The organism is Terrisporobacter hibernicus (assembly GCF_020809405.1).
Taxonomy (GTDB): domain Bacteria; phylum Bacillota; class Clostridia; order Peptostreptococcales; family Peptostreptococcaceae; genus Terrisporobacter; species Terrisporobacter petrolearius.
The window spans coordinates 57672-173014 of the sequence record NZ_CP081135.1 but is presented as its reverse complement, the minus strand read 5'-3'; the positions used below and the strand labels follow the sequence as shown (position 1 = coordinate 173014).

The 115343-nt window shown below is 28.2% G+C and carries 112 protein-coding genes and 1 tRNA gene (2 of these 113 cut by a window edge); 87 read left to right on the top strand and 26 right to left on the bottom strand.

The window, feature by feature from the left end; genetic code table 11:
- Positions 1 to 591, top strand: partial view of a homoserine dehydrogenase gene (locus tag JW646_RS00835; protein ID WP_228416232.1) — the final stretch only. 615 nt of this gene lie to the left of the window's left edge; only the last 591 of its 1206 coding nucleotides appear in the window; the start codon falls outside the window, past its left edge; it ends in the stop codon at positions 589 to 591.
- A 231-nt stretch (positions 592 to 822) separates the two neighbouring features.
- Here the strand turns inward: JW646_RS00835 and JW646_RS00830 are convergent, their stop codons facing one another.
- Positions 823 to 1185: a hypothetical protein gene (locus JW646_RS00830; RefSeq protein ID WP_074917570.1), complete on the bottom strand. Its 363-nt coding sequence runs from the start codon at positions 1183 to 1185 to the stop codon at positions 823 to 825.
- Between the two features lie 244 nt (positions 1186 to 1429).
- Between JW646_RS00830 and JW646_RS20105 the strand changes: the two genes are divergently transcribed.
- From JW646_RS20105 to JW646_RS00815, 4 genes are all read left to right on the top strand, one after another.
- A complete protein-coding gene (locus tag JW646_RS20105; RefSeq protein WP_255701517.1) occupies positions 1430 to 1564 on the top strand; it encodes a hypothetical protein in 135 nt (44 codons plus the stop codon).
- Between the two features lie 127 nt (positions 1565 to 1691).
- Positions 1692 to 2111 (top strand): alpha-isopropylmalate synthase regulatory domain-containing protein, encoded by a 420-nt coding sequence (locus tag JW646_RS00825; RefSeq protein ID WP_228417359.1) that lies wholly within the window; start codon positions 1692 to 1694, stop codon positions 2109 to 2111.
- A gap of 325 nt (positions 2112 to 2436) precedes the next feature.
- Entirely contained in the window at positions 2437 to 3699 is a 1263-nt protein-coding gene (hisD, locus tag JW646_RS00820; RefSeq protein WP_074917564.1) for a histidinol dehydrogenase, read from the top strand.
- 21 nt (positions 3700 to 3720) lie between these two features.
- Positions 3721 to 4110: a formylmethanofuran dehydrogenase subunit E family protein gene (locus JW646_RS00815; RefSeq protein ID WP_228416231.1), complete on the top strand. Its 390-nt coding sequence runs from the start codon at positions 3721 to 3723 to the stop codon at positions 4108 to 4110.
- A gap of 81 nt (positions 4111 to 4191) precedes the next feature.
- Here the strand turns inward: JW646_RS00815 and JW646_RS00810 are convergent, their stop codons facing one another.
- Positions 4192 to 4800 (bottom strand): DUF6143 family protein, encoded by a 609-nt coding sequence (locus JW646_RS00810; protein WP_074917558.1) that lies wholly within the window; start codon positions 4798 to 4800, stop codon positions 4192 to 4194.
- Between the two features lie 335 nt (positions 4801 to 5135).
- Here JW646_RS00810 and gap point away from each other — a divergent pair, with 335 nt between their 5' ends.
- From gap to JW646_RS00795, 3 genes are all read left to right on the top strand, one after another.
- Positions 5136 to 6170 (top strand): type I glyceraldehyde-3-phosphate dehydrogenase, encoded by a 1035-nt coding sequence (gene gap / locus JW646_RS00805; RefSeq protein WP_228416230.1) that lies wholly within the window; start codon positions 5136 to 5138, stop codon positions 6168 to 6170.
- 404 nt (positions 6171 to 6574) lie between these two features.
- Positions 6575 to 6650: transfer RNA gene (locus tag JW646_RS00800), tRNA-Met, on the top strand.
- A gap of 58 nt (positions 6651 to 6708) precedes the next feature.
- A complete protein-coding gene (locus JW646_RS00795; protein ID WP_148557606.1) occupies positions 6709 to 7365 on the top strand; it encodes a pentapeptide repeat-containing protein in 657 nt (218 codons plus the stop codon).
- A 263-nt stretch (positions 7366 to 7628) separates the two neighbouring features.
- Here the strand turns inward: JW646_RS00795 and JW646_RS00790 are convergent, their stop codons facing one another.
- Positions 7629 to 8447 (bottom strand): MerR family transcriptional regulator, encoded by an 819-nt coding sequence (locus JW646_RS00790; protein WP_228416229.1) that lies wholly within the window; start codon positions 8445 to 8447, stop codon positions 7629 to 7631.
- 89 nt (positions 8448 to 8536) lie between these two features.
- Here JW646_RS00790 and JW646_RS00785 point away from each other — a divergent pair, with 89 nt between their 5' ends.
- The 7 genes from JW646_RS00785 (at position 8537) to JW646_RS00755 (ending at position 18488) form a co-directional block, all read left to right on the top strand.
- Positions 8537 to 9925, top strand: a complete 1389-nt coding sequence (locus JW646_RS00785; protein ID WP_074917549.1) for an MATE family efflux transporter — start codon at positions 8537 to 8539, stop codon at positions 9923 to 9925.
- Between the two features lie 402 nt (positions 9926 to 10327).
- A complete protein-coding gene (locus tag JW646_RS00780; RefSeq protein ID WP_074917546.1) occupies positions 10328 to 14662 on the top strand; it encodes a 2-hydroxyacyl-CoA dehydratase in 4335 nt (1444 codons plus the stop codon).
- Between the two features lie 123 nt (positions 14663 to 14785).
- Positions 14786 to 16105: a hypothetical protein gene (locus tag JW646_RS00775; protein ID WP_074917543.1), complete on the top strand. Its 1320-nt coding sequence runs from the start codon at positions 14786 to 14788 to the stop codon at positions 16103 to 16105.
- Positions 16089 to 16460: an arsenate reductase family protein gene (locus JW646_RS00770; RefSeq protein WP_228416228.1), complete on the top strand. Its 372-nt coding sequence runs from the start codon at positions 16089 to 16091 to the stop codon at positions 16458 to 16460. The genes JW646_RS00775 and JW646_RS00770 overlap by 17 nt, the downstream gene beginning before the upstream one ends.
- 152 nt (positions 16461 to 16612) lie before the next feature.
- Positions 16613 to 16987, top strand: a complete 375-nt coding sequence (locus JW646_RS00765; RefSeq protein WP_074917541.1) for a GntR family transcriptional regulator — start codon at positions 16613 to 16615, stop codon at positions 16985 to 16987.
- A gap of 2 nt (positions 16988 to 16989) precedes the next feature.
- On the top strand, positions 16990 to 17847 hold the full coding sequence (locus JW646_RS00760; protein ID WP_228416227.1) for an ABC transporter ATP-binding protein: 858 nt from the start codon (positions 16990 to 16992) through the stop codon (positions 17845 to 17847).
- A complete protein-coding gene (locus JW646_RS00755) occupies positions 17847 to 18488 on the top strand; it encodes an ABC-2 transporter permease (protein ID WP_074917535.1) in 642 nt (213 codons plus the stop codon). Before JW646_RS00760 ends, JW646_RS00755 begins: the two co-directional genes overlap by 1 nt.
- A gap of 52 nt (positions 18489 to 18540) precedes the next feature.
- Here JW646_RS00755 and JW646_RS00750 read toward each other — a convergent pair whose 3' ends face one another.
- Together JW646_RS00750 and JW646_RS00745 are read right to left on the bottom strand one after the other, a co-directional pair.
- The gene (locus JW646_RS00750) at positions 18541 to 19884 is read right to left on the bottom strand and encodes an APC family permease (protein ID WP_228416226.1); all 1344 of its coding nucleotides are present in this window, start codon (positions 19882 to 19884) and stop codon (positions 18541 to 18543) included.
- Positions 19885 to 20111: 227 nt separating this feature from the next.
- Entirely contained in the window at positions 20112 to 21473 is a 1362-nt protein-coding gene (locus tag JW646_RS00745; RefSeq protein ID WP_228416225.1) for an APC family permease, read from the bottom strand.
- A 362-nt stretch (positions 21474 to 21835) separates the two neighbouring features.
- On the opposite strand from JW646_RS00745, the gene alr reads away from it, so the two are divergent.
- The 15 genes from alr to JW646_RS00670 all read left to right on the top strand — a co-directional run bounded on the left by alr (position 21836) and on the right by JW646_RS00670 (position 36509).
- Complete coding sequence (alr, locus tag JW646_RS00740) at positions 21836 to 22987, top strand: alanine racemase (RefSeq protein WP_228416224.1); 1152 nt, start codon at positions 21836 to 21838, stop codon at positions 22985 to 22987.
- A 95-nt stretch (positions 22988 to 23082) separates the two neighbouring features.
- A complete protein-coding gene (larE, locus tag JW646_RS00735; RefSeq protein WP_228416223.1) occupies positions 23083 to 23883 on the top strand; it encodes an ATP-dependent sacrificial sulfur transferase LarE in 801 nt (266 codons plus the stop codon).
- Positions 23884 to 23898: 15 nt separating this feature from the next.
- The gene (locus JW646_RS00730) at positions 23899 to 25050 is read left to right on the top strand and encodes a THUMP domain-containing class I SAM-dependent RNA methyltransferase (protein WP_074917523.1); all 1152 of its coding nucleotides are present in this window, start codon (positions 23899 to 23901) and stop codon (positions 25048 to 25050) included.
- A gap of 72 nt (positions 25051 to 25122) precedes the next feature.
- A complete protein-coding gene (locus JW646_RS00725; RefSeq protein WP_228416222.1) occupies positions 25123 to 25875 on the top strand; it encodes a hypothetical protein in 753 nt (250 codons plus the stop codon).
- Positions 25876 to 26083: 208 nt separating this feature from the next.
- Entirely contained in the window at positions 26084 to 26737 is a 654-nt protein-coding gene (locus JW646_RS00720; protein ID WP_228416221.1) for an HD domain-containing protein, read from the top strand.
- A gap of 10 nt (positions 26738 to 26747) precedes the next feature.
- The gene (locus tag JW646_RS00715; RefSeq protein ID WP_148557617.1) at positions 26748 to 28100 is read left to right on the top strand and encodes a hypothetical protein; all 1353 of its coding nucleotides are present in this window, start codon (positions 26748 to 26750) and stop codon (positions 28098 to 28100) included.
- A gap of 31 nt (positions 28101 to 28131) precedes the next feature.
- Positions 28132 to 28830 (top strand): cell wall metabolism DNA-binding response regulator WalR, encoded by a 699-nt coding sequence (gene walR, locus JW646_RS00710; RefSeq protein ID WP_074917516.1) that lies wholly within the window; start codon positions 28132 to 28134, stop codon positions 28828 to 28830.
- Positions 28831 to 28833: 3 nt separating this feature from the next.
- Entirely contained in the window at positions 28834 to 30264 is a 1431-nt protein-coding gene (locus tag JW646_RS00705; RefSeq protein WP_083399310.1) for an ATP-binding protein, read from the top strand.
- 143 nt (positions 30265 to 30407) lie between these two features.
- The gene (locus JW646_RS00700; protein WP_228416220.1) at positions 30408 to 31265 is read left to right on the top strand and encodes a hypothetical protein; all 858 of its coding nucleotides are present in this window, start codon (positions 30408 to 30410) and stop codon (positions 31263 to 31265) included.
- A gap of 14 nt (positions 31266 to 31279) precedes the next feature.
- Positions 31280 to 32497: a glycosyltransferase family 4 protein gene (locus tag JW646_RS00695; protein WP_228416219.1), complete on the top strand. Its 1218-nt coding sequence runs from the start codon at positions 31280 to 31282 to the stop codon at positions 32495 to 32497.
- 165 nt (positions 32498 to 32662) lie between these two features.
- Complete coding sequence (locus tag JW646_RS00690; protein ID WP_228416218.1) at positions 32663 to 33085, top strand: cytidine deaminase; 423 nt, start codon at positions 32663 to 32665, stop codon at positions 33083 to 33085.
- A 245-nt stretch (positions 33086 to 33330) separates the two neighbouring features.
- Entirely contained in the window at positions 33331 to 34296 is a 966-nt protein-coding gene (locus JW646_RS00685) for a nucleoside hydrolase (protein WP_228416217.1), read from the top strand.
- 1 nt (position 34297) lies between these two features.
- On the top strand, positions 34298 to 34876 hold the full coding sequence (locus tag JW646_RS00680) for an ECF transporter S component (protein WP_228416216.1): 579 nt from the start codon (positions 34298 to 34300) through the stop codon (positions 34874 to 34876).
- Complete coding sequence (locus JW646_RS00675) at positions 34869 to 35558, top strand: radical SAM protein (protein ID WP_148557624.1); 690 nt, start codon at positions 34869 to 34871, stop codon at positions 35556 to 35558. Before JW646_RS00680 ends, JW646_RS00675 begins: the two co-directional genes overlap by 8 nt.
- Positions 35559 to 35660: 102 nt before the next feature.
- Positions 35661 to 36509, top strand: a complete 849-nt coding sequence (locus JW646_RS00670; protein ID WP_228416215.1) for a DegV family protein — start codon at positions 35661 to 35663, stop codon at positions 36507 to 36509.
- Positions 36510 to 36628: 119 nt separating this feature from the next.
- Here JW646_RS00670 and rd read toward each other — a convergent pair whose 3' ends face one another.
- A complete protein-coding gene (gene rd, locus JW646_RS00665) occupies positions 36629 to 36790 on the bottom strand; it encodes a rubredoxin (protein WP_074917389.1) in 162 nt (53 codons plus the stop codon).
- Positions 36791 to 37051: 261 nt separating this feature from the next.
- Between rd and JW646_RS00660 the strand changes: the two genes are divergently transcribed.
- The 7 genes from JW646_RS00660 to JW646_RS00630 all read left to right on the top strand — a co-directional run bounded on the left by JW646_RS00660 (position 37052) and on the right by JW646_RS00630 (position 46477).
- Complete coding sequence (locus JW646_RS00660) at positions 37052 to 37756, top strand: FadR/GntR family transcriptional regulator (protein WP_074917388.1); 705 nt, start codon at positions 37052 to 37054, stop codon at positions 37754 to 37756.
- 154 nt (positions 37757 to 37910) lie between these two features.
- A complete protein-coding gene (locus tag JW646_RS00655; protein ID WP_206923222.1) occupies positions 37911 to 39479 on the top strand; it encodes an L-lactate permease in 1569 nt (522 codons plus the stop codon).
- A 19-nt stretch (positions 39480 to 39498) separates the two neighbouring features.
- Entirely contained in the window at positions 39499 to 40773 is a 1275-nt protein-coding gene (gene larA, locus JW646_RS00650) for a nickel-dependent lactate racemase (protein WP_228416214.1), read from the top strand.
- 77 nt (positions 40774 to 40850) lie between these two features.
- The gene (locus JW646_RS00645) at positions 40851 to 41639 is read left to right on the top strand and encodes an electron transfer flavoprotein subunit beta/FixA family protein (RefSeq protein WP_228416213.1); all 789 of its coding nucleotides are present in this window, start codon (positions 40851 to 40853) and stop codon (positions 41637 to 41639) included.
- Positions 41640 to 41654: 15 nt separating this feature from the next.
- Entirely contained in the window at positions 41655 to 42875 is a 1221-nt protein-coding gene (locus JW646_RS00640; protein ID WP_228416212.1) for an electron transfer flavoprotein subunit alpha, read from the top strand.
- A gap of 20 nt (positions 42876 to 42895) precedes the next feature.
- Positions 42896 to 44284 (top strand): FAD-binding oxidoreductase, encoded by a 1389-nt coding sequence (locus JW646_RS00635; RefSeq protein WP_206923226.1) that lies wholly within the window; start codon positions 42896 to 42898, stop codon positions 44282 to 44284.
- Positions 44285 to 44497: 213 nt separating this feature from the next.
- Positions 44498 to 46477, top strand: coding sequence for a hypothetical protein (locus JW646_RS00630; protein ID WP_074917379.1), 1980 nt, complete (start codon positions 44498 to 44500; stop codon positions 46475 to 46477).
- A gap of 54 nt (positions 46478 to 46531) precedes the next feature.
- On the opposite strand, the gene JW646_RS00625 is transcribed toward JW646_RS00630, so the two are convergent.
- From JW646_RS00625 to JW646_RS00615, 3 genes are all read right to left on the bottom strand, one after another.
- Positions 46532 to 47701 carry a M20 family metallopeptidase gene (locus tag JW646_RS00625; RefSeq protein ID WP_228416211.1) on the bottom strand — a complete coding sequence of 390 codons (1170 nt, stop codon included), beginning with the start codon at positions 47699 to 47701 and terminating at the stop codon, positions 46532 to 46534.
- A 134-nt stretch (positions 47702 to 47835) separates the two neighbouring features.
- Positions 47836 to 49407 carry an AbgT family transporter gene (locus JW646_RS00620; protein ID WP_331478047.1) on the bottom strand — a complete coding sequence of 524 codons (1572 nt, stop codon included), beginning with the start codon at positions 49405 to 49407 and terminating at the stop codon, positions 47836 to 47838.
- A gap of 23 nt (positions 49408 to 49430) precedes the next feature.
- Entirely contained in the window at positions 49431 to 50615 is a 1185-nt protein-coding gene (locus tag JW646_RS00615; protein ID WP_228416210.1) for a M20 metallopeptidase family protein, read from the bottom strand.
- Between the two features lie 227 nt (positions 50616 to 50842).
- On the opposite strand from JW646_RS00615, the gene JW646_RS00610 reads away from it, so the two are divergent.
- Positions 50843 to 52516 carry a MutS-related protein gene (locus JW646_RS00610; protein WP_228416209.1) on the top strand — a complete coding sequence of 558 codons (1674 nt, stop codon included), beginning with the start codon at positions 50843 to 50845 and terminating at the stop codon, positions 52514 to 52516.
- A 44-nt stretch (positions 52517 to 52560) separates the two neighbouring features.
- Here the strand turns inward: JW646_RS00610 and JW646_RS00605 are convergent, their stop codons facing one another.
- On the bottom strand, positions 52561 to 53133 hold the full coding sequence (locus JW646_RS00605; protein ID WP_228416208.1) for a helix-turn-helix domain-containing protein: 573 nt from the start codon (positions 53131 to 53133) through the stop codon (positions 52561 to 52563).
- Positions 53134 to 53343: 210 nt separating this feature from the next.
- On the opposite strand from JW646_RS00605, the gene JW646_RS00600 reads away from it, so the two are divergent.
- From JW646_RS00600 to ppnP, 4 genes are all read left to right on the top strand, one after another.
- Complete coding sequence (locus JW646_RS00600) at positions 53344 to 54255, top strand: trans-4-hydroxy-L-proline dehydratase activase (protein ID WP_074917369.1); 912 nt, start codon at positions 53344 to 53346, stop codon at positions 54253 to 54255.
- Positions 54256 to 54258: 3 nt separating this feature from the next.
- Positions 54259 to 56628, top strand: a complete 2370-nt coding sequence (gene hypD / locus JW646_RS00595; RefSeq protein WP_228416207.1) for a trans-4-hydroxy-L-proline dehydratase — start codon at positions 54259 to 54261, stop codon at positions 56626 to 56628.
- 115 nt (positions 56629 to 56743) lie between these two features.
- Positions 56744 to 57544: a pyrroline-5-carboxylate reductase gene (gene proC, locus JW646_RS00590; protein WP_148557637.1), complete on the top strand. Its 801-nt coding sequence runs from the start codon at positions 56744 to 56746 to the stop codon at positions 57542 to 57544.
- A gap of 36 nt (positions 57545 to 57580) precedes the next feature.
- Positions 57581 to 57895, top strand: coding sequence for a pyrimidine/purine nucleoside phosphorylase (ppnP, locus tag JW646_RS00585; RefSeq protein ID WP_139216755.1), 315 nt, complete (start codon positions 57581 to 57583; stop codon positions 57893 to 57895).
- 139 nt (positions 57896 to 58034) lie between these two features.
- Here the strand turns inward: ppnP and JW646_RS00580 are convergent, their stop codons facing one another.
- Positions 58035 to 59159 carry a DUF2974 domain-containing protein gene (locus JW646_RS00580; protein WP_228416206.1) on the bottom strand — a complete coding sequence of 375 codons (1125 nt, stop codon included), beginning with the start codon at positions 59157 to 59159 and terminating at the stop codon, positions 58035 to 58037.
- Positions 59160 to 59498: 339 nt separating this feature from the next.
- Between JW646_RS00580 and JW646_RS00575 the strand changes: the two genes are divergently transcribed.
- From JW646_RS00575 to JW646_RS00555, 5 genes are all read left to right on the top strand, one after another.
- Complete coding sequence (locus JW646_RS00575; protein WP_228416205.1) at positions 59499 to 60350, top strand: AraC family transcriptional regulator; 852 nt, start codon at positions 59499 to 59501, stop codon at positions 60348 to 60350.
- Positions 60351 to 60435: 85 nt separating this feature from the next.
- Positions 60436 to 61236, top strand: a complete 801-nt coding sequence (locus tag JW646_RS00570) for a vanadium-dependent haloperoxidase (RefSeq protein WP_228416204.1) — start codon at positions 60436 to 60438, stop codon at positions 61234 to 61236.
- 106 nt (positions 61237 to 61342) lie between these two features.
- Positions 61343 to 61492: a hypothetical protein gene (locus JW646_RS00565; protein ID WP_228416203.1), complete on the top strand. Its 150-nt coding sequence runs from the start codon at positions 61343 to 61345 to the stop codon at positions 61490 to 61492.
- Positions 61493 to 61633: 141 nt separating this feature from the next.
- Complete coding sequence (locus JW646_RS00560) at positions 61634 to 61939, top strand: tetratricopeptide repeat protein (RefSeq protein ID WP_148557641.1); 306 nt, start codon at positions 61634 to 61636, stop codon at positions 61937 to 61939.
- A 150-nt stretch (positions 61940 to 62089) separates the two neighbouring features.
- On the top strand, positions 62090 to 62581 hold the full coding sequence (locus tag JW646_RS00555) for a flavin reductase (protein WP_148557642.1): 492 nt from the start codon (positions 62090 to 62092) through the stop codon (positions 62579 to 62581).
- A gap of 45 nt (positions 62582 to 62626) precedes the next feature.
- Here JW646_RS00555 and JW646_RS00550 read toward each other — a convergent pair whose 3' ends face one another.
- Positions 62627 to 63304: a hydrolase gene (locus tag JW646_RS00550; RefSeq protein ID WP_074917349.1), complete on the bottom strand. Its 678-nt coding sequence runs from the start codon at positions 63302 to 63304 to the stop codon at positions 62627 to 62629.
- Positions 63305 to 63819: 515 nt separating this feature from the next.
- Here JW646_RS00550 and JW646_RS00545 point away from each other — a divergent pair.
- Complete coding sequence (locus JW646_RS00545; protein ID WP_074917348.1) at positions 63820 to 64458, top strand: nitroreductase family protein; 639 nt, start codon at positions 63820 to 63822, stop codon at positions 64456 to 64458.
- Positions 64459 to 64509: 51 nt separating this feature from the next.
- Here JW646_RS00545 and JW646_RS00540 read toward each other — a convergent pair whose 3' ends face one another.
- Positions 64510 to 64956: a MarR family winged helix-turn-helix transcriptional regulator gene (locus tag JW646_RS00540; RefSeq protein WP_206923239.1), complete on the bottom strand. Its 447-nt coding sequence runs from the start codon at positions 64954 to 64956 to the stop codon at positions 64510 to 64512.
- 209 nt (positions 64957 to 65165) lie between these two features.
- Entirely contained in the window at positions 65166 to 65765 is a 600-nt protein-coding gene (locus JW646_RS00535; protein WP_148557644.1) for a helix-turn-helix domain-containing protein, read from the bottom strand.
- 218 nt (positions 65766 to 65983) lie between these two features.
- Here JW646_RS00535 and cysK point away from each other — a divergent pair, with 218 nt between their 5' ends.
- The 5 genes from cysK to JW646_RS00510 all read left to right on the top strand — a co-directional run bounded on the left by cysK (position 65984) and on the right by JW646_RS00510 (position 69192).
- Entirely contained in the window at positions 65984 to 66880 is an 897-nt protein-coding gene (gene cysK / locus JW646_RS00530; protein WP_148557645.1) for a cysteine synthase A, read from the top strand.
- 12 nt (positions 66881 to 66892) lie between these two features.
- Positions 66893 to 67459 (top strand): serine O-acetyltransferase EpsC, encoded by a 567-nt coding sequence (gene epsC, locus JW646_RS00525; RefSeq protein ID WP_228416202.1) that lies wholly within the window; start codon positions 66893 to 66895, stop codon positions 67457 to 67459.
- 157 nt (positions 67460 to 67616) lie between these two features.
- Positions 67617 to 68240 (top strand): TetR/AcrR family transcriptional regulator, encoded by a 624-nt coding sequence (locus tag JW646_RS00520; protein WP_228416201.1) that lies wholly within the window; start codon positions 67617 to 67619, stop codon positions 68238 to 68240.
- Positions 68241 to 68271: 31 nt separating this feature from the next.
- Positions 68272 to 68646 (top strand): FMN-binding protein, encoded by a 375-nt coding sequence (locus JW646_RS00515; RefSeq protein WP_228416200.1) that lies wholly within the window; start codon positions 68272 to 68274, stop codon positions 68644 to 68646.
- 12 nt (positions 68647 to 68658) lie between these two features.
- Positions 68659 to 69192: a flavodoxin domain-containing protein gene (locus JW646_RS00510; RefSeq protein WP_148557649.1), complete on the top strand. Its 534-nt coding sequence runs from the start codon at positions 68659 to 68661 to the stop codon at positions 69190 to 69192.
- A gap of 40 nt (positions 69193 to 69232) precedes the next feature.
- Here JW646_RS00510 and JW646_RS00505 read toward each other — a convergent pair whose 3' ends face one another.
- A complete protein-coding gene (locus tag JW646_RS00505; protein ID WP_148557650.1) occupies positions 69233 to 70132 on the bottom strand; it encodes a cation diffusion facilitator family transporter in 900 nt (299 codons plus the stop codon).
- A gap of 260 nt (positions 70133 to 70392) precedes the next feature.
- Here JW646_RS00505 and JW646_RS00500 point away from each other — a divergent pair, with 260 nt between their 5' ends.
- Together JW646_RS00500 and JW646_RS00495 are read left to right on the top strand one after the other, a co-directional pair.
- Entirely contained in the window at positions 70393 to 70803 is a 411-nt protein-coding gene (locus JW646_RS00500) for a hypothetical protein (RefSeq protein WP_228416199.1), read from the top strand.
- 127 nt (positions 70804 to 70930) lie between these two features.
- A complete protein-coding gene (locus JW646_RS00495) occupies positions 70931 to 72301 on the top strand; it encodes a cation:dicarboxylate symporter family transporter (RefSeq protein WP_074917333.1) in 1371 nt (456 codons plus the stop codon).
- Between the two features lie 56 nt (positions 72302 to 72357).
- On the opposite strand, the gene JW646_RS00490 is transcribed toward JW646_RS00495, so the two are convergent.
- Positions 72358 to 73176, bottom strand: a complete 819-nt coding sequence (locus JW646_RS00490; RefSeq protein ID WP_074917332.1) for a hypothetical protein — start codon at positions 73174 to 73176, stop codon at positions 72358 to 72360.
- A 242-nt stretch (positions 73177 to 73418) separates the two neighbouring features.
- On the opposite strand from JW646_RS00490, the gene JW646_RS00485 reads away from it, so the two are divergent.
- From JW646_RS00485 to JW646_RS00465, 5 genes are all read left to right on the top strand, one after another.
- The gene (locus tag JW646_RS00485; protein ID WP_074917331.1) at positions 73419 to 73631 is read left to right on the top strand and encodes a DUF3955 domain-containing protein; all 213 of its coding nucleotides are present in this window, start codon (positions 73419 to 73421) and stop codon (positions 73629 to 73631) included.
- Positions 73632 to 73647: 16 nt separating this feature from the next.
- Positions 73648 to 74133 (top strand): DUF2975 domain-containing protein, encoded by a 486-nt coding sequence (locus JW646_RS00480; RefSeq protein WP_228416198.1) that lies wholly within the window; start codon positions 73648 to 73650, stop codon positions 74131 to 74133.
- Between the two features lie 12 nt (positions 74134 to 74145).
- Complete coding sequence (locus JW646_RS00475; protein WP_074917329.1) at positions 74146 to 74370, top strand: helix-turn-helix domain-containing protein; 225 nt, start codon at positions 74146 to 74148, stop codon at positions 74368 to 74370.
- A gap of 398 nt (positions 74371 to 74768) precedes the next feature.
- Complete coding sequence (locus JW646_RS00470; protein WP_074917328.1) at positions 74769 to 75134, top strand: C-GCAxxG-C-C family (seleno)protein; 366 nt, start codon at positions 74769 to 74771, stop codon at positions 75132 to 75134.
- 20 nt (positions 75135 to 75154) lie between these two features.
- On the top strand, positions 75155 to 75487 hold the full coding sequence (locus JW646_RS00465; RefSeq protein WP_228416197.1) for a rhodanese-like domain-containing protein: 333 nt from the start codon (positions 75155 to 75157) through the stop codon (positions 75485 to 75487).
- A 46-nt stretch (positions 75488 to 75533) separates the two neighbouring features.
- Here the strand turns inward: JW646_RS00465 and JW646_RS00460 are convergent, their stop codons facing one another.
- Positions 75534 to 76130, bottom strand: a complete 597-nt coding sequence (locus tag JW646_RS00460) for a helix-turn-helix domain-containing protein (RefSeq protein WP_074917327.1) — start codon at positions 76128 to 76130, stop codon at positions 75534 to 75536.
- Positions 76131 to 76569: 439 nt separating this feature from the next.
- Between JW646_RS00460 and JW646_RS00455 the strand changes: the two genes are divergently transcribed.
- A complete protein-coding gene (locus tag JW646_RS00455; protein ID WP_207706354.1) occupies positions 76570 to 76710 on the top strand; it encodes a hypothetical protein in 141 nt (46 codons plus the stop codon).
- A 64-nt stretch (positions 76711 to 76774) separates the two neighbouring features.
- Complete coding sequence (locus tag JW646_RS00450) at positions 76775 to 77452, top strand: TIGR00266 family protein (RefSeq protein WP_228416196.1); 678 nt, start codon at positions 76775 to 76777, stop codon at positions 77450 to 77452.
- A gap of 79 nt (positions 77453 to 77531) precedes the next feature.
- Here JW646_RS00450 and JW646_RS00445 read toward each other — a convergent pair whose 3' ends face one another.
- Positions 77532 to 77690: a TetR-like C-terminal domain-containing protein gene (locus tag JW646_RS00445; RefSeq protein WP_228417357.1), complete on the bottom strand. Its 159-nt coding sequence runs from the start codon at positions 77688 to 77690 to the stop codon at positions 77532 to 77534.
- A gap of 20 nt (positions 77691 to 77710) precedes the next feature.
- Here JW646_RS00445 and JW646_RS00440 point away from each other — a divergent pair, with 20 nt between their 5' ends.
- Complete coding sequence (locus tag JW646_RS00440; protein WP_228416195.1) at positions 77711 to 77908, top strand: hypothetical protein; 198 nt, start codon at positions 77711 to 77713, stop codon at positions 77906 to 77908.
- A 67-nt stretch (positions 77909 to 77975) separates the two neighbouring features.
- A complete protein-coding gene (locus JW646_RS00435; protein WP_228416194.1) occupies positions 77976 to 78653 on the top strand; it encodes a TIGR00266 family protein in 678 nt (225 codons plus the stop codon).
- 79 nt (positions 78654 to 78732) lie between these two features.
- On the opposite strand, the gene JW646_RS00430 is transcribed toward JW646_RS00435, so the two are convergent.
- On the bottom strand, positions 78733 to 79284 hold the full coding sequence (locus JW646_RS00430; protein WP_074917326.1) for a TetR/AcrR family transcriptional regulator: 552 nt from the start codon (positions 79282 to 79284) through the stop codon (positions 78733 to 78735).
- A 273-nt stretch (positions 79285 to 79557) separates the two neighbouring features.
- On the opposite strand from JW646_RS00430, the gene JW646_RS00425 reads away from it, so the two are divergent.
- From JW646_RS00425 to rocF, 3 genes are all read left to right on the top strand, one after another.
- Positions 79558 to 80259, top strand: coding sequence for an ABC transporter ATP-binding protein (locus JW646_RS00425; protein WP_148557654.1), 702 nt, complete (start codon positions 79558 to 79560; stop codon positions 80257 to 80259).
- Positions 80260 to 80269: 10 nt separating this feature from the next.
- Positions 80270 to 83677, top strand: a complete 3408-nt coding sequence (locus JW646_RS00420; RefSeq protein WP_228416193.1) for an FtsX-like permease family protein — start codon at positions 80270 to 80272, stop codon at positions 83675 to 83677.
- 363 nt (positions 83678 to 84040) lie between these two features.
- Positions 84041 to 84964 carry an arginase gene (rocF, locus tag JW646_RS00415; RefSeq protein ID WP_228416192.1) on the top strand — a complete coding sequence of 308 codons (924 nt, stop codon included), beginning with the start codon at positions 84041 to 84043 and terminating at the stop codon, positions 84962 to 84964.
- Positions 84965 to 85039: 75 nt separating this feature from the next.
- Here rocF and JW646_RS00410 read toward each other — a convergent pair whose 3' ends face one another.
- Positions 85040 to 85741 carry a pentapeptide repeat-containing protein gene (locus JW646_RS00410; protein ID WP_148557657.1) on the bottom strand — a complete coding sequence of 234 codons (702 nt, stop codon included), beginning with the start codon at positions 85739 to 85741 and terminating at the stop codon, positions 85040 to 85042.
- Positions 85742 to 85879: 138 nt separating this feature from the next.
- On the opposite strand from JW646_RS00410, the gene JW646_RS00405 reads away from it, so the two are divergent.
- Positions 85880 to 86095 carry a PF20097 family protein gene (locus tag JW646_RS00405; protein ID WP_074917310.1) on the top strand — a complete coding sequence of 72 codons (216 nt, stop codon included), beginning with the start codon at positions 85880 to 85882 and terminating at the stop codon, positions 86093 to 86095.
- 73 nt (positions 86096 to 86168) lie between these two features.
- Here JW646_RS00405 and JW646_RS00400 read toward each other — a convergent pair whose 3' ends face one another.
- Positions 86169 to 87374: an SH3 domain-containing protein gene (locus JW646_RS00400; protein WP_228416191.1), complete on the bottom strand. Its 1206-nt coding sequence runs from the start codon at positions 87372 to 87374 to the stop codon at positions 86169 to 86171.
- 529 nt (positions 87375 to 87903) lie between these two features.
- Between JW646_RS00400 and hcp the strand changes: the two genes are divergently transcribed.
- Both hcp and JW646_RS00390 read left to right on the top strand, forming a co-directional pair.
- Complete coding sequence (gene hcp, locus JW646_RS00395; protein ID WP_074917308.1) at positions 87904 to 89577, top strand: hydroxylamine reductase; 1674 nt, start codon at positions 87904 to 87906, stop codon at positions 89575 to 89577.
- Positions 89578 to 89896: 319 nt separating this feature from the next.
- Positions 89897 to 92542 (top strand): cation-translocating P-type ATPase, encoded by a 2646-nt coding sequence (locus tag JW646_RS00390; RefSeq protein WP_148557659.1) that lies wholly within the window; start codon positions 89897 to 89899, stop codon positions 92540 to 92542.
- Positions 92543 to 92645: 103 nt separating this feature from the next.
- Here JW646_RS00390 and hydF read toward each other — a convergent pair whose 3' ends face one another.
- The 3 genes from hydF to JW646_RS00375 all read right to left on the bottom strand — a co-directional run bounded on the left by hydF (position 92646) and on the right by JW646_RS00375 (position 94928).
- Positions 92646 to 93872, bottom strand: a complete 1227-nt coding sequence (gene hydF / locus JW646_RS00385; protein WP_148557660.1) for a [FeFe] hydrogenase H-cluster maturation GTPase HydF — start codon at positions 93870 to 93872, stop codon at positions 92646 to 92648.
- Between the two features lie 139 nt (positions 93873 to 94011).
- Positions 94012 to 94443, bottom strand: a complete 432-nt coding sequence (locus JW646_RS00380) for a hypothetical protein (protein WP_148557661.1) — start codon at positions 94441 to 94443, stop codon at positions 94012 to 94014.
- Positions 94444 to 94493: 50 nt separating this feature from the next.
- Positions 94494 to 94928: a hypothetical protein gene (locus JW646_RS00375; protein WP_148557662.1), complete on the bottom strand. Its 435-nt coding sequence runs from the start codon at positions 94926 to 94928 to the stop codon at positions 94494 to 94496.
- Between the two features lie 238 nt (positions 94929 to 95166).
- Between JW646_RS00375 and JW646_RS00370 the strand changes: the two genes are divergently transcribed.
- From JW646_RS00370 to JW646_RS00360, 3 genes are read left to right on the top strand one after another with little or no spacing between them, the layout of a single operon-like run.
- Complete coding sequence (locus JW646_RS00370) at positions 95167 to 95502, top strand: PadR family transcriptional regulator (protein WP_074917301.1); 336 nt, start codon at positions 95167 to 95169, stop codon at positions 95500 to 95502.
- 3 nt (positions 95503 to 95505) lie between these two features.
- Complete coding sequence (locus JW646_RS00365) at positions 95506 to 96258, top strand: permease prefix domain 1-containing protein (RefSeq protein ID WP_148557663.1); 753 nt, start codon at positions 95506 to 95508, stop codon at positions 96256 to 96258.
- Between the two features lie 58 nt (positions 96259 to 96316).
- Positions 96317 to 96577, top strand: coding sequence for an SDR family NAD(P)-dependent oxidoreductase (locus tag JW646_RS00360; protein WP_148557664.1), 261 nt, complete (start codon positions 96317 to 96319; stop codon positions 96575 to 96577).
- A gap of 27 nt (positions 96578 to 96604) precedes the next feature.
- On the opposite strand, the gene JW646_RS00355 is transcribed toward JW646_RS00360, so the two are convergent.
- The gene (locus JW646_RS00355) at positions 96605 to 97462 is read right to left on the bottom strand and encodes a MerR family transcriptional regulator (protein WP_148557665.1); all 858 of its coding nucleotides are present in this window, start codon (positions 97460 to 97462) and stop codon (positions 96605 to 96607) included.
- 82 nt (positions 97463 to 97544) lie between these two features.
- On the opposite strand from JW646_RS00355, the gene JW646_RS00350 reads away from it, so the two are divergent.
- Positions 97545 to 98909 carry an MATE family efflux transporter gene (locus JW646_RS00350; protein ID WP_228416190.1) on the top strand — a complete coding sequence of 455 codons (1365 nt, stop codon included), beginning with the start codon at positions 97545 to 97547 and terminating at the stop codon, positions 98907 to 98909.
- A 65-nt stretch (positions 98910 to 98974) separates the two neighbouring features.
- Here the strand turns inward: JW646_RS00350 and JW646_RS00345 are convergent, their stop codons facing one another.
- Positions 98975 to 99403: a hypothetical protein gene (locus JW646_RS00345; RefSeq protein WP_148557667.1), complete on the bottom strand. Its 429-nt coding sequence runs from the start codon at positions 99401 to 99403 to the stop codon at positions 98975 to 98977.
- Between the two features lie 166 nt (positions 99404 to 99569).
- Between JW646_RS00345 and JW646_RS00340 the strand changes: the two genes are divergently transcribed.
- The 13 genes from JW646_RS00340 to JW646_RS00280 all read left to right on the top strand — a co-directional run.
- Entirely contained in the window at positions 99570 to 100649 is a 1080-nt protein-coding gene (locus JW646_RS00340) for a tetratricopeptide repeat protein (protein ID WP_074917292.1), read from the top strand.
- A 108-nt stretch (positions 100650 to 100757) separates the two neighbouring features.
- A complete protein-coding gene (locus JW646_RS00335) occupies positions 100758 to 101264 on the top strand; it encodes a nitroreductase family protein (protein ID WP_074917290.1) in 507 nt (168 codons plus the stop codon).
- A gap of 11 nt (positions 101265 to 101275) precedes the next feature.
- The gene (locus JW646_RS00330) at positions 101276 to 101941 is read left to right on the top strand and encodes a Crp/Fnr family transcriptional regulator (protein ID WP_074917288.1); all 666 of its coding nucleotides are present in this window, start codon (positions 101276 to 101278) and stop codon (positions 101939 to 101941) included.
- Positions 101942 to 102105: 164 nt separating this feature from the next.
- The gene (asrA, locus tag JW646_RS00325; RefSeq protein WP_228416189.1) at positions 102106 to 103110 is read left to right on the top strand and encodes an anaerobic sulfite reductase subunit AsrA; all 1005 of its coding nucleotides are present in this window, start codon (positions 102106 to 102108) and stop codon (positions 103108 to 103110) included.
- A complete protein-coding gene (gene asrB / locus JW646_RS00320; protein WP_148557669.1) occupies positions 103111 to 103902 on the top strand; it encodes an anaerobic sulfite reductase subunit AsrB in 792 nt (263 codons plus the stop codon). It begins immediately after the preceding gene.
- A gap of 11 nt (positions 103903 to 103913) precedes the next feature.
- A complete protein-coding gene (asrC, locus tag JW646_RS00315) occupies positions 103914 to 104882 on the top strand; it encodes a sulfite reductase subunit C (protein ID WP_148557670.1) in 969 nt (322 codons plus the stop codon).
- Positions 104883 to 104901: 19 nt separating this feature from the next.
- Positions 104902 to 105687 (top strand): formate/nitrite transporter family protein, encoded by a 786-nt coding sequence (locus JW646_RS00310; protein ID WP_228416188.1) that lies wholly within the window; start codon positions 104902 to 104904, stop codon positions 105685 to 105687.
- A gap of 197 nt (positions 105688 to 105884) precedes the next feature.
- Positions 105885 to 107096 (top strand): EAL and HDOD domain-containing protein, encoded by a 1212-nt coding sequence (locus JW646_RS00305; protein ID WP_228416187.1) that lies wholly within the window; start codon positions 105885 to 105887, stop codon positions 107094 to 107096.
- 261 nt (positions 107097 to 107357) lie between these two features.
- A complete protein-coding gene (locus JW646_RS00300; RefSeq protein ID WP_228416186.1) occupies positions 107358 to 108977 on the top strand; it encodes a PAS domain-containing sensor histidine kinase in 1620 nt (539 codons plus the stop codon).
- Between the two features lie 77 nt (positions 108978 to 109054).
- Positions 109055 to 111451 (top strand): DUF2207 family protein, encoded by a 2397-nt coding sequence (locus JW646_RS00295; protein ID WP_228416185.1) that lies wholly within the window; start codon positions 109055 to 109057, stop codon positions 111449 to 111451.
- Positions 111452 to 111492: 41 nt separating this feature from the next.
- Complete coding sequence (locus JW646_RS00290) at positions 111493 to 112041, top strand: LemA family protein (protein WP_074917280.1); 549 nt, start codon at positions 111493 to 111495, stop codon at positions 112039 to 112041.
- A gap of 264 nt (positions 112042 to 112305) precedes the next feature.
- Positions 112306 to 112857 (top strand): NADH peroxidase, encoded by a 552-nt coding sequence (locus JW646_RS00285; RefSeq protein ID WP_074917271.1) that lies wholly within the window; start codon positions 112306 to 112308, stop codon positions 112855 to 112857.
- 255 nt (positions 112858 to 113112) lie between these two features.
- A protein-coding gene (locus JW646_RS00280) for an ATP-binding protein (protein WP_148557675.1) crosses the window boundary here: on the top strand, positions 113113 to 115343 show its 5' portion. Its footprint extends 166 nt past the window's final position; only the first 2231 of its 2397 coding nucleotides appear in the window; it begins with the start codon at positions 113113 to 113115; its stop codon lies beyond the right edge, outside the window.

Sequence of the window (115343 nt, the reverse complement as noted above, 5' to 3'; positions counted from 1 at the left end):
AGAGTATATTGGAAAGATTTCTACTTAGAAGGTATATCAAAAATTGATATGAAGGATATTGATTATGCAAAAAAAATGGGATGTAAAATTAAGTTAGTTGGCCAAAGTAAGAAGAAAAATGAAAAGGTTAGTGGTTTTGTAAGACCTGTCCTTGTTGACAATAATAACTTATTATCTCAAATAGATAATGAATATAATATCGTTGTATTTAATGGGGATTCTGTGGGAGAATTGTCTTTTGTAGGCAAAGGAGCAGGAAAAGAACCTACAGGGAGCGCTGTTTATGCAGATGTTATAGATATTTTTGACAATAGAATTGCTAACATAGATCAATTCACAAAAGACAAAATTGAAGTAGAAAAAACAATTAATAATAAGTGTCAAGTTTTATTAAGATTTAAATCTCCTAGAAAAGAAGAAATAATATCTTTAATAAATGCTTGTATAGATGAATATGACATAATTGACGATAATGATGAATTGGCAGTTATGGTTTACGCAGAATCTGAATATGAAATTAATAATATATTATGTTTAATTAAGGATAAAGGGTATTGTAAAGAAAGTAGAAAGATATTAAAAATTAGTTAAAAAATATATGCACTCTTTGGAGCTTACAAACTCTAGAGAGTGTTTTTAGCTAGTACCTAATTTAGAATGGTTTTTAATTTTGATATAATTGATAAAGAAGGAGTTATTGCTAAGTATGTGCCAGGTGCCATGGATAAAGAAACTATGAAAAATCTTATTGAAGGGGGAATAATAAAATATAAAGGAGCTGTTACACAGATATTTGAGGTTAAGTGTAACAGCTCTTTTTTACTAAAATTTCTTTATCTCATTTTTATCAAATAATTTGTTGCTTATTAAGTCTATATAGGGTTTATTAGTGATATAGGATGCAGATAAATAGACTCTTCTTTTATCTTGTCTTTGCCAAAGTCTAAACTTAAGATTTTCTTCGCTTTTGAAAAAGTTTTTATAATAAAACTCAACTTTTTCTAATATTCTTGCTTCTTTTTCATTTACTTTTACTTCAGCTAAAATTTCTTGGATTCTCTCATTAATTTTTTTATCAGAAAGGTAAGACAAACATAATTGAAACTGTAATTTATAGTTTACGTCTTTGTACTCCTCATAAATAGATTTTGCCATTATATGAGCTTCTTTGTATATGTCATCCATTTTTTATCTCCTTCCATGATAATTTAGTGTTCTACTACTCTTTATATATATTATTAAATAGAAATAATATTAATTCCCTTAAATATAAATAAATGCAATAATTAAAAAAGTTTTTTACTTATAACTTGAGTCATCTGTAAAAAATTTAGAAAATTGTAAAAAATATTTGCGATGGTTAGACTTTAGTATATTATTACTAATAAGTTAAATAATTAGAAAGCTAAGAATAGGAGTAGTAAGAATTATGAAGTATACAGAGAGCCAAAGTTTTACAGAAACAGAAATGGATTATGCACTAGAAATATGCCAAGTTGTCATGGATGTATGGCAACCAACACCTGAGAATAAAATGATTATAAATTTACTCTCAGTCAGGTAAATGTGGAGTAAACTAGATTATGGAAAATGAATATGGATTTAATATTCCTAAGAATATGCACAAGTATTTTGGTAGAGTTGTTAAGCAAGACTCAGATGAAAGAGCTAAGTAATTATTACCTAAGGAAATCTATGAATTATTCAATGAATGGTATATAGATATTGACACACCATACAAGCTTAAAAAATACAAAATTATTTCAGCAAACTCAGATATACACCACATTAAAAACTGTGCTGAAAACAATATGTTGGAGTTGGAAGCTGTAATTAATTTTGAAGGTGAAGATTATGTGATTAAAGGTAAAGTAAATGGTCAAATAGATGCATTTAACAATGCATTAAAACAAAATGAACTTAAAAATTATAAATTTAAAAATTATCATGAACATGGCTTAAGCAATGGTTCTCATGTAAAAGGTGTGGCTTATGTGGAAATAGAAGATAATGTTGAAGTAGCTTATTATGTGGAAAAATACGATGAAAATGAAATAAGACGAATAGGAAAAAAGCTTTTGAAACTGCTAGAGCTAGAAATAAAAAATTAACTTGTGTAGATAAAGCAAATGTTCTTGATAATGGTTATACAACGACAGATATATATGTTGGAAAAGGAAGGGTTGTAGGGACTAATGAAAAGGGAGATTTAATAGCTAAACGAATATAATGAATTTAAAATAAAGCATCTTTAAACTTACTAATATTAATAAGTATAATAGGTGTTTTATTTATATTTAGTACTTTACAAAATAAAAAATTATATTAACTACATTATTGTTGACATCTAGTTTGTAAATAGATAGGATTATTTTTATATAGGATAAAATAAGGGGATATTTGATCTATTGCATAGTTATCATAGGAGGAGTAAAAATGGAAGTATTAAAAAAATCTCAGTTTAAAAATATAGAAACTGAGAAAGCAGTAAAAATGCAAGTAAGAGAAATATTGAATGATATAAAACTTAACAGGGATATTGGAGTAAGAAAATATAATTTTCAGTTTGATAAAAATCCAAGATTAAGATACAGAGTAACTAGAGATGAAATAGTAAAGGCATATAAACAAGTAGATATTAAATTTATTGAAGATATTAAAATTGCAGTAAAAAATATTGAAGAGTTCGCTAAAGCTCAAAAAGAAAGCTTTGAAAATAACTTTGAAAGAGAAATTTATCCTGGGGTAATACTTGGTCAAAAACATATACCTATAGAATCAGCATTAGCATATGTGCCAGGTGGAGGATATCCACTTTTTTCTACAGCACTAATGTTAATTATTCCAGCTAAAATTGCAGGTGTTAAAAGAGTGTGTGCATGTTCACCCACTATGAGAAATAGTAAAGATATAAATCCGAAAACTTTAATTGCAATGGATATAGCTGGAGCAGATGAAATATATGCTGTAGGCGGAGTTCAAGCAATAGGAGCATTTACATATGGAACACAAAGTATTAAGCCAGTGGATATCATTGTTGGACCAGGAAACAAATATGTAACAGAAGCTAAAAGACAATGTTATGGAAATGTTGGGATAGATTTTGTGGCAGGACCAAGTGAAGTTTTAATTATAGCAGATGAAACTGCCAATGCTGATTATATTGCAGCTGACGTTTTAGCACAATGTGAACATGATTATAGTGCTAGAGGTATTTTAATTACTACAGATAAAAAATTGGGAGAAGTAGTTTCTAAAAAAGTGGATGAAATTTTAAAAGATCTTCCTACAAGAGATATAGCAGTATCATCTTGGAGAAACAATGGAGAAATAATATATGTGGACACTTTAGAGGAAGCCATAAAACTTAGTAATAAATATGCACCTGAACATTTAGAAATAAGCTTGAAAAATGAAGACGAAATAATAGATAAACTAATAAATTATGGGTCTTTGTTTGTAGGAAGCCTATCAGCTGAAGTTTTTGGTGATTATGTGTCAGGAACAAATCATACATTACCAACTCTTAGGGCATCTAGATATACTGGTGGAGTGTGGGTTGGAACATTTATAAAAACGTGTACTACTCAAAGATTAAGTCAAAAAGCAGTAGATTTATTAGCCCCAGTAGCTCATGATTTAGCTGTGGAAGAAGGATTATATGCCCATGCAAATGCGGCTAAAATAAGGATTAAATAGTACATAAATTTAGGAGGAATAATGGATAGTTTATTATGGGAAGAAGCTGTTAGATTTCATGGTCATGAATGTCCAGGGTTAGCTATTGGCATGAAAGCTTGTGAAGCAATAATGGGTAAAATGAATATAAAGTTAAATAAAGATGAAATTATATGTATAACAGAAAATAATACTTGTCCATTGGATGGAATAAAGTATGTCTTTGGATGCGACTATGATAAAAAGAACTTATTTTATAAAGAAAGTGGAGAATTGGCTTTTAATATTTTTAATATTAATAATAAGGATAGTTTAAGAATTATTTATAAAGGAAAAAATAATACTAACTCAAATGGTGAGTATACAAAATATATTTTAAATGAAAATGTAGATGAATTATTTGATTTTTCAAAAGTAAAATATAGTTTATAGTTAAAGCTCCTTTCTTTACAATGAAATCATTGTAAAGAAAGGAGCTTTTTTATTTGGTTAATAATATAATTGTAAAATTGCTTAATCAAAGAAGGAGGACAAGGGTTCTTCCCACCATGAAAATGACATGACAAAGTTTGAAGTTATTTCTTCTTTAACAGGACTAATTTCAAATAGGTAACTAAAACCAGGAGAAATAACTACGCCACCATTTTCATTGGAAATATGCATGTTATAAGGAGGGATAATTAAGTTTTGACCATAAATGCCATAAATTTTTTCAATGTCATTACCAAAGAATATTTTGCCAGTAGGCATACTACCACAAGAATTTGAATTTGTTATAGTTGTATTACTAGAACTTTCTAAATTTCCAATGACATCTTCTACGCAGTAATATATTTTAGATATAACTGGACTTGATGATAAATTGGAAATTACAGAACTTTTAACATAAATATTTACATTTGATTTTTTAGGGTTAGATAATAATAAATAAGCACAATCAAAAGTACTATTTCCACCACAATCCATTTCTTCACTAACTCCATTAAATAATGATAAGTTTTTGGTTTGAATATATCCATTGGAAATATCACAAGAGTAATTAATTGTTGATGGTATTTCCGAGTTATTAGTATTCTTAGATGGTTTAGATTTATTTATATATTGATTTTGAGTTATTTTCATTTTTATCACTCCTATTACGATCTTAAAAAAGTATATGAATTAATGTGAAAAACTATGAATATTTATAAGTGATGACTTTTTGTAATATTTATTGTATACAAATAATTAAAAAAATATTGAAATTGTGTACAAAATGGTGTACTATAAAAATGTAGTGTACACTATATATAATAAATATAACACACTAAATAAACTATTTATCAAAAAATGACACATTTAATATACATTATATTAATGGTGATTTTAAAATTCTTTAGAGAGCTAAAGAAAAAGACATGAAAATAAATATATAGTGTACCCTAAATAATTATAAATGATATGTGGGAGGAATAGACTTGAAAATAAAAGTAGGAATTAACGGTTTTGGAAGAATAGGTAGAAATGTGCTTAGAATAGTAGAGGAAATGCCAAAAGATAGCTACGAAATAGTGGCTATAAATGCAAGAGCAGAAGCAGACACTTTAGCACATTTATTTAAATATGATTCTTGTTATGGAATATTTAAAGGTGATGTAGAAGTTAAAGATGAAGAAACAATTGCTATAAATAATAACGATATAAAAATACTTAGATATGGCGATCCAAGTCAAATTCCATGGAAAGAGTTGGGAGTAGACTTAGTAATAGAATCTACAGGTAAATTTGTAAAAAGAGAAGATTGTATGAAGCATATTGAAGCTGGAGCAAAAAAAGTTATAATAAGTGCACCTGGTAAAAATGAAGATAAGACGATTGTTATGGGCGTAAATGAAAATGAATATGATGAAAACATTCATAACATAATATCAAATGCTTCTTGCACAACTAACTGTTTAGCACCATTTGCAAAAGTATTAGACCAAGAATTTGGTATAGAAGAAGGACTAATGACTACTATACACGCATACACAAATGACCAAAGAATTTTAGACAAAACACATAAGGATTTAAGAAGAGCAAGAGCTGCTGGAGAATCAATGATACCTACGACAACAGGAGCTGCAAAAGCAGTTGCCAAAGTTTTACCACAGTTAAATGGAAAGTTAAATGGATTTGCTGTAAGAGTTCCAACACCAACTGTTTCACTTGTAGACTTAGTTTGTATATTAAAGAAAGATGCTACTGTTGAAGAAATAAATGCAGCATTTAAAAAAGCATCAGAAAATGAAATGAATGGAATTTTAGGATATAGTGAAGAACCATTAGTTTCAATAGATTATAGAGGAGATGCACGTTCATCAATTATAGATGGATTATCAACTATGGCAATGGGAAGTAGAATGTTTAAAGTTGTTTCATGGTATGATAATGAGTGGGGATACTCTTCAAGAACAGTGGATTTAGTTGATTTTATTGCTACTAAAATGAAAGCTTTAGAAAGTAATATTTAATAATTAAATAAATTGAAAAAGACATCTGTATACAGATGTCTTTTTATATAAAAATATTGAAAATAAAAAAATCCTTACTTTATCCGATCAAGTAAGGATTCTAAAATATATTATAAAAAGGGGTTTATTAGGGAATATATTTTATTTGGGGAGTAATCAGTTATTGGGGAAATAACTGCTTATTTATAATAACAAAGTTCGACAAATGTTGCAAGCTTTTTTTGAAAAAAATGAAAAATTTAATATTAAATAATATATAAAAAATAATAATTATAAAATATCTACTTTATGGTTATACTTATAAAAGTAAGTATTTATTATTAAATAAAAAGTTTCGTATATAATAAATAGGGTTGTTATATTATGCTTATTATGTTATCCTATAATAGAACAGAAAATAATGACGCGGAGTGGAGCAGTTGGCAGCTCGTTGGGCTCATAACCCAAAGGTCATAGGTTCAAGTCCTATCTCCGCAACCAATATACAAATATAAAACTCTTATATCTTTTGGTATAAGAGTTTTTTTATGGAGGAAATATGAATAACAATAAAAAATTAGATACATCTCTTAAGTACAATAAAACATCTAAAATGAATAAAAATTTCATGTATCAAGATTTAAAAAGAAGTAATTGCTACAATTGTGATTTTTCAAAATCAAACTTCAACTTCACAAGTTTAAGAGGGGCTCATTTTAAATCTTGCAACTTCTATGGGTGCACATTTAAGTCTTCAGAGTTTGTAGGAAGTAATTTAAAAGGAAGTAAATTTATAAAAGCTAAGTTTGAAGACACTATATTTGAAGGTGCAAAATTAGAAAATGTTGATTTTTCTGGAGCAAGTTTCAAAAATGTTATATTTGTAGATTCTGATTTAAGCAAAGCAATAAATCTTAATTACATAGAAGATGAAGTAAGAATATATAACGATATGCCAGAGTTAGAAATAAGTGATGATTTAAAAAAAGCTATAGAAAAAGCCATGGAAAATAAGTGTGTGAAAAAATCAAGAACTCTTGATACAAAGGACGGAGGTATCAATACAATAAGTATAATGATACTTTTAGAAAAATTTAGAGAAAAAAGACTTATAGAAGGTTTAGGAATCTTAAGTGAAAAAGTTGATAGAGAGTTCTGTACTTTAAGTTATATTATAAAAAGTTTACAAAGTTACAAAGATCAAGGGATTTTATAAGTTTGTATAATTAAGAAAAAGCCTTAGATTGTGGAAAATCTAAGGCTTTTTTTATTTGTAAGTATTTTATTTTTCAAACTTGATAATTTAATTTGATATAGTTACACTTTATATTTCATTTACACCTAGTATTACGCTTAAATTACCGCAAGTATAAGCTTTTAATAAGGAAGAATATTCTTATAATAGATTAACTATTTAACAAACCTGACATTTCACTACAATATATTAATTATAGTATATTAAAATTATAAATGCTGATTTTAGTCAGATAACTCTATTGATACTTTTAATAATTGCATATTTTCACTTGGTGTAGTAAGTGCATCTAATAAAGTTTTTACATAAGAATAATTTCCGATTTTTAAATTGTTATCACTTATATATGAAATCATTTTATCGTAGGTAGATTCTATATTATTAAAGGAGCCTTGGTGATATGAAATTAAATATTTACCAGATTTTTTTATAAATAATCTGGATTTAGGTATTTCAATTTCACAATTAAATAAAAAATTTTCGGGAATAAAGGTAAAATTATCATTTGTTTTTTCTATACTTATTAAAGTTGATAAAGAATCTTTAAAGCTATAATTATTTATAAACTGATTGAAATTATTTTTAACCATATAAAATAAGTTTTTATCAGTATCACTCTTTAAAGATTTACTTAAAAATAATTTTTCCTCTTCTTCATATTCTACTTTTATTTCTTTATTATTTATGGAAAAAGCATAATCTATTTTTTCTATTCTTGATTTTAGCATGTTCTGTAATTCTTTAATTCTATTTATTTCTTCATCTAACTCTTCTATTCTATTTTCAAATAAACTTTTTACCTTTTGTGGTGTTCTATTATTTAAAAATAAATTAATTTCATTTAAGGACATATTCATTTCTTTCATTACACTAATAAAGTAAAAAAGATTTAACTGATCGTAGGTATACATTCTATATCCATTTTCATCACAAGAATCAGGCTTTAGTATTCCAATATCATTGTAATGATACAGTGTGTGCTTTGTAACGTTACAAATCCTTGCAAACTCTCCTGTTGTTAATTTTTTTAAATTCATTTTCATTTTTTTAATCTCCTATTGACTGTTGGGTTACCCTATACTATATTATAGCAATATGATAAAGAATATGTAATAAAAAAAGGAGTAATATTATGAGTAATAAAAGTATTGATTTAGGTAAGGGAAGTATTAGTAAATTACTTTATACATTGGCCGTCCCAACTATAATAGGTCAATTAGTAAATCTATTATATAACGTTATAGATAGAATATTTATAGGTAGAATGGCTAACGGAGATATAGCTATGGCCGGTGTTGGTGTTGCCATGCCAATAATACTATTGGTATCAGCCTTTGCAATGTTATTTGCTGCTGGAGGTGCACCACTTAGTGCTATTGAAATGGGAAAACAAGATAATGATAAAGCAGAAGAAATAATGAGTAACTGTTTTTCAATGCTTATATCTGGAGGTATTATTTTAACTATACTATTCCTTGTATTCAAAGAACCTATACTTTGGGCATTTGGAGCGAGTAACGCAACAATAGGATATGGTTTAGATTATTTATCTATATATTTAATAGGTACTATATTTGTGCAAATATCTTTGGGGATGAATTTATTTATAAATACTCAAGGATTTACAAAAATAGGTATGTTTACTGTTATTATAGGTGCTATTATAAATATAGTTTTAGATCCAATTTTAATATTTGGATTTGGTATGGGCGTTAAAGGTGCTGCATTAGCAACTATAATTTCACAAGGTATATCTGCTATATTTGTATTAAAGTTTCTATTTGGTAAAAAGAGTATTCTTAAAATTAGAAAGAAATATCTAAAACTTAATAAAAAATTAGCACTTTCTATAGTAGCTTTAGGTGTAGCGCCATTTATAATGCAAGCTACGGAGTCTTTAGTACTAGTAAGTTTAAATAATCAATTATTAAAATATGGGGGAGACTTAGCAGTAGGTGCTATGACAATAATGAGCAGTATAATGCAAGTGATAATGATGCCTTTGATGGGTCTTACTCAAGGAGCTCAGCCAATAATTAGTTATAACTTTGGGGCAAAAGAAATGGATAGAGTTAAAAAGACATTTAAATTATTATTTATAATATGTGTATCATATTCTGCAGTTATGGTATCCTTAATAATGATATTCCCAGAGTTTTTCGTAAGTATATTTAATAATAAACCAGAACTTGTTGAAATAACATCGTGGGCAATGAAAATATATTTTGTAGGTATGTGTTTATTTGGAGCTCAAATAGCTTGTCAACAAACTTTTTTAGCTTTAGGCCAAGCAAAGACATCTCTGATTATTGCAATGCTTAGAAAAATTGTATTGCTAGTTCCACTAATATTCATTTTACCTATGTTTATTGAAGACGGTTTAACTGCTGTTTTGTTAGCAGAACCAATAGCAGATATTATAGCTATAATAAGTACTGTAATAATATTTGGATTATTCTATAAGAAAACTTTTAATAATATAGATGAAAAAAATAATGAAGTAATAAATAATATAAACTAATAAAAAGAACAATGATAAAGTTAATTATCATTGTTCTTTTTTAGTTCTTTTCAATTTCCTTCATATTTATATGCTTCTGATTCATAATTAATTAGTAAGGTATTTTTAAATAAATTCAAAGACACAAAATACAAGGTAATAAAGGTAAAAAATCTTTCAAGTAGAATTTTAAATATATATTACAATAAAGCATTTAAGAGTTAGAATATATATAAGGGTTAAAATTAAATATTTTCAATTTCATAATATGAATTCTAAATATTATATTGATATTATATTAAAATTTAATTAACATTATTAAGTATGTACAGTGTTGCCTTATAATTTATATTATAGAATCGTAATAAAAATTTTAGTATACATGAAATGTGAGCAGGATTTATATGTCATGGGGGGATAGTTATGATAAAGACATACAATATGGGAATAGATGTAGGATCAACAACAGTAAAAACTGTGATTTTATATGATGATATACCTATTTATAAGGAATATAGAAGACATTTCTCAGATGTAAAAAAAGCAGTTAAAGAAATACTACGAAATGTTTATGATAAATTAGGAGATATTTGTGTATCCGTGGTAGTAACAGGATCTGGAGGAATAGACATATCAAATTATTTAAATTTGAAATTTATTCAAGAGGTTATTTCATCTACAAAAGCAATAGAAACATTTCACCCAGAAACAGATGTAGTAATAGAACTAGGTGGAGAAGATGCAAAAATTACTTATTTAAGTGGTGGTATTGATCAAAGAATGAATGGAATATGCGCTGGAGGGACTGGAGCTTTCATAGACCAAATGGCTACCCTTTTAAAAACAGATGCAAAAGGTTTAAATGAAATGGCAAAGGATTATAATGTTATTTATCCTGTTGCTTCAAGATGTGGTGTATTTGCTAAAACAGATATACAGCCACTTATAAATGATGGTGCAAAAAAATCAGATATAGCAATGAGTATTTTTAACGCTGTTGTAGTTCAAACAGTCAGTGTTTTATCTTGTGGAAGAAAAATAGAGGGAAAAGTTGCTTTTTTAGGAGGACCATTATACTTTTTATCTCAACTTAGAAAAGCCTTTCAAAATGTGTTAAAACTCAAAGATGAAGATGTGATTTTTCCACAAGATGCTCAACTATATATAGCTATGGGTGCCAGTCTGCTATCAAAGAATGAAGATTTTTTAATATTGCATGATTTATTAAATAGATTAGACGAAATTAATAATATTGATATTAGCGGGAATAAGGGTTTGGAACCTTTGTTTAAAGATTTTAATGAGTATGAAGAATTCACACATAAACATGAGAAAAATTCAGTTGAAAAGGTAGATATTAACAAAGTAAAAGGCAATGTATATTTAGGTATTGATGCAGGTTCAACTACTACAAAGGCTACATTAATAGATGAAGATGGAAATTTAGTATATTCGTATTACAGTAGTAATGAAGGAAGCCCTTTAGAAACTTCAATAAGAGTATTAAAAGACATATATAAGAGTTTACCTAAGGATATGAAAATTCTTTCCTCTTGCGTAACAGGATATGGTGAAGCATTACTTAAAAAGGCACTGAAAGTTGATTATGGAGAAATAGAAACCATTGCCCATTATAAAGCTGCAAAATACTTTAATGAAGATGTAGATTTTATTTTAGATATTGGTGGTCAAGATATGAAATGTCTAGAAATAAAAAATGGAGTAATTGACAGTATAATATTAAATGAAGCTTGTTCTTCAGGGTGTGGATCATTTTTAGAAACTTTTGCAAAATCCTTATCTATGAATATAGAAGATTTTGCTAGAGTAGGTATAAATTCAAAAAATCCTGTTGACTTAGGGTCTAGATGTACAGTATTTATGAATTCTAAGGTTAAACAAGCACAAAAAGAAGGAGCTACAGTAGCAGATATTTCTGCTGGACTTTCATATTCGGTAATAAAAAATGCTTTATTTAAAGTTATCAAAATAAGAGATTTCAGTAGATTAGGAAATAATATAGTTGTACAAGGTGGAACTTTTTATAATGATTTAGTTCTTAGGGCTTTTGAGAAATTAACAGGTAGAGAAGTTGTTAGACCAAATATTGCTGGATTAATGGGAGCTTTTGGTTGTGCTTTAATTGCAAAATCACAGTATAAAGAAGGCAATGAAAGTCAGCTGTTAGATTACGATGAGCTTAATAATATTAAAATAGATACGACAGTCAAAAGGTGTAATGGTTGTTCAAACAAATGTCTACTTACTATAAATAAATTCTCTCAAGATGAAGTTTTTATATCTGGAAATAGATGTGAAAATGGAGCATTTTTAAATGGAGATAAAAGTGTAAAACAACATAAAGAAAACCCTATTAATTTATTTAAATTTAAGTATGATAGATTATTTAAATATTATAAATCATTAAGCAAAGAAGAGGCAAAAAGAGGTGAAATTGGAATACCTAGAGTTTTAAATATGTATGAAGATTACCCATTTTGGTATACATTTTTCACATGCTTAGGATTTAGAGTGTTGTTATCAGAAAGATCGTCAAAACAATTATACGAAAAGGGTATAGATTCAATAGCATCTGAAACAGTATGTTACCCAGGGAAAATAGTTCATGGACATATTCAAAGTTTGATTGATAGAGGAGTAAAAACTATTTTTTATCCGGCAGTTACTCATGAATACAAAGAAGATAAAAGTGCCGATAATAACTATAACTGTCCAGTGGTAATATCTTACTCTGAAGTTATAAAAAATAATTTGGAAGATTTGAGAAGAAAAAATATTAAATATATTAATCCTTTCTTAAGTTTAAATAATAAAGAAAGACTAAAGTATAGATTATATGAGGTGATTAAAGATAACTTCAGTGATATTACAAAATCAGAGGTATTTAGTGCAGTTGATAAAGCAACAAAAGAAGAAAGTAATTTTAAAAATGAGGTAAGAAAAGCAGGAGAAGATGCACTAAAATATATAGATGAAAATAACTTAAAAGGGATTGTTTTAGCAGGTAGACCTTATCATTTAGATCCAGAAATTAATCATGGAATACCTGAATTAATTAACTCTTTAGATATGGCAGTATTTACAGAAGATAGTATTTGTCATCTTGCTAATTTGGATAGACCTCTTCGCGTTGTAGATCAGTGGGTATATCATTCAAGGCTATATAAGTCTGCATCTTTTGTAAGAAACTTTGATAATTTAGAGCTAGTTCAGCTAAACTCTTTTGGATGTGGCTTAGATGCGGTAACTACAGAACAGGTGGAAGAGATTTTAAGTGAAAAATCTAAAATTTATACGGTTATAAAAATAGATGAAGGTAATAACTTGGGAGCAGCAAAAATAAGACTTAGATCTTTAAAAGCTGCAATGAAAGAAAGAGAAGAAAATAATATAAGAGCAAAAAATATAGAAGCTAAGAAGATACCTTATGTTAAAAATACGAAGCTTAATATGAAACATACTTTACTTGCACCTCAAATGTCGCCTGTACACTTTCAATTTTTACAAGAGGCTTTTAACTCTTGTGGGTGGAATTTAGTAATACTTCAAGATACTAATAGAGAAGTAATAGAAGAAGGATTAAAATATGTACATAATGATGCTTGTTATCCAGCGATAATTGTAATAGGTCAATTAATAAAAGCTTTAAAGTCAGGGGAATATGATTTAAGTAATACATCTGTAGCTATTACTCAAACAGGTGGAGGATGTAGGGCAACTAATTATATAGGTTTCTTAAGAAAGGGACTATATGAGGCAGGTTTTAAGGATATACCAGTTATATCCCTGAGTGTAAATAACATAGAAGATAATGGTGTAATGGATAATATATCATTAAAACTAATTCATAAAACGATTATGAGTGCCATTTATGGAGACTTATTAATGAAGGTAGTATACAGGGTAAGGCCTTATGAAGCTGTAAAAGGAAGCACCAATAAGCTTTATGATAAATGGGTAATTAAATGCAAAGAATCTGTAAAAAATGGTAGATTCTCAGAGTTTAAAAACAATATAAGAAATATAGTAAAAGACTTTGACAACTTAGACGTATTAAATGTAACTAAACCACGTGTAGGTTTAGTAGGTGAAATTTTGGTTAAATTTCATCCAACAGCAAATAATAATGTTGTAGATGTATTGGAAAAAGAAGGTGCAGAAGCGGTAATGCCAGAACTTATTAATTTTTTTACTGCTTGGTCTGTAAACACTCTTTTTAAAAGTAAATATTTAGAAGGAAGTAAGAAATCAACAATAGGAGCGAAAGTATTTATTAAAATTGCTAACTTTTATCAAAAAACTTATTTGAAATCATTAAAAGAAAGTAAGAGATTTTCTACTCCAAAAGATATTAGAGAACTGGCAAAAAAAGCATCAGAAGTAGTATCTCTTGGCAATCAAACAGGAGAAGGATGGCTATTAACAGGTGAAATGATAGAACTTATAGAAGATGATGTGAAAAATGTTATCTGCATGCAGCCTTTTGGATGTTTACCAAACCATATAATTGGTAAAGGATCTATTAAGGAACTAAAAAGAAGATACAAAGATGCAAATATAATTCCAATAGATTATGATCCATCAGCAAGTGAAGTAAATCAAATAAACAGAATAAAATTAATGTTATCAAAGGCATTTAATACAATGAATAAAAATGAAATGACTAAAATAGATATTAATGATTATAAATCTGAAGAGCAAAAAGAAAATAAAAAGGAATGTTTAGTTAAATGCTAAGTATCTAGAACAGATTAGAGTTATTTCTAATCTGTTCTTGTATATAAAATAGAATTTTATCAACAATGAATATATTTATTATGATATAATGAAATTCAATATATTAGAAAAGGTGGAGTAGTTATGAAATCACTTAAAGATGCTATATCTTTAGATTATTTGGACTATGATGTAAGCGAAGATATTAGTATCCATGAAGGAAGATTTTGTGTTTACTTATATAATAAAAAATATAAATGCTACGGAAAAGTATTTTATAAAATGACCACTCCTATGTCTATAAATTTTAAAGGAAAAGTTTTATCAAGGAAGGATTATGATGTAGATATAACCCTAGATTATGATAACGCTATATTAGAAGTTTATGGTTATAAACCAATAAATGTAACTGTAACACTATCTAGTGATATATTCTTAGAAGGTTATATTAACGACGGATATATTAAGTCGAAAAATTATTTTGTAGATAGTATAGACTTTTATATAGTAAATCTTGATAGATATTCAGGAAAACTTATAATGCATGAAGACAAGTTATTTGCTGGGAGGATGGAGTTTAATATAGGGGATTTAGAAGTAACTATTGATAAAAGATATGATTTTACAAAGGAACTAAATAGTGAACTAAAAGATAAATCTGGAACTATAATTACCCACATCGGAAGAATGAAAAAGAAAGACAACAGCCTATTTAAGACAAATAATATAAACGATGTGTTGGATAACATATCTATGGCACTTAGCTTTATGTGTGGAAGATATGTTGATATATGCATAGTTAAGGGATATGAGCTAAATAATAATATATTTAGACTATGTAGAGAATGTATAGTAAGTCCTTTTAGATTTGTACCTAATTGGAAGGATACCATAGCTAATAACCATAATATAGAAAAATATATGACGTTAATGTGTAAAAGACTAAATGATCTGTATTATGGACATGCTATTAAACAAGTTATTGATTGGTATATAGAAACATTGGGTAATACTACAATTGAAAATAATATTATTTCCATGCAAATTGCACTAGAAACTTTATCTTATGTGGTTTTAGTTGAGCAACAAAAGATTTTAAGTGATGAGGAATTTGATGATAACTTATCATCCACAAATATTAGAATGTTACTCAATAGCTGTAAAATTCCTACAGGAAAGGAAGATCTTAACTTGTTTGATGAATATATTCAAAGTAAATTTTTAGATGGAGTAGATTTAATTACTTACTTCAGAAATAAAATAGTTCACCCAAGTAGAAAAAGGAATAGAGCAACTCTTCATGTAGAAGATATGTGGAATATAATTCAAATTGCCATCAGATATGTGGAATTGGTTATGCTGTATTTAATAAACTACAAAGGTGAGTACTCCAATAGATTAAAGGAAAGATCTTATGGAGAGGTGGAATTAGTGCCGTGGAACTTTTATGACAGAAAGGAATAACAATATGAAACTTTATGGATACAAAAAATGCTCTACAGCAAGAAAAGCCAAGAATTGGCTTAAAGAAAATAATATAAACTTTGAAGAAATAGATTTGGTAGATACGCCACCCACAAAAGAAGAAATGAAAAAAATTTATGAAGAAAGTGGACATGAGTTAAAAAAATTCTTTAATACAAGTGGGGTAAAATATAGAGAATTAGGACTTAAAGAAGTGTTAAAGACTGCAAGTGAAGATGAAATGCTTGATATACTTGTAAGTGACGGAAAACTTATAAAAAGACCTTTATTAGTAAACAATAAAAAAGTTTTAATTGGTTTTAAAGAAAATGAATATAAAGAAAACTTATTATAATTAGAAATCTCCTTTGATTAATTTCAAAGGAGATTTTTTAGTTGACAAGGAGTAACAAAACAGTTATCATATGTATATAATATATATATACAGTTATAAACGCACATGAACACTTATATACACATCGTATGTATGAAAGGAGGTAATAACAGTTGAATATAATTATAAGTAACTCTTCAGCAGTGCCACTTTATGAACAAATTCAAAACCAAATTAAGTCGCAGATTTTAAGTGGCGATTTATGTAGTGAGGAATTACTACCATCTATAAGATCTTTGGCTAAAGAATTAAAAGTAAGTATAATTACTACAAAAAGAGCTTATGAAGAATTAGAAAAGGAAGGATACATACAAACTGTTGCAGGTAAAGGGAGTTATGTATGTAGTCAAAGTACAGAAAGATTAAAAGAAGCCGCAATATTTGAGATGGAAAGTAAGTTAGAAGAAATAATTCTAGGTGCTAAAAAGATGGGAATAAAAGTAGAAGATTTTATGGAAATTATAAAAAGTATTTATGAGGAGGTTTAAAAATGAATGCAATTGAAATTAATAATTTAAGAAAAGATTTTAATAATTTTTCTTTGAGAATAGAAGATTTAAAAATACCAAAAGGTTTTGTTACAGGGTTTATCGGGCCAAATGGATCTGGCAAAACAACTACAATTAAACTAATACTTAGTATGTTGAAAAAAGACAGTGGAAGTGTTAAATTGTTCAATCAAGAATATGAAGGTGATGATTTATCTCTAAAAGAGCATATAGGATATGTGGGAGAATTTAATGGATATTTACAAGAATCAAAATTAAGTAGGATAAAAAAATCTCTTTGCTTGTTTTATAAAAACTGGGATGAAAAACTTTATAATAGATATATGAAAGAATTTGAATTAGATGAAAACAAAATTTATAAAGAGTTATCTAAAGGTCAACAAAAAAAATTTGAAATAGTAATGACTTTATCTCATCGTCCAAAAATAATTATAATGGATGAGCCTACAGCTAATCTGGATCCTTTAGTTAGAAATGAAGTACTAGAAATGTTGCAAGAAAGAATTGAAGAAGATAATGCTACAGTATTTTTCTCAACTCACATAACTAGCGACTTGGATAAAATAGGAGATTATTTAGTATTCATTTATAAGGGGAAAATTTTCTTAGCAGATGATAAAGACAGCATTTTACAAAATCATGTTATAGTAAAAGGAAATAATGAATTGTTACAAAAAGAAACAAAAGATATATTTATATCAGTTAATAAAAATAGCTTTGGATTTGAAGGATTAGTAAAAAATAAAGAAAAAGCCTATGAGTTATTTGGTGAAGAGGCAGTTTATGACAAGCCTAACTTGGAAGATATATTAACTTATTATACAAGGGGGAATAAGTAATGAGAAATATAATGAATTTAGTGAATTTAAGCTTTAATAATTTTCTTTCAGTTAAGAAAATGGCTTTATTTATACTGGTTGCATTTGGCGGGGCATCTTTAATCAATCCTAGCTTTTCAACTATGCTAATGGGGATGATTACTTATGTTATAGCATATCAAACTATGGCATATGAGGATTCCTATGGAATAGATTATATGATTTCTCACTTACCTGTTACAAAGAATGAATATGTTATTTCTAGATATATTTTCTGTATATTTACCATTGTTGGAGCTAGCATACTATGTTCTTTAATATTTTTTATATCAAATCAAGTAAATTTAGTTGATTTAAGTGGAATTGATTATAAAATGGTTTTATATATTGGCATAATAAGTGCCGTTATCTTAGTTTCAGTGTCAACGCCAGTTTTATTATATTTTGGAATGAAAAAGGGTAGAATGGCAATGATATTTATCTTTATGATTATTGTTATGATACCGTCTTTGATTGTTAATGATATGCAATCAGTCATAAAAATACTTAACAAATTTAGTGAAGTAAATATTAATCTTTTTAGTGGAATATTAACAATTTTAATACTATTTATTTCATATTTTATTACAAAATTTTTATATGAGAAAAAAGAAGTAATCTAATTTAAAATAGCATGATAAATAAATTTTTATCATGCTATTTTATGTTTTTTATTTAAGTGTTTTTATCATTATCATTATTTACTTGTTTTTGGGCCAAAGAATAAAGAGGAAGACCGATTAAAGTAATAACTACTCCTCCTAAAGATATTAAGGTATTTTCCATGCCGGCAAATAGTAGTTGATTTACGACGACGAATAAACCTCCAGCAATAGCTATTATTGGTATTACTGGGTATAAAGGAACTTTGTATGGCCTATTTAATTCAGGTTGTCTTTGTCTTAGCAAAATTACACCTATAAATGTTAATACGTAAAAAGACCAAATTGCAAATATAGATAAGTCAGTTAATAAGTTAAATTGACCAGATAAAGCATAAAGAGCTGATAAAATACCCATCGCTATAGTTGAATTTCCAGGTACTCCGCTTTTATTTAATGAACTGTAATATTTGTAACCTGGTATTGATTTTTGTTGACCTAAAGTATAAAGAACTCTAGTAGCAGTTAATAAATAACCATTAATACAACCAAACAAAGAAATTAAAATACCTGCAGTTATAAGCTTTCCACCAACAGGTCCGAATATTACTTCTGCTACTGCAGAAGCAGGGGAATCAAAATTTGCTAACTTACTAGCTGGTAAAACCCATAAATAAGCAACATTTATTATGATATATACAACCATAACAAAAGCTAAACCACCAACAATAGCTTTTGGTAGGTCTCTACCAGGATTTTTCATTTCTCCAGCCATAGCACCAACATTAATCCATCCATCGTAAGCAAATAATATGGCAATTAATAATTGACCTATAATAGAACCAGTAGATATACCAGGACTTACTAAAGGAGAAATTATAGGGTTATTTCCATTACCATTTATAAAACCAAAGACAATTATTAATATAAGGGGAATTAATTTACAAACTGTAGAAATTGTTTGGATAAGTCCCGTTGTCTTGGAGCTTAGAGTATTTAAAATACTTATAAGTAAAATAACACCTAAAGTTATAGGGACTATTAAATTTTTGTTTCCTATTAGTGTTGCACTTTGGTTGCCGAACATAACTGCCAGTGCAGCTACTGTAGCAGGAAAAAACAAGGCACATTGCATCCATCCTGTTAAAACACCGAGTTTTTTACCATAAATTTCTTCAATATAGACCATCATTCCACCTGTTTTTGGAATAGCAGCAGAAACTTCTGCAGCAGTAAGGCCTGCAGTTATTGTTATAACTCCAGCTACTAACCAGGCTATTATACCAAGGCCGGGTTCTCCGCCAGTTAAAGTGTAAACAGCTTGGGGTTTAAAAAATACTCCACCACCAATAACCATACCAATAACTGTAGATAAAGCAGCAGTAAGACCTAAATTTTTTTGTAATTTCTGACTCATAATCTAAATTTCCTTTCAAACATATTTTATAAATGAAAATTATAAATTAAACAAAAATGCTAATGTGTAAAATTATTCAGATTTAATTGTGGGTAATTTAATTCTTCAAATTATATATTAATATTTGTAAAAGGATATTTTTTATGTATTTATGAAAAATTAAAATTTATTTCTTGTATTAAAAAAGAGCTTCTTCAATAAGTATGAAGAAAGCTCGTTTATTTTTATTATGCAACTTTATTTAAGTCATTATTATTATTTTCTCTATCAACTTGCTTTTGAGCTATGCTATAAAGAGGTAAACCAACTAAAGTAACTAAAACTCCCCCTAGTGAAATTATAGTATTTGTCATCCCAGCGAATAATAATTGATTTAATACAACAAATAATCCACCAGCTATAGCTACCATTGGTATAAATGGATACATAGGAACTTTATATGGTCTGTGTAAATCTGGTTGTTTTTTTCTTAGAATTATAACACCTATGAAAGTTAATACATAAAATGACCATACAGCGAACATAGATAAGTCACTTAACAAGTTAAATTGTCCAGATAATGCATATAATGAAGATAAAATACCCATTATTAATGTTGCTTTAGCAGGAACATTGTTTTTATTTAAAGCACCAACAACTTTATATCCTGGTAATGATTTTTGTGATCCTAAAGTATAAAGAACTCTTGGGCCAGTTAATAAATATCCGTTCATACATCCAAATACTGAAATTAATATACCAGCAGTAACAACTTTACCACCAACTTTTCCAAATAACACTTGGGCTACAGCAGAAGCTGGGTTAGCAAATTGAGCTATTTGATCAGCTGGTAATACCCATAAATATGCTATGTTTATTACTATATAAACAGCCATAGTTACTGATAAACCACCAACGATAGCTTTTGGTAAATCTTTACCTGGTTTTTTCATTTCGCCAGCTATAGCACCAACATTAATCCATCCATCATAAGCAAATAATATAGCTATTAATACTTGTCCGATTACTGATGCAGGAGATACACTTTCAGCAACTAGAGGAGTCGTTATAGGATTAGCTCCACTACCTTTTATGAAACCAAATACTATTATTATAGCAAGTGGAATTAATTTAGCTATAGTTGCAACCGTTTGTATAGTACCAGAAGTTTTACTTCCAAATGTGTTTAATATACTTATTAATAATACCGTAGCAATTGATATTGGTATAGCAATGCTTTCATTTAATCCAAGTAATATACAAGTTTGGTTACCAAACATAACCGCTAACGCAGCAATTGTAGCAGGAAAGAATAATGCTGATTGCATCCAACCTGTTAACATTCCTAATTTTTTACCGTAAATTTCTTCAATGTAAACCATCATACCACCAGTTCTAGGAATAGCAGCAGAAACCTCAGCAGCAGTTAAACCAGCAGTAATTGTAAGTATACCAGCTAAAAACCAAGCTAATATTCCAAGACCTGGCGCTCCTCCTGTCAAAGTGTAAACCGCTTGCGGTTTAAAGAATACTCCACCACCAATTACCATACCTACAACTGTAGATAATGCAGCAGCAAGCCCTAAGTTTTTTTGTAATTTTTGACTCATTATTACATTTTCCTTTCAATATTCATTTTTTAAGTAAGTTTATTATTTTGCTTTTACTTGAAAAGCATTTCTTCAAATAATCCTGTATCATTATATAATTTTCTTTTGAATATAACAATAGTTTTTTATACAAAATTCGATAAAATTTTTAAAAGTATAATTATTGTATTTTAAAGCATTAAATGTTACATAAATATAAGAAAATTTCAAAAAATCAAAAAAAATTCACCTTGAAAATAAACAGAATAATCAATTTTTAAATAATATATAATACGGTGGAATTTAAATAGCATTATATTTATTGTAAAAAAAAATATGAAATTATATAATAAAATCATATCAAAAGATTTGAGGAGGTAAAGATGATAATCAAATCAGGATCTTGGGCTGAGGTTAATTTAAATAACATAGGCTATAATTTAAAAGAAATAAAGAAAAATTTGAAAGATAAAATGAAAATATGTTGTGTGGTAAAAGCAAATGCATATGGGTGTGGCTCAGTGAAGGTTTCTAAATACTTAGAAGATAAGAATATAGATTTTTTTGCAGTAGCTAGAATAGAAGAGGGATTAGAACTTAGAAATAATGATATCAAATTACCTATTTTATGCTTAGGGTATATAGATATAAATATGATAGAAGAAGCAATAGAAAAAGATATTTCTATTACAGTATATAACTTGGAATATGTAAAAAAAATAGATGAAATAGGAAAAAAGTTAAATAAAAAAGCTAAGGTACATATAAAGATTGATACAGGAATGAGCAGATTAGGATTTTTGGCAAAGGAAGCTACAAAATATGTTAAAGAGATAAATAATTTAAAAAACATATATATTGAAGGTATTTTTACTCATTTCGCAAAAGCAGACGAGAAAGATAAAACAACTACATTAATTCAATTAAACAGATATAAAAAAGTAATTGAAGAATTAACTAATTTAAATATCAATATACCAATTAAGCATGTTGCAAATAGTGCCGCAATAATTGATTTAAATGAAGATTTATTTAATATGGTAAGAATAGGTATTATATTATATGGATATTATCCATCAGACGAAGTAAATAAGGATGTAGAATTAAAACCATGCCTGAAATTAAAATCAGCTGTAACTAATGTCAAAGTACTAGATGAAAATGTGGGTATTAGTTATGGTCATATTTATAAAACAAGTGAAAAAAGTAAGATAGTTACAATTTCAATAGGCTATGCAGACGGATTTAATAGAATTCAACGTAATCCGAAGGTTTCTATAAAAGGAGAAATATTAGAGGTAGTGGGTAGAGTTTGTATGGATCAATGTATGGTTAAAGTTCCCTTAGATTTGGATATAAAAATAGGTGATGAAGTTACAATTATAGATAATGATATAAGAGAGCTTAGTTTAGAAGAAAATGCAAAAAGAAACGATACTATTAATTATGAAATTTTATGCATGATTAATAGAAGAGTTACTAGAGTATATAAAGAAAATGAAAAAATTTATAGTGTAAATTATTTATTGAAGTAAAAGACTAATCAAAGTAAAATTTAAAATTTGATTTATTAAAAATCTTTATATATACTAGAGAAGATAAATTATTTTAAGTGGGTGGGGTAAAACATATGGATAAAATACTAAATGATAAATTAAATGTATTAACTAATAATTTAAAAAAAATGGAAAAAGTAGCAATAGCATATTCAGGAGGCGTAGATAGTAATTTTTTATTAAAAGTTGCAAAGGATGTACTAGGAGAAAATGTTATGGCTATTACTATTAGTGCTATGATGCATTCAAGTAGGGAAATTGAAGAATCTGTAAATTATGCAATAGAATATGGGGTTAACCATGTTCTTTGTAATATTGACAATCTAGATTTACAAGAATTTATAGAAAATGGACCTTTAAGATGTTATCATTGTAAGAAATTTGTATTTAGTAAAATAAAAGAAATAGCAAGTGAACATAATATTAAATATATACTTGATGGAACCAATTTAAGTGACTTAGATGACTATAGACCAGGATTAAAGGCCTTAGAGGAGTTAAACATAATAAGTCCTTTAAAAAATGCTAAATTAAGCAAAGAAGAAATTAGAATTTTATCAAAAGAATTAAATGTGGCCACATATAAAAAACCTTCTTTTTCTTGCTTAGCTACTAGAATACCAGTAGGGGATAAAATAACTAAAGAAAAGCTTAGAATGATAGAAGAAGGAGAAAATTTTTTACAAGATAATAATTTTAGTCAGTACAGAGTAAGAGTTCATGATAATATTGCAAGAATAGAAGTTGATAAAAATGAAATTTGCAAATTTTACGATGATGATATGATAAATAAAGTAAATCTAAAATTTAAAGAAATAGGTTTTAAATATGTTACCTTAGATTTAAATGGTTACAAAATGGGAAGCATGAATTAAGAACAGGAGGAACAAATGAAAAAAGAATATACTTTAGTAGCACCATGTTTTTTTGGTGTGGAAAAAATGTTAAACAGAGAAATACAAAATTTAGGTTATGAAATAATTAAAACAGAAGATGGAAGGGTTACATATAAAACTGATGAAGCAGGTATTGCTAAATCAAATATTTATTTAAGATGTGCAGAAAGAGTCCATCTTAAAGTGGCGGAATTCGAAGCTAAAAGTTTTGATGAATTATTTGAAGGAACAAAGAGAATAAACTGGGCCAAATACATACCTTTTGGTGCACAATTTCCTATTTCAAAGGCGTCTTCAATAAAATCAAAGCTATATTCAACTCCAGATATACAATCTATAGTAAAAAAAGCTATAGTTGAAAGTTTAAAGAAAAGTTATTTAGAAACAGGGTTATTAAAAGAAGATAAAGAAAAATATCCTATATTTGTGTTTATACATAAGGATAAAGTAACACTAACAATAGATACATCAGGAACTGCTCTTCATAAAAGAGGGTATAGAGAAAGAGCTAACAAGGCACCAATTAGAGAAACTTTAGCTGCCGCCATAATGGAACTTGTTCCATGGAAGCCAGGAAGAACTTTAGTTGATCCAATGTGCGGTTCAGGAACTCTTTTAATAGAAGCTGCTATGAAGGGAATCAATATGGCACCAGGTATGAATAGAGAGTTTATTTCTGAGTCATGGAGAATTATGGACAAAAAAATATGGTGGGATGTAAGAAGAGAAGCCTATGCAAAGGTAGATGAAGATATAGAGTTTAAAATATATGGTTATGATATCGACGAAGAAGCTTTAGAAATAGCGAGAGAAAATGCAGAAATAGCTGGTGTTGCAGATTATATAGAGTTTAATTATGGTGATGCTACGGAGTTTACTAGTAATGAAGAATACGGATTTATAGTAACAAATCCTCCTTATGGAGAAAGATTAGAAGATGCAGATACAGTTAAAATGCTTTATAAGCAACTGGGATATACATTTAGAAAGCTTAAAAATTGGTCATATTACTTAATTACTTCTTACGAAGACTTTGAAAATGAATTTGGAGAAGAGGCAAGTAGAAGAAGAAAGTTATATAATGGTATGTTAAAAAGTAATTTATACCAGTATATAGGACCAAGACCACCTAAAAATAATAAATAATTCTTAAAAAGTTAAATATATTCCCTTAAACTGAATATATATTATAATAAGTAAGTTTAAGGGGGTGTAAATTTGTTTAATACAAAAAAGAACCTGAGAAGAAATGCAAAACATAAAGAACCAAGAAATAATAAGAAAAATTCTTCATATGTGGAAGATTATAATGAAGTAATATTAAATGATTTAGTAGATGAAAATAAGTCAAATAATGAAGATATTGTACAAGAAGAACCAACAAGAAAGAAAAAGAAAGCAATTAAATTCAATTTAGGGGCTAAGAAAAAATCTACTTCTAATGAAGATAAAAATAAAAAAGGAAAAACTTTAAATAAAAAACATAAAAGTAGTAATGATGAGCCAAAAGAAATTATAGATGTGGAAAGTAAAAAAGATAAAGCACAAGCTGAAACTAAACCTAAAGATAGCAAATCAACAAAATCTAAAAAAACTAAAAAAGAATCAAATAAATCATCCAAAAAGACATCAAAAAAACAACCAAGTGAAGATAGCACAAGTAAATCAAGCAAAACAAACAAAAAGACATCAAAAAAAGATAGTAAGCCTACTAAAGAAGACAAAAGTAAAAAATCATCTAAAAAATCAAGAAAAGAAGATGATATAAAGACTAAATCAGTAGAAACTATTGAAGTAGAAGAAATTAAAAATGAGGAAGATGAAATTGTAGAGGGTAACATTTTTAGAAATATGGAAGAAGATGAAAACTCTATTGATGAAAGTACTCATATGGAAGTTGAGGAAGATGAATTAAGTGAACATAAATTTGAAGATATAATTTGGTCAGATGATAAATTTCCTAAAAACTAAATAAAATACTATAAAAGCTGAATCTTAAAGGTATATTATATTTTATTATATATCTTTAGATTTAGCTTTATATTTTTTTTGTATAAATACATAATAAGTAATAATAAGAAATCTTAAGAAAAAAATAAAATATAAATAAAAGAACAATCTTATGTTAGAATATAATAAGATTTACTTAAGGAAGTAATCTTTTATTTTGAAAAATTTCATGTATAATAAAATAGAAAGAGTGATTATTATGACTTGTAAAGAACTATTTTTAAAAGTGGATGATATATTGCAAAGTAGTGATAAACCATCAGCTGAAATTAGGAAGTTAATTGATGAAGGTGAGTTTGATGAAAAACCATTTATTAAAATTAAAAATTTGGAAGATATAGATCAAGACTTAATTCATCATCCTGAAGGAAATGTGTTAAATCATACTTTATTAGTAATTGATAAAGCTAGTGACTTAAAAGAAAAATCTAAAAATAAAAGAGTATTTATGTGGGCTGCATTATTACATGATTTAGGTAAATTAACAACTACAAAAAAAATGAAAAATAAAATAACTGCTTATGGACATGATTTACAAGGAGAAATACTATCTAGACAATTTTTGCATCAAGTAACAGAAGATGAAGAATTTATTAATGAAGTATGTATTTTAGTAAAACACCATATGCAACCACTATTCTATGATAAAAAACTACCATATTTTAAAGAAAAAGAAATAATTAATGATTCTAATTATGAAGAAGTAAGCTTACTTTCACTGGCTGACAGATTAGGAAGATCAGCTTTAGGTGAGGAGAGAATAAAACAAGAAGAAAAAAGGATAAATAATTTTAAGAACTTCTTTGCTGACAAATATAAATAGGAGGGAATATATGAAGTTACTAAAAGTAGCAGCCTTAGTATTTGTTATGTGTATAATGACAACGGGCTGTGATACAAGTAGTGATTTACCCGAAAATCTACTTGATGATAATATTATTTACGATAAGGGAAATAATGAATTGTACACATTTATAAACAAATCCTTAGATGGAACCACACTAGTTTTGCCAGACAACTCCAGCGAGGTTGGGCAAATAAATAAAGTAGACTCAAATATAATTGCATTTCAAAAAAGACAAGATGTAAATTTGAAGATAAATAAGGTTGGCTTTGTACTTATTTCTAAAAATGATGATGGATATACTCTAGAAGATAGTTATCTTGAAGAAGGTGAAGAAATAGAGTATGCCAGCTTCTATGACCTAAACAATGATGGAAGTGATGAGGTTATATTACTTATAAATAATAAGTCAGTAACCACTATGAATGTATATAGTATAAAAAATAATAAAGTCACGAGGATTTCTAAAATAAAACCTACTTGGCTAGACGATTATAAAAAATATACTCAGATGAAAATAAAAATAGGATTTATAGATAATGACTTAAAATTAGATATTTTAATGATGAACTATGATAATAGTAGTGGCGAAATGTACGCAACCATGTTGAATTATTCAAATAATAACGAGTTATCTACAACTGATGCCATTAAAATACCTAATGTAAAAAACTTAAATGATTTGTACTTAGTAATAGGAAAAGTCTACAATAATAAAAAAGGTGTAATTCTAAGTATGCCTACATTAAAAGAAAATGGTTATGCAACTCAAATACTATTTATGAAAGATAACAAACTTAAAAAAGTATTTAATGATGACGATCTTATATTCAATTCTTACTATGTGCCTGTAAGAGATGAAAATAAAGATGGAATTTTAGACATACCGGTACTAAATAATAATATGATTGAAAATTTTGCATCAAACAGTAAACCGTCGGCTCTTGTGAGTTGGAGAAAGTGGAATAATAAAACTGGCAAAGATGCAGACACAATATTTATAAGCCAAGTTTATTATAACTATAAAAATAATTTTAAATTTTTAGTACCTGATACTCTTGCAAATAAACTATATATTCAAAAGAGTATAGAAGGTGATACACCATATTATATTTTCTATTATTATGATAAGAGTAGTAAAGAGCCTTTAGAATTGTTCCAAATAGGTATATCTGCTAAAAACTTAGTTGAGGACGCTAAAGCAAGTCCTAAGATGGATAGTATCTTGGCTGAAACAGATAATAACTATTATCAATTAGTAGTTAGAAATAAAGATACCTTTAAAAAATATGACTTAACATTAGAAAATATGAAGGAATATTTTTCTATAATTTATGAATAGAAATAGAAATTTTGGGAGGAATTATTAAAAAATGAAGGAAAAAATATTAGTCTTAGAAGATGAAATAGGTATAAGAAGTTTTGTAAGTATAAATTTGAAAAGAGAAGGATATGAAATAATTGAAGCTGGAAGTGGGTCAGAAGCTATTGAGCAACTTTCAAATCATCCGGATATATCAATAGCCCTACTGGATGTAATGTTACCAGATATGAGTGGAATAGATGTATGTAAATTTATAAGACAACAGTTTGATCAAATTGGAGTTATTATGTTAACTGCAAAAGGTCAAGAAGAAGATAAATTAGAAGGATTTATATCTGGGGCTGACGATTATATTGTAAAACCATTTAGTATAAAAGAATTGCTGGTTAGAGTTTCAGCTCTTATAAGAAGAGTTAAAAAAGATGACAATAAAATTAAGAGTAATGAGATAATATCAGATCCTTTTGTATTAAACATAGATAAAAGAAAATTATATAAAAATGGATTAGAAATTGAATTAACACCTACAGAATTTTCTATAGTGAAGTACTTAATGGTAAATGCTAAAAAATCATTAAGTAGAGATCAAATATTAAATGAGGTATGGGGAAGTAATTACTTATACGATTTTAAGATAGTAGATGTTAACATAAGAAGAATTAGAAATAAAATAGAAGATGATCCATCAAAACCTAAGTATATCCAAACAGTTTGGGGTTATGGATATTGTTTTAGAAAGGATGAATAATAGGTGCTACATTTAGAAGGTCTGAGAAAAAGAGTCATAAAGTATTATTTTATAATGATAATTATAACAGTAGCATTATTTGAGGGGCTGTTTATGTTTTATCTTCAAAACTATTATTATAACTCAGCTAAACAATCTTTGATTTCTCAAGCAAACTATACTACGGATATATACGATGGTGTAGGAATGGAGTCTACAAGTTTTGAAAATAAAGTTTCCAATATTTTTGAAAAAGGGAAAGTAAATAGTAATACAAATTTTTCTATTGAGTTTATAGATAAAAATAAAAATGTAATATTAGATAAATATGGAATAAAAACTAATGAAAAGTATGAATATGAAGATGTAAATAAGGCATTGAAAGGAAGTAGTAATTTAACACCTTATACATACAATATTGTGGGAACAAATGAACATGTTATGAGTATATCTGTACCACTTAAAGTTAATAACCAAATAGAAGGTGTTGTTAGGTATAGCTTATCTTTAAGAAATATTGATAATACCATAATTAAGCTCGTTTTCTTCTTTATTATTGCAGGTGTGATTATTTTACTTATTGCATTTTTGCTTAGTTTAAGATTTGCAGAATCATTAATTAAGCCACTTAAAAACTTAAAACAATTTGCAAATGAATTGGCTCAAGGAAATTACAATATCAAATTGAAAAAAGAGCAATTGCATGATGATGAAATAGCAGATCTTGTTCAAACATTTGAGCATATGGCTGTGGAAATTGATAAGAGTAGAAAACTAAAAGAAGAATTTATATCTTCTGTATCTCATGAGCTTAGAACTCCCTTAACATCCATAAAAGGATGGAGTGAAACGTTAGCTTATGAAGGTATTGGAAAAGAAGAGCTAGATTTGGGTCTTGGAATAATACAAGATGAAACAGAAAGAATGATATCTTTAGTAGAAGATTTACTAGATTTTTCTCGTTTATCTTCAGACAGAATAAGGCTTCAAATTGATATGGTAGATGTGACTAAACTGGCAAAAGGTGTAGTAACTCAGTTGGCAGTTAAGGCAAATGAAAAAAATATTACGCTTCTTACAGAATTTAAAACAGATGAAATTCTTGATATCCAAGGTGATAAAAATAGACTTAGACAAGTTTTAATTAACTTGGTTCAAAATGCTATTAAGTTTACTGCAGAAGGTGGATATGTTGTTGTAGTTGTATCACAAGGAGAAGAATTTACCACATTTACTGTTACTGACAATGGTGTAGGTATTAATAAAGAAAACTTAACTAAAGTCTTAGATAAGTTCTTCCAAGAAGATTTTAATAAATCCGGTAGTGGACTTGGCCTTGCCATAAGTAATGAAATTGTAAAATTACATGGTGGTAAAATGATAATAGATAGTGAAAAAGGTGTTGGTACAAACATAACCTTTACATTAAAAAATAAAATTATTGAATCTATATAATAAAAAGCTGTATTACTGAATAGGTAATACAGCTTTCTTTAAAAGTTATGAATTTTACTTCCTAAGAAATGGTTGTAATAATTTATATTTACTATACAATAATATTTACAGATAAATATTTATATCATAATTTGGAGGAGACTATGGAAATAGATATTAAGGAATTTGAACTACTTTGTGATAAAGGCAGTGGAACTTACAATGAAGATATAGTGGGATTATGCAAAAAAGGTGCATGGGTATTAGATGGAGCTACAGGATTAAATAATAAAAACTTAATATCTAAAGAAAGTGATGCTAAGTGGTACGTATCTTGGTGGAATAAATACTTAAAAGAGAATATAGGTAAAGATAACTCGCTAAAAGAAATAGTATTAGAAGGACTAGAAAAAATTAAAAAAGAGTATTTACTAAAACTAAATGGACTAAAAGTCGAAAATTTGGATCTACCATCAGCTTCTGCAGTAATAATAAAATTTTATGAAGATAAACTAGAGTATCTTCTTCTTGGAGATTGCACTTTATTTTTAAATAAATTGAATGAAAATACAATAATAAAGGATGAGCGTGTTTGCAAATTTGATGAAAAAGTATTTTCAAAGATGGAGAACTTAAATAAAAGAGGCAATTTAACTATATTAGAAAAAAATAGCATCTTACTTCCTCTAATAATAGAAAATAGACTTAAAAAAAATAATGACAAAGGATATTGGATATTAGAATTTAACAAGGAAGCAGTAGAAAAGTCTATACATGGTTATATGGATGTGGATGATGAAGTGAAAATTATGATGAGTAGCGATGGATTTTCTTGTGCCTGGGATAGATATAATATTTTTAAAGACAGTGAAATGATAAAAATAGGACAACATAATGGGATTGAGTATATTAAAAATAAAATTAGAAAATTGGAAAAAGAAGATAATAATGGCATGATATTTCCAAGATTTAAAGAAAGTGATGATTCATCCTGCGTCTACTTACATATTAGAAAAAAATAAAAAGGATGGATGATATGAGAATACTACACATTACAGCTCAAAAGCCAAACAGTACAGGTAGTGGAGTATATATGAATGGAGTAATTGAAGGCTTACATAAATTAGGTCATGAGCAATGTATAATAGCTGGTATAGATGTAAAAGATGAAAAAACTTATTTTAATGATAATATAAAGTTTTACCCAATGATTTACAATACTCCTCAATTACCTTTTCCAGTAGTAGGTATGAGTGACATTATGCCTTATGAAAGTACGAAATACAAAGAGCTTACTGAAGATATGATAATTGAAATTAAAGAAGAATTTTCAAGTATTTTAAACAAGGCATTAAAAGACTTTAAACCAGATATTATTATGTGTAATCACCTATATTTAATAACAAGCTTTGTAAGAGAAAAAGTAAAAGATATTAAGGTAGTTGGAATTTGTCATGGAACATGTCTTAGACAATTGAAAAATATTGGCTTAAAAAAGGACTATATTATTTCAAATATAAATAAACTGGATCATATATTTGCTTTACACAAGGAGCAAAAAGAAGATATAATTAAGACATTTAATTTTGTAGATGATAAAATTACAGTTATCGGTAGTGGTTACGATCATAAGATTTTTTACAACAAAAACTATAAAACAGGTAAAGAAATTAATATAACTTATGCAGGAAAAATTTGTGAAAGCAAGGGTATAAAGTCCTTGATAAGTAGCCTTAATTTTCTAAATTATAATAAAGAGGATATTGTAGTAAATATAGCAGGGAGTGGAAGTGACAAAGAAGAGACTGATAAGATGATAGAACTATCAAATAAATCTATGTATAAAGTTAACTTCAATGGAAGATTAAATCATATAGAATTAGCAGAGTTATTTAACAGAAGTCATATTTTTATTTTGCCTTCATTTTATGAAGGGCTTCCTATTGTTGTACTAGAAGCTTTATCATGTGGGTGTAAAGTAATAGTTAGCAAAATTAATGGATTGGAAGATTTTATTGGTGAAGAAATAAATAATTCTGATAATATATTATATTTACCAATGCCTAGAATGATAAATTGTACTACTCCATTAAAAAATGATTTGCCAAAGTTTGAAAAAAATATTGCTAAAAGTATAGAAAAACTAATAAGTATGATTAGAAAAGAAGAAAAAAGACCTGTGATAAATATGGCAAATAAAACTTGGGACGGTCTTGGAAAAAAAATAGATAAAATTATAAAATTAATCGTATAAAATATTAAAAATATATATATTATAATTAGTAGATAAGAGTTATAAATAAATTTTAGAAAAACATATACTTTTTTATTTGTAGATGTTATAATAATTATCCTTTATATATTTGTATGTGCATACCAAATATATTAAAGTATTAAATGGAAGGGATATTGAAAATTTATGAATAATATACAATTATTAATAAAAAATGCCTTTGAAGCACAAGAAATGAGTTATGCACCATATTCTAATTTTAATGTGGGAGCAGCTTTACTTGGAAAGAATGGAAAAATATATCAAGGTTGTAACATTGAAAATGCATCATATACTCCAACAAACTGTGCAGAAAGAACAGCGTTCTTTAAGGCAGTGTCAGAGGGACAAAAAGAGTTTGAAGCAATTGCCATTGTAGGTGGCAAAGCAGGCGAAGTAGGAGAATTTTGTTCGCCATGTGGAGTGTGCAGACAGGTAATGATGGAATTTTGCAAACCAAAAGAATTTAAAATTTATTTAGGAAAAGATATAAATAATCTTGATGATTATATAGAATATACACTAGAAGAAATATTACCATTAGGATTTGGACCAGCAAATCTAAAATAAATAACTTTATGGATAAGCAAAAGAAAGGGTTTATACCTTTCTTTTTTTATGTTATAATATTGCCCGTATTAAAATATAATATTAATAAATCTAGGAATTTCCTAGGACTTGTTCGAGATCCTCCAAGTATAAAAAACTAGGTTAGCTTATTTAGTGGCAGTATTTAAGTTAATCCTTAGATACGGCTTTTTTTGTGCAAAAAAGCGTATAGGATCTCCTTTAGAAAGATTGGGAGGAGATAAAATATGGAAAAAAGAAAAGTAATAATTGATTGTGACCCAGGTATAGATGACTGCCTGGCAATTCTTCTAGCCTTAAATTCCAAGGAGTTAGAAGTTGTAGGACTTACAATCTGCAGTGGTAATGTACCAGCAGATATTGGAGCAAAAAATGCTTCAAAAGCACTTCAAATATCAAAAAGACTTGATATACCAATTTATGTGGGAGAAAGATCCCCCCTACAAAGAGAACTTGTAACAGCGCAAGATACTCATGGAGAAGATGGTATAGGAGAGAATTTCTATGAAGATGTAAACAAAGAAATATTAGATGGTGGAGTAGACTTTATTATTGATACCTTAAAAAAACATGAAAAAGTATCTATAATAGCTTTAGGACCAATGACTAATATTGCAAAAGCTTTAATGAAGAATAAAGAAGTTTTCAATAACTTAGACGAATTTGTATCTATGGGTGGAGCCTTTAGAATACATGGAAACTGTTCACCTGTTGCAGAGTTTAATTATTGGGTAGATCCTCATGCAGCTGATTATGTTTACAAAAACTTACCTAAAAAAATTCATATGGTAGGCCTAGATGTAACTAGGAAAATAGTTTTAACACCAAATATTATTGAATTTATTAATAGACTTGATAAGGAAAAATCAAAATTTATAAGTGAAATAACAAGATTTTATATAGATTTTCATTGGGAGCAAGAGCACATAATAGGATGTGTAATTAATGATCCTCTTGCAGTGGCATATTTCATTGATAGAAATTTATGTAAAGGCTTTGATTCTTATGTAGAAGTAGTTCATGATGGAGTAGCTATAGGTCAGTCTATAGTAGACTCATTTAACTTTTACAAAAAAAATCCTAATGCTTATGTTTTAACAGAAGTAGATGAAAAAGCTTTTATGAAAATGTTCTTAAAAATAATTTTTAAAGGATATGAAAATGAAATAGATAGGACTCAGGGGGTAATATAAAATGAATAAGAGTATGAATACAAGAAATTTAACTTTAATGGCAATGGGGATTTCTTTAAATATAATAGGAGCATTAATAGCATTAACATTAAGATTACCTATTTATTTAGACTCAATAGGCACAATATTAGTAGCTTGTTTATTAGGTCCTAAATTTGCAGTTATGACTGGGGTATGTGGCAGTTTAGTAAGCGGAATGACTTTTGATCCATATTCATTGTATTTTGCACCAGTACAAATAAGTACAGGGCTTTTAGCAGGATTAATGTATAAAAAAGGTTTTTTGAGTGGCAAGAAAACACCATTTGGAGTATTTATATTTACTTTACCAACAAGTATTATAAGTGCAGTAATAGCAGCATTTTTATTTGGAGGAGTCACATCTTCAGGTTCTTCTTATATAGTACAAATATTAAGTCATTTTAATGTTCCTATGGTAATTAGTGTATTTATAACTCAAGTATGTACAGATTATGCAGATAAATTTTTAGCTGTAGTTTTAGTAGCTTTAGGTGTAGGAGCTTTGCCTAAAAGTTATAAATTATCATTTAAACAGAAGGTGAATGAACAACATGGATAGATATAGTGAAGTAATAAATAAAAATCAACGTGAAATAGTGCTACTTAAAGCTTTTCCGTGCAAATGGGGAAAATGTAGCTTTTGTGATTATATATTAGATAACTCTAAAGATGAAGAAGAGATAAATAAGGTGAATTTTCAAGTGTTAGAAAATGTTACTGGTAAATATAAAGTATTAGAAGTAATAAATTCAGGAAGTTGTTTTGAAATTCCTAAGGATACTTTACTTAAAATAAAGGAAATAATCAAAGAAAAGAAAATTGAAAGATTATTTTTAGAAAGTCATTGGATATACAAAAACAAGATTCAACAAATGAGAGATTTTTTTGAAATACCTATAACATTTAAGATAGGTGTAGAAACTTTTGACAATGACTTTAGAAATGAATATCTTAATAAAAATGCAAAATTTAAGACCGTTGAAGAGTTGAAAAAATATTTTGATTCTCCGTGTATTATGGTAGGTATAAAAGGTCAAACAAAAGAAATGATTGATAATGATATGAAAATCGTGCAAGATCATTTTGAACATGCAACTATTAATGTTTTTATTAATAATTCATCTAAAGTAACAAGAGATGAAAAATTAGTTGCATGGTTTAGTAAAAAATATAAATTTTTAATAGATAATCCTAAAATTGAGATTTTGTTTAACAATACAGATTTTGGAGTAGGAGATTAGGAAGTAGTCCTTTTAGGACTACTTTTTATATTAACTGAACCTTGCAAATAAATTTTAGTATATAATAATATAAACAGAATCAATTAAAAGGAAGTGAACTATATGGCAATAAAAGTAGTTACAGACAGCACATCATATATTCCAAAGGAGTATGTAGATAAATATGATATAAAAATAGTATCTTTAAACGTTGTTATGGATGGAGAAAGTAGACGTGAAGTTGATATAGATAATAAATATTTTTATGAAGAAATGAGTAAAGTAAATGAAATTCCAAAATCATCTCAGCCCATACCAGAGGAAATGTTAAGTGGATTTGAAAGTATAGTAAAAAATGGAGATTCAATAGTTGGAATATTCTTGTCATCAAAAATGAGCGGTACATATTCAAATGCAAATATGATAAAAAATATGATAATAGAAGATTATCCTGAAGCAGATATACACATAATTGACTCAAAGACTAACTGTATGCAAATGGGATTTGCTGCAATTAAAGCTGGAGAAATTGCAAGTGAAGGGAAAAATATATATGAAGTTATAGAAGCGGCTAATCATGTGTTAAATAACAGCAGATTTTTATTTACACCAGAGACTTTAGAATATCTAAAAAAGGGTGGTAGAATAGGAGGAGCAGCAGCATTATTTGGAAACTTGTTGCAAATAAAACCAATACTTACTGTTGTTGACGGTGAAACTTCTGTCTTTAAAAAAGTTAGAACTAGGAAAAAGGCTGTAGAGGAGATAGTAGAAACTGTATTAAATGATATAGAGTCTAAAGGGTTAGGAGATGTTATGGTACATCATATCAATTGTGAAAAAGAAGGTCTTAAACTAGCTAATGTTTTGGAAAATAAGTTGGGGAAAAAGGTTAGAGTTGAATCTATAGGGCCAGTGATTGGTCTTCATGTGGGTCCTGGTAGCATTGGTATTGCATATTATACGATGTAATAACTACAATTAAACTATTATTTTTGTAAGAAACTGCAAAATATAATGTTTTTGATAAATAAAGTATGATAAAAAAGAGTATATCAAAATTGATATACTCTTTTTAAAATTAATTTTTATTATTCGGTTTCAGAAAACTGGTCTTTGCCAACACCACATAAAGGGCACTCCCAATCATCTGGCAAATCTTCAAATGAAGTTCCTGGATTTATTCCATGATCAGGATCTCCTATTTCTGGATCATAAACATAATCACAAATATCACAAATATACTTTTTCATAATTTATCCCCCTTTATTTAACCATAAATATATTTAATTCATTATTACTCATAATAATAGATAAAAATGTAAAAAGCTACATTATTAATGCAAGTATACAAAATACTTTTCACTGATTTTAGTAAATTAATATTTTACATAGAGATAAAAGAACAATACTATAAATGATGTGACAATTTTTAATACTTGCTTATTTTCATTTTTTTAAAAAATAATATATAATTTAATTATGACAAAATAGCATACAATGGGGGGATTTTTATGTTTAATAGTATATCAAATAAAAAGGTTTATGAGGAAGTAATTGAACAAATACAAAAGAATATAATTGATGGTGATTTAAAAAAAGGGGATAGGCTACCATCAGAAAGAGAATTATCAGAACTTATGAATATAAGCAGGACATCTATAAGAGAAGCATTAAGAGTATTGGAAAGTATGGGAGTAGTAGAAAGTATTCATGGAGAAGGTAATTTTATTTGCTCTAACACAGGAAACTCATTACTACAACCGTTGTCCATGATGTTTAAATTAAATAATGGAAAGTATAAAGATATTTTTGAACTTAGAAAAGTTTTAGAAGTAGAAAATGCTAGGCTTGCAGCTATTAGAGCAACTGACATGGATTGTAGAGAATTACTTAGCATAGTAGAAGAAATGGAAGAAGAAAGCAAAGGAAAAAACAGAAATGAAATTTTAGTTGAATTAGACAAAAGATTTCATAATAAAGTTGCAACTATGAGTAAAAATTGTTTAATAGAAAGTTTATTTAATACAGCATCCATGTTATTTGAAAGATTTATTGAAGATGCTAGATGGGAGATTATTAAAAGAGATACGGCTGATAAATTTTTATTAAATCAGCACTATGCAATTTGTAATGAAATAATTAAAAAAGACGAAAAGGAAGCTTTAAAGGCAATGGAAGCTCACATGAAGTACATTGAAGAAAATTTTGACAAATAATGTTTTAAAATGAATTATGGAAAAATAAAAAATATTGTTAAATTTCAGACTATTATTGTTTTTTGAAGAAAATAGGAATAAACTTTAAGTATAAAAGTGGTAATACCACTGACCACCTTTGGAATGACCAGTATAAATGAGGGGGAATATATTGATGAATGAATATGTTTTGTTTCTTATTGCTTTAGTTCCTATAGTTTGGCTAATAGTATCTTTAGGAGTGCTAAAATTGCCAGCATATAAGACTTGTTTGTTTACTGCATTTCTAAGTTTACTAATTGCAATAATATTTTGGAAAATGCCTGTTATTGACGGTGTAACAGCGTCAATAGAGGGAATGGCCATTGCACTTTGGCCAATACTTTTGGTAATAGTTGCGGCTTTATTTACTTATAACTTAGCTTGTGAAACTAAAACAATGGATGTTATGAAAACTATGTTATCTAGTATAACTACGGATAACAGAATTCAAGTTTTAATTTTAGCCTGGGGGTTTGGAGGATTTCTTGAAGCTGTAGCAGGATATGGAACAGCTGTTGCTATACCAGCAAGTATTTTAGCATCAATTGGTTTTAATCCTATTTTTGCAGCGGTTATATGCTTAATATCTAATACTGTTCCTACTGCATTTGGAGCAATAGGAATACCAGTTACAACGTTAGCAACAGTTACCAATCTGGATGTTGTTCATCTAAGTTTTATCACATCATTACAACTTGCAGGTTTTATAATATTAATCCCATTTTTATTAGTGATTTTAACAAAGAGAAGTATAAAAGCAGTAAAAGGTGTTTTTTTAATTACATTAGTATCTGGGGTATCTTTTGCTATTCCTCAAATTTTTATAGCAAAATACTTAGGTGCTGAACTACCGGCACTTATAGGAAGTATTTGCTCTATGATCTGTACAATTATTATGGCAAAATTTATGAATAAGAATAAGAATGAAGAAAAATCAGAAGATTTAACTACAGATGAAGGTGCTGAAGTAATAGCAAAGAAAATATCAGCTAAAGAAGGAATTTTAGCTTGGCTACCTTATATTCTTCTTTGTACATTAATTTTAATAACAAGTCCTTTAGTACCTGTTTTAAATTCATTTATAGGACAATTTAGTAGCAATATTCACATATATAGTGGGGATGTTACTTCTTCAACAAGCTTTTCTTGGATAAATACACCTGGTATGATGATTATAATTGCAACAGTGATTGCAGGATTTATTCAGAAAATAAAATTATCATATATGGTAAGTATTTTTAAAAACACAGTAATACAATTAAAAACATCATTTATTACTATAATGTCTATTGTTGCCATATCAAAGATTATGTCACATAGTGGTATGACTAGTTCAATATCATTTGGACTTTGTGCAATAACAGGAAGCTTTTATCCGTTAATTTCACCCCTTCTTGGAGCTATAGGAACATTTGTTACTGGTAGTGATACGTCAGCCAATATCTTGTTTGGAGGATTGCAAGTAGAAGCCGCTAAGTCTTTATCAATAGATCCTTATTGGATTGCTGCAGCAAATACGGCAGGTGCCACAGCTGGGAAAATGATTTCTCCACAAAGCATAGCAATTGCCACTTCTGCAACAGGACTAATTGGTCAAGAAGGAAAGATTTTTAGTTCCACAGTTAAGTATTGTTTGGGATATGTAATTATACTTGGTTTAATAGTATATTTTGGTAGGTTTTTACCTATACTTGGGCTTTAATTTTAAGGGGGAAAGTATTATGACAATTATAAAAGTACCTTACTCAAAACAAGGTATGAATTTAGAAATAGAAGATAAAAACTTAAAAGCTATTTTAGTTTCTAAATCACACGATTTTATAGTTACAAAAAGTGAGAGTGAAATTGTAAAGAACTCTTTAGACAATCCAATAGGCACATCAAAATTAGAAGAGTTAGCAAAAGGTAAAGAAAATGTTGTTATTATAACAAGTGATCATACTAGACCAGTACCAAGTCGTGTAATAATGCCACAGATTTTAGAAAGAATTAGAAAAGGAAATCCAAGTGCAAAAATCAAAATATTAGTTGCTACAGGATTTCATAGACCTAGTACAAAAGAAGAATTAATTTTTAAATTAGGTGAAGAAATAGTTGAAAAAGAAGAAATTGTGATGCATATATCTACAGATGATGAAGACATGGTAAAAATGGGTGTACTTCCTTCTGGTGGAGATTTTTATATAAATAAATTAGCTGCTAAGGCAGACTTGCTTGTGTCAGAAGGATTTATAGAACCACATTTTTTTGCCGGATTTTCAGGTGGAAGAAAAAGCATTCTTCCTGGCGTAGCATCAGCAAAAACTATAATGTATAACCATTGTAGTGAGTTTATAGATAGTGAAAATTCAAGAACGGGAACTTTGGATAATAATCCTATTCATAAAGACATGGTGTATGCTGCAAAAACTGCAAAGTTAGCATTTATAGTTAATGTGGCAATAGATAAGGATAAAAAGGTTATAGCCTCTTTTGCAGGAGACGTGGATAAAGCACATAAGCAAGGATGTAAATTTGTAACTAATTTATCAAAGATAGATAAAGTTCCAGCTGACATAGTTGTAAGTACAAATGGAGGATATCCTTTAGACCAAAATATTTATCAATCAGTAAAAGGGATGACAGCAGCTGAAGCTACTTGCAAAGAAGGTGGAGTAATAATAATGGTGGCAGCATGTAATGATGGTCATGGAGGAAAGTCTTTCTATGATAATGTGGCTAACGCATCTTCACCAAAGGAAATATTAGAAAATGTTAGAAATGTCAAAAAAGAAGATACTGTTCCTGATCAATGGGAATTTCAAATATTAGCAAGAATTTTAGATAAATTCACTGTAATAATGGTTACTGATGAATGTGACCCAAAAATGATTACAAGTATGCATATGAAACATGCTTATAATTTTGAAGAAGCTATAAATTTGGCTTATGAAATTAAAGGTGAAGAAGCTAAAGTGGTTGTCATTCCAGATGGCGTATCTGTAATTGTTAAATAAAATCATAGTACAGTTGACATGCATTTGTTAGCACTGAAGGCAACTTTGTTGCTCAAATAGTTAAGGGGGGAAGAAGAATGGAAATTTTAGTATGTGTTAAACAAGTACCAGGAACAACTGCAGTTGAAGTTGATCCAGTAACTGGTGTTTTAAAAAGAGATGGAGTAGATTCAAAGATGAATCCTTATGATTTATTTGCTATAGAAACTGCACTTAGAATTAAAAAAGAAAATAATGCAACTATAAAAGCAATAACCATGGGACCACCTCAAGCAAAGACAGTAATAAAAGAAAGTTTTTCTATGGGAGTTGATGAAGGAGCAATAATTAGTGATAGAAAATTTGGTGGAGCTGATGTACTTGCAACTTCTTACACTCTATCTCAAGGAATAAAAAAAATATCTAATCCAGATTTAATCATATGTGGAAAACAAACTACGGATGGTGATACAGCTCAAGTAGGTTCAGAAATTGCTGAGTTTTTAAATATACCTCATGTGACAAATGTAACTGAAATAATAGAAGTAAAAGAAAATTCTATAATTGTAGAAATAGATTTGCCAACTTCCATGGAAGTTTGTGAAATAGTTTATCCATGCTTAATAACTGTGGAAAAAGATATATTCCAACCAAGACTACCTTCTTTTAAATTAAAAATGGCTACTAAAAACAGAGAAATACCAATGTTTACTTTAAATGATTTTAAAGATAAAGATGAAAATCATTATGGGTTAAATGGTTCGCCTACTCAAGTGAAAAAGATATTCCCACCTACTCCAAATACAGATAAAAACGTATTAAGAGGAAGTAGTGAGGAGCTTACAGAGGCTCTCTTTAATAAAATAGTAGACTTAAAAATATTATAGAAGGGAGAAATTAAAATGGCTAAAATAATTGTAAATTCTGAGAAAATTACTAACATAAAAGAAGTATTAGAATTATGCCCATTTGGAGCATTGGAAGAAGTAGATGGAAAAATTGAAATAAATGCAGCTTGCAAAATGTGTAAGATGTGTGTAAAAAAGGGGCCAGAAGGTGCTTTTGAATTTGAAGAAGATGAGGTAGTAGCAATAAATAAAGATGATTGGAGAGGCATAACAGTATATGTGGAACATACAAATGGCAAAATTCATCCAGTAACTTATGAGCTGATAGGTAAGGCAAAGGAGTTAGCAGGAAAAATTAATCATCCAGTTTACTGTGTATTTGTGGGAAATAACATAAAAGATAAATGTGAACCGCTACTTACTTACGGTATAGATGAAGTATTTGTTTATGATGATGAAGAGTTAGACAAATTTAGAATTGAACCATACGCTGCAGCGGTGGAAAGTTATATATCAAATATAAAACCTACTATAATGCTATTTGGGGGAACTACTATAGGCAGATCTTTGGCACCAAGGCTTGCTGCAAGATTTAGAACCGGGCTTACTGCTGACTGTACCATATTAGATATTCAAGAAAATACAGATTTGGATCAAATAAGACCTGCTTTTGGTGGTAATATAATGGCACATATAAATACTCCAAATCACAGACCGCAATTTGCGACTGTAAGATATAAAATATTCTCAGTTCCTGAGAAAGTTGAAAAGCCTAGTGGAAAGATTACAATTTGTGAAATAGAAAAAGATAAGTTAAAATCTAACATAAAAGTATTAGAAACAAAAGTAAAAAATAAAGTAGTAGGTATTGAAGATGCAGAAGTGGTAGTTGTTGTAAGCAGAGCGTTCAAAAAAGCTGAAGATATAAAAATGGCTAAGAAATTAGCAGATCTTTTAGGCGGTCAATTGGCAGGTACTAGACCTACTATTGAATCAGGATGGATAGATGCTAGAAAACAAATAGGACTTAGTGGTAGAACTGTAAAACCAAAACTTATAATAACTTGTGGTGTATCTGGAGCTGTTCAATTTGTTGCAGGAATGAAAGGCTCTGATTATATAATTTCTATTAATCAAGATGAAAATGCTCCTATATTTGACGTGGCTCACTTGGCATTAATAGGTGATATTTATGAAATAATACCAATGTTAATTGAAAAGATTGAAAACATTAAAAAAGAGAATAATTCACAAGCTGAGTTTGCGCTATCTTAAAATAGTAGGAGGGGAATTTTATGTACAAAAAATTAGATAAAAATGATATAGAATTTTTAAAAAGTATTTGTAGTGAGGAAAATATTATTGTTGGTGATGAAATAAGTGAAGACTTTGCCCATGATGAGCTGGCAGGGGAATTAAAATATCCAGAGGTAATGGTTTATGTGAAAAGTACTGAGCAAGTTTCTAAAATAATGAAATATGCTTATGAAAATAATATACCTGTAACACCTAGGGGCCAAGGAACAGGGCTTTCTGGAGCATCTGTCGCCCTTCATGGTGGAATTATGATGAACATGTGTAAGATGGATAAAATATTAGAACTTGATGAAGAAAACCTAACTTTAACTGTGGAGCCAGGAGTACTACTTATGACTATAAGTGGGTACGTAGAAGAACATGATTTATTTTACCCGCCAGATCCAGGTGAAAAAAGTGCTGCTATTGGAGGCAACATAAACACAAATGCTGGAGGTATGAGGGCAGTAAAATATGGAGTGACAAGAGATTATGTAAGAGGTTTAGAAATTGTACTTCCAAATGGAGAAATAATAAATGTGGGTGGAAAAGTTGTTAAAAACTCTTCTGGTTATGCAATAAAAGATTTAATAGTTGGTTCTGAAGGGACATTAGGAATTGTAACTAAAGCTATTTTAAAATTACTCCCACTACCTAAAAAAGCTATTAGTTTACTAATTCCTTTCCCTGATTTAGAGTCAGCAATAGATACTGTTCCTCAAATAATTAAATCAAAATCTATACCAACAGCAATAGAATTTATGGAAAGAGAAGCTATTGTAGGTGCAGAAGAGTTTTTAGGCAAGAAATTCCCTGATAATTCTTCAAATGCATACTTGTTATTAAAATTTGATGGAAATTCTACTGAGGAAATAGAAAAAGAATATGAAAATGTAGCAAAACTTTGTTTAGACTGTGGGGCATATGATGTATTAATTTCTGATACAGATGAGAGAAATGAAAGTATATGGTCTGCAAGGGGAGCATTCTTAGAAGCATTTAAAGCAAATAGTGTTATTGATGAATGTGACGTTGTTGTACCAAGAGATAAAGTGGCGGAATTTATAAGATATACTCATGATATACAAAAAGAAGTAGGTCTCAAAATAAAAAGTTTTGGTCATGCAGGAGATGGTAATTTACATGTTTATCCTCATAAAGATGATTTAGCACAAGATGAATGGACAAAGAGACTTAATCATGCTTTTGAATTAATGTTTAGTAAAGCTAGAGAATTGAATGGGGAAGTTTCAGGAGAGCATGGAATAGGATATGCCAAGAGTCCATATTTCTGTGAATCAAAAGATGAAAACTACGTAAATATATTAAAAGGAATTAAAACTGCTTTTGACCCTAAAAATATTTTAAATCCAGGTAAAATTTATTAATATCTATATGAAAAAAGGTAGAGAAGGATGAACTATATAAAAGTCCACCCGTCTCTACCTTTTTAAAATAAAAAAGTAATTAGAAATATTAAATAATTATATTATTAATTAAAAAGTATATATTTTATTCATTTTTCCGGAAAATTTTACAAATTATGCTTCTATTAAGTCTAATTATAAATTATAATAAATTTAAGGGAAGGGGATGATATATTGCCAAGTAGTTTTACAAAAGAGTCAATTAAGTTTATTATTTTAGTAGCATTTGCATCAATAATAGTATTTAATCCATCAGACTTTAATTCAAAAAATGAAAATGCTAAAAATGTAAATGTAGCGTATTCACAAAATAAGGGATTTGTCAAAAATGGAGGATACACATACTATTATAGTGCGAAAACAGGTAAAAAACTCACAGGTCTACAAACTATAGAAGGTTACAGGTATTATTTTTCTAGTACAGGAAAAATGCAAACTGGATTACAAACTATAAACGGGTATAAATACTACTTTTCTACAAGCACTGGTAAAGGACTAAGCGGATTAAGAGAAGTTGGTGGAGATAAATACTATTTTTCAAAATCAACGGGAAAAGCTTTAAGTGGATTGAGAGTAATAAGTGGAAATAAATATTATTTTTCAACAACTACGTATAAAGCGTTAAGCGGGTTAAAAATAATATCAGGAGAAAAATATTATTTTTCACAGAGTTCGAAAGAAGCCCTAAGTGGATTAATGGAAGTGAATGGAGATAAATACTATTTTTCTAAAACTACAAAATCAGCTTTAAGTGGATTGAGAGTAATAAGTGGAAATAAATATTATTTTTCAACAACTACGTACAAAGCGTTAAGCGGGTTAAAAATAATATCAAAAGAAAAGTATTATTTTTCAGACAGTACAAAAGAAGCCCTAAGTGGATTAATGGAAGTGGATGGAGATAGATACTATTTTTCTAAAACTACAAAAACAGCTTTAAGTGGATTGAGAGTACTAGGCGGAAACAAATATTATTTCTCAACATCTACATATAAATCACTTACTGGCTTAAGACTTATATCAGGAGAAAGATATTATTTTTCTCCAACTGATGGAAAAGCTTTAAGTGGATTAGTGGAAGTAGACAAAAACAAATATTATTTTTCTCCAGAAACAAAAACAGCTTTAAGTGGATTTATAGTTATTGATAATAACAAGTACTACTTTGATAAATCTTCTAAACAAATGGTATTTGGACTACAAGTAATTGATGGAAAGTATTATAATTTTGATGAGAAAACAGGCATTTTATTAGAAGATGAAAAGGCTAGCGGAATTATATATAAAGATGGTGAGCCTTATCTTTATTTAGATGAAGAAGGAAATAGTAAAACAGGTATGATTACTGTTGAACAAGGAGTACGATACTACTTCTTGAAAGGCGGAGGAATATACAAAGGCCTTAGAACCGTAGGAAGTAAGTTATACTATTTTTCTACTGAAGATGGAAAAGCTCAAAATGGAATTACAAAAGTAGGTTCTGATACATACTACTTCCATCCAAAGTATTTTTATGCTTTGACAGGTCTTCATTCTATATGGGAAAAAACTTATTATCTAAACCCTAATGATTATAAATTGATGAAAAACGATACAGTTCAAATTGGATATTTATTGTTTACAGCTAATGAAAATGGACTTGTAACTGATGTTAAGCCGGCAAAAGGATACGAAGACAACGATAGAGCAAAAGGACTTATAGAAGGATTTAAACTAATAGGAACTCCATATGGTTCAAATGATGGCCAGACAATGTGTAATAGATTTGCTGCAACAGTATATCTTGCTGCTGGAAATGATGAGTTGGTAAAATATAGTCAAAATACTGGTAAAATGCTTTATAAAAAAGCAAGTGAGCAAGCAGAATATGTGCTTAAAAAAGGTTATAATGAAAATATGACAGCTTATAATTTAAAACCAGGAGATTTAATATATTGGGATAATGGTCCGACAGGTCCTACTGAAGATAAATTTACATTTAATGGTAAACAATACTCAATAGGTCACGTATCAGTATATGTTGGTGATGGTATAATGATAGAAGCAACAAGTCAACCATGGGTAGGAGAAGGTCATACTAGAGTAACTACTTTTGATCCTTCAAGTGCAAAACCTACATCTAATCCAATAATATTTGCAAATATGTTACCATAAAAAAAATAGCTATGTTAAATTAATTAACATAGCTATTTTTATATTAACATATAGTTATATATTTGAATTTAAGTAATCAATAGCATAATGAACATATAACTTTGTACCTATTTCTAATGCGTCTTCATCAATATCAAAGTTACCGCTATGATGAGAGTAACAAGCAGATTTTTCTTCATTTCTACATCCAACAAAAGCTAAAGCACCAGGAGCTTTTTCAAGGTAGAAAGAGAAATCTTCACTACCTGTTACTTTTTCGAATTTTATTACTTTATCTTTGCCTACTATTTTATCTGCAGCGATTTGTGCAATAGCAGAGGCGTTTGTATCGTTAATTGTTGGTGGTAAAAGAAAATTATAATTTAAAGAAGCTTTAGCTTTGTAGCCGTTAGCTATATTGTTAATTATATTTTCCATCATGTTAGGAAGTTTTTTTCTAAGATCCAAATTAAAACACCTTGTAGTACCTTCCATATAAGCGTTTTCAGCAATTACATTAAATCTACTGCCTGAATTAAGCATACCAATACTAAGAACTAAAGGATGAAGAGGATCGACTTGTCTACTTGCTATATTCTGTAAATTCATCACTATGGAAGACGCAATAACTAAAGCATCAATACATTCGTGAGGAGCAGAACCGTGGCCACCTTTTCCTGTAATATTTATACTAAACCAATCAGCACTAGCCATTCTAGGTCCAGCTTCTACAGATATTTTACCAACATCAATGTTTGACCATAAATGGATACCAAAAACTGAACCAACATTATCCATAGCCCCATCTTTTATCATGGCTTTGGCACCTTCACCTATTTCTTCTGCAGGTTGGAAAAAAAGTTTTACAGTACCATGTAATTCATTTTTTAAAGCATGTAATATTTTTGCAGCACCAAGAAGCATAGAGGAGTGACCATCATGACCACAGGCATGCATCATACCTGGGACTAGGGATTTATATTCTATATTATTTAATTCCTGCACAGATAAAGCATCTATATCAGCTCTAAGAGCTACTGTTTTCCCAGGATAATTACCTTTTATAGTAGCTACTACTCCGGTAGATGCACATGAAACATATTCTATCCCCATCTTGTCTAATTCTTCTTTTATTCTTTTTGAAGTATTAAACTCTTTAAAACTAGCTTCAGGATTTTCATGAAATTCCCTTCTTAAATTTATAACATAGTCTTTATTTACTTTAGCAAGTTCATCAATTGTCATTTTATTACCCCCATTATTGTAGTAATTTAAATAACTATGCCAATTAAGATACAGTTATTTAGTTATATCAAATAAGGCCACATTATATGAGCTTTATACGCTTAGATTAATTATATTTATGATAAGTGTAATATTTACATATGGTAGTAGATTCCTCCACCAGGACCAAGTGGTAAATTGAATATCATAAATACAACCAATAAAATTATCCATGCTAATCCAAATAGTAGTGAGTATGGTGTCATACTTGCCATTACTGTACCAATACCTATATCCTTGTCGTATTTTTTAGCAAAGGCTAATATGACAGGGAAGTAAGTAAATATTGGGCTTATAGGATTTGTTATAGAGTCACCTATACGATAAGCCATTTGAGTTAGTGCTGGGTCATATCCAAGTAGTAAGAACATTGGAACAAATATGGGAGCCATTACAGCCCATTTTGCAGAGCAACTACCAACAAATAGATTTATGAAAGCGGCAAATATTACAAAGGCAACTAAAAGCCCAGGTCCTGTAAGTCCTACACCTCTTAACCACTCAGCACCCTTGATAGATAAAAGTGAACTCATATTAGATGAATTAAATAAAGCTAGGAATTGACCAGCTGCAAAGGCTAATACTATATAAGAGCCCATACCAGCCATAGATTCATATAAAATTGCTGCTAAATCTTTGTCATTTTTTATCTTTTTAGTTATAATACCATAAGTAAGACCAGGTACAAAGAAAATTATAGTAATGATTGGGACCATACCAGCCATAAGAGGTGAAGATGCTGAAAGAAGAGAATCTGTTTTTGCATCTTTCATAAAGGCATTAGGTCCTATACATAGGGCAACTAGTATAATTACACAAATTAATAACCCTATAGAAGCGTACTTCATAGCTTTTCTTTCTAATGGCGTAATTTCTGAATCTACGTCATTATCTGCTGCTATATAATCGGTATCTTCAAAACGAGGAGCTAAATATTTTTCTGTAACAAATGTACCAATAATTACAAGTATAAATGTTGAAACTATTAAAAAATACCAGTTCATTGCAGGAGTACCAATATAATTGGGATCAACAATTTGAGCAGCTGGAATTGTAAATCCTGAAACAAGTACGTCTAGCATGCTTACCATTAAATTGGCAGAAAATCCTGCGGCAACTCCTGCATATCCAGAAAATAGACCAACAAGTGGATGTCTACCAACTCCTAAAAATACAAGTGCAGCCAGGGGCGGAAGAACAACAAAACCTGCATCAGCCACTGCATTAGCCATTATACCAACGAATATGATAGTACCAGTTAGTAACTTTTTAGGAACCTTAGTAACAGTACTTTTCATTACAGTTTCCATATATCCTGATTTTTCAGCTAAACCAGCTCCAAGCATAGTAACAAGTACTAATCCAAGAGGAGCAAAACTTGTAAAGTTTGTAACTATATTTGTTAAAAATAATTGCAATTGTTCTTTGCTTAATAAATTTACACCTTGAACAACTAAATTTTTACCAGTTGTTTCATCGATTTGACCAGGATGTATAGCACTAACACCTGATTTTGCTACAAAATATGATAATACCATAACAACAAACCAAAGTATTACAAATATAGTAACGGGATCCGGTAATTTGTTACCAACCCTTTCAACAACATTTAAAAATCTCATTAGCAATCCTTGTTTTTTTTCTACATTTACTTTTGCCTTACCCAAGATAATCCCCCCTTAATTAAAATTTAACTGCTTAAATAGTCAATTGAAACTTGACATAAAGCTTTACAAAGAACTTTCATATTTTTATCATTCCATTGGAATTTTGAATTATGATGAACTACTGGATGATTTTCGTCTTCTGCTATACCAACAAATACGAAGGAAGCAGGAACCTCTTTTGCTAAATATGCAAAGTCTTCACCACCCATAGATGGCTCATTTAGTTCAAAAACATTTTGTTCACCAACAACTTTTTTTAGAGATGACATAACTAAATCTGTCATATGGTAATCATTTATAAGTGGTGGAAATTGTTTTATATACTCGTATTCGTAAGTTGCACCTTGGCTAATAGTAATTCCATTTAATATGTCTTCTATAGTTTTTTGCGCCCAAGTTCTAGTTTTTTCATCAAATGTCCTAACAGTACCACCAAGAATTGCTTCTGTAGGAATTGCGTTATGACAATCAGTATTTCCAGCTTTAACATGACAACAAGATAAGACTAATGGATTAAGAGGATTATTTTTTCTACTTACAATAGTTTGGAATGTATTTATTACTTGAGATAAAATTGGGATAGGGTCAATGGAATTTTGTGGTACACCACCGTGACCACCTTTACCAATAATTTTTATATTGAATATATCTGGAGATGCCATCATAGGACCGTGTTTAATACCTATCATTCCTTCTTTTACTTCTCCCCATAAGTGTGCTCCAAAGGCCACATCTACATGAGGATTTTCTAATATACCCTCATCAATCATTGGTTTTGCTCCACCTTCAATTTCTTCATCTGGTTGGAACATAAACTTAATATTTCCATGTAAATCATCTTTTAGTTCGCTTAATACCATAGCAGCACCAAGCAGTGAAGCTGTATGACCATCATGACCACAAGCATGCATAATACCTGGAATTTTAGATTTAAATTCTAAATTGGTTTCTTCATTTACTCTAAGAGCATCCATGTCAGCTCTAAGAAGTATGGTTTTTCCAGGATATTTTCCCTTTAATAATGCAATTACACCTGTTTTAGCAACATTGTTTTTTACATCTAAGTTTAAGTTTTTAAGTTCATTGTATACTAACTTGGAGGTGTTAAGTTCCTCGTAACCAACCTCAGGATACATATGCAACTGATGTCTTATTTCAACTATTTTGTCATAATACTTTTCACATAATTCATTAATCTTATTTACCATATTTTCTCCTTTCTATAATATTATTATCAAAATGATAAAAGTATGCTTTTTTAATAATAATACTGTTTATAAATCTTATCTAGAACAAAAAGAAAATATGTATATTTTATGTTTAAAACAAGATTATATAAAAAAATAAAGATATACTAATAAAGATGTACTATTGAATAGATAAAGAATTAAGAATAAAATATAAAGTTGAGGATTAAAGTAAAAAGGAGGTAAATATGGGGGATATAATAAAAATTGTTGCAAGTATAATTTTGATGATTATAATTTGTTCATTGTATGATTTATATTCATTTAAAAGGAGATTTAATAAAAATAAAGCTAAAATAATTGAAAGTTATGGTTGCCAAATAAATATTGAAGATGCGGATTATAAAATGAATAATATTGCTACTTATTTTAAAAATAAGAACCAAAAGAAAGGTATAGATGATATTACATGGAGTGATTTGTCTATGGATGATATTTATAAAAAAATAAACAATACACAAAGTTCTGCGGGAAGAGAAGTATTATATGATATACTTAGAAATCCTTTATGTAGTCTAAAAGAGTTGAAAAAAAGAGATAGCATTATTGAATATTTTATGAATAATTTTGAAGAAAGACTTAAATTACAATTAATTTTATCAAATTTAGGGTATAATTACGATGCTAATACAACTCTCTGCTTGTTTTTAGAAGAGGATAACTCTAAAAATAGATTACAGTTTTATAGAACTTTAAGGGCAATTCCTTTTATATCATTATTACTAATAGGTATAAACAAATCTTTTCTTCTTATAACAATGTTAAGTATAGCATTAAATATATTTATAAGTTTTAATAATAAGAATAGAAAAATCGATGTTAGTGGATTTACATATATAATTAAAACGATAAATGTGGCATTTAAGATAAAAGATATGAAAATAAATGTACTTGATAATAACTTAAAAAATATTGTGCAAGATTTAGAAAAAGTTAAAAAAATTAAGAAAAAATCTATATCTAAAAATCCATACTCAATATTATCAGATTTAAATTTTTTTAGTGAATATGCTAATATGATTACTTTATCAGAGTTAATAACTTATGAAAAAGTTAAGGAAACTATTATAAAAAATAAAGAGTATTTGAAAAGCATTTACGAATATGTAGGTGGTGTTGATGCTTTAATAAGTATATCTTCTTTTAGAACTTCTTTAGATTATTATTCTAAACCACAGCTTTCCACTAGTACAAAAAAAGAGGATAACATTATTAATTTTGAGGAACTTTATCATCCTCTAATTAATAATCCAGTGAGCAATTCACTTGATATAAATAAAGGAGTTCTTATAACCGGATCCAATGCATCTGGAAAATCAACTTTTATAAAAAGTGTTGCTATAAACCAAATTTTATGTCAAAGTATTTACACTTCTTGTTCTAAAAAATATGAAGGAACATTTTTTAATATATACACTTCAATGGCACTTAAAGATGATGTATTAAACGAAGAAAGTTATTATATGGTAGAAATAAAATCATTAAAACGAATAATAGACAAATGTAATGAAAATATACCATGCCTTTGCTTTGTAGATGAAATTTTAAGAGGAACAAATACTGTGGAAAGAATTGCGTCATCTTCTGAAGTCTTAAGTCATTTAAATAAATCAAACGCTATTTGTATTGCAGCAACTCATGACATTGAGTTAACTTATTTATTGGAAAAAGAATATGATAATTATCATTTTGAAGAAGAAATTACGGATGACGATATAGTATTTGATTATAGACTTAATAAAGGCAGAGCTAAATCAAGAAATGCAATTAAATTATTAAGTTTAATAGGCTATGAACAGAATATCGTTAAAAAGGCCCATGAAAAAGCAGAAAACTTTGTGAAAAGTGGCAAATGGTTATAGATAAAAAGGATATGAATATCATATCCTTTTTCATTTTGGTGAAATTATTTTCTTAATGGATTAGGAGTATTTACAGTAAGTATTTTTACTGACTTTGATGTATTATTACTCCAGTTATGTGGTGATTCTGATTTGATATGTGCACTATCACCAGGATATAAATCAGTTATTAAATTGTCAATATTTAAAGTTAAAATACCCTCAAGTACATATATAAATTCCTCCCCTTCGTGAGAATATAGCTCTATTTCTTCAGGCTCACTATACTTATGTGGCATGACTTCATGTATCCTTGGAAGCATATCATAAGCAAAAGTATCTTTGTTTAAAGTATATTGAATAATCTCAGAATCTATTACAGTGTACTTTCTATCATAACTTCTTGTTATGCAAGATTTATTACTTTCATCTGGATAGTCAAAAAAATCTAGAACATTTGCATCTAAAACTTTTGCAATTTTAGCAAGAGAATCTACAGCTACGCTAGTCATTCCTCTTTCAAGTTGAGATAAAAAACCTATAGATAAATTTGTTTCTTCACTTAAATATTTAAGAGTGAATTTTTTTTCGCTTCTTAGTTCTTTTATTTTTAAACCTATACTAGTATTATAGTTCATTAACTTAACCCCTTTTTCAATTATATTATTAATAATTTAAATATTAAAATAATATTACTAATAAGTCAACTTGTATAAATAAGAAATAATTTCATATTAATAAAAAAATATAAAAAATAATGAAAAAACCAATGACAAATTAATAACAATATACTATTATGAAATTATAAAGGAATAAAATTCATATAAATGAAATATAGAGGGGAGGTTATGAAAATAGCAAATATAATAAGTATTCAAAAATATTCTATACATGATGGAGATGGAATAAGGACAACAGTTTTTTTTAAAGGTTGTTTACTAAATTGTTGGTGGTGTCATAACCCTGAAAGTCAAAGTTTTAATAAAGAAGTAATGTTCAATAGAGAAAAATGCACTAACTGTTTATATTGTACTAAAATTTGTTCACATAACACAAAAGATGAAGAAAGCGGTAATGTTAAATACGATAGAGATAATTGTAAGGCTTGTGGTAAGTGCTTAGATTATTGTGTAAATAATGCTAGAGAAATTGTGGGTAATGATTATTCAATTAATGACATAATGAAAGAAATTGAAAAAGATAGTATGTTCTATGAATCCTCTTTTGGTGGAGTAACTTTATCTGGTGGGGAAGTAATGTTGCAAAATAACGATTTTATAGTTTCTTTATTAAAGAAAATAAAGAGAAAAGGATACAATGTGGCTATTGATACATGCGGTCATGCACCTGAGATTAACTATGAAAAGGTTTTACCATATGTTGATACCTTTCTTTATGACATTAAAACTATGGATAATGAAAAGCATAAAAAGTATATGGGCAAGGGAAATGAACTTATACTTAACAATTTAAAATATTTAAGTGAAAATAATGCAAATATTTATATAAGAATTCCAGTTATAGGAACTGTAAATGATAAAAATAAAGATATGGAAGAAATAATTGAATTTTTAAAAGAAAATGTAAGTGTAAAGCAAGTGAACTTGTTGCCATACCATAACATTGCTAGCAGTAAATATGACAGATTAGATATGGAGTACAAAGGGGAAACTTTTACAATTCCAAGCAAAGACAGAATGAAAGAACTTCAAGAACTGTTTATAAAAAATGGATTTAATAATACAAAAATAGGGGGTTAAACCATGGAAAGAGGAATGAATGAAAGAATTAAAAAATTAAGAAAGCAAAGTGTAGAGGCTACTCCACATATTTACATGGAAAGAGCTGATTTAATGACGGATGCTTATATGGAACATGAAGGATCTGTTTCTATTCCAGAAATGAGAGCTTTAGCTTTCAAACATTTTATGGAAAACAAAAAACTTTGTATTAATGAAGGAGAATTAATAGTTGGAGAAAAAGGTGATTCACCTCAAGCATCACCATCTTTTCCAGAACTTTGTTGTCATACATTAGAAGACATGAAAGTTATGAATGATAGAGATTTGATTTTCTTTAAAGTTACTGAAGAAGATATGAAATTACAAGAAGAAAAAATAATACCTTTCTGGGAAAAACGTTCAGTAAGACATAAAATTTTAAATGCTATGACTGATGAGTGGAAAACTTGTTACGAAAATGGAATTTTCACTGAATTTATGGAGCAACGTGGACCAGGGCATACTGTTGGTTCAAAGAAAATATATGAAAAAGGATTCTTAGATTATAAGGCAGACATTAAGGCAGCTAAAGAAAAAATAGACTATTTTAATGATAAAGAAGCTATAGACAAAGTAGCTCAATTAAATGCTATGGATATATGTTGCGATGCAATAATAACTTTAGGTGAAAGATATGCATCTTATGCTAGAGAATTAGCGAAAGCTGAAACTGATCCAGCAAGAAAAGAAGAATTATTACAAATAGCAGCTAACTGTGATGTAGTACCTGCTCATAAACCTAAAACTTATTGGCAAGCAATACAAATGTACTGGTTTGTACATTTAGGGGTAACTACTGAATTAAACCCATGGGACGCATACAGTCCAGGAAGATTAGATCAACATTTATATCCATTCTATGAAAAAGATGTTGAAGCTGGGGATTTAGATGATGAAAAAGCTTTAGAATTATTAGAAAACTTATGGGTTAAATTTAATAACCAACCAGCACCACCTAAAGTAGGTATAACACTAAAAGAAAGTGGAACTTACACTGATTTTGCAAATATAAATACTGGTGGTATTACTGAAGATGGTAAAGATGGAGTTAATGAAGTTTCTTACTTAATACTTGATTGTATGGATGAAATGAAATTACTACAACCAAGTTCAAACGTACAAATTAGTAAAAAAACTCCTCGTAAATTCTTAAAAAGAGCTTGTGAAATATCAAGAAAAGGATGGGGTCAACCGGCATTTTATAATACAGAAGCAATAGTACAAGAGTTACTAAATGCAGGTAAAACTATTGAAGATGCTAGACTTGGTGGAACTAGTGGATGTGTTGAAACAGGGGCGTTTGGAAACGAAGCTTATATATTAACAGGATATTTCAACCTTCCTAAAATATTAGAACTTACTTTATATAATGGTTATGATAATGTAAGTAAAAAACAATTAGGATTACAATTAGGATATGCTAAAGACTTCAAATCATTTGAAGAACTATTTGAAGCTTACAAGAAACAAATAGAATACTTCTTAGATATAAAAATAAAAGGAAGTAATGTAATAGAAGAAATTTATGCTAGATACATGCCAGCACCATTTTTATCAATAATAACAAATGATTGTATATCAAGTGGCAAAGATTACAATGCTGGAGGTGCTAGATATAATACAAACTATATACAAGGTGTTGGTATAGGAACAATAACAGATTCTTTATCAGCAATTAAGTACAATGTATTTGATAAGCAAAAATTCTCTATGGAAGAATTAATAAAAGCTTTAGAAGATAACTTTGAAGGCCATGAAATAATTAAAAACTTAGTGAGTAATAAGACACCTAAATATGGTAATGATGACGATTATGCAGATGATATTATGAAAGATATATTTAACTTCTACCAAAAAACAATAACTGGTAGACCAAATATGAAGGGTGGACAATATAGAATAAACATGCTGCCAACTACTTGTCATGTTTATTTTGGAGAGGTAATGATGGCATCTCCAGATGGAAGGCTTGCTCAAAAACCAGTTTCAGAAGGTATATCACCATCTAAGAGTGGAGATACAAATGGACCTACTGCAGTTATAAAATCTGCATCTAAAATGGACCACTTGAGAACTGGTGGAACGCTTTTAAATCAAAAATTCACACCAAGCGTTGTTGCAGGAGAAAATGGTTTAGATCAAATGTCAAACTTAGTTAGAGCTTACTTTGATATGGATGGACATCATATACAATTTAATGTTATCGATAGACAAACATTAATAAATGCTCAAAACAATCCAGAAGAGTATAAAGACTTAATAGTTCGTGTTGCAGGATATAGTGACCACTTTAGAAACTTAAGTAAAGCTCTTCAAGATGAAATAATTGAGCGTACTGAACAAGCTTTATAGACTTTAATTTGTTTAACGTAAACAATTAAAATTTATTATAAATAATAACACTGTAGTTGCTAAAGTGATACAAATAGTAGCTACAGTGTTGATTTGAGAAAAGGAGATATTTGAAATGAGTAAAAAATTAGGATTTATTGGGGCAGGAAATATGGCTAAGGCTATGATGGGAGGTATCATAAGAAATGAAATCATTCCTTGTGAAGAGATTATAGCATCAGATGCTTATGCTCCAAGTTTAGCTTCAGCAAGAGAAAGTTTAAACATTGAAACTACAGAAAGTAATTTAAAAGTAATAGAAGAAGCTGAGGTAGTTGTTTTAGCAGTAAAACCTCAATACTATGCAGCAGTAATAAATGAAGTAAAAGAGCATATAAGAGAAAATCAAATTATAGTAACTATAGCACCAGGCCAAACTTTAGAAAGATTAAATTCTTTATTTGGTAGAGACGTAAAGATTGTAAGAACAATGCCTAATACTCCAGCATTAGTTTGTGAGGGTATAACAGGAGTTTGCCATAATGATTTAGTAACTAAAGAAGAATTAGATTATGTATGTAATATTCTAAGTGGTTTTGGAGAAGTAGAAGTTGTAGGAGAAAACTTAATGGATGTAGTAGTTTCAGTAAGTGGTTCTTCGCCAGCTTATGTATATATGTTTATAGAAGCATTGGCAGATGGTGCTGTTTTAGATGGGATGCCTAGAGACAAAGCTTATAAATTTGCGGCTCAAGCAGTTATGGGAAGTGCAAAAATGGTATTAGATACTGGTAAACATCCGGGAGAATTAAAAGACATGGTTTGTTCACCAGGAGGAACAACTATAGAAGCAGTTAGAGTTTTAGAAGAAAAAGGATTTAGAAGTGCAATTATAGAATGTATGAAATCTTGTGTTAATAAAGCAAGAGGTTTATAGAATTATTAATTAATATAAATAATAAGGGAGAAAATTATGGAATTTAATAATGTAAAAGTTGTAAAAAAAGCTACAGTATATTTTGAAGGAAAAGTAACTAGTAGAACTGTGTATTTTGAAAATGGAGAAAGAAAAACATTAGGATTTATGATGCCAGGAGAATATGTATTTAATACTGGTGTTGAAGAATTAATGGAAGTTATAGGTGGAGAAATGGATATTTGCTTACCTGGTGAGAGTGAATTTAAAACTTACAAAGAAGGGGATAGCTTTATAGTTCCAGAAAAATCAGCTTTTGAAGTAAGAGTTAAAACTTACGGAGATTATTGCTGTTCTTATAAAGATAAGTAATAAAAAAGTGTAATGAGATTTATATCTAATCTCATTACACTTTTTTAGTTTATAACCATTTGGATTTAAGGAAGTCATTGGGTAAAATTGTATGGTTTTTGTGGAGGACTTAAGGTATCAAATTTTTATAAAAGAATAATTACTTACTTCTGTTTTGCAAAATTACATAGTTTTTATCATTTTTAGACATGCCCTTAAGAGATAGAAATGCCAATTGTCTAAATAGTTCTATAATAAGAATTTTTTCTTCTTCATCCATGTGCTTTATAGCATCTAGTATAATAGGTAAGTTACTTTTCCAATTGCCTGCAATATCAGTAATAGTTTCACATTTAGTTGAATTTAAAATATCAAATAATGCCTCAATAAATTGCTTACGTTTTTTATCTGAAATTTGACTAAGCCAAGTATTAAGTGTTTTGTTAACATATTTAGATTTTGAAGATAATTCATTTAAATAAACGAAATCATCCTTTCCAACTTCCCACCAAAAGGGGTCATGTTGCATTATGCCTCCCACACCACTACTTTTTACAACATGATAATGTTCATGATTTTCAAGGAGGATGCCAACTAAAGAAGAGTAAGGGATAGTTTTATTTATTTTATTTTTTATAGATATGAACTCTTCGCTTTTTATAATTTCAGATCTAAAACCAGGGCCATCGTGGCTATATATATTTTCAATTCTAGGCTTTATATCACTGTTGCAATTCATGGATGAATATACTGCAATATTGCCACCCTTTGAATGTCCTCCAATATATAATTTATGAGGTAGTAATTTAGAAATTGCATTTACATATTCAATCCCTTCCAATTGAGATGGAATAGGAGATACAAATGCCATATTAAAATCCTCTTTCCAACCAACTACTGTAGTATCCGTTCCTCTAAATCCTAGATAAGCAAATTCATTGTTTATTATAAATGTTGTGGCAGAAAATTGTTTTTCTTTGTCTACATCTATTTTTGACACATAGTAATTAATTTCAATATCTCTAAACCTTGGACTTGCAGCTAAAGCAAACAATAATTGCTTATTTTTTTTAGGCCAAATAAAGCTACGAAACATTCTTTCAAAATACTCAGCTTTTAATAAATCTTTAAAAAATATAGGAGGCTTTAGATCATACAAACTACCTACTAAGTCATCGTATAAAAAGTTGGTAACTTGAGAAAGAACAAGTGAGTCTACAGTATTGAACTTCTTTTCATCTATAGTACGAACTTCATTTTCAACATAGTGAATTATATTTCTCATAAATAACCTCCTTAACAATTTATTTTATATTAATAATATACTCATTATAATTTTATATGGTAACTATAAATATTGAATATACTTAGGTTGATTATTATTTGAAAAAATCTATTATTAATTATGTAAAAGCATATTTTTGTAGAAAGTTTAGACGTTTGCTGTGGTTATTAATTTAAGTTTGTAACAGGATGGGATATTTTATAATAATAAAGGATATTATGCATAAACATAGAATTGAATTAAAAAGTATTATGCATGTAAACCTCTCATTATTGTGCACGAAATGAGAGGCTATTATATTTTTACTAAAATACAATATTAATTAAAGGAGGTCAGCTAATGGAATGGTTGGATAAACTAAATGAATCTATAAAATATATTGAAGATAATTTACAGGGAAATATAGATTACAATAAAGCAGCGAAAATAGCATGTTGTAGTACTTATCATTTTCAAAGAATGTTTTCATATATTGCTGGAGTTCCTCTTTCTGAATACATACGACAAAGGAAAATGACTTTAGCTGCATTCAATTTACAAAAAGGACGTAAGGTTGTAGATGTGTCTTATAAATATGGATATGAAATTCCAACATCTTTTAATAGGGCATTTCAAAAGATTCATAATGTTTCTCCGTCTATAGCCAGCAAAGAAGGAACCGTTTTAAAAGCATATCCTCAAATTAGTTTTAAAATTACTATAAAAGGAGTGAAAGATATGGAATATCAAGTAGTAAGAAGAAATGAAATAAGAATAGTAGGTTTTAAAAAAGAAATGAGTAAAAATATTGAAGAAAATTTTGAAGAAGTCCCTAAATTTTGGGGTGAAGTATCACAAAACAATAAGTTAAATGAAGTAATATCACTTATGGATGAAAAGAGCAAAGGAGTACTTGGAGTAAGTGCATGTATGGATATTATGGATAAGTGGGAATATTATATTGGAGTTGAGACAAATAAGGAAATAAAAGAAGGTATGTGTGAATATATAATTCAACCGTGTACATGGGCTGTATTTCCTGGGAAAGGAAAGATGCCAGAAGCTATACAAGAAGTTGAGAAAAGAGCAATAACTGAGTGGCTACCGTCTTCTTCTTATGAATATGCAAATCAACCTGATATAGAGTTATATCTTAATGCAGATCCATTAGACTCAGTCTTTGAAGTTTGGATACCAATAAAAGAAAAATAAGATAAATCATATAATAAAATACAAAATGTAACAAATTGCAACAGACATTAATATAATATAACAAACTTATATTAAGTAGGTAAACATGTCTAGTTGTAATAGCATAAATTATAAAAATAACTTTTATAATAGTTGGTCAAATATTCCTTATCCAGGAGAAGAAAGAGTTTATCACGGTATTGATCCCAATGCTGGTTCATGGCCACTAGTATACTTTAAAAGAAATGAAAAAGGTGATTTTGTTGAACCAAATGGAAAAGAAATTGCTTTTGATGTTGCTAACCCTGCATATTATAATTTTAAACTACAACTTGTAGATGTAATGGAAGTAAATGAAAATCTAACTCCAAAACAAATTGCAATGGCAAAGTTTTGGGGTACTGGTGTACCAGCTTATCAATTAGGAACTATAGTAATGTCTTTGATTAAGACTTATAATCTTTCGCCAGCAAGATCGGCTAGATTATTGTCTGTAATTGGTGGAACACAAAATGATGCATTCATAATTTGTTGGTATTATAAATATTTATGGGATTATCCAAGGCCAGTTCAATTAAATCCATATCTTCAAACTGTAATTCCAACTCCTAAATTCCCAACTTATGTATCAGGACATTCAGTAGTATCAGGTGCTACTTGTGAAGTTTTATCTTACTATTTTCCAGCAGAATCTGAAAAGCTTAGTGAAATTGCTAAACAAGCATCAACTTCAAGGTTGTATGCAGGAGTCCATTTTAGATGTGATTGTGTGGAAGGATTAAAATTAGGAAAACAAATTGGCCAACTTATCATAAAATATTTGGAAAATCAAAAGGACTGTGATGATACAAAAGTAGATGTACCAATACAAGAATTTTTAGATGCACCAATTATGCCTATATATTAGTAACAAAATAAAAAAGCTGTATATCAAATTAAGATAACCAGCTTTTTTTATCTAAATTAATCATTTTACATAATTTTTATTATAGTATAAATTTAGTTAAAATTCTATGTATTTTACATCTATATCAGTAGAAAATAAAAAATATATTTTTAATAAGCAAAAGTTAATTTTATTTATTTTAGATAAAAATGCTTTTGTGTCAACTAATAATATTGATGAAGTAAAAGGTGAAGGATTTAAAGAGAAAAAGTTATAGTTTATAAAACAGCAATTTAAATATTGCTGTTTTTTTATGAAAATCTTTACAAAATCTTTATATAAGAGTAAAAACCTTAATGTGAACTTAATCAAAATATAAATATAATAGTAATATATAATAAAAAAGGAGTTGAATATAGTGATTAAAGCTTGTGAAGATAAAAATAGTACAATAGATAAAGCTATTTATTACTTAAAAATAAATGATTATGATTTGGCTATTTATAAAATTAAAGAGGCTATGGCTGAAGATTTATCATCAGGAAGAATTCACAATTTATTGGGAATTTATTATGAAAAACGTGGAGATTATAATAAAGCAAGAAAACATTACAGAGTTGCAAATGACTTAGAACCAACTCTGATTGCCCCAAGAAAGAATTTAGAACGAATTGGATATTTTAAATATATATGCAATGATAAATATATAGATTATGGTGAGTAAAGATGTTTTTCATAGTAGTATTTTAATATAATCATTATGGTATATAACTATATGAATGTTATATAAATGAAGAAATAGCTTTTAATATGTATTTTTTATCTGTTATAATTTCTAATATAAATATACTTAACAGGATGGGGAGAATTTACAATGAATTTTTATGAAGATTTGGGAATGGCAATGAAAAACCTAAGTAAAAGAGGAGCTTTTCTTACAGTAAAAAATAAAAACATAATAAACACAATGACAATTGCTTGGGGATACGTGGGATATAGCTGGAATAAACCATTTTTTGTTGCTATGGTTAGACCACAAAGATATACACAAGAGTTAATAAAAGATGCCAAAGATTATACTATAAGTATTCCATATAGTGATGACTTTAAAGAAGCATTAACTATTTGTGGAACAAAGTCAGGAAGAAATATAGATAAAGAAAAAGAAGGTAAAATTAAATTTATACCAAGTCAAATTGTTGACTCACCAGTTGTGGATAATTGTGATATGTACTATGAATGCGAGATAAAATATGTAGATCTTATAGACAAGGATAAATTTCCTGAAGAGTTGAAAAAGAATTATCCTAAAGAAGATTATCATTATTTATATTATGGTGAAATAGTAAAATCTTATAAAAAGTAAATTATAAAAAAGCAGTGAGTACCACTGCTTTTTTATAATTTATTTTTAGTGATGATGCTCAACATTAATTCTATAAGAATTCATTACACCTTTGAAAAGGTGGGGGACTGTAGGAGGTGTCCAAGTTATAGCATTAGCACCAGCTTTTATGGTTTCTCTAATAGTATCATCAGTAGGTCCGCCTGTTGCTATAATAGGAAACCTTGGATATTCTTTTCTAATTTTTGCAACTAACTTAGGAGTATCTTTTGACGCAGAAACATTTAATATACTAGCTCCTGAATGTACTCTTGCATCTATATCACAATCCTCGCTTATAATACTAACAACCACAGGAATATCTAGTGCATCAGATAGACTTTTTAGTGTTTCATTAGAGGTGGGAGCATTTACAACGACTCCTATAGCACCTTGTATTTCAGCATTTGTGCCAAGCATAACAGAACGAAGACCATTTGTCAGTCCACCTCCTACTCCTGTAAAAACGGGAACATCAGAAGCTAAAAGTAAGGCTTGAGTAATTATTGGCTGAGGTGTAAATGGATACACTGCTAAAATAGCATCTGCATTTACATTTCTTATAATTGCTAAATCTGTTGTATATACTAAAGATTTAATTCTTTTTCCAAAGACATTAATCCCACTACATTCTCTAATAACTTCTGGCACACGAAGAAAAGATTTTCGAAGAGTTCCATCAATTGCTGTTGGCATCTCTTTCATATAATAAACCTCCAATTCAAAAAAGGGTATTTTAATAAAAATATAATTTCTTTTTTAATATTTCCAAGGATGTTAATTTATATGTAGATTAAGATTAGTTAATAGTTATTATAATTAAAATACCAAATTGTTTGACATATAATGAATTACTGTGTGGTTTACTTTTAATGGATGAAGAGCTTATGAAGTTATTTAAATTATTAATAATAATATAAAAATAGTTTGACGATAAACTATTTATTAGGTATAATTGGTCTGTCTAAACAACTAATCGAAGAAGTATTACATTCAGACATTTTATATATATTATTCTAAAAATGAAGAGTTGTCTCATATAGGGGATATGGGTTTATAGGGAAATTGAAAAGAATAATCTTTTATATACAAGTAGTAGATCTGGCGCTAATATACTAGATGGTAATGCTATTACTGAAATATTAGTAAATTTACTAAATTTGTTGATAAAAATTAAGTTTTTATAAATATTATAATTAAGACATAAAAGGAGAAATAAAATGGCAAACTTAGATATGATTTACAATCGTAAAAGTGTGAGAAAGTTTAAAGATGTTGAAGTACCAAGAGAAGACATATTAAAAATGTTAGAGGCAGCAACTGAAGCACCATCACCAAAACACCAACAAAACTGGAACTTTGTTGTAATAACTAGTAAAGAATTAATAAATAAAATGGCTGAGATAGTAGCTAAAAGTCATGAAAAAATTGGAGAAATAGCTAAAACTGAAAAAGATAGAAAAATACATATGAGTGTACTAAAATACTATACTTCATTCAAAAATGCTCCAGCAGTTGTAATGGTTTATTCAAAGCCTTACGATATGATAGAGTACAAAATATTAAAAGAAAATGGCGCGACAAAGGAAGTACTAGATGTTTTAGTATCACCTCAATCAGCAGCACAAGCAATAGGCGCAGCAGTGGAAAATTTCTTATTGGCAGCAACAGAAATGGGTTATGGAAGTTGTTATATGACAGGGCCTACTCATGCTAAGGCAGAGTTAGAAAAATTAATAGGATTTGAAAAGCCTAATTATGAATTAATGTCCATGATATCTGTTGGTATAGCAGAGGATAATACTCCTGCAAAATTACCTCGTAAACCACTTCAGGAAGTAGTTACTTTTATAGATTAAGAGAAAAATTAGATTAAAAAACTGTAGGGACTATAGGTCCTTACAGTTTTTTTAATCTGATTTATTGGCATCTCTGAAGTTTGTACTAAGTTTTTTTAGTAATCTTAAGAATTCTTTTTTCTCTTCTTCTGTGAAATTATTATATGCAGTTTGTCTAACTTGGGAAGATATATGATTAAAACTATCTTCTATATTTCTTGCATTTTGAGTTAATTTTATATAAGTTACTCTTTTATCAGAGATAGATTTTTCTTTTTGTATATATCCTAAGCTTATTAATTTATTTACTAAAGCAGTTACGGTTGATTTATCTTTTCCGATTTTGTTTGAAATCTCCTTCATAGTTAAAGGTTTATCACTTTCAAAGAGTGCAGTAAGTATATTACCATGACTAGGTATTAAACCATCCAGATTATTTTTTTTTAGTTTGTTATCTATAAATTTTATCATTTCTGCTTTTGTTCTACTTATAAAATATATAATATATTTATCTTTCATAATTACCTCCTTAAAACAAGAGTGAAGTTTTCAAATCCAACTTATTTTATAATATCATATATTAAAAGAAAATAAACATAATTTTAAATATATATGAATGATTAAGCTGTTTGCTGTTTGTGCAAAATTTAAAAAACTTTAGATGAAGTTGTAATATTTGTATAATAATAAAAACAGTAGATTTGCAATTAGCAAATCTACTGTTTTTATTATTCTTCAGCATTAATATTATATTTTTTTACTTTTCTATAAAGAGTTGCTATACCAATGTTTAATGCCTTTGCCACTTGTTTCATTTCCTGTGTATTACTTCCATATTTTTTTATGGCTTTTTCGATTTCTTCTTTTTCCAACTCTTCAACAGTTCTAATTTCTTCTTTGTATAATTCATCTAATTTATAAGAAATTAAGTTGGACATACTACTGATAAACTCACATAATTCTTGATCCTTAGATAAAATTTTATTTTTTTGTTCCTCTGTGAAAGCTGCTATACCAAGTATTCCTATATTATTATTGCCAAGTTTTATTGGTGTGCAAATATCAGCTAATTCTTTACAGTCTTTGCTATGAATACAATTTTTACAACTATCTTCTATCTCTCGATTTATAGTGTAAGGTTCTCCAGATATTAATACATTAGAATAAGCAGATTTATCAGAGATTTTTTCATCGATTTTATCTTTGAAAATACCTGTGCCAGCTATTCTTACTAAATCTTTTGATACTACTGTAACATCTACATCAAGTACAGTTGAAATATTTTGGCAAACGCTTTGTATATAATTTTTTATATCGATTAATTTCAAAATTCAACCTCCCAACATAATTTATTCTAAAAAATGTGGTTTACTTAAGTATATCATATTATTATTGTTAATTTTTATCAATTTTAATATTTTAAAACAGGTAAAATTTTGAAAAATAAAAAAAATTATCAAATTGATAATATAATACTTGTGTTATCAATTTGATAGTGCTACAATGATATTATCATTTTGATAATTAAAAATTGGGAGGAATAATAATGATATATAAAGATGGTTTAGAGTTAATAGGGAATACGCCTATTATATCTTTAGATAAAATAGGATATGAAAATGTATATGTTAAATTAGAAAAATATAATCCAGGTGGAAGCATAAAAGATAGAATTGCACTCTCCATGATTGAAGGAGCTGAGAATAGAGGGTTATTAAAAGAAGGTAGTGTATTGGTGGAGGCTACAAGTGGAAATACAGGTATAGGTCTTGCTATGGCAGGAAACTTAAAAGGCTATAAGGTTATAATAATAATGCCAGAAACTATGAGTATAGAGAGAAGGCAACTTGTAAAAGCTTTTGGAGCAGAATTAATATTAACACAAGGGCCTAAAGGTATGAATGGATCTATTGAAAAATTGGAAGAACTATTAAAAGAAAATGATAACTATATAAATCTTGGTCAATTTGAAAATGAAGATAATCCAAAAGTTCACTATGAAAAAACCGGACCAGAAATATACGAAGAAGTTCCAGATATAAATCTTATTATTGCAGGAATAGGTTCAGGTGGAACAATAAGTGGCGTAGGGAAATTCTTAAAAGAGAAAAATGAAAGTATAGAAGTAATAGGAATAGAACCTTTAGCATCACCGCTTATTACACAGAAAAAAGCAGGTCCTCATAAAATTCAAGGAATAGGTGCAAACTTTATACCTAAAAATTACGATGAAAATATAGTGGATGAAGTACTTACAGTAAGTGATGAAGATGCTTTTGAAATGGTTAGATTACTTGCGAATAAATTAGGTATTTTAGTAGGAATATCTTCTGGGGCAAATGTATTCGGTGCTATAGAAATTTCTAAAAAATATCCTAATAAAAAAATAGTTACTATTGCACCTGACGGTGTAGATAAATATATGTCCATGGGGATTTTTTAGAGGGGTGAGATTATGTTATTTGAGCATACAAGAGCAGATATAAATTTTATACTAGAAAATGATCCAGCTGCTAGAAGTAAAATAGAAGTATTTTTACTATATCCTTCTGTACACTCTCTTATAATGTATAGAATATCCCACTTCTTTTATACTAAAAAAAGATTTTTTCTTGCTAGAGCAATATCTCAGCTGAGTAGATTTTTTACTGGTATAGAAATTCATCCAGGAGCAAAAATAGGTATGGGGACACTTATAGACCATGGAAGTGGAGTTGTTATAGGAGAAACAACCATAATTGGAGATAGAGTAACTATATATCAAGGAGCTACTATAGGTGCCACAGGAAATGAGAAAGAATTTAAAAGACATCCTACCTTAGGTGATGATATTGTAGTTGGTTCAGGAGCAAAAATATTAGGTCCAGTTAATATAGATGATCATTGTAAAATTGGAGCAAATTCAGTTGTTTTAAGAGATATGCCATCCAATAGTACAGCTGTAGGAATACCTGCAAAAATCAAATATAACACAAGTGATGTGAATAAAGAAGATATAGACAACGTTATATATTTTATATAAATAAGAGAGGTGAACACCTCTTTTTTTTATGCAAATAATAAAGTGTCGAAATGTTTTTATGGTAAATTGTGTAAAATATGTTATTATTAATATTATGAACACTGTTCATAATATGTACAGTGTATATGAAAATTAATAAAGTTTACAAGGAGGGCTAATGGGAGTACAAGAAAGACGTAAGATGGAAAAAGAAAAAATAAAAAAAGAGATACATAAAGCAGCTAGTGAAATAATAATAGATGAAGGATACTCCAAATTATCCATTAGAAAAATAGCAAGTAAGATAGATTATTCTCCTTCTTTGATATACAACTATTATGAAAATAAAGCAGATATAGTATTATCAATATGGCAAGAAAAATCATCAATAATAATTAATACTATGAGTAACTTAAAATTGAATGATTCTAATGAAGAAACTAATATTAAAAAATTATTTAAAACATATATTAATTTAATTTTAGAAAGCCCTGAAGAATATAGAGCAATAATGTTAAATAATATTGATATAATTAAAAAAGCAAATTTTGATTTTACAGAAGAAGAAAAAAACAGTTTAAAAATAAAAGAAACTAAAGAAAAGTATGATAAATATTTAGAAGACGGGTTGTTACGCCATATTGACACAGAAAAGTATGCATTTTTCTCTTGGATATCAATAAATGGATTTATATCAAATATGGTGCTATCAAATAATAAAGATAAAGAATTTACAAACAAGTTAATAGATGAATATTTGGATTTTATGATTTATGGATTATTTAAAAATAATGGAAAATAAATTTTAAGATGAATTTTCGAGGAGGATACTGATGAAATTTAAAAAAACCAAAATATTTTTAGGAGTTCTTTTAGTTATAATTGTGAGTGGATTTTTTGTAATGACAAGAGGAATAAAAGAAGGTAAAAAGCTTGAAATAAATAGTGTAGATATAAGCAAATTAGAAAATGGAACTTATATAGGAAAATATTCTAAGGACAGATGGATTAGTGAAGTGGAAGTTAGTGTGAGAGGTAAAAAAATAGAAAATATTAAAACATTATCACAACCACTAACGCCAGATGTAGGGGATGAATTATCTAAAAGAATAATAGAAAAACAAAATGTGAATGTAGATGTTATAAGTGGTGCAACTGTATCGTCAAAAGCATATTTGAAATCTGTAGAAAATGCACTAAATAAATAGGGGGTAATTAACATGAAAAGTATAGTTGTTTATGAATCAAAGTATGGTAGCACAAAAAGGTATGCAAAATGGATAGGAGATGAGCTAGACTGTAGAGTATCAAAAATAGAGGACATAAGTACAGTAGACTTACTAAACTATGATAATATTGTTTTTGGTGGTTGGCTACATGCAGGTACTATAAAAGGATTTAAAAATATTTATAAAGATATTAATAAATTTAAAAGTAAAAACCTCATAGTATTTTATGTAGGTCTATCTATTATGGATGAAAAAATTTACGAAGAAGTAAAGAAAAATAATTTCCATGATGTAGACAATATAAAACAATTTTATTTAAGAGGCGCTTTTAATTATAACAATTTAAATATAGCAGATAAATTGATGATGAATGTGTTTAAAAGAATATTAAAAAAACAAAAAGAGGATGAAATGGATGAAAATACAAAAGGCATGTTAGATGCTTATGTAACGCCTGTTGACTTCACAGACAAAGAAAAAATTAAACCAATAATTAAGTCAGTTAAAGAGCTAAATTTACAGTAATAAAAAACTCAGCTTAAATTTTTAAGCTGAGTTTTTTATATTAAATACAGCACTTATAATCGTCGCAATTTATACAAGGTTCAACATGAACAGTTATACCTTTCACAATTTGTAGTTCTTCTAAAATAGAAATTTCAAGTTTATTTGCAATTTCATGTCCCTGTAAAACTGTTAAATCTTTATTTACACAAATAGTTAGGTCCACATAAGCCATTGAACCGTGTTTTCTTGTTCTAAGTTCACCAATATTTAAAACACCATCTGTGTCATTTGCAATTGTAATGATTTGTGATTCATCATTCTCATTTATAGAATAATCCATTAACTCATTAATTGCATCTTTAAAAATATCTAATCCAACTTTTGCAACAAATAAACCAACAACTACTGTAGCAATAGGATCTAGAGCTTTGAATCCAAGTAAAGAACCACCAATACCTATGAATGCAGCTACAGAAGATAAAGCATCAGATCTATGATGCCATGCATCTGCTTTTAAAGATGGGGAATTTATTTTCTTAGCAACTTTTATAGTTATTTTGTATTGATATTCTTTAATTCCAATGGAAATTACAGAAATAATTAGTGGTAAAAATGTAGGCACCTGCACATCATTCAAGTGGATTAGTGAATTTATCCCATTTAAACTTATTTTTAGTGCAACACCTATAAGTAACATGGATAATAAAAAAGACACTAAAGTTTCTGCTTTTTCATGTCCATAATTGTGTTCTTTATCATTTGGTGTTTTTGCAATTTTATTGCCTATCAAAACTCCTATTGAACTAATTATATCTGATGCAGAGTGAAGGCCATCTGCAATCATAGCGTTTGATTTTCCTAGTATACCTCCTAAAACTTTAATAAATGTTAAAATAACATTCCATATAATGGATATTAATGTGACTTTTGTTGCTTCATCGTATCTACTATTACTCATATTAATCCCTCTCACTCAAATTTTCGTTCTCAATTAATAATATTATATTACTGTTAAAACATGATTATGTCAAGAAAAATTGTTGGATTGTGTTCTCAATTGAAAATGAAATTTGTTTTAACAATATAAATACAATTAATAGATACCCAAATAAGATTCTTTTAATAAGGTTTTTGTTAATGGGTAAAAGAGTTGTTAAAATCCATTATATATGTTAAAATTCTTTACACGAAAGATTAAAATTTCAAGGGAGAATAATAATGAAAGAGAAATTAATGAAATTTATGTATGTAAGATATGGGAATGATGAATTGAATCAATTTCTGTTCAAGTTAGTATTTATAAGTTTAATAATATCTTTATTAACTGGTAGAGCAAGTTTATTTGGCGAAATATTTTACATTCTGGCTTTAATTATGGTGATATTTATATACTTTAGGATGTTTTCTAAGAATTTTAATAAAAGGTATTCAGAAAGAACATTATATTTAAATTTTAATAATAAAGTGAAGTTATCTCTAGATAAACAAAAGAATATTAAAAAACAAAAGAAATCATATGCATTTTTTAAATGTCCTTCTTGTAAACAGAAGGTAAGAGTACCTAAGGGGAAAGGTAAGATTTCTATTCACTGCCCAAAGTGCAATGTAGATTTTATAAAGAAAAGTTAATTTTAAAAGAAGTACCTCAAAGTTTTTAAGAGATACTTCTTTTTTTTATAAAAAAGTATTGTGTTATCAAAATGATAATGGTATAATTAAAATTATCATTTTGATAATAAATATTTGGGAGGATAATATGAGTAATACATTTTTATCGCAATTTTTAATGATAACTAATATATACAGTGTATTAATGGTTGTTGTACTAGTAGGCTTATTCTTTATAATAAATAAAATAAGCAAGAAGTTTAAATTTACAAACTTAATGATAATTTCAATATTTTTGGGCTTAGGTCTTGGAATTTTAATTCAGGCATTGGCTCAGTTTCCGAAAGATCCTACATCTATTACATGGATAAATGAAGTAAGTACATGGTATGGATTATTTGGTAACGGCTTTATGGACTTATTGAAAATGATAGTAATACCTTTAGTTTTAGTTTCAATAATTAGAGTTATAATGAATATGAAAGAAGACAACTTAGGAAAACTAACATTTAGATCTGTGGCAATGTTTTTTGCAACAACAGCAATAGCAGCTATTATTGCTGTAATAGTGGCAAATATATTTGATTTAGGTGCTTCTGTACAAGTTGCTAATACTAGTGAAGAGCTTAGAGAGATAACATCATTGCCAGACACTATAAGAAATTTACTTCCATCCAATCCAATAAAGGCTATGGCTGATGGAAATACAGTGGCAGTAGTAATTTTCGCAGCTTTCATAGGTCTTGCAATAAGAAGACTTAGAAAAAAATACTTAGAAATAATAAAGCCTTTTATAGATATGGTGGAAGCTTTTTATAAAATTATAGTTTCAGTTGCTATAACAGTTATAAAACTTATGCCTTATGCTGTTGTACCATTGATGGCTAGTACCATAGCAAGTAGAGGAGTTAATTCACTTTTAGATGTGGTAGATTTCATCTTTGCCTTATATATAAGTGTGGCAATTATGTTTGTTGTTCATTTGATAATAATTACTCTAAGTGGAATGAATCCAATAACTTATATTAAAAACGCATCAAAAGCATTAATTTTAGCTTTCACGTCTCGTTCAAGTTTAGGTACGCTACCTGTTACGGTAGAAGCTTTAACGGAGAATATGAAAGTAGATTCAGGAACTGCTAGCTTTGTAACAAGCTTAGGTTCAAATATGGGTATGAATGGATGTGCAGGAGTATATCCAGCATTAGTTAGTGTATTGATTGCTAATATGGCTGGAGTAGATATGAACTTTACTTTCTACGTAATGTTAATAATAGTTATAACAATAAGTTCACTGGGTATTGCAGGAATACCAGGAACTGCAACTATGTCTGTATCTGTGGTAATTTCAGGGATGGGTATGGGAGCGTACTTCCCACTGGCTGGAGCAATAATAGCTATAGACCCAATTCTTGATATGGGAAGAACTATGCTAAATGTTAATGGGACAATGGCAACAGCTATAGCTATTGACAAGTCATTAAAATCTAATGAAAAAAAAGATACAAAAGTAGCTTAATTTAATAAAATAAAACAGCAACTATTTTAGATAATATAAAATAGTTGCTGTTTTTATTATAAAATATTATTTAAAGATTCTTTTAATGAAGAAATAAATGTATCTCTTAAAGTTGATGAAATATCTAATAAAGATAAATAAGGATTTAAATCTTCCATTTCTACAAGGAGTAAATTACCATGTTCATCTCTACAAGCATCAATTCTTTGAATTCCATGACTTAAATTGTTCCAGTTTAATAATATATTACAAAAATCAAAATCTTCGTTTGTAGGTGTATATTCTTCCATTTGCCATCTCTTTTCTTTATTTGGAGCATAAAGAGCATACTGGAATTTTCTATCTATATAATAAAAAGATACTTCATACTGAAAATCTATAAATGGTTGAATTAAAAAATCATAATTATTTGAGCTAATTTTTTTACAAATTTCTTTCTTGCTTAAAAATTCTAAACCTATAGAATCAGCACCATCTATTGGTTTTATTATATAATTATCTACATCTGGTAGTTTATGAAAGTCATTAATATTATTCACAGTCTTAATAACGGGCATATTATTGTTTGTAAGATCTATCAAATAATTTTTGCCGTTCATATCTCCATGACCATCAAAAGAATTATAAGTAAGTAAATTATTAGTTTTTACTTCATTCCTAAATATTTTATATTCTTCTTCAAAATTGGCAGCAGGGCCTGTATTTCTAAACAAAACTAAATCGAAATCTTCACTAAAGTGATTCATGTCTTTTGGATTACAAATAACTAATTTGAAATCTTCTCTAAGTGCAGAGGTAAGGAAAAGATCTTCTTCATAGTAATTTCTACCTTTTGCATTGTAATATAAGTCAGTTACAAATAGTATTTTCTTCATAGCGCCTCCATTTGATAATAAAGTATATTTGTTGTGAGAAATTATATAAATTATAGTTAAAAACTTATATTATATCAACTATTAGAGTATCATTTTATATTTAAGTTTAATGCATAGTTAATATTATTGAGATTATGATTTAAGTAACACAATAAAAATTTATTGAAAAACAATAAATTTTTATTGTGTTTTTATAAATAATGTATTAATATAATTATAGAAAATAAAAAGGAGAGAAAAAAATGAAAAAATATAAAATTACATTACTATGTTTATTAATGACTGCATTATGTGTAGTATCATTTAACTTAATAGGAAGCAAAGTTTTAGAAGATGGAACTTTACAGGAACCATTCTTTTTAATTCCAATAGCATATTTATTCTTATTTATTTCAATAATAAGTGCATTAGTAATTAAGATTAATGATGTGTATAAATTAAAAAAACATAACTAAAAGGAGACAATATAAAATGAAAAATAATTATTCTAAAATTTTAAATATTGTAGTTTCGGTGGGAATAATCTTAACACTAATTATGTTGGCAGGTTTGCCTTTTATTTTGGGTTCACTAAGTAAAACTGCATTCATAAATATTGAATCAAAATATATAACAGTAATGACTGTGGGTATTTACATCTGTGCAGCACCTTATGTAATTGCATTACTTAATTTGAAAAAATTATGTTCACATATAACAAGTAAAAATCCTTTTTGTGAGAGTATACCAAAGTTAATAAATAATATTGCTTACTGCTCATTTAGTGAGGTTATTCTTTTTAACTTAATCAATATGATTTTTTACTTTGTATTTAACATATATTTTTACGCACTTACTATTGTACCTTGTGTAATAGTTTCATTTTTATCACTTGCTATAGGAGTTTTTGCTCTTGTTTCATCTAAATTATTTGAAATGGCTATAGACATTAAGGATGAAAATGATAGAACTATTTAAGGAGGAAAGCAAATGGCTATAATTGTAAATTTAGATGTGATGATGGCAAAGAGAAAAATGAGCGCCACGGAGCTTTCTAAAAAACTTGGAATTACCATGGCTAACTTATCAATACTGAAAAATAATAAGGCAAGGGCAGTGAGATTTTCCACATTAAATGAAATATGTAAGGCACTTGATTGTCAACCTGGGGATATTTTAGAATATGTGGATGATGATGAGAATATAAATGAATAGAACATAAAGATGATAATAGCCAATTGTATTTAATTTATATTAATGGTAAATGATATATATTTAGGTGAAGTATTAATAATGACAATGTAAAATAAAAATAAATAAACGTAGTCAAGATAATATTAAGTATAACTATTATTATTTAAATGAAACAATATAGAAGTAAAAACAAAAAATAGGATGATAAAATTATAAGATTTGTTGGAAATGAAAAAAAATATATAGTAATAAACATATGGAAATTGGTGATGATAAAGATAAAATAATAAAACCATATTTTTCAGATTACACTATAATTATATAAAACAATATATTATTTGTGACAAAGTCACGGAAAAAAAGTAAAATAGTGATACAATGTAGATATAATTAAATTGAACTGAGAAGGAGACATTAAAATGACAAAACCATCAATTTACCATAGTCAAGGATATACTTGTGCAGAAGCACTAATAAAATCATATAACGAAGAATTTAAAACAGAGATACCTGTTGCTCTAGGAAGTGGAATGGGAACGGGGATAACAGTGGGCAGTCTATGTGGGGCAGTTAATGCAGCTGTTTTAGTAGCAGGTTATATAAAAGGAAGAGAAGATAGTTCTGATCCAAATGAAGCTAGAAAATATACAAAAGAAATAATGAAAAAAGTAAGAGAAGAATATAATACAGAAATTTGCGCTAATTTGAAGAAAAATAAAGTAAGTTGTAGCGAAATAATAGATTTTTCATATAATGCATTAAAAGAAGTTTTAAAAGATGCATAAAATATGGAGGATGAGACGTTGTGGGATTATTTAGAAAAAGAGGTTGCACTACTATAACTGGATCCCAATTTCAAAAGATGATAAGTAACAACAATATACTAATTTTAGATGTGAGAAGTTCAGGGGAGTATAAAAAAGGGCATATTCCAAATGCCAAAAATTTACCTGTTGATACACTTTCATCAAAATTATCAACATTAAATTCATATAAAGATAGTGAAATAGTTGTGTATTGTGCTTCTGGAGGAAGAAGTGCAAGAGCTTGTGATATTTTATCTAAAAATGGTTTTAATAAAGTTTACAACTTAAGTGGAGGAGTATCTTCTTATAAGGGTAAGCTAACTAAAAATTAAATATTAAAAAGACCATCTAGATTGATGGTCTTTTTAATATTTATAATTACTTCCCATTTACTAACAATCCGTGTTGAGTACAATATATATAAAATTTACCTCGTTCAAATTTCCCAATAAGTCTTGGGAATCTTACTGTTGAACTTTGCTCTGGATATAACTTTATTAATAGTACTCTGTCATAGGTAACATAAGCAGCAAATGATATATAATGCTCTTTAGACATTTCATGGTCAATAGTAATGTAATAGTCATTTTCCACTTCTTCTATATTTATTTTATGATTTTCATCTATTATACTGGGAATAGCAGCTTTTAGCTTTCTGCCACAACAAGATATTTCTCCTTCCCCAGTTGTGCTTATTATATTGCCACAGTTAGGGCAAACGTAAAATTTAATTCTTTTCATATTTCCTCCATCTACATCATTGGGATTTAAATCTCCTAATAATATTTTTTCTATATTAATATCAAATATTTTTGATAAATCTGTAAGTATTGATACATCAGGACAGCCTAGGCCTCGTTCCCATTTTGAAACAGTTTTATCACTGATGTTTAATAAGTCAGCCACTTGTTTTTGAGTCATGCTTTTTTCTTTTCTAAGTTTTAATATTAGACTTCCTACTTTTTCACAGTTCATATCTATCACCTCCACTTATATAAGAATAAACTGTAAGTTTAATATTTTCAATCAACTTTCCGTAGAGTTATTATATTATTTAATATATTCAACAAATTTCCATATAATAAAGGTGTAGTAAAAAAATTGTGTTATAGTTATGAATATAAGAAATAATTACTAATCTAGCAGAATTTTAGGGGTTATTAATTATCAATAATAAAAAAGCTTTAAATTGGATGTGTAAGTTAATAGATATTATTTATTTAGATTCCACAATTTATTTTATTTTTACAAATTAAATGAAAAAGATACTGTATACATTAGCTAGTTTAGCGGAACAATTATATTAGTTTATTTAAATAAGAAATTTGATAAGATTTTTGATGCAATGTTAATTATAACTTTAGTCATATTTATATTTATTTTTAGCATGGATGGTGCTAGACTTTGGGTATTTATGGAGTTTTTGATAGATATGTTTTTAGAAATGAACTGTCAGGCAGTAGGTCTAGTTGATACTATGATATATACATTTGATTGTTTAATTGGGACAATTATAATGATAACTTATTATGTTAAACAATTTCCAAAATCATAGGATATAAATATCTAAGAAAATGCAAGTAAATTAAAAATATATGTGAATGCTAGGAGGAATTTAAATGAATTATGTGATTCTAGGAAAAGTAGTACCGAGTGTTGAAGCAAGTTTATCAAGAGGCGAGTCCATGTTTACACAAAGTGGAGGTATGTTTTATCAAACTGAAGGAATAAAAATGGAGACAAATACAAATGGTGGTTTACTAAAAGGTATAGGAAGAATGTTTGCAGGTGAATCAATGTTTATGGCAACATATACTGCAATGCAAGATGCTAAAATATCTTTTGCCTCAACTGTACCAGGAAGTATAATACCTATAAATGTGAGTGAAAGAGGCTTTACTATACAAAAAGGAGCTTTCCTTGCGGCAGAGTCTTCAGTAGAGTTAAAAACTATTTTTAATAAAAAGATGGGAACAGGATTCTTTGGAGGTGAAGGATTTATACTACAAGAACTAAGAGGTAGAGGAACTGCATTTTTAGAAATAGACGGTGATGCTATAGAGATGAACTTAACACCAGGAGAAGTTATAAAAATAGATACAGGAAATTTAGTAGGATTTGAAGATAGTGTTAAATATGAAGTAGAATTTGTAAAAGGTCTTGGTCAAGTATTCTTTGGAGGTGAAGGTTTACTTTTAACTAAGCTTACAGGTCCAGGTAAGATAGTTCTTCAAACAATGAATATGAATGAGTTTGCTTTAAGGGTAGGATCATATATTCCAACAAGTTCAAATTAACAAAATAATAAATTTTATAATAATTGGGTGTATGTAAGGTATACCCAATTATTTATTATGGAAAAATTGAACTATAATGTTATGGATGAAAAGCAACAATATTGTTTATTATAGTTACTATTTCTTCTGGTGATTCATTTAAATCATTTTCTAACCATGTTTGAACAACAGAAAAAACTGCCCCCACATTATACTTTATAAAGTAATCTAAAAATACATCGTCAACTAAATAAAAAATTTGATAAGCTTTTTGATACTATGTTAATTATAACTTTAGTCATATTTATGTTTAACATGGGTAGTGCTAGACTTTGGGAAATTATAGAATTTTATGTAGATGAGTTTTTAGGAATGAACTGTCAAACAGGAGGTCTAGTTGATGCCATAATGGATACATTGGATTGTTTAATTGGGACAATTATAATGATATCTTATTATGTTAGACAATTGACTTAATCCTAGAAAATAATATATAATTAGAAAAATAAATTGTAAATATAAATGAAAGTTAGGGGAAATTTTAATGAATTATGTGATTGTAGGAAAAGTAGTACCAAGTGTTGAAGTAGGTTTATCAAGAGGCGAGTCTATGTTTACACAAAGTGGAGGTATGTTTTACCAAACTGAAGGAATAAAAATGGAAACAAATACAAAAGGTGGATTACTAAAAGGTATAGGAAGAATGTTTGCAGGTGAATCAATGTTTATGGCAACATATACTGCAATGCAAGATGCTAAAATATCTTTTGCCTCAACTGTACCAGGAAGTATAATACCTATAAATGTGAGTGAAGGTCGCTTTACTATACAAAAAGGAGCTTTCCTTGCGGCAGAGTCTTCAGTAGAGTTAAAAACTATTTTTAATAAAAAGATGGGAACAGGATTCTTTGGAGGTGAAGGATTTATACTACAAGAGCTAAGAGGTAGAGGAACTGCATTTTTAGAAATAGACGGTGATGCAATAGAAATGAATTTAGCTCCAGGAGAAGTTATAAAAATAGATACAGGAAATTTAGTAGGATTTGAAGATAGTGTTAAATATGAAGTAGAATTTGTAAAAGGTATTGGTAATGTATTATTTGGTGGTGAAGGTTTATTTTTAACTAAGCTTACAGGTCCAGGTAAGGTAGTTCTTCAAACAATGAATATGAATGAGTTTGCTTTAAGGGTAGGATCATATATTCCAACAAGTTCAAATTAACAAAATAATAAATTTTATAATAATTGGGTATATGCAAAGTATACCCAATTATTTATTATGGATAAATTGAACTGTAATGTTATGGATGAAAAGCAACAATATTGTTTATTATATTTACTATTTCTTCTGGTGATTCATTTAAATCATTTTCTAACCATGTTTGAACAACAGAAAAAACTCCCCCAACGTTATACTTTATAAAGTAATCTAAAAATACATCATCAACCTTGGAAGAACTTATAAGTTTGTCAATTTCGGCTTTTCTTGCCAGTAAAAAAATACGATCCATAAGATTATTTTCTATATGATGACAAAATAATATTTTACACAATTCTTTATTTTCTTTAATAAGTTTAAGAGCATTAAGCAGTAGAACATCTTTATAGTCTTCAAGTGGGGTTTCTTCTATATATTCTAAAATTTGATTAAAGAATTCATCTTCCATGGACTGTAATAAATCATAAGCATCTTTATAATGAGTGTAAAAAGTACCTCGGTTAATGTTAGCATTTTTACATATATCTGTAACTGTAACCTGGTGAATTTTTTTGCTTTCAAGTAAATTAAGTAAACTATCTTTAATTATTTTCTTGGTATATAAAATTCTTCTATTTCCTTTAATACCAGCCATATACATAATCCTTTCTTTAAGTAGGTTGCTACCGGAAGTTTAATTGCTCAACATAGGACTTAAAATGGCAGCTGATTTTTATAATTACAATTTTAAGTTACAAGTTATTAAATGAACAAAAAAAGTTTAAATGTCTATTTAATAACAATATGATAGCATGTGATTATTGTAAGTAGTTTATATATTATTTATACTTATGTATTATAGCATTAACCAAACAGAGTGTCTATTTAATAACAGTGAGCAGGTAAAACAAAATGATGGGGGGAAAAAATGTCATATATACAAATAGTAGATGAATATAAGCGTTACAAAATTGGAGAAAACACTGTTGTTGCAAATAATGGTATTAATTTTTCTATAGAAAAAGGAGAGTTTGTAATTATTTTAGGACCAAGTGGTGCTGGAAAAACAACTGTGTTGAATATTCTTGGAGGAATGGATACTTGTGATGAAGGAAACATAATTATTGATAATGTTGATATATCAAAGTTTAGTAATAAAGAGCTAATAAATTACAGAAGATATGATGTGGGATTTGTATTTCAGTTTTATAACTTAGTTCAAAATTTAACGGCGAGAGAAAACGTAGAGTTAGCAACTCAAATTTCAAAGAATGCTTTAGACGTAGATAAAACTTTAGAGATTGTTGGTCTTGGTCATAGAAAAGATAACTTTCCAAGTCAATTGTCAGGAGGCGAGCAGCAAAGGGTTTCAATAGCTAGGGCAATAGCCAAAAATCCAAAGCTACTTCTGTGTGACGAACCAACTGGAGCACTTGATTATAAAACAGGCAAACAAATTTTAAAAACTTTACAAGATACATGCAAAGAAATGGGAACAACTGTAATAGTTATAACTCACAACGCAGCACTTGCACCAATAGCTAATAGGGTCATCAATATTAAAGATGCAAAGGTTCAAAATGTACAAATAAATGAACATCCTGTTTCTGTGGAATCTATTGAATGGTAGAGGATGATAGATGAAAAATAGAGCATATAAAAAATCAATAAAAAGAGAGATACTATCATCAAAAGGAAGATTTATATCTATAATGGCAATAATTTTTCTAGGTGTTGCTTTTTATGCTGGAATAAAATCTTGTGGTCCAGATTTAAAAGAATCCATCAATGAATATTTTGCAAAACAAAATTTAATGGATAGTAAGATAGTATCTACTCTTGGACTTAAGGAAAATGATTTAAAACTACTAAAAAATAATGATAAAATTCTTGATTATTATGCAAGCCATAGTGTAGATGTGAATTTAAGTAATACAAATCATGTAGTTAAATTTATGGAGTATGATGAAAGTAGCTCTGAGAAGATGAACACACCAGTTGTTACAAAAGGAAGACTACCACAAAGAAGTGGTGAAATTGCCATAGATGTAAATGCATTGAAAATAGATAAAAACCTAAAAATAGGTGATAAATATGTTATAAAATCAGACAAGGATACAGAAAGTTATTTTAAAAAGAAAACTTTTAAAATTGTTGGATTTGTCCAAAGTCCCATGTATATAGATAATATGTCTAGAGGAACAACTACTGTAGGAAAGGGAAGCGTAGATTATTTTACACTTATAAATAGCTCTGATTTTTCTATGGATGCTTACAGTGAAATTTATGTGAAATTTAAAAATACAGAAAATTTTGGAGCTTATGATGATTTTTATAAAGATATGATGGAAGAAAACAATAAATATCTTAAAAATTTATACTCACATAGAGGGGTAGAAAGAATTGAAGAAATTAAGTCACAGGCGCAAGATAAATTTGATAAAGCATATAAAGAAATAGAAAAAAATGAAAATAAGCTTAAAAATGCTCAGAAAAAAATAGACAATGGTAAAATGCAACTTTTACATGGTAAAGCAGAATATGAAAAAGCTTTAGTAAAGTATCAAAAAGAAATAAAAGATAATGAAAAATTATTAAAACATAGTGAATCTGAATTAAAAAAAGGTCAAAGAGAACTTAATAAGAAAAAGGAAACTTTAACACAAGGAGAAGAACAACTTGAAAGTGGTAAGACTCAGTTAAATCAGTCAAAGCAAGTATTCTTAAATCAAGGGATTGACCCTACAAAAGATACAAAAGAATATGAAAATCAAATATCAGATTTGAATACTTTGATTTCTACATATGATGGACTATCTAAAGATATAAAAGAAAGTACAAAGAACTTAAATGAAAATAATGAAATTACAAGGGGAAAAATTCAATATTGGAAAATGATTATATCTAATCCTAATTTAGGATTAAACAAATTAAGTGATTTAGTAAATATATTAGAAAAAGACCCATCAAATATCTCTTTAGCACTAAGACTTTCACAAAGTATTGAAAGTGCGAGTAAAAGTGCAAGTGAAAATAAATCAAAGCTGGAAACGCTGCTTAGTGGAATAACTCAGTATCAAGCAGGCGTGAAAACATACAAAAAAGAAAAAGCTAAAATTACTGAAGGAAAGGCATTACTAAATCAAGCTCAAAGCAAACTAGATAAAGGAAAAGAAGATTTAGTAAAGGGTAAGAATTCACTTGAAGAAGGTAAAAAGCAAGGTGAAGAAAAACTTAACAAAGCACAAAAAGAAATTCTTAACTCTGAGAAAAAACTCCTTGATGGAGAAAAAGAAATAAAAGTAAATAAAGAAAAACTAGTAGAGGCTAGAGAGGAAATAGATAATCAAAGAGAAAAAATAAATAAGCTTGATGATAGTAAATATTATTTTTTTAATAGAAATGATAATCCAGGCTACTCCACATACAAAGGATCAATTGATAGCTTAGATAAAATAGCATCAGTATTTCCTGTATTTTTCTTCTTAGTAGCAGCGCTAATATGCTTAACTACTATGACAAGAATGGTAGAAGAAAATAGAATAGAAATAGGAACTTTAAAAGCACTAGGTTATAGAGATTTAGAAATAGCTAGAAAATATATAGTTTATGCTTCAATTGCCAGTATTGCAGGAGCAATAGTTGGTATATTAGTAGGAAGTAGCGTATTACCATTAATAGTTAATATAGCTTATTCATCTAGCTTCACTTTACCTAAAGTAATAATAAATTTCTATCCATCATATATAATTCAATCTTTAGTAGCATCATTACTTTGCACAGTGGGAGCATCATTTATTGTTCTAAAAGAAGAATTAAAAGATAATCCTTCTAATTTAATGAGAACAAAAGCACCGAAGCTAGGTAAAAAAATATTACTAGAGAGAATTACACCTATATGGAGAAGACTTAACTTTAATCAAAAGGTAACTTTTAGAAATCTTTTTAGATATAAACGAAGAATGTTTATGACAGTATTTGGAATATCAGGATGTATGGCCATGCTTGTGGCAGGTATATCTCTTGAAAAATCAAATTCATCTTTATCAGATTTACAATTTGGAAAACTAATAAAATACGATGCAATGGTTGTATTTGATGATAATAGTACAAAAAAAGAAAATGAAGAATATAATAAATCTTTAATTAATCTAGAAAATTATGAAGATGATTTAAATATTTATCAAGAATCAGTTACTTTTATTAAGGACAATATGAGCAAACAAAGTGCCATGATGTATGTACCTGAAAACACAGATAAATTAAATGGTTTTATCCTATTAAATGATAGATCTAGTGGTACAGAATATAAACTAAGTAATAATGGGGCTATTATAAATGAAAAATTAGCAAAACTTTTAAATGTGTCTATTGGAGATTATATAAAGTTAACAGATTCTAATAATAATGATCGCAAGATAAAAGTAGAGAATATAATAGAAAATTACACTGGTCATTATATTTATTTATCACCATCATATTACAAGAATATATTTAAAAAAAATGTGTCATATAATGCACAGTTATTAAAATTTAATTCTAAAACTTATGATGAAAATAAATTATCATCAACACTTATGGATAATAGTAAAGTTGTAAATGTTACTCTTGCATCTAAAATGAAAAGTATGAGCGAATCAGCAGATTTAGGATTAGTTATGATAGTTATAATAGTTGCTTCAGGAAGTTTAGCTTTTGTAGTATTATACAACTTAATAAATATAAATGTATCAGAGCGTATTAGAGAAATATCTACAATAAAAGTATTAGGTTTCTATGATAATGAAGTTGATATGTATATATTTAGAGAAAATATAATACTAACAATACTTGGTATACTTGCAGGTTCTGTTTTAGGAAAACTATTATATGTATTTTTAGTAAGCACAGCAGAAATGGATAATATGATGATGATACCAACGGTAGATATTAGTAGTTATATTATATCAGGAGTGATTACAATGTTTTTTGCTTTACTTGTTATGTTAATGATGCATAAAAAATTAAAAAATATAAACATGATCGATGCACTTAAATCTGTAGAATAGCAATAAAAATAAGGTAGGTACTTTCACCTGCCTTATTTTTATTGCTAAGTGTGGCATTTTAAAAAAAAGAGTATAAACTAATAGTATTAGACTTTGTTATTTGTATAGTATGTTTTGTGATTTTTAATATATTGATTAATTTATAAAAGAAATGTAGTTACCTAATATAGCTGCATTTCTTTAGGTGTATTAGGTATTTTGGATTAAAAAAGTAAGAGTTTAATTAATATTATATAAAACAAATAAACTATATCATAGATTATATTATATAATATTATTTATAAACAACTAATATGTTGTGTGTTGTTTAAATGTAATAAAGATTTAGATTTACACCAAGGAGTGTCGATAGGGGGAGGTATTATGAAATTAAGTATAATAGGAGTTCCAACTTATTATGGATGTGACAATAATGGAACACAACATTCACCACAAAAACTAAGAAATGCAAATGTTATTGATTTAATAAAAGATAACGGGAAAATAGAAGTTGTAGATCTTGGAGATATTGATGTAAAAGAAGTGTTGGAATCAGATAAGTTTAAAAATGAAAATAATATTAAATATTTTGAAAGTATATATGATTTAAATTTAAAATTATCTAAAGCAGTAGATAAATCAATGGATAGTAGTGATTTTACACTAATATTAGGGGGAGATCATGGAATAGGACTTGGGAGTATAACAGGTGCTAGCAAACATTCAAAAAACTTAGGAGTTGTGTGGATTGATGCTCATGGGGACTTTAATACATCTGCAACATCACCAAGTAAGAACTATCACGGAATGCCATTAGCTTGCTTATGTGGCCGTGGAGATTCTAGATTAGTTAATTTATATTATGATGGCATTAAAATAAACGAAGAAAACGTATTCCACATTGGGGGAAGAGATATAGATAAGGGAGAACAAGACTTATTAGATAATTCTAAAGTAAACCTTTATGATAAAAAAGTAATAGATAAAATAGGGTTAGAAGATGTTGTTAATGATATAATAAAAAAATGTAGAAAACAAAATATTGACGGCATTCATATAAGTTTAGATATAGACTTTATGGATAAATTTATAGTAGAAGGTACAGGAACAAGAGTCGAGGGGGGATATACTGTAGAAGACACTAAGTATCTTTTAAAACGTCTTGTTCAAACAGGTATTGTTAAGTCAATGGACTTTGTTGAATTTAATCCAAGACTAGATGTAAATGATAACACTTTGAAAATTTGTAAGGATTTATTAGAGTATTTCGGAAAACTTCTCTCGCGTAAGGAATTAGTTAATTGCTAAAATAAATAGGGCTGTGGCAGGTTTGTAAAACAAACAAGCTACAGCTTTTTTAATAAATTAAAATAGAGAGTTTATTTAATAGGCTTGAGCCTCTTCTCTTGACATCCAAAAATGAATACCGGTAGTTGAATCCATCCAACGATCTTCATTGAAATTTTTCACTTCTACCCACTCACCTTTTCTGTAAATAAAATCTTCATCTACCAAAGACCAGGCCTCATCAAAATTTTCTTTAAAGTCAAAACTCTTTATTGTTAAAACTTTTGCCTTACTACATCTACATGATGGCAAAGTTGCAGAGGATCTTTTTGCATCTGAGGGAATTAGCAGCTGAACCATACAATCATTTATGCACTTTTTATATCCTAAAAATGCACCAACTTCTGGACATCTAAGGCGAAACCATTTTGTATTTTCATTGGAATAAATTCCGTCCAATTTAGCATACTCTAGAACCGCACCATACAAATCAGCATCCTGAATGTTACATTTTGTCATATCACAATATCTAAAAGAGGCCGTTTTCATAGTTGCATTCTTAAAATTTGCACCATGAAGAGGGCAGCCATCAAATAATACATTTTCTACAATGCTATTTTGAAAATTTACTTTATCAAGTATAACATTTTGAAAAGAGCTTAGTGTAAAGTCTATATTACTTAGATCCAAACCAGTCAAATCCATATGCTTAAAACTACATTCTCTTAGTATTAACTGTTCCAAATTGTCTCTATGGTCAATTAATTTTTTTAGTTCTTTTAGTGTAATAATTTTCATACAATAGCACCTCTTTTGCATAAATATTTTGTAAATATATTATATTGTAGCAGAAAATTTTGCATTTAATGTATAATTTAATCATAAAAGTAATTAAATAATTGAGGATAAAAAATATATTAAAGAGGGGGGATATGTATGAAATGTCCATATTGTAACAATGAAATGGTGTTGGGAGTTATACATGGAGGAAGAGATACAGTTAAATGGATTCCAAAGGAAAAAGATAAGGGTGCAATTTTATCTACTTTTGTAAAAGGAATTACAATTTTAGAGTGGATGGGTTCAAAAGTAGAAGGTTATTATTGTAGTGAGTGCAAAAAAATAACAATCGAAGTACCTAAGCAGCTATAATTTATAATGTCTTATTATAAGATTGACAATATAAAAATAGCACTTTATTTTAAAATAAAGTGCTATTTTTATATTATTTAGCTAAAATATCAACGTATTCACCATAAATATACCCAAATGAGTTATTAAATTTTATTTTACACCAACCATTAGAAGTTATAGCAACTATATTAACTTTGTCATCTTTTTTCACTGTGCCAATTTTTTCATAGTTAGTGTTAGGTCCTTTTCTTACATAAACATCAGATAAAATTGAAGCAGTAGCTGAGTATTCTAACTCTTCAATTTCAGTAAGAGTCACATATTGAGAAGAAACGTAGGCATAACTATTGTTAAATTTAATTTTATACCAATTGTTAGAAGTTTTAGCAACAACACTTACTTTAGCATTTTTTTTTAATGAGCCAATCTTAGCATAAGTAGTATTAGGACCTTTTCTCACATTAATGTTGTCAGTAATAATGGCTGCTGCAAAACAAGGAGTCTCCCCTGGATCAGGTTTATTAGTTTGAATAGTTATGTATTGGGAAGAAACATAAGCATAACCATTATTAAACTTAATTTTATACCAACCATTATCAGTTTTAGCAACAATAGTAACTTTAGAAATTTTCTTTAAAGAACCAACCTTAGCATAAGTAGTATTAGGACCTTTTCTAGCATTAAGGTTACTATTCACAGTACCATTAGCAGAGTAAGAGGTTTCACTAGGCTCAGGTTTGTTAGTTGGGATAGTTATATACTGAGAAGAAACATATCCATAACCACTATTAAGTTTAATTTTATACCAGTTGTTAGAAGACTTAGCAACAATAGTAACTTTAGCATTTTTCTTTAAAGAGCCAACCTTAGCATAAGTAGTATTAGGTCCTTTTCTTACATTAACATTATTATTTGCAGTACCATTAGCAGAGTAAGGAGTCTCACTAGGCTCAGGTTTATTATTTGCAATAGTTATATATTGAGAAGAAACATAAGCGTAACTATTATTAAATTTAATCTTATACCAACCATTATTAGTTTTAGCAGCAATAGTTACTTTAACATTTTTCTTTAAAGAGCCAACTTTAGTATAAGTTGTGTTAGGCCCCTTTCTTACACTAAGATTTGATTTAGTAGTACCTTTTGCTGAATAAACAGTTTCCTTAATTGTGGCTGCATAAGCAGTTGTTATGTAATCACTATTCTTTGTAGAGAAATTTCCTGTAAATATTCCTGACATGCAAACAGTAGATACTAATCCTGTAATCATAACTTTTTTAAATACATTATTTTTCATAATATCACCTCAGATTATTTTTTGATTTACTATTTTAAAACAATTTATATTATAGTCTCATATTCCATTAATTGCCACAAATATTACAAAACTGAAATGTATTATAGTCTTATATAAAAAATAAATACATACTTGTAGATGAGAGTAACAAAAATAGAAAAATAATTATGGAAATATTGGGCATAAAGAAAAAGAATAGAAATAGTAAGCTTAAAAATCCAGTGCCGTTAGGGGTACTGGATTTTTTATGCATTATTTAATTTTTTTTGATTTAAGTGTATTCTCATTATAAAATAAGATACTAAAAAAATATTAACACTGATTAAGCAAAGTGAAAATTGCATGTATTTCACATAAGGCTTAAATATTCAGCTCACTCCTGCTAGCTTATAAAATTTTACCTTTTAAAAGTTTAAGAAAAAATAACTAATTTATTGTTTATGAAAACTTCAAAATATCAAATAAGAAACTATATTTTTATAAATTTAGTAAAGACTAGTATATGAATAAAACTTTTGGAGGTAAAAGAATGGAAAACAATATGTCAATGGAATATCCTATGTTTTGCTATCAGTGTGAACAAACAGTAGGAGGCAAAGGATGTACAAAGCTAGGTGTATGTGGAAAAACACCAGAAGTTGCCAATCTTCAGGATTTACTTATTTACCAAATAAAAGGCATAAGTTGTTATGCAAAAGAAATAGTTGAAAAAGGAGAAAATGTAGATAAGGATATAGTAAGCTTTATTGAAAATTCTTTGTTTACAACTTTAACAAATGTAAACTTTGATGCTGAAGTTCATGTGAAAATGTTAAAAGAATCTCAAAAAATAAAAGAAGCATTAAGAAAAAAAGTAGGAAAAATTAAAAATAATACAGAGCACGCTACATATAATTTAAGTGAAACTAAAGCCGAAATGCTTAAGGATTCAAAAAAAGCTGGGATAATGTATGATGGTGAATTGGACCCAGATATTCGCTCTCTACGACAAACTATAGTATATGGATTAAAAGGTATAGCAGCTTATGGCCATCAAGCAAGAGAATTAGGATACTTTGATGATCAAGTTGATAATTTTTATGTAAGAGCATTGGAAGCCACAACTGACGATAGTCTAAGTGTAGAGGATTTAATCAGATGGACTATGAGAACTGGTGAAATGAGTGTGGCTGTTATGAAAAAGCTTGATGAAGCAAACACAAAGACTTATAAAAATCCAGAACCTAATAAAGTAAATGTTCATGTAAAAAAAGGCCCATTTATAGTAGTATCAGGCCATGATCTATGGGATTTACAAATGTTATTAGAACAAACAGAAGGTAAAGGTATTAACATATACACTCATGGTGAAATGATTCCATGTCACGGATATCCAGAGCTTAAAAAATATGATCATCTTGTTGGGAACTTTGGTGGAGCTTGGCAAGATCAACAAAAAGAATTTGATAATCTTCCAGGTTGTGTACTTATGACTACGAATTGTTTAATGAAACCAAGAGAGTCTTATAAAGATAGAATATTTACAACAAGCGTTGTTGGATGGGATGGAGTTCAGTATATAGGAGTAGGAAAAGACGGTAAAAAAGATTTCAGCCAAATTATAGAAAAAGCATTGGAACTTGGTGGGTATGAAGAAGACCAAGAGCCACATGAAATTTTAGTTGGATTTGGACACCAGGCCACACTTTCTCATGCAGAAACAATTGTTAATGCAGTAAAGGATGGTAAAATAAGACACTTCTTCTTAATAGGTGGATGTGATGGTGCAAGACCAGGTAGAAATTATTATACTGAATTTGCGAAGAAAGTTCCTGATGACTGTGTAATATTAACTTTAGCTTGTGGAAAATATAGATTTAATAAATTAGACTTTGGTGAAGTTGCAGGACTTCCAAGACTTTTAGATGTGGGTCAGTGCAACGATGCTTATTCAGCAGTTAGAATAGCAACAGCATTAGCAGATGCTTTTGAAACTGATGTAAATGGACTACCATTATCACTAATTATATCTTGGTATGAGCAAAAAGCAGTGGCAGATTTACTTGCACTACTATCTTTAGGAATAAATGGTATATATTTAGGACCAACTCTTCCAGCATTTTTAAGTCCTAATGTACTTCAATATTTGGTTGATACTTTTGATTTAAAAACAATAAGTACACCAGATGATGATTTAAAATCTTGCTTAAAACAGGAAGTATAAAATTAAGGAGATAAAACATAAGTAAAGTAAAAAATAATTAACAAATAAAAACTTGCATAAGAGCTAATTTATGTTTATAATAATTAACAAATAAAGAAATTCCCATGAAGGGGAGTAGCTTTCACATTATTGTGATAATCAGTCGTCAAAACGGATTAAAATCCCGGTTGATTAGCGAGTTTAAACTTGTTAGCAAGACCTTCAGAGTAGTTCTATCTACTTTGTTGGTCTTTTTTTAGTGGAATTATCACTTTAACAAAATTTAGTAGTATTTATATTAATTCAGAAAATGAATTTTATAATAATGGGAGGAAATGGTATGTTTTATAAGGAAACAAGTGAAAAAACAATTGGACATTTTAAGAGTAGTCTAGATGGATTGTCTCAAATGGAAGTTATGAAAAGACTAAAGCAAAATGGACCAAATGAATTAAGAGAAAAGGAAAAGGCACCAACTTGGAAGTTGTTTTTGGATAGTTTTAAAGATCCACTAGTAGTGATACTTTTAATAGCAGCCTTAGTACAAATATTTTTAGGCGAAGTAGTAGAATCTGTAATTATATTTGCTGTACTTATTTTAAATTCTATTTTAGGAGTAGTTCAAACTAAAAAAGCAGAAGGATCTTTAGATAGTTTAAAACAATTATCTGTACCAAATGCAAAAGTAATTAGAGATGGAATTAAAATTACAGTACCGTCGAAAGATTTAGTTGAGGGAGATATTGTTGTTTTGGAAGCTGGAGATTATGTGCCAGCAGATGGAAGGATAATAGAAGCTCAGACTTTTAAAGTAGTAGAAGGAATGTTAACTGGAGAAAGTGAACCAGTACTAAAACATGAAGATAAAATAGATGAAGAGTGTGCATTAGGTGATCAGAAAAACATGGTGTTTAGTGGTTCTATGGTAGTATATGGTAGAGCTACTTATGTAGTTACAGCTTGTGGAATGAAAAGTGAAATAGGAAAAATAGCAGATTTATTAGATAACGCAGAAAACAAAGAGACACCACTTCAAAAGAAACTTGATGAATTTGGCAAAAAACTAGGTGTGGGTATAGTTATATTAGCCGGGTTAATTTTCTTAGTTCAGGTTGTTAGAGGAGCCAATATAGCAGATTCATTTATGTTTGCTATTGCAATAGCAGTTGCGGCTATACCAGAAGCATTGTCTTCAATAGTAACTATTGTTCTAGCAAAAGGAACAAATACAATGGCTAAAAAACAAGCAGTTATAAGAAAGTTACCAGCAGTAGAAACTTTAGGTTCAACAAGTGTAATATGTACAGATAAAACTGGAACACTTACACAAAACAAAATGACTGTTGTTGATTTTTATATGTATGGTGATAAAGGAAAAGTTTTAGCTACTAATATGGATGAAGAAATAGCTTTATCTAGAAACGATGACATAGCATCAACTAGTGAAATTAACGAAAGTGAAATAGCATTAACCCTAGCATCAACTTTATGCAATGACTCAGATGTAACAGAAGAAGGTGTGGAAATAGGAGATCCAACAGAGGTTGCTCTTATAAATCATGCAGAAAAAAACAACATAAACTACAAAACATTAAGAGAAAAATGCAATAGATTAAATGAGTTACCTTTTGATAGTGATAGAAAATTAATGTCGACAATAAATAAAGTAGATAATAATATATACATGTTTACAAAAGGTGCTCCAGATGTGATTTTTAGCAGATGTAAATATGCATTAGATGATGGAGAAGTTGTAGCTATTAATGATGAAATTATAGAAGAATTTAAAAAAGCAAACGAAGATTTTTCAAATAAAGCATTAAGAGTTTTAGCATTTGCTACAAAAGAAATTAAAGATGAAAACTTTGTACCAACATTAGAAGATGAAGATGAACTTACTTTAATAGGTTTAATGGCAATGATTGACCCACCTAGAAAAGAAGTTTATGAAGCAGTAAAAGAAGCTAAAGAATCAGGCATAAAAACAGTAATGATAACTGGGGATCATAAAACTACTGCAGCAGCCATAGGTAGAGACATAGGAATAATGGAAGAAAATGATTTAGCCCTTACAGGTAAGGAGTTAGATGATTTAACTGATGAAGAACTAGATGAAAAACTAGAACATATTTCAGTTTACGCTAGAGTTTCTCCTGAAAATAAAATAAGAATCGTTAAAGCATGGCAGAAAAAAAATAAAATTACTGCCATGACAGGAGATGGTGTTAACGATGCCCCAGCGCTTAAGCAAGCAGACATAGGTATAGGCATGGGAAGTGGAACAGAAGTCGCAAAAGATGCATCTGCTATGGTACTTTTAGATGACAATTTTGCTACAATAGTAAATGCCATTGAGGTAGGTAGAACAGTTTATAATAATATAAAAAAATCAATCACTTATTTATTCTCAGGAAACTTAGGTGGTATAATTGCCATATTATTTGCAGTTATTGCAGATTGGTCAAATCCATTTACTACAATACAACTATTATTTATTAACTTAGTAACGGATTCTCTACCAGCTATATCATTAGGATTTGAGCCACCAGAAAAAGGTATAATGAAAAATCCTCCAAGACATCCAGATGAAAGTATACTAGCAGGAGGTACTTTAAAGTCAGTAGCATTTAGAGGTAGCGTAATAGGTATGGTGACAATATTAGCACAATATATAGGAATGCAAACTTCACCAGAACTTGGAACAGCAATGGCTTTTGCAACACTTACTTTATCTAGAATAGTTCAAACTTTTGCAGCAAGATCAAATACTGAAACAATATTTAGTTTAGGTCTAAGCAGTAATAAATATGCATTAGGTGCAGTTGGTGTTTGTTTAGGAATGTTCTCTTTAACATTATTACCTTTTATGAGAGATATTTTTACAATGCCATTATCATTTGGATTAAATAGTCTAGGAATTTCATTTGGCCTTGCTGTAGTTGCAAGTTTAATAATGGAACTTAGTAAAAAAATAGTAAAACAATAATTTATTTAATAATTAGTAAAAAGAAAAGAGCATTTCAGTATAAAGCTGTAATGCTCTTTTTTAAATAATACTTCTACTTAGTAAGATTAATTATTTGTTTTATTTATTCTTCTAATAAATGAGAAATTTGAGAAAAAGGCTCAACTGTTCTTTTTAATATTCCTTGTATATAGGATATTAATATTCCATAATTGGTTATTGGTATATTTTGATCCTTAGCGCATTTTACTCTATACTTCATCTCTCTTTCATTTAAGGTACATCCACCACAATGTATAATCATTTGATACTTAGATAAATCACAAGGAAACTCTGTTCCACTAGTAAATTCAAAGTTAAGATGTTTATTAGTGTATTGCATTACCCATTTAGGAATTTTTACTTTGCCTATATCATCGCATTGACGGTGATGAGTACATCCTTCAGAAATTAAAACAGTGTCATTATCTTTTAGAGACTCTAAAGCTCTAACACCTTTTATAGTTTCTTCTAAATCACCTTTGTATCTAGCAAATAAAATAGAAAATGAAGTCAATAAAATATCTTTTGGAGTCTCAGCAGAAACTTTTGCAAATACTTGGCTATCTGTTATAACTAGCTTTGGTTTTTTACCTAAACTTTGTAGTGTTTCTTTAAGTTCGCATTCTTTAACTACAATGGCAGTAGCATTGGCTTCTAAGATATCTCTAATAGTTTGCTGTTGAGGTAAAATCAGTCTTCCTTTTGGTGCTGCTTTATCAATGGGTACAACTAAAACTACAAAGTCAGAAGGATTTAGCAAATCAGCAACAATTTTGTATTTAGGTTCATCTGTAATAGCTTGTTTAGCTATCATTTCTTTTAATTCATGTATGTTTTCATTAGTAGTAGAACTTACCCAAATAGTATTAGATAAATCATATGTACTTTCATTTATATGAAAAGAATTTTCTTTCATTAAATCTAACTTATTCATGACTACAATATAAGGAATGTTTTTTTCTTTAAATCTAGAAATTAAAGCATCATCTTCTGAAGTAGTACCTAAAGTTCCATCTACAACTAAAATACCTATATCAGTTTTATTTAATACCTGATAACTTTTTTGCACACGCATTTTACCTAACTCTCCAACATCATCAAGGCCAGGAGTATCTATAATTATTACAGGTCCTAAAGGTAGCAACTCCATAGCTTTTGATACTGGATCTGTAGTAGTGCCTTTAATAGCAGATACTATAGCTAGACTTTGATTTGTTATTGCATTTATTACGCTGGATTTTCCTGCATTACGCTTTCCAAATATACCAATATGAACACGCTCAGCAGAAGGTGTACTATTTAATCCCATTATCATTGCCTCCCAATTTTTATATATAATAAATTATATCACAGTAAAAACTCTAATTATAAAAAAAAGGAAATAATAAAATATATATGCTAATGAATTATTATAAAAAGGAAAACTGGTGATTTTATAGTCACCAGTTTCAAAAGTTTAATTTAATTTCATCTAAGGCAAGAGTTCCATCTCTATAAGTTGTGCATATATCAATAAAATACTGAGATTTACTATTATTATGCATATACACCATTATACTGTTTAAACTTAATGCATATAAAGATGATACATACAATAAAGATGAATAAGCAGCTTTCAATTCAATATTAGATTCATTTGAATAGTCCTTTGATAATTGATTCGCGCGTGTTGCTAGTATAGATTCACAACACTTTACTTCTTCCTTAAACTTAGATATATCAATGTGTTTGTCTCCAGATATTTCTTTAACCATAAGACTAATTTTATCTCTAACTATTTCTAAATCTTTTATAGAAGTGGAAATATTTGTAGTCTGGGCATATGAAATATTAGTAAAGAACAATAAAAAACAAAGTGTTAATGATATAAGTTTCTTCATGCTTCCCTCCAAATATATAGTAATAGTTAATTTATTATTAGTTCAATACATTAACTATTCTCTGATTTAAGCTCATGCAGTGATATAGTTCCTTGCTTAAAAACAGCACATGTATCTATAAAGAAGCTAGTTTTGCTATCATCATTTATATATACTAGCATGTTGCTTAAACTTAGCTCATATAAAGCTATGGTATATAGTATTGTAGAATATGTTCTTCTAAGTTGTATATCAGTTTCAGCTGAATATGCATTTGATATTTGTTTAGAGTTTGATGCCAAAATAGATTCACAAAATTTTATATCTTTTGTTAATTCATTAATATTTAAAGGTTCATCTCCTGTTATTTCTTTTATCATAAGATTTACTCTATTGTTAACTGTATCTAAATCCTGGATTGCAGTTTTGATATTATTGGGTTGACCATAAGATGTATTTGTAAAAAGTAGTAAAAAGCAAAGTGTTAGTGCTAAAATTTTTTTCATATTTTCCTCCAAGTATATAGTATTGTCAAATTTAGTATTTACTCAATACATGCTAATATTCGTATAAATAATAATATTATAAAAAATAAAAGTAATAATATGTTAATAAAAGTTTCAGATATATTTTATACAATAGAATAAAAATACATTGCATTACAGAGTAATATATATTATATTTATATTATTAATACATTGCATTATAGAGTAATAATTAAATAAACTTAAAAGAAGGTGAATTATGCAATTAAACAAAGAGGCGCTAAAAGGACATATTGATACATTGATTTTATCAATATTAAATAAAGAAGATTGTTATGGATATGAAATAGCAAAAAAAGTGAGGATAAAATGTAATAATACATTTGAGCTAAAAGAAGGGACTATGTATTTGGCACTAAAACGTATGGAGTCAAAATCGCTGATTGAATCCTACTTGGGAGCAGAGTCAGGAGTTGGAGGAAGACGAAAATATTATAAAATTACTGAAGAAGGAAAAGAAGCTCTGACTATAAAAAAGAAAGAGTGGTACTTTATTCAAAATATAATGAATTCATTTTTAGAGGAGGAAAATTAAAATATGAAACAAATAGATGAATACTTAGATAGTTTATATAAAGAGGATAAAAGTAAAGAAACAATAAGCCTTAAGTTAGAAATGAAAGAGCATTTATTGGAATCGGTGAAAGAGTTAAATGATGAAGGTTATAGCCAAGAAGAGGCTATTAAAATATCCATTGACAGATTTGATGGTGGGATAGAAATGGAAGACGAGTTACAAGGAATTATTAAACAAGCTTGGTTTGAAAAAAATAATATAAAAAATAAGATGATTAGTTTATTCAGAAATATATTAATTGTAAGTGTAGTTGTTTATGCATGTTTGACTTCTTATAACAACAAAATGATTGATTATCATACGCAAATATATGACAAAGTAAGTAAGGATCTACATAGAACAATTGCAGATATAAATAATCCAAAACAATATAAAAATAAATTAGATAATATGTTAAATGAACAATATGGGGAAGTAAAACAATTGAAAATCTATTCAAATGTAAATAATGAGTCTAAAGAAAATTTGAAATATAATTATACTAAAGGAAATTTAGCAAATACTATTTATTTTGAAAGTAGTAATGATGACTTAGGTAATGCTAATAAATTACACTTTGAACTTGGGCTAAAAGGTGGTCTATATTTAATTTCTGATAAGTTACTATTGATAGATTTATTCGTTGGATTAGCAGGATTTATTGGATTTGTTTTATCAAAGTTAGATATGTTTGATAAATTCTATGTTAATAGAAAGTATAAAGAAAGCTTATAAATTATATAATATTGGGAATTAAAATTTATAAGAATTATATTAAACAGGAGAATAACATATGAAAGATAAGATAGTAGTTTTAACAGGTGGTTCCAATGGAATTGGAAGGGGTATATTGGAATTATTTTTAGAAAAAGGAGCAAAAGTCTGTTTTATAGATACGGACCAAAATAGTGCTAATACTTTAATTAATAAATATGGAAATAATAATTTGTTATATTATTATGGAGATATTGCAAATGAAGATATTAAAATTGATGGAGGAATGTCAAAATTAATGATTTATAACGATGATAATGGTTGGGATTATTCAATATAGTAAGAAAAAGTATAAAAACTAGGGAACTTATCTAGCTTTTATACTTTTTTCTTTGACCTGAATAGATACTTTAAGAACAAAATCATCAGGATTTTTTACACAAACTTGATCAATTAAAACGTCTTCATAAGCAAATCCAATTATCTCTAAATCGTTTATATGTATAAACTGTAAAAGTTTTTTATAAATAATAGGAGCTTTTGAATAATATCCTTTTAAATATCCTACCAAATAAGTCCCCTTCGGCTTGATTATAATATTTTTGTAATTACAGTTTTTGTTCACCCTTATGTAATAATAGCTATAATTATTACTTTGAAGTAGATCTTCCTTTGTTTTTATTGAGCCTCCAGCATGACCAAAATTTAAATCATTATTATTGACAAGATTTAAAAGATTAACATAGGCGTCAATATCATAAGCATCTTCATTTTTATTAATTAAATTATTCAATTTGTTTTTGTCGATTAAATCACTTAAAATAATATATTCGTCTTCTTGTTCTTCAAGTAAAATATCAGTTTTTATACTATTTGCTTCCTTAATAAGTTTAATTTTGTTAGACATGATCTCTTGTTTCCTTTTGAGTTTGTTTATTTCTTTTTCTACTTCTTTTGTTTCATATTCAAAGAGTTCTAACATATTTTCAGGAGTTCTACGATCCATGTATTCTTTTATTTCCTTTAGTGGCATACCTATATCTTTTAAAGTATAAATAATATTGAATGTTTCTAATTGATACTCAGAATAATATCTATATCCAGTAGGCATAACTTTTTCTGGTTTAAATAAATTTATTTCATCATAATAAAAAAGTGTTTTTTTGTGAACATTGCATAGTTTTGCAAATTCACCTGTGGAAAAATATTTTATATTATTATTCAATTTTACAATCCTCCTTATTGACTATCCATTAACAGGATAGTTTATTATAAAATAAGCGAGTTTATATTGCAAGGAGGTCTTTATGGAAAATTTATTGGAAAAGAAAGTTACGCTGACTTCTTTAATAAAATATACTTTACCAACTGTAATAATGATGATGTTTTTTTCATTATATACTATTGTTGATGGTATGTTTATATCTAGATTTGTAGGTGCAAATGCACTTTCTTCTACAAATATTGTTTATCCTGTAATTAATATATTAATAGGAATAGGAGTTATGTTTGCTACAGGAGGTAGTGCAATTGTAGCTAAAACAATGGGAGAAAATAAAAATGAAGAGGCAAGAGAGTATTTTACCCTTATTACTATAAGCACTATTATAGTAGGAATTGTTGTTGAAATCATATGTATTATTTTTATAAATGACATAATATATGCGCTAGGGTCAACTAAATCTTTATTTTTTTACTGTAAAGAATATTTATTCTTTATGATAATTTTCACGCCATTTATAATATTAAAGCTATATTTTGATTATTTTTTGGTAACGGCTGGTGTACCTAATTTAGGACTTTTGAGTTCTGTTGCCGGTGGAATTTTAAATATAGTATTAGATTATGTATTTATAGTTCAGCTAAATATGGGAGTTAAAGGAGCTGCTTTAGCTACTTGTATAGGGTATGTTTTACCGAGTATAGTAGGTGTAATTTACTTTTTCAACAAAAACAACTTACTACATTTTGTAAGACCTAAGTTTAACTTTAAAATTATTTCAAGAAGTTGTTCTAATGGTATGTCAGAAATGGTTACACAAATATCGTCAGGCCTTACAACTTTTTTATTTAATATTGTTATGATTAAATTTTTAGGTGAAGAGGGTGTAGCTGCCATTACGATTATGCTTTATATGCAATTTTTGTTAAATGCAGCTTATTTAGGATTTACTTCAGGTGTGTCACCTAGAATTAGTTATAATTATGGAAGACAAGATGAAAATCAGGTAGGAAATTTATTTAAATATAGTATTATAATAATTTCAGCATTTGGTGTAATAACATTTATAATGTCTAGAGCTATGTCAGAAATATTAATATCATTATTTGCTACAAAAGGAAGCACATTATTTGAGATAAGTCATAATGGATTTATGATATTTTCAATTTCGTTCTTAGTGGCAGGAATAAATATATTTGGTTCAGGAATGTTTACAGCTTTTTCAAATGGAAAGATATCAGCCATTCTTTCTTTACTGAGAACTTTTATTTTCTTTTTAATGGGAATATTTGTATTGCCTAGAGTTATGGGAGTAGATGGAGTTTGGTTAGTAGTTCCTTTTGCAGAAGTTGCTACTATGATAGTATCTTTAATCTTTATGTATAAATATAAAAAGGAATATTTGTATGATAATGCATTTACATTTAAAAGAAAAATAAGTGTTAGTTGAAAAAACAGGGGCGTTACAAAAATGTAACACCCCTGTTTTTATGTTAATTTTAATAAAGTAAGCAATTAATTCCAGTTCTTCCATTCCACCATAAAGGCAACACCTGCACTAAGTAAAGCAAGGCCTATTCCTATATATATAGCAGCCCAGCAAAGTGGATTTATTGAATTAATAGATCTAATAGTAATTCCAAGGCCCATCATAAATATCATTATTACATAACTTTTAATATCAAAGAAAGAAAATAAACATAGTTTATCCTGTTCTTTTTCAGAAATTCTAATTTTATGTTTTTTAACTAACTTTATAAAAATAAAGTTGAAAAATATTAAAAATGTAACAACAGCAACCATTATTGAAATAAATGGATGTATTGATGCAGTAAATAGAACATTAAATCCAAGCTTTGATACCATACCACCAGCAAATATCCAAACTAATCCAGCTATAAATAGCAAACTTCTTTTTTTACATCTAGGTGTAAATAATTCCATAATATCATCTCCAATTTTTAATCATGTAAGATTTATACCCAAGGAAATAGTAAATAAACAAGCATAAAAATTTTTATTGTATTAAAGTTTGTATAGTTTATGTTAAGAAAATAATTTATACTTATAAAAAAGATATAAAAAATTTCTTTATTAAGGAGAATCATTAATGGAATTGAAAAAAATAATAGAAGACCTTTATAGTGTTAGGAATTTAGAATTTGATGAAAGTGCTGTTTATTATGAAAAATACAGAGATATCCTTAAAGAAAAAATAAGTCAAAATTCATCAAATGTAGAAGCCTATTGTTTGCTTGCCATGTTAATATGTGAATATAGAGAAAGTACAAATAAATCAATTGAAATATTAGAAGAATGTTATATTAAAAATAAAAAAAGTTTGTCTGATAATAGTTTTTCATTATGGGCTACTTGCATGGCTTACTTTTTAATAGAAGAGGGATGTGAGGAGGAAAGTGAAAATAGAGGGTATGATTTACTTTCTCAAGCAGTAAGTCGTAATTCAAATTATGAGCAAACTTATTATGCATTTGGAAGAATAAATTTTGAAAGAAAAAATTATGAAAAAGCATGTAAGTTATTCCATAGGGCATTTGAGTTATCTCCAAGAAAAGAATATAAATATTGTGAAGCAGTTAGCCACTTAATAAATGATAATCAAAGAGAAGGTATTTCATTATTAAAGTCCATATATACATATCCTTTTGAAGATATATTAATCGATGGGAAGATTATATTCAGCTTGGGCAGAGAGCTGGCACTTATGGGAAAATTAGAGGAAGCAAGAAAAATAGCTCATATATTATTAAATATAGATTATGAGGAATTTGAGATTTGGGATGATGACATGGCTGACTTTATGTTTATTTTGGGTGACTATGAACGTTGTGTTGAGCTATATGACAAAATTAAAATGTTTGAAGAACCTGTATGGTTGAATATATATTTTTACTCACTAAAGCAGATAAATAAAATAAGTAAGGCTAAGAAAAAATTAGTAGAAATTATAGAAAATATTGAAGAGGAAATAAATGAAGAACCCAATTTTGATGATTGGGAAAATTATGAGGATTACGAAGAATATATTACATCTGAAAAAAATAGGCTTGAAGAAATTAAGAAATGTTATTATAGAATTATGAATGATAATGAAGAGGTAAAATATAAACCAGATTATTATATTTATTATGAGTGTTATTATATTAACTGTCCCAGACATTTAATTTAGTTCTGACATATATGAAAATTATATTGTAGTAGGATAATAACATTATTAGAATAAAAAATAGATTTTAAATTTGGTATTAAGCTTTAGGCTGATAAGGGGGAGTATAAAATGTTAGAAGTTATAAAAAATAGACGTTCAATAAGAACATATATAGACAAAGATGTGGAAGAAGAAAAAATACTTAAAATTTTAAAATCAGCTATGCAAGCACCATCTTCAAAGAACTCATCACCTTGGGAGTTTGTTATTATAGATGATAAAGAAATTTTATCTAGCTTGTCAAAAACTCATCATAAATCAAAGCATATTAAAGATGCAAAACTATGTATAGCAGTTACAGGAAATAAAGAAAGATTTCTAAAACCAGGGAAGTGGATACATGACTTAGGAGCATGTACACAAAATATTTTATTAGAATGTACTAATCAAGGATTGGCTTCTTGTTGGGTTGGAGTTCACCCTAAGCGTAAGGTTATGGACAAAGTTAGAGAAACTTTGAATTTACCTGAAAATTTAATTCCATATTCTCTTGTAGCAATAGGTTATAGTAATGAAGAAAATAAATTTATAGATAAATTTGATAAAAATAAAATACATAGAAATAGATTTGAATAGCAGGTACTACTATGAATAGTATAGAAGTATTTAAAAATATAAAGGAAGAAAGCAAGGTTAATCTAGAAAAAATACTTAAAACTAGAAAATTGTCAAAGAAGGAAATTCTTTTTTATGAAAGAGATATGGTGGATAAAATTTATTTTATTAAAGAAGGGAAAATCTCTTTATTTAAAATAAATGAAAGTGGTGAAAGAAAAATTATTTTTATACTTCCAAAAGGACAAATGATAAATGATATTTTTATAGATGAGAAAAAAACCAGTGCAGTATCGTGTGAAGCTTTTGAAAAGAGTATTTTACTAGAGTGTAGCTCTAAAGATTTTATGAATATTATGGAAAATGATTTTATTTTAACTAAAAACGTATTAAATCACTTACAAAACATTAACAGAAGACTTTATAGGCAACTTAAAAATTCCATATCCATAAGAATGGACAAAAAGCTTGCCGCCAAGCTTTATAGAATGGGTAGAGAATTTGGTGTAGAAAAAGATGAATGGACTTTAATTAATGCTAACTTAACAATAACATATATTGCTGATATGCTTGGATGTAAAAGAGAAACTTTATCAAGATCTATGAAAGTTTTACAAGATGAAAATTTGGTTAAAATAGAAAATAAAAAAGTGTATATTAAAAAACATGAACTATCATCGTATTTTAAAAATACATAGAGCTAAGCACCTACCTTTTGGTAGGTGCTTTTTTTATTGAGAGGAAATCATATGTTATCAGTTCTGTAGATAACGTATAATTTTCAATTTTGTGATTAATATCACAGACTTAGGGTAGTGTGTCATGTTATTATTTTTTTAACAAATCAAAGGGAGGAGAATATATGAAAATTAAATTAGATAAACAAAGATTTAATCAAGGTTTGGAAAGGTTAAAGTTAGAATACAAAATATTAGCGCCTGTGACAAAACCCATCAAAGGTACTTTTTCTGATACAGATTTAACGAAATACGAAGAAATTGAAAGAATAGAGGATATAGAATTTCATAAAAAGTCTAACTTTTCTGCAAAAGAAGTAATATTGCCAATAAATCAAATACTTTTTTACTTTACTGAAAAGGAATTTAAAACAAGTGATGTGGATGAGAAAAAGTTACTAGTTTTTCTTAGAGCTTGTGATTTAAATGGAATAAAAAGATTAGATGAAATTTACTTGAATAATGGAATGGAAAAGGATTTCTTCTATGAAAGACTAAGAAAAAAAGTTAAATTTATTCTAATAGGATGCAAAGAAAGCTATAGAAATTGTTTTTGTGTAAGTATGAAGTCAAACAAAGCTGACCATTACTCAATGGGATTAAACTTAAGAGAAGATGAAGTTTACTTAGATATAAAAGACGAGGATTTAAATGTATTTGATGGTCAAAAGTGGGACTTTGAAGTAGATTATGTTAAATCAAATAACATATCTGTAGAAATACCAAGAAATATAAATGCTGTAGAATTATCAAAACATGAAATGTGGAATGAATATGATGCAAGATGCATAGCTTGCGGAAGATGTAATTTTGTTTGTCCAACATGTACCTGCTTTACAATGCAAGATATTTTCTACAAAGAAAATGAGAAAGTAGGAGAGAGAAGAAGAGTATGGGCATCATGTCAAGTAGACGGATATACGGATATGGCAGGTGGCCATTCATTTAGAAAAAAACAAGGTGAGAGAATGAGATTTAAAGTAATGCACAAAATTCATGATTTTAACAAAAGATTTGGTTATGACATGTGTGTAGGGTGTGGAAGATGTGATGATGCATGCCCACAATATATATCATTTTCTCAGTGCATAGATAAAGTTAAAAAAGTAGTTAATGGGGAGGAAAAATAAATGAATGCTTATATACCAGTGGCAGCACCAATAATAAGGATAGTAAAACATACAGAAATTGAATGGACTTTTAGAGTTGAGACTTCTACTAAAAACGTACTTCCTGGGAAATTTTATGAAATATCCATACCAAAATACGGAGAATCACCAATTTCAGTAAGTGGATATGGAGAAAGTTATATAGATTTTACTATAAGAAACGTGGGAAAAGTAACGAGTGAGTTGTTTAATTACAAAGTAGGAGATAAATTCTTCATAAGAGGACCTTATGGTAATGGCTTCGATGTAAGTTTGTACGAAGGGAGGGAAGTTGTAATTGTTGCTGGAGGAAGTGGTTTAGCACCCGTAAGAGGAATAGTGGAACACTTCTATCATAATCCAGAAAAATTCAAAAGCTTTAAGTTAATAGTAGGTTTCAAATCTCCAAAAGATCTATTGTTCAAAGACGACCTAAAAAAATGGAGTGAGAAATTAGACATTCTTGTGACAGTTGATAAAGCTGAGGAAGAATATGAGGGAAATGTAGGTCTTGTTACAAAATATATTCCTAAGTTAAATATAGAAGATGTAAGCAATATGTCTGCCATAGTAGTTGGACCGCCAATGATGATGAAATTTACTGTGGGGGAATTTTTAAAAAAAGATTTAGATGAAAAAAATATATGGGTTTCTTATGAAAGAAAAATGTGTTGTGGTGTTGGTAAGTGTGGACACTGTAAAATGGATGATACTTATATTTGTATAGATGGTCCTGTATTTGATTATTCATATGCAAAAAATCTTATGGACTAGGGGGAGAGATAATGTTAAGAGATGTAAATACTAAAAAAGTAATGAAGAATGCTTATAGAATTACTAAACAAAAATACGAAACTTCTTTACGAGTTAGAATTCCTGGAGGATGTGTAGATCCAGAAAGTTTAATGATAGTTTCAAAAATAGCTAATGAGTTTGGTAATGGACAAATTCATATTACAACCAGACAGGGTTTTGAAATCCTTGGTATTAAAATGGAAGATATGGAAGCAGTGAATAAAATAATTCAACCTGTTATAGAAAAAATGGATATTAATCAAGAAACAAAAGACTTAGGATATCCAGCAGCAGGGACTAGAAATATATGCGCATGTATAGGAAATAAAGTCTGTCCAAAGGCACAATACAATACTACCGAATTTGCTAAAAAAATGGAAAAAGCGGTATTTCCAAATGATTTACATTTTAAAATTGCTTTCACCGGCTGTCCAAATGACTGTATAAAAGCGAGAACTCATGATTTTGGAATAATAGGAATGACACATCCTTTATATGATAAAAATAGATGTATATCTTGTGGTGCTTGTGTGAAAAAATGTGAAAAACTTTCTACTGGTGCTCTTAAAATGGAAAACTATAAAATAGTAAGAGATCATGACAAATGCATAGGATGTGGAGAATGTACACTAAACTGTCCAACAAGTGCATGGACTAGAGATGAAAATAAATATTACAGATTGGTTATTATGGGTAGAACTGGAAAGAAAAATCCGAGACTTGCTGAAGATTTTTTGATCTGGGCAGATGAAGAATCAATTATTAAAATAGTTCTCAATACCTATAAGTATGTTAAAGAATATATAGATAAAGATGCTCCAGGTGGCAAAGAGCATATTGGATATATAATTGATAGAACTGGGTTTATGGAATATAAAAAATGGGCTTTAGAAGGTATAGAGTTTGCAGACATAGTTAAAGTAAATGAAAATATTTATTGGAGCGGTATAAAATATTAAAGATTTAGGAGGGTTTATTATGCATAATGAAACAGTATTAAAATTAAGTAACGCAGCAAAAAATAAGATTAATTTGTTAAATAGTAGTAAATTAAAATATTTAGTATCAGCAGCTTTTGCAGGCCTATATGTGGGACTTGGAATTATATTAATATTTACAGTAGGGGGATTATTAAGTGCAGCAAACTCTCCTGTAACAAAAATCATAATGGGGTTGTCATTTGCACTAGCCCTATGTTTAGTTATAATAACAGGAACAGAATTATTTACTGGAAACAATATGGTTATGACTGTAGGAAGATTAAATAAAGGTGTCTCTACGTGGGACTTGAGTAAAGTATGGTTATTCAGTTTTGTTGGAAATTTACTTGGTTCTATACTAGTCGCAGGATTTTTTGTTGGAACGGGTATTGTAAATGAAGGTCCCATAATGGAATTTTTTGCAACAACTTCCATAGCAAAAACGTCAGCATCTTTTATGGCATTATTCTTTAGAGGTGTTCTTTGTAATATATTAGTTTGTGTAGCAGTTCTATGTGCCTTTAGAACTAATGACGATACAGCGAAAATACTTATGATATTCTTATGTTTGTTTGCTTTTATAACTAGTGGATTTGAGCATAGTGTTGCAAACATGACAATATTTTCTGTAGCTTTAATATCACCAGCTATTCAAGGGGCAACTTTAGTAGGAGCTGCTTACAACTTAGTTGCTGTAACTCTTGGAAATATAGTAGGAGGGGCATTAGTTATGGGACTTGGACTATTTATAATGGGAAGTGAAGATGAAAATATAAGTCATTAGTCCATAAAATAAATATAAAAAATGCACTGTTTAACCTAAGTATAGACTTGTTTTTCTCTAATAATGACTCATATCTGAAAAATTTACCGAAATAATTATATAAAATAATTAATATGTCTAAATTGATGGTATTTTGTAGATGCATGTATTATTATATATATTAGTTTAAAAATATTTAAATGCTTAGGGGGGGCTTTATGAAAATTTATATAGCAAGGCAACCTATTTTTAATTGTGATAAATTACTATTTGGATATGAATTATTACATAGAAATAGTAATGAAAATAGATATGCAAACGTTGATGAAGATGAAGCTACAAGAGAGCTAACTTATAATGTTTTATCAGAGTTTGACTTATATTCTTTAATTAAACAAAAACATGGATTTATAAACTTTAACAAAGAATCCTTAATGTCTGATATACCTTTACTTTTTGATTCTGAGAAGATTATAATTGAAATTTTAGAACATACTGAAATGGATGAAGAATTAATAGATAGAGTTGCTTTTCTTAAATATAAAAAATATAAATTAGCACTTGACGATTTTGTTGATGATGGTACTTATGATGCACTCTTACCTTATATAGACATTATAAAAGTTGAATATAGTCTACTTGATCCAGATAAAAGAAGAAAAATAGCTAAGAAATACAAAAATAGTAAAAAACTTGTTGCAGAAAGAATAGAAACAGAGGATGATTACATAAATGCAATGAAAGATGGATACACACTATTCCAAGGATATTATTTTAGTAAACCAATAATGATATCAAAAGACAGTCTTTGTATTGCATCATCATCATATTCGCGACTATGGGAAGAAATATCAAAAGGTAACCCTGATTTTGATGCTCTAGAGGAAATAATAAAATTAGATGTAGGTTTGACTTATAAACTATTGTCTTTGATGAATACATCTATATATTATAGAGGAACAGAGATTAATTCAGTAAAACAAGCTTTAGTACGTTTGGGAATTACAGAAACTCAAAGATGGATAATGCTTTTGTTTTTACGAGATATGACAGGTGAGGATAATGATGAATTTGCAAAATCATCTTTATTTAGAGCAACATTCATGGAAAAAATCATAACCAAATTAGATTACAACCATATGAGGCATGATGCATATATGGCTGGATTATTATCATTAATAGATAATATTTTAGAGGAAGATATATTGTCAATTTTGGATTCTTTAGGATTATCTGAAATAATTAAAATGGCATTCATAAATAAAGAAGGAGAATTATACGATTCCTTAGAATGTGTAAAAGAATATGAATTAAGCAACTGGGATATAGTTGAGAAATTTAATAAAAATTATAACTTAGATAAAGAGACTATTTCTTCTATATATTTAGAATCATTAAGATATGCGGATGCAATGTTTAGTAAGGTTTAAAAAAATTTACAACTTGATAAAATATAAAGGTGATATTTTGAAGTATAAGTTATTTTGAGATATCCCTTTTTTATGTGCTTTTTTAAATTTAATAATATATATAGTATATAAGTATTATAATAAAAAAAATACAAGGTATTTATTGTTTTATATTTAACAAATTTTGGATAAATTTAAAAAGGTCGTAGATATTAAAGTCTTTTAAATCTATAATTAGTATTAAAGGGAAATTTTAAGATTATCTTATTTTGGAGGAATATTATGGAGGAAATGAATATATATAAAAATTTAAATGATGTGAATACATTAAAATCTGATGAAAGTGTAAAGGAAACAATCATTCATATATGTAAAGACATATTAGATAATACAAAAGCAGACGGCATATCCATATATATTTTCAATAAAAAAGAAAGGGCTTTAATTCCATATATAAAATTAGGAGATGATTTAAAGCATAAACACTATGAACTAGAAAAATCTTATAAAAACAATATTCTTAGTACATACAAACTTTCTGTGGACAATGAATTTATAGGAAGTTTACAAATTATTTACAAGGAAGAAACTGTATATAACAATATACCTTATGACTATATGAACGGTGTTTGTAAATTAATTTCAATAATTTTAAGAAGTTGGTTATTAAATAAAGAGGTAATTTTAGAAAATCAAAAAAGAACAATAATAGAAAATGAACTTGATGAATATTTAGAAAAATCAACGGACTTAGTATGCATATATGATGAAAATCAACGAATTATAAATCTAAGCTCTAGTTGGACTAAAATACTAGGTTGGACAAAAGAAGAATTATTAAATAAAGGGATATACGATTATGTGTATTTTGAAGATTTAAAAGGGTTAAGAGATATAAACAAATATCTATCAAAAGTAAATGATAAAAAAGATAGAAAAACTGAAATTAAAACAAGATACTTATGTAAAAATGGGACTTATAAATGGATTCATTGGTATATAGAGTACTCCAAAAAAGTAAGAGGATACTTTGTTACAGGAAAAGATATTACAGAAAAAATAGTTGAGGAAGAAAGACAAAAAAATCTTGAAGAAAGAATTAAGTTAGAAGCTATGAAATGTGATTTCTTTACAAATATGTCTCATGAGTTTAAGACTCCTTTAAATATTATCCTAGGAACGATGCAAGTTATGGAAAAGAGTACTGAAAATTATGGTGAAATACAAAAGGATGATTTATGCAGATACTTAAAAAATATAAAACAAAATTCTTATAGGCTTTTAAAGTTGGTAAATAATTTAACTGATATTAGTAAAATGGATATTGGCTATTATAATATCAGTTTGAGTAATAATAATATAGTAAATATAGTAGAGGATATATGTTTATCTGTAGTGGAGTATGCAAAAAATAAAGGTGTGGAAATAATATTTGATACAGAATGTGAAGAAATTGAAATGGCTTGTGATCCAGATGCCATAGAAAGAGTAGTATTAAATTTATTATCAAATGCTATTAAATATTCATTCAATGAAAATAGCAAAATATTTGTCAATATAAGTCATGATGAAGAGCTTGTTTTTGTAAGTATAAAAGATAATGGACAAGGAATACCAAAGGATAAGATAGGCGTTATTTTTGATAGATTTGGGCAAGCAAATGTAGACATTAAAAGAAGATACGAAAGCAGCGGTATAGGATTATACCTTGTTCAATCAATAATAACGCTACATGGTGGAAATATTAAAGTTGAAAGTGTAGAAAATGAAGGATCTATTTTTACTTTTTTTCTTCCTAAAAATTTAAAAATTAATGATGAAGCTAAAAATATTTCTTCTTTTGAAAAGAATAATTTAAGTATAGAAAAGTGCAAAATTGAATTTTCTGATATATATAATTAACACTTGATATGAACATATTTTCTTGGAATGATAAATATATATTGTATTTAGTAAGAGATAAAAAGGAGGGGGAATGAGTGGTAAGATTGAAGAAAATGATTATATTTCTAATTTTTATGGCCATATCAATAAACATATTTTTATTTAGTGCTTATGCAGAAGATGATGGTTACTACATAAAAAAAATGGACGTAAATGTTGATGTAAATGACAAAAGAGAATTTAAAATAACAGAAACCATAGATGTGTATTTTAATGAAGAACGACATGGAATTATTAGAAGCATACCTACATCTACAAGATTAGAAGATTACAATATAAAAGATGTATCAGTAGAAGGAGCACCATATGAAGTAGAAGATTCTTTTGACATGAAGATTAGAATAGGAGATGAAGATGAAACAATAAGTGGCGATAAAACTTACAAAATTACATACACCATAGTAAACTACAACGAGGAAAAGCCAGAAGGTGATTATATTTATTTCAATGTTTTGGGAGATCAATGGGACACGAAAATTGAAAATTTCACCTCCACAATAACTTATCCAAAGGAAGCTAATTTAGAGAAAATAAATATTACTGATGGTGAATATGGCAGTAAAGATTCAAAAAACGTACAATATAAGGTGAAAAACAATAAAATTTATATCAATTCAATAAATACTATAAAGCCTAACAATGCTATAACAGTAAATGCCATGTTAAATGAGGGTGCCTTTAAAAATGCCCCCATAAAACAATATCCATATACAATTGAAAATCAATTTATAAACATCAATATTACACAGGACAAAAGATATGAAATACAACGTGATTTTAAAATAAAAATTAATAAGAATTATTCGGGTAAAGAGAATCTTATGATTGATCTTTGTGACATGATAAAGGGTAAAAATTTTTATTTAGTAGATATGAATGTAAATGATAAAAATGTGTCTTACGATGAAAAGCATGGAATTATAACGTTAGATAAAAGCAAAGATGAATATAACTTTAAAGTATCATATACAATTGAGCCGAGGCTTAGTGATGATATTGTATTTAAGATTGTAGAAACAACTTTAGATGGAAAACTAGAAAATCTGAAAGTAAATATAAAGTCTCCGTTTCTAATAAATAATGCAATTGTGGATTTTAATGAAAAAGGAGCTAATTATGGTACGGATAGATTTAATTTAGAAAAAAATGATAATAATGTAATATTTACAAATAAAAATACTATATATGATGGGGAAGATGTAAAGCTAAGTCTTGATATAGATAAAAACTTATTTGTAAGACCTTTGCCTGTATCTGCAAATATTGTTAAATTTGCAACCCCTGTTATATTACTTATTATTGTGTTTTTATATTTTAGATTTAAAGATAAAAATCCTGTAATACCAGTAGTTCAATTTTATCCACCTAGATCTATGAATAGTGCAGAAGTTGCCTATGGTTTCAATGAAAGTATTAGCAACTCGCAAGTTACATCATTATTATTTTATTGGGCAAGTGAAGGTTATATAAAAATAATTATGAAGGAAAATGACAAGTTTACTATTGAAAAATTAAAAGAAATAGGTATCAACAATAAACCTTATGAAAAAAATTTATTTAATAGTTTATTTAAATATGGTAATGGTAAAAAAGTAACTGGTGAAAAATTAAAAACTTATTTTGGAGAAGAAGTAAGTAAGGCAGTAAAAGGTGTTACAGAAGAATTTAAATATGAAAAAAAACTGAGAGATAGTGCTTCTAAAAAATCAGGGTTTATGTTAAGCATAATCTCTGCGATACCTATAATATCATGTATGATGGTGGCTAGAGAAGTTGATCATGGGTCCATAGTAGGAGGTATTATATTCTGCATCATATTGTTAGTTGCACACCTTGTATTTTACTTGATTTTTTATCAATCATTAAAGAAAAGACATGGATTAATTAAGAAAAATAATAAAATTGTTGGTGTAATTGTTATTAGCTTTATTTATTTAATTATAATAAGATTACCATTTTTATTTTCTGACTTAGATGAGTTTATAATAATGTTTAGTATAGTAGTATCATTAATTGGAAATATCTTAAGTAGTTGTGTTCCAAAACGAAGTGATTATGGTAAAGAATTACTAGGTGAAATAGTAGGATTTAGAAACTTTATGGAAGTGGCAGAAAAAGAAAGGTTGGAAGCTTTGTTAGAAGAGGATCCAGAATATTTTTATAATACACTTCCTTATGCTCAGGTTCTTGGAGTAACTAAAAAATGGACGGATAAGTTTAAGGATATTTCTATGAAACAACCATCTTACTATGATACTTATTATCCATTAAATAACTATATTGCTTTAAATATGTTTGTAAATAACTTAAATAAAGTAGAATCTACAGTAAGCCATACTATAGATACTTCTTCTGGTAGTTCAGGAGGAGGATTTGGCGGCGGCGGATTTAGTGGAGGAGGCTCTGGTGGTGGAGGAGGCTCAAGTTGGTAGAATTAAATAAATAAAAAGCATAATAAATTGGAGGTGAAATAATGACGTGGATTATTATATTAGTAATAGCAGGTGTTGTTGTAATATGGGGTGTTTCAACGTACAACAAGCTTGTGTCACTGAGAATGAATGTTAAAGAAGGATTTTCTACGATAGACGTATTTTTAAAGAAAAGATACGATCTTATACCTAATTTAGTAGAAACAGTAAAAGGATATGCAGCTCATGAAAAAGAAACTTTGCAAAATGTTGTCCAGGCAAGAGGCAATGCTATTTCGAGTTCTCCTCAATATAAGGCAAAATATGAAGGAGAATTGTCAAATGCGTTAAGTAGATTATTAATGATTTCTGAAAACTATCCAGATTTAAAAGCTGATAATCAGTTTATTAACTTACAAAAAGAATTACAAAATATAGAATCAGAAATTGAAAAATCAAGACGATATTATAATGGAACAGTAAAAAATCTTAATAAAACTGTACAAAGTGTACCAAGCTGTATAATTGCAAGTTTATTTAAATTTAAAGAAGAATCTTTCTTCGAATTGGAAAACACTGCAGAAAGAGAAAATATTAAGGTTAAATTCTAGATTTAAAAATAATAAAATGAATAAAATAAAATATGGATTATATAAAAAAGTCATTGGAAAATAACTCCAGTGACTTTTTTATGAACAATAAATAACTTAGTTCCTTGATACAACGTGATTGTGTAAATAATCTTTAAATTAAATTTTAAAACTCTGTTTAAGGCAAAAGATGACGGGTATATATAAAATTGTAAGTAAGTATTAACATTTAAAATTGACTACAAAAAGTAAGAAAATATAAATAAAAAACGGAGGAAATGAAAAATGAAAAAATTTGTTTGTACAGTATGTGGTTATATATATGAAGGAGAAGCTGTTCCAGAAATATGTCCAGTATGTAAAGTAGGATCTGATAAGTTTGAAGAAATGAAAGGTGAAAGGAACTGGGCTGATGAGCATAGAATAGGTGTAGCTCAAGGAGTAGATGAAGAGGTTGTTGAAGGGCTAAGAGCTAACTTTGTTGGAGAATGTACAGAAGTAGGAATGTACTTAGCTATGTCAAGACAAGCTGACAGGGAAGGATATCCAGAAGTTGCAGAAGCTTATAAAAGAATCGCTTTTGAAGAAGCTGAGCATGCTGCTAAATTCGCTGAGTTATTAGGAGAAGTAGTTGTTGCAGATACTAAGAAAAACTTAGAAGCTAGAGTTGAGGCAGAATACGGAGCTACTGAAGGAAAGTTAAAAATAGCGAAGAGAGCTAAAGAACTAGGATTAGATGCTATACATGATACAGTTCATGAAATGTGCAAAGATGAAGCTAGACATGGTAAAGCATTCTTAGGATTATTAGAAAGACATTTTGGAAAACAAGCTTAATATAAAAAAGTCTAATAAAGGGATAGAAAGCTATTATATGATAGTGTTCTATCCCTTTTATTATGCAATTTATTTTGGACTTTCATATATATTATGAAGAAAATAATAGTTTTCAAAATTAAAATTGTCATTTATTAAAAAATTGGCAACATATGGTGCAACTTAACAAATAATATAAAACAATGTAAATATGTGTTAAAATATGAATTAATAATACAGAAAGATTATTACTAATAAGGCAAGAGGGGATTGGAAATGTTATCAATATACAATAAAATTAGTGACTATATTGTTGTTCTAAACTATATGGGGGATATAATTTTTTGTAATGAAAGCTTTTTAAAACGATTGAATTACAGTAAAGAAGATTTGTTAAATTCAAATATTTTTAAAATAATAAAAAGCAAAGAACATAATATTATAAACAAACTTATAGAAATGAAAGATAAAAATAAAATCTTAGATTTTTATTCAAAATCTAATGAAATAGTTAAAGTTAATTCAAATGTTACTATAGAATATTTTAATAATGAAAAAAGTATTTTTATAGTAGCCAATGAAGTTAATTCAAAATCATATACAATGGAGATGTTAGAAGACCTTTTAGATAATATTAGAATATCTACATTTGTTATAAATGAGAATGGAAAGTATTTATACGCTAACAAATCCTTTGCAAATACGTTTAATTTGACAAGAGAAGACATTATAGGAAAATATAATAGTAATTATTGGGGAAATGAAATTTGTGAAGGATTTGAACTTAATAATAAAGCGCTATGTGAGAATAAAAAACCTAAATTATTTGACGAAAAATTAATAGTTGATCATAATATTCAGTGGAATCAAACTTATAAATGTCCAGTATACGATGAAAATAAAAAATTTAAATACATTATTGCTACTTCTGAAAAAATTAATTTATCAAAAAATGATTCAGAAGACTTATACAAAAACTTTAATAGAACAATAATTAAAAGTGATTACAATGACATTAAGAAAAGCAATACTGATTTGAAGAAAGTACTAAGTAATATTGGCCAACGAATACTAGATTATACCCAGGCAGATGGTCTATCAATACTAATATATGATAATAATAAACAAGGTTTAATACCATTTATAAAGTTAAAAAATTCTAATAAACATCTTAAAAAGTTAAAATTTATACCGTGTAAAATAGATGAGTTATATTCAAGTAAATATAAAAATTATTTTAATATTATGTACTGTAAGTCAAAAATAAAAAACTTACCAATTTGGGATAAAATATGTATGGATGGTTTGGATTATGTAGGTAGCTATAGAATAGAGTTAAGTAATGAATTTATTGGAATTATATCCTTAAGTTATTGTAATGATAATTCGCCTAATTACAACTATGATGAATTTATGAAACACATATGTAATAAAATAGCCATGATAGTTAAAAATGTTAGGCTTTCAAACCAGGTATTTGTTGAAAATAAAATGCGTAAGTATACTGAAAAAGAGCTAGAACAGTATTTAAAAGTTTCTGCTGATTTAGTATCCATGGTTGGAAAAGATGCATATTTTAAAAGAATTAGTCCAAACTGGAATAAAGTTTTAGGGTGGACAGAAGAAGAATTATTATCTACACCAATAAAAGAAATTGTTCATCCTGAAGATGTAGAGCGTTTTAAGGATAAAAATTATTTAGGTAAAGATGGTGAGATTACTAGGTGTATTATTCGTTTTAGACATAAGAAAGGTCACTATGTTCATCTTGAATGGAGTAGTATGTATATATCTAATCAAGAATTATATGTGACGTCAGCGAGAGATATTACAAATAAATTAGAAATAGAAAAAGAAAAAAGAAAATTACAAGAAGCTGTTCAATTGGAAATTGTAAAAAATGAATTTTTTTCAAATATATCTCACGAATTTAGAACGCCAATAAATATTTTATTAGGAACCATGCAACTTATTAATAAAAATATTGAAAGAAATAATATTGATGTAGAAAATCTAAAGAAACATCTTAATTATATAAAGCAAAATTCATATAGATTATTAAGGTTAGTGAATAATTTAATAGATATAAGCAAGATGGATACAGGAGTCTATGAACTAAGATCATCTAATCAAAATATTATAAATGTAATTGAAGATATAACTCTTTCTGTGGCAGAGTATACAAGAAATAATAATATAAATCTTATATTTGATACAAATGTAGAAGAGTTAATTACTTTTTGTGATCCAGATAAAATAGAAAGAATTATGTTGAATCTTTTATCAAATGCTGTAAAATTCACACCTGAGAATGGATGTATTAAAGTTGATATTAATGCGACTGAAAAAGAGGTGATTGTTTCAGTAAGTGATACTGGGATAGGAATTCCAGAGGATAAGATAGATATTATATTCAATAGATTTGGACAAGTAGATGGTTCATTTAATAGGATGTGTGAAGGTAGTGGGATAGGATTATCACTAGTGAAAAATTTGGTTGAAATGCA

Bases quoted from the DNA above. Each gene is read 5' to 3' on its own strand.
- JW646_RS00830 (WP_074917570.1), bottom strand. From the start codon at position 1,185: ATGGATGACATATACAAAGAAGCTCATATAATGGCAAAATCTATTTAT.
- JW646_RS20105 (WP_255701517.1), top strand. From the start codon at position 1,430: ATGAAGTATACAGAGAGCCAAAGTTTTACAGAAACAGAAATGGATTAT.
- hisD (WP_074917564.1), top strand. From the start codon at position 2,437: ATGGAAGTATTAAAAAAATCTCAGTTTAAAAATATAGAAACTGAGAAA.
- JW646_RS00815 (WP_228416231.1), top strand. From the start codon at position 3,721: ATGGATAGTTTATTATGGGAAGAAGCTGTTAGATTTCATGGTCATGAA.
- JW646_RS00810 (WP_074917558.1), bottom strand. From the start codon at position 4,800: ATGAAAATAACTCAAAATCAATATATAAATAAATCTAAACCATCTAAG.
- JW646_RS00795 (WP_148557606.1), top strand. From the start codon at position 6,709: ATGAATAACAATAAAAAATTAGATACATCTCTTAAGTACAATAAAACA.
- JW646_RS00790 (WP_228416229.1), bottom strand. From the start codon at position 8,447: ATGAAAATGAATTTAAAAAAATTAACAACAGGAGAGTTTGCAAGGATT.
- JW646_RS00785 (WP_074917549.1), top strand. From the start codon at position 8,537: ATGAGTAATAAAAGTATTGATTTAGGTAAGGGAAGTATTAGTAAATTA.
- JW646_RS00780 (WP_074917546.1), top strand. From the start codon at position 10,328: ATGATAAAGACATACAATATGGGAATAGATGTAGGATCAACAACAGTA.
- JW646_RS00775 (WP_074917543.1), top strand. From the start codon at position 14,786: ATGAAATCACTTAAAGATGCTATATCTTTAGATTATTTGGACTATGAT.
- JW646_RS00770 (WP_228416228.1), top strand. From the start codon at position 16,089: ATGACAGAAAGGAATAACAATATGAAACTTTATGGATACAAAAAATGC.
- JW646_RS00760 (WP_228416227.1), top strand. From the start codon at position 16,990: ATGAATGCAATTGAAATTAATAATTTAAGAAAAGATTTTAATAATTTT.
- JW646_RS00755 (WP_074917535.1), top strand. From the start codon at position 17,847: ATGAGAAATATAATGAATTTAGTGAATTTAAGCTTTAATAATTTTCTT.
- JW646_RS00750 (WP_228416226.1), bottom strand. From the start codon at position 19,884: ATGAGTCAGAAATTACAAAAAAATTTAGGTCTTACTGCTGCTTTATCT.
- JW646_RS00745 (WP_228416225.1), bottom strand. From the start codon at position 21,473: ATGAGTCAAAAATTACAAAAAAACTTAGGGCTTGCTGCTGCATTATCT.
- alr (WP_228416224.1), top strand. From the start codon at position 21,836: ATGATAATCAAATCAGGATCTTGGGCTGAGGTTAATTTAAATAACATA.
- larE (WP_228416223.1), top strand. From the start codon at position 23,083: ATGGATAAAATACTAAATGATAAATTAAATGTATTAACTAATAATTTA.
- JW646_RS00730 (WP_074917523.1), top strand. From the start codon at position 23,899: ATGAAAAAAGAATATACTTTAGTAGCACCATGTTTTTTTGGTGTGGAA.
- JW646_RS00720 (WP_228416221.1), top strand. From the start codon at position 26,084: ATGTATAATAAAATAGAAAGAGTGATTATTATGACTTGTAAAGAACTA.
- JW646_RS00715 (WP_148557617.1), top strand. From the start codon at position 26,748: ATGAAGTTACTAAAAGTAGCAGCCTTAGTATTTGTTATGTGTATAATG.
- walR (WP_074917516.1), top strand. From the start codon at position 28,132: ATGAAGGAAAAAATATTAGTCTTAGAAGATGAAATAGGTATAAGAAGT.
- JW646_RS00700 (WP_228416220.1), top strand. From the start codon at position 30,408: ATGGAAATAGATATTAAGGAATTTGAACTACTTTGTGATAAAGGCAGT.
- JW646_RS00695 (WP_228416219.1), top strand. From the start codon at position 31,280: ATGAGAATACTACACATTACAGCTCAAAAGCCAAACAGTACAGGTAGT.
- JW646_RS00690 (WP_228416218.1), top strand. From the start codon at position 32,663: ATGAATAATATACAATTATTAATAAAAAATGCCTTTGAAGCACAAGAA.
- JW646_RS00685 (WP_228416217.1), top strand. From the start codon at position 33,331: ATGGAAAAAAGAAAAGTAATAATTGATTGTGACCCAGGTATAGATGAC.
- JW646_RS00680 (WP_228416216.1), top strand. From the start codon at position 34,298: ATGAATAAGAGTATGAATACAAGAAATTTAACTTTAATGGCAATGGGG.
- JW646_RS00675 (WP_148557624.1), top strand. From the start codon at position 34,869: ATGGATAGATATAGTGAAGTAATAAATAAAAATCAACGTGAAATAGTG.
- JW646_RS00670 (WP_228416215.1), top strand. From the start codon at position 35,661: ATGGCAATAAAAGTAGTTACAGACAGCACATCATATATTCCAAAGGAG.
- rd (WP_074917389.1), bottom strand. From the start codon at position 36,790: ATGAAAAAGTATATTTGTGATATTTGTGATTATGTTTATGATCCAGAA.
- JW646_RS00660 (WP_074917388.1), top strand. From the start codon at position 37,052: ATGTTTAATAGTATATCAAATAAAAAGGTTTATGAGGAAGTAATTGAA.
- JW646_RS00655 (WP_206923222.1), top strand. From the start codon at position 37,911: ATGAATGAATATGTTTTGTTTCTTATTGCTTTAGTTCCTATAGTTTGG.
- larA (WP_228416214.1), top strand. From the start codon at position 39,499: ATGACAATTATAAAAGTACCTTACTCAAAACAAGGTATGAATTTAGAA.
- JW646_RS00645 (WP_228416213.1), top strand. From the start codon at position 40,851: ATGGAAATTTTAGTATGTGTTAAACAAGTACCAGGAACAACTGCAGTT.
- JW646_RS00640 (WP_228416212.1), top strand. From the start codon at position 41,655: ATGGCTAAAATAATTGTAAATTCTGAGAAAATTACTAACATAAAAGAA.
- JW646_RS00635 (WP_206923226.1), top strand. From the start codon at position 42,896: ATGTACAAAAAATTAGATAAAAATGATATAGAATTTTTAAAAAGTATT.
- JW646_RS00625 (WP_228416211.1), bottom strand. From the start codon at position 47,701: ATGACAATTGATGAACTTGCTAAAGTAAATAAAGACTATGTTATAAAT.
- JW646_RS00615 (WP_228416210.1), bottom strand. From the start codon at position 50,615: ATGGTAAATAAGATTAATGAATTATGTGAAAAGTATTATGACAAAATA.
- JW646_RS00610 (WP_228416209.1), top strand. From the start codon at position 50,843: ATGGGGGATATAATAAAAATTGTTGCAAGTATAATTTTGATGATTATA.
- JW646_RS00605 (WP_228416208.1), bottom strand. From the start codon at position 53,133: ATGAACTATAATACTAGTATAGGTTTAAAAATAAAAGAACTAAGAAGC.
- JW646_RS00600 (WP_074917369.1), top strand. From the start codon at position 53,344: ATGAAAATAGCAAATATAATAAGTATTCAAAAATATTCTATACATGAT.
- hypD (WP_228416207.1), top strand. From the start codon at position 54,259: ATGGAAAGAGGAATGAATGAAAGAATTAAAAAATTAAGAAAGCAAAGT.
- proC (WP_148557637.1), top strand. From the start codon at position 56,744: ATGAGTAAAAAATTAGGATTTATTGGGGCAGGAAATATGGCTAAGGCT.
- ppnP (WP_139216755.1), top strand. From the start codon at position 57,581: ATGGAATTTAATAATGTAAAAGTTGTAAAAAAAGCTACAGTATATTTT.
- JW646_RS00580 (WP_228416206.1), bottom strand. From the start codon at position 59,159: ATGAGAAATATAATTCACTATGTTGAAAATGAAGTTCGTACTATAGAT.
- JW646_RS00575 (WP_228416205.1), top strand. From the start codon at position 59,499: ATGGAATGGTTGGATAAACTAAATGAATCTATAAAATATATTGAAGAT.
- JW646_RS00570 (WP_228416204.1), top strand. From the start codon at position 60,436: ATGTCTAGTTGTAATAGCATAAATTATAAAAATAACTTTTATAATAGT.
- JW646_RS00565 (WP_228416203.1), top strand. From the start codon at position 61,343: ATGTATTTTACATCTATATCAGTAGAAAATAAAAAATATATTTTTAAT.
- JW646_RS00555 (WP_148557642.1), top strand. From the start codon at position 62,090: ATGAATTTTTATGAAGATTTGGGAATGGCAATGAAAAACCTAAGTAAA.
- JW646_RS00550 (WP_074917349.1), bottom strand. From the start codon at position 63,304: ATGAAAGAGATGCCAACAGCAATTGATGGAACTCTTCGAAAATCTTTT.
- JW646_RS00545 (WP_074917348.1), top strand. From the start codon at position 63,820: ATGGCAAACTTAGATATGATTTACAATCGTAAAAGTGTGAGAAAGTTT.
- JW646_RS00540 (WP_206923239.1), bottom strand. From the start codon at position 64,956: ATGAAAGATAAATATATTATATATTTTATAAGTAGAACAAAAGCAGAA.
- cysK (WP_148557645.1), top strand. From the start codon at position 65,984: ATGATATATAAAGATGGTTTAGAGTTAATAGGGAATACGCCTATTATA.
- epsC (WP_228416202.1), top strand. From the start codon at position 66,893: ATGTTATTTGAGCATACAAGAGCAGATATAAATTTTATACTAGAAAAT.
- JW646_RS00520 (WP_228416201.1), top strand. From the start codon at position 67,617: ATGGGAGTACAAGAAAGACGTAAGATGGAAAAAGAAAAAATAAAAAAA.
- JW646_RS00515 (WP_228416200.1), top strand. From the start codon at position 68,272: ATGAAATTTAAAAAAACCAAAATATTTTTAGGAGTTCTTTTAGTTATA.
- JW646_RS00510 (WP_148557649.1), top strand. From the start codon at position 68,659: ATGAAAAGTATAGTTGTTTATGAATCAAAGTATGGTAGCACAAAAAGG.
- JW646_RS00505 (WP_148557650.1), bottom strand. From the start codon at position 70,132: ATGAGTAATAGTAGATACGATGAAGCAACAAAAGTCACATTAATATCC.
- JW646_RS00500 (WP_228416199.1), top strand. From the start codon at position 70,393: ATGAAAGAGAAATTAATGAAATTTATGTATGTAAGATATGGGAATGAT.
- JW646_RS00495 (WP_074917333.1), top strand. From the start codon at position 70,931: ATGAGTAATACATTTTTATCGCAATTTTTAATGATAACTAATATATAC.
- JW646_RS00490 (WP_074917332.1), bottom strand. From the start codon at position 73,176: ATGAAGAAAATACTATTTGTAACTGACTTATATTACAATGCAAAAGGT.
- JW646_RS00485 (WP_074917331.1), top strand. From the start codon at position 73,419: ATGAAAAAATATAAAATTACATTACTATGTTTATTAATGACTGCATTA.
- JW646_RS00480 (WP_228416198.1), top strand. From the start codon at position 73,648: ATGAAAAATAATTATTCTAAAATTTTAAATATTGTAGTTTCGGTGGGA.
- JW646_RS00475 (WP_074917329.1), top strand. From the start codon at position 74,146: ATGGCTATAATTGTAAATTTAGATGTGATGATGGCAAAGAGAAAAATG.
- JW646_RS00470 (WP_074917328.1), top strand. From the start codon at position 74,769: ATGACAAAACCATCAATTTACCATAGTCAAGGATATACTTGTGCAGAA.
- JW646_RS00460 (WP_074917327.1), bottom strand. From the start codon at position 76,130: ATGAACTGTGAAAAAGTAGGAAGTCTAATATTAAAACTTAGAAAAGAA.
- JW646_RS00455 (WP_207706354.1), top strand. From the start codon at position 76,570: ATGGAGTTTTTGATAGATATGTTTTTAGAAATGAACTGTCAGGCAGTA.
- JW646_RS00450 (WP_228416196.1), top strand. From the start codon at position 76,775: ATGAATTATGTGATTCTAGGAAAAGTAGTACCGAGTGTTGAAGCAAGT.
- JW646_RS00440 (WP_228416195.1), top strand. From the start codon at position 77,711: ATGTTAATTATAACTTTAGTCATATTTATGTTTAACATGGGTAGTGCT.
- JW646_RS00435 (WP_228416194.1), top strand. From the start codon at position 77,976: ATGAATTATGTGATTGTAGGAAAAGTAGTACCAAGTGTTGAAGTAGGT.
- JW646_RS00430 (WP_074917326.1), bottom strand. From the start codon at position 79,284: ATGGCTGGTATTAAAGGAAATAGAAGAATTTTATATACCAAGAAAATA.
- JW646_RS00425 (WP_148557654.1), top strand. From the start codon at position 79,558: ATGTCATATATACAAATAGTAGATGAATATAAGCGTTACAAAATTGGA.
- JW646_RS00420 (WP_228416193.1), top strand. From the start codon at position 80,270: ATGAAAAATAGAGCATATAAAAAATCAATAAAAAGAGAGATACTATCA.
- rocF (WP_228416192.1), top strand. From the start codon at position 84,041: ATGAAATTAAGTATAATAGGAGTTCCAACTTATTATGGATGTGACAAT.
- JW646_RS00410 (WP_148557657.1), bottom strand. From the start codon at position 85,741: ATGAAAATTATTACACTAAAAGAACTAAAAAAATTAATTGACCATAGA.
- JW646_RS00405 (WP_074917310.1), top strand. From the start codon at position 85,880: ATGAAATGTCCATATTGTAACAATGAAATGGTGTTGGGAGTTATACAT.
- JW646_RS00400 (WP_228416191.1), bottom strand. From the start codon at position 87,374: ATGAAAAATAATGTATTTAAAAAAGTTATGATTACAGGATTAGTATCT.
- hcp (WP_074917308.1), top strand. From the start codon at position 87,904: ATGGAAAACAATATGTCAATGGAATATCCTATGTTTTGCTATCAGTGT.
- JW646_RS00390 (WP_148557659.1), top strand. From the start codon at position 89,897: ATGTTTTATAAGGAAACAAGTGAAAAAACAATTGGACATTTTAAGAGT.
- hydF (WP_148557660.1), bottom strand. From the start codon at position 93,872: ATGGGATTAAATAGTACACCTTCTGCTGAGCGTGTTCATATTGGTATA.
- JW646_RS00380 (WP_148557661.1), bottom strand. From the start codon at position 94,443: ATGAAGAAACTTATATCATTAACACTTTGTTTTTTATTGTTCTTTACT.
- JW646_RS00375 (WP_148557662.1), bottom strand. From the start codon at position 94,928: ATGAAAAAAATTTTAGCACTAACACTTTGCTTTTTACTACTTTTTACA.
- JW646_RS00370 (WP_074917301.1), top strand. From the start codon at position 95,167: ATGCAATTAAACAAAGAGGCGCTAAAAGGACATATTGATACATTGATT.
- JW646_RS00365 (WP_148557663.1), top strand. From the start codon at position 95,506: ATGAAACAAATAGATGAATACTTAGATAGTTTATATAAAGAGGATAAA.
- JW646_RS00360 (WP_148557664.1), top strand. From the start codon at position 96,317: ATGAAAGATAAGATAGTAGTTTTAACAGGTGGTTCCAATGGAATTGGA.
- JW646_RS00350 (WP_228416190.1), top strand. From the start codon at position 97,545: ATGGAAAATTTATTGGAAAAGAAAGTTACGCTGACTTCTTTAATAAAA.
- JW646_RS00345 (WP_148557667.1), bottom strand. From the start codon at position 99,403: ATGGAATTATTTACACCTAGATGTAAAAAAAGAAGTTTGCTATTTATA.
- JW646_RS00340 (WP_074917292.1), top strand. From the start codon at position 99,570: ATGGAATTGAAAAAAATAATAGAAGACCTTTATAGTGTTAGGAATTTA.
- JW646_RS00335 (WP_074917290.1), top strand. From the start codon at position 100,758: ATGTTAGAAGTTATAAAAAATAGACGTTCAATAAGAACATATATAGAC.
- JW646_RS00330 (WP_074917288.1), top strand. From the start codon at position 101,276: ATGAATAGTATAGAAGTATTTAAAAATATAAAGGAAGAAAGCAAGGTT.
- asrA (WP_228416189.1), top strand. From the start codon at position 102,106: ATGAAAATTAAATTAGATAAACAAAGATTTAATCAAGGTTTGGAAAGG.
- asrB (WP_148557669.1), top strand. From the start codon at position 103,111: ATGAATGCTTATATACCAGTGGCAGCACCAATAATAAGGATAGTAAAA.
- asrC (WP_148557670.1), top strand. From the start codon at position 103,914: ATGTTAAGAGATGTAAATACTAAAAAAGTAATGAAGAATGCTTATAGA.
- JW646_RS00310 (WP_228416188.1), top strand. From the start codon at position 104,902: ATGCATAATGAAACAGTATTAAAATTAAGTAACGCAGCAAAAAATAAG.
- JW646_RS00305 (WP_228416187.1), top strand. From the start codon at position 105,885: ATGAAAATTTATATAGCAAGGCAACCTATTTTTAATTGTGATAAATTA.
- JW646_RS00300 (WP_228416186.1), top strand. From the start codon at position 107,358: ATGGAGGAAATGAATATATATAAAAATTTAAATGATGTGAATACATTA.
- JW646_RS00290 (WP_074917280.1), top strand. From the start codon at position 111,493: ATGACGTGGATTATTATATTAGTAATAGCAGGTGTTGTTGTAATATGG.
- JW646_RS00285 (WP_074917271.1), top strand. From the start codon at position 112,306: ATGAAAAAATTTGTTTGTACAGTATGTGGTTATATATATGAAGGAGAA.